The organism is Dokdonella soli, assembly GCF_039523175.1.
Classification (GTDB): domain Bacteria; phylum Pseudomonadota; class Gammaproteobacteria; order Xanthomonadales; family Rhodanobacteraceae; genus Dokdonella_A; species Dokdonella_A soli.
Map to the genome: position 1 here is coordinate 226,339 of NZ_BAAAEU010000010.1, position 86,913 is coordinate 313,251.

General features: G+C 66.4%; 79 protein-coding genes, 1 tRNA gene, 2 pseudogenes and 1 riboswitch (1 of these 83 only partly in view). Of the genes and pseudogenes, 41 read left to right on the forward strand and 41 right to left on the reverse strand.

The genetic code is table 11. The annotated features are described in order from the left end of the window. From ABD002_RS11695 to cysG, 5 genes are all read right to left on the reverse strand, one after another. Positions 1-732: the 5' portion of a hypothetical protein gene (locus ABD002_RS11695; RefSeq protein WP_343791255.1), read on the reverse strand. The gene continues 2,670 nt to the left of window position 1, outside the view; only the first 732 of its 3,402 coding nucleotides appear in the window; its start codon is at positions 730-732; the stop codon falls past the left edge of the window. A gap of 278 nt (positions 733-1,010) precedes the next feature. Further along, positions 1,011-3,470: a DUF4394 domain-containing protein gene (locus ABD002_RS11700; protein WP_343791257.1), complete on the reverse strand. Its 2,460-nt coding sequence runs from the start codon at positions 3,468-3,470 to the stop codon at positions 1,011-1,013. Positions 3,471-3,669: 199 nt separating this feature from the next. Next, entirely contained in the window at positions 3,670-6,048 is a 2,379-nt protein-coding gene (locus ABD002_RS11705) for a winged helix-turn-helix domain-containing protein (protein ID WP_343791258.1), read from the reverse strand. Positions 6,049-6,248: 200 nt separating this feature from the next. Then, positions 6,249-7,205 (reverse strand): cysteine synthase A, encoded by a 957-nt coding sequence (gene cysK, locus ABD002_RS11710; RefSeq protein WP_343791260.1) that lies wholly within the window; start codon positions 7,203-7,205, stop codon positions 6,249-6,251. 23 nt (positions 7,206-7,228) lie between these two features. Further along, positions 7,229-8,698, reverse strand: coding sequence for a siroheme synthase CysG (gene cysG, locus ABD002_RS11715; RefSeq protein WP_343791262.1), 1,470 nt, complete (start codon positions 8,696-8,698; stop codon positions 7,229-7,231). A gap of 619 nt (positions 8,699-9,317) precedes the next feature. On the opposite strand from cysG, the gene ABD002_RS11720 reads away from it, so the two are divergent. After that, positions 9,318-10,322: a LysR substrate-binding domain-containing protein gene (locus ABD002_RS11720; RefSeq protein WP_343791264.1), complete on the forward strand. Its 1,005-nt coding sequence runs from the start codon at positions 9,318-9,320 to the stop codon at positions 10,320-10,322. Positions 10,323-10,363: 41 nt separating this feature from the next. On the opposite strand, the gene ABD002_RS11725 is transcribed toward ABD002_RS11720, so the two are convergent. From ABD002_RS11725 to ABD002_RS11740, 4 genes are all read right to left on the reverse strand, one after another. Continuing rightward, the gene (locus ABD002_RS11725) at positions 10,364-10,882 is read right to left on the reverse strand and encodes a hypothetical protein (protein WP_343791266.1); all 519 of its coding nucleotides are present in this window, start codon (positions 10,880-10,882) and stop codon (positions 10,364-10,366) included. Between the two features lie 117 nt (positions 10,883-10,999). After that, positions 11,000-11,722, reverse strand: a complete 723-nt coding sequence (locus tag ABD002_RS11730; protein ID WP_343791268.1) for a phosphoadenylyl-sulfate reductase — start codon at positions 11,720-11,722, stop codon at positions 11,000-11,002. Beyond that, on the reverse strand, positions 11,719-13,494 hold the full coding sequence (locus tag ABD002_RS11735) for an NADPH-dependent assimilatory sulfite reductase hemoprotein subunit (protein ID WP_343791270.1): 1,776 nt from the start codon (positions 13,492-13,494) through the stop codon (positions 11,719-11,721). The genes ABD002_RS11730 and ABD002_RS11735 overlap by 4 nt, the downstream gene beginning before the upstream one ends. A 4-nt stretch (positions 13,495-13,498) precedes the next feature. Further along, entirely contained in the window at positions 13,499-15,358 is a 1,860-nt protein-coding gene (locus tag ABD002_RS11740) for an assimilatory sulfite reductase (NADPH) flavoprotein subunit (RefSeq protein WP_379989006.1), read from the reverse strand. A 208-nt stretch (positions 15,359-15,566) separates the two neighbouring features. Here ABD002_RS11740 and ABD002_RS11745 point away from each other — a divergent pair, with 208 nt between their 5' ends. Beyond that, positions 15,567-16,280, forward strand: coding sequence for a sulfite exporter TauE/SafE family protein (locus tag ABD002_RS11745; protein WP_343791274.1), 714 nt, complete (start codon positions 15,567-15,569; stop codon positions 16,278-16,280). Positions 16,281-16,313: 33 nt separating this feature from the next. On the opposite strand, the gene ABD002_RS11750 is transcribed toward ABD002_RS11745, so the two are convergent. Next, positions 16,314-16,835, reverse strand: a complete 522-nt coding sequence (locus ABD002_RS11750; protein WP_343791276.1) for an O-acetyl-ADP-ribose deacetylase — start codon at positions 16,833-16,835, stop codon at positions 16,314-16,316. Between the two features lie 116 nt (positions 16,836-16,951). Here ABD002_RS11750 and ABD002_RS11755 point away from each other — a divergent pair, with 116 nt between their 5' ends. The 8 genes and pseudogenes from ABD002_RS11755 (at position 16,952) to ABD002_RS11780 (ending at position 23,718) form a co-directional block, all read left to right on the forward strand. After that, a complete protein-coding gene (locus tag ABD002_RS11755; protein WP_343791278.1) occupies positions 16,952-17,419 on the forward strand; it encodes a MarR family winged helix-turn-helix transcriptional regulator in 468 nt (155 codons plus the stop codon). After that, positions 17,416-18,534 carry an HlyD family secretion protein gene (locus tag ABD002_RS11760; protein WP_343791280.1) on the forward strand — a complete coding sequence of 373 codons (1,119 nt, stop codon included), beginning with the start codon at positions 17,416-17,418 and terminating at the stop codon, positions 18,532-18,534. Before ABD002_RS11755 ends, ABD002_RS11760 begins: the two co-directional genes overlap by 4 nt. Positions 18,535-18,958: 424 nt before the next feature. Continuing rightward, complete coding sequence (locus ABD002_RS11765) at positions 18,959-20,488, forward strand: DHA2 family efflux MFS transporter permease subunit (protein WP_343791282.1); 1,530 nt, start codon at positions 18,959-18,961, stop codon at positions 20,486-20,488. Between the two features lie 55 nt (positions 20,489-20,543). After that, positions 20,544-21,098: a GNAT family N-acetyltransferase gene (locus tag ABD002_RS11770; RefSeq protein ID WP_343791284.1), complete on the forward strand. Its 555-nt coding sequence runs from the start codon at positions 20,544-20,546 to the stop codon at positions 21,096-21,098. 39 nt (positions 21,099-21,137) lie between these two features. Next, positions 21,138-21,314 (forward strand): DUF559 domain-containing protein, encoded by a 177-nt coding sequence (locus tag ABD002_RS19695; RefSeq protein ID WP_379989002.1) that lies wholly within the window; start codon positions 21,138-21,140, stop codon positions 21,312-21,314. Further along, positions 21,259-21,402 (forward strand): annotated as a pseudogene (locus ABD002_RS19700) (DUF559 domain-containing protein); the annotation flags it as partial. The gene ABD002_RS19695 and the pseudogene ABD002_RS19700, both read left to right, overlap by 56 nt. 156 nt (positions 21,403-21,558) lie before the next feature. After that, on the forward strand, positions 21,559-22,449 hold the full coding sequence (locus ABD002_RS11775; RefSeq protein ID WP_379989062.1) for a TrmH family RNA methyltransferase: 891 nt from the start codon (positions 21,559-21,561) through the stop codon (positions 22,447-22,449). Between the two features lie 66 nt (positions 22,450-22,515). Further along, the gene (locus ABD002_RS11780) at positions 22,516-23,718 is read left to right on the forward strand and encodes a mannosyltransferase family protein (RefSeq protein WP_343791288.1); all 1,203 of its coding nucleotides are present in this window, start codon (positions 22,516-22,518) and stop codon (positions 23,716-23,718) included. 14 nt (positions 23,719-23,732) lie between these two features. Here the strand turns inward: ABD002_RS11780 and ABD002_RS11785 are convergent, their stop codons facing one another. Further along, entirely contained in the window at positions 23,733-25,166 is a 1,434-nt protein-coding gene (locus ABD002_RS11785; RefSeq protein ID WP_343791290.1) for a M28 family peptidase, read from the reverse strand. Between the two features lie 235 nt (positions 25,167-25,401). Here ABD002_RS11785 and ABD002_RS11790 point away from each other — a divergent pair, with 235 nt between their 5' ends. Continuing rightward, positions 25,402-26,220 (forward strand): hypothetical protein, encoded by an 819-nt coding sequence (locus ABD002_RS11790; RefSeq protein WP_343791292.1) that lies wholly within the window; start codon positions 25,402-25,404, stop codon positions 26,218-26,220. A 61-nt stretch (positions 26,221-26,281) separates the two neighbouring features. On the opposite strand, the gene mscL is transcribed toward ABD002_RS11790, so the two are convergent. The 3 genes from mscL to ABD002_RS11805 all read right to left on the reverse strand — a co-directional run bounded on the left by mscL (position 26,282) and on the right by ABD002_RS11805 (position 27,977). Next, the gene (gene mscL / locus ABD002_RS11795) at positions 26,282-26,677 is read right to left on the reverse strand and encodes a large-conductance mechanosensitive channel protein MscL (RefSeq protein WP_343791294.1); all 396 of its coding nucleotides are present in this window, start codon (positions 26,675-26,677) and stop codon (positions 26,282-26,284) included. Positions 26,678-26,788: 111 nt separating this feature from the next. After that, complete coding sequence (locus tag ABD002_RS11800) at positions 26,789-27,490, reverse strand: fumarylacetoacetate hydrolase family protein (protein WP_343791296.1); 702 nt, start codon at positions 27,488-27,490, stop codon at positions 26,789-26,791. Positions 27,491-27,536: 46 nt separating this feature from the next. After that, positions 27,537-27,977 (reverse strand): DUF3052 domain-containing protein, encoded by a 441-nt coding sequence (locus ABD002_RS11805; protein WP_343791298.1) that lies wholly within the window; start codon positions 27,975-27,977, stop codon positions 27,537-27,539. A gap of 104 nt (positions 27,978-28,081) precedes the next feature. Here ABD002_RS11805 and ABD002_RS11810 point away from each other — a divergent pair, with 104 nt between their 5' ends. The 5 genes and pseudogenes from ABD002_RS11810 to ABD002_RS11830 form a co-directional block, all read left to right on the forward strand. Continuing rightward, complete coding sequence (locus ABD002_RS11810) at positions 28,082-29,320, forward strand: efflux RND transporter periplasmic adaptor subunit (RefSeq protein WP_343791299.1); 1,239 nt, start codon at positions 28,082-28,084, stop codon at positions 29,318-29,320. Between the two features lie 118 nt (positions 29,321-29,438). Continuing rightward, the gene (locus ABD002_RS11815) at positions 29,439-30,128 is read left to right on the forward strand and encodes an ABC transporter ATP-binding protein (protein ID WP_343791301.1); all 690 of its coding nucleotides are present in this window, start codon (positions 29,439-29,441) and stop codon (positions 30,126-30,128) included. Positions 30,129-30,275: 147 nt separating this feature from the next. Further along, a complete protein-coding gene (locus tag ABD002_RS11820) occupies positions 30,276-31,436 on the forward strand; it encodes an ABC transporter permease (RefSeq protein WP_343791303.1) in 1,161 nt (386 codons plus the stop codon). A 72-nt stretch (positions 31,437-31,508) separates the two neighbouring features. After that, entirely contained in the window at positions 31,509-32,828 is a 1,320-nt protein-coding gene (locus tag ABD002_RS11825) for an ABC transporter permease (RefSeq protein WP_343791305.1), read from the forward strand. A 90-nt stretch (positions 32,829-32,918) separates the two neighbouring features. Then, positions 32,919-33,596: pseudogene (locus tag ABD002_RS11830) on the forward strand (sterol desaturase family protein); the annotation flags it as partial. Between the two features lie 92 nt (positions 33,597-33,688). On the opposite strand, the gene yedA reads toward ABD002_RS11830, so the two are convergent. Together yedA and ABD002_RS11840 are read right to left on the reverse strand one after the other, a co-directional pair. After that, entirely contained in the window at positions 33,689-34,612 is a 924-nt protein-coding gene (gene yedA, locus ABD002_RS11835; RefSeq protein WP_343791307.1) for a drug/metabolite exporter YedA, read from the reverse strand. A 158-nt stretch (positions 34,613-34,770) separates the two neighbouring features. Further along, on the reverse strand, positions 34,771-35,067 hold the full coding sequence (locus tag ABD002_RS11840) for a hypothetical protein (protein ID WP_343791308.1): 297 nt from the start codon (positions 35,065-35,067) through the stop codon (positions 34,771-34,773). A 98-nt stretch (positions 35,068-35,165) separates the two neighbouring features. Between ABD002_RS11840 and ABD002_RS11845 the strand changes: the two genes are divergently transcribed. Next, on the forward strand, positions 35,166-35,495 hold the full coding sequence (locus ABD002_RS11845) for a Rieske (2Fe-2S) protein (protein ID WP_343791310.1): 330 nt from the start codon (positions 35,166-35,168) through the stop codon (positions 35,493-35,495). A gap of 139 nt (positions 35,496-35,634) precedes the next feature. Here ABD002_RS11845 and ABD002_RS11850 read toward each other — a convergent pair whose 3' ends face one another. From ABD002_RS11850 to ABD002_RS11875, 6 genes are all read right to left on the reverse strand, one after another. Beyond that, a complete protein-coding gene (locus tag ABD002_RS11850) occupies positions 35,635-36,003 on the reverse strand; it encodes a hypothetical protein (RefSeq protein WP_343791312.1) in 369 nt (122 codons plus the stop codon). 148 nt (positions 36,004-36,151) lie between these two features. Then, positions 36,152-38,002, reverse strand: a complete 1,851-nt coding sequence (locus tag ABD002_RS11855; protein WP_343791314.1) for an SLC13 family permease — start codon at positions 38,000-38,002, stop codon at positions 36,152-36,154. Positions 38,003-38,045: 43 nt separating this feature from the next. After that, positions 38,046-38,720, reverse strand: coding sequence for a tRNA (guanosine(46)-N7)-methyltransferase TrmB (gene trmB / locus ABD002_RS11860; RefSeq protein WP_343791316.1), 675 nt, complete (start codon positions 38,718-38,720; stop codon positions 38,046-38,048). Between the two features lie 174 nt (positions 38,721-38,894). Then, a complete protein-coding gene (locus ABD002_RS11865) occupies positions 38,895-39,710 on the reverse strand; it encodes a thiazole synthase (protein ID WP_343791318.1) in 816 nt (271 codons plus the stop codon). Positions 39,711-40,166: 456 nt separating this feature from the next. After that, positions 40,167-40,367, reverse strand: coding sequence for a sulfur carrier protein ThiS (gene thiS / locus ABD002_RS11870; protein ID WP_343791320.1), 201 nt, complete (start codon positions 40,365-40,367; stop codon positions 40,167-40,169). A gap of 97 nt (positions 40,368-40,464) precedes the next feature. Further along, a complete protein-coding gene (locus ABD002_RS11875) occupies positions 40,465-42,918 on the reverse strand; it encodes a DUF6600 domain-containing protein (RefSeq protein ID WP_343791322.1) in 2,454 nt (817 codons plus the stop codon). Between the two features lie 344 nt (positions 42,919-43,262). Between ABD002_RS11875 and ABD002_RS11880 the strand changes: the two genes are divergently transcribed. The 9 genes from ABD002_RS11880 (at position 43,263) to ABD002_RS11920 (ending at position 50,713) form a co-directional block, all read left to right on the forward strand. Further along, positions 43,263-43,336, forward strand: a tRNA-Gly gene (locus tag ABD002_RS11880). A 62-nt stretch (positions 43,337-43,398) separates the two neighbouring features. After that, positions 43,399-43,839 (forward strand): ATP-dependent zinc protease family protein, encoded by a 441-nt coding sequence (locus tag ABD002_RS11885; RefSeq protein ID WP_343791324.1) that lies wholly within the window; start codon positions 43,399-43,401, stop codon positions 43,837-43,839. 10 nt (positions 43,840-43,849) lie between these two features. Next, positions 43,850-44,764 carry a 30S ribosomal protein S6--L-glutamate ligase gene (gene rimK, locus ABD002_RS11890; RefSeq protein WP_343791326.1) on the forward strand — a complete coding sequence of 305 codons (915 nt, stop codon included), beginning with the start codon at positions 43,850-43,852 and terminating at the stop codon, positions 44,762-44,764. A 246-nt stretch (positions 44,765-45,010) separates the two neighbouring features. Further along, complete coding sequence (locus ABD002_RS11895) at positions 45,011-45,541, forward strand: hypothetical protein (protein WP_343791328.1); 531 nt, start codon at positions 45,011-45,013, stop codon at positions 45,539-45,541. A 177-nt stretch (positions 45,542-45,718) separates the two neighbouring features. Beyond that, positions 45,719-46,198, forward strand: a complete 480-nt coding sequence (locus ABD002_RS11900) for a hypothetical protein (RefSeq protein ID WP_343791330.1) — start codon at positions 45,719-45,721, stop codon at positions 46,196-46,198. Between the two features lie 87 nt (positions 46,199-46,285). Further along, entirely contained in the window at positions 46,286-46,684 is a 399-nt protein-coding gene (locus tag ABD002_RS11905) for a BlaI/MecI/CopY family transcriptional regulator (RefSeq protein WP_343791332.1), read from the forward strand. Between the two features lie 98 nt (positions 46,685-46,782). Next, entirely contained in the window at positions 46,783-48,477 is a 1,695-nt protein-coding gene (locus tag ABD002_RS11910; protein WP_343791334.1) for a TonB family protein, read from the forward strand. Between the two features lie 264 nt (positions 48,478-48,741). Next, positions 48,742-49,428, forward strand: a complete 687-nt coding sequence (locus tag ABD002_RS11915) for a response regulator transcription factor (RefSeq protein ID WP_343791336.1) — start codon at positions 48,742-48,744, stop codon at positions 49,426-49,428. Next, on the forward strand, positions 49,412-50,713 hold the full coding sequence (locus ABD002_RS11920) for a sensor histidine kinase (protein ID WP_343791338.1): 1,302 nt from the start codon (positions 49,412-49,414) through the stop codon (positions 50,711-50,713). Before ABD002_RS11915 ends, ABD002_RS11920 begins: the two co-directional genes overlap by 17 nt. A 60-nt stretch (positions 50,714-50,773) precedes the next feature. Here ABD002_RS11920 and ABD002_RS11925 read toward each other — a convergent pair whose 3' ends face one another. The 3 genes from ABD002_RS11925 to metF are packed head-to-tail and all read right to left on the reverse strand — an operon-like array spanning position 50,774 to position 53,176. Further along, positions 50,774-51,697 (reverse strand): branched-chain amino acid transaminase, encoded by a 924-nt coding sequence (locus ABD002_RS11925; protein WP_343791340.1) that lies wholly within the window; start codon positions 51,695-51,697, stop codon positions 50,774-50,776. A 58-nt stretch (positions 51,698-51,755) separates the two neighbouring features. Next, positions 51,756-52,298: a hypothetical protein gene (locus tag ABD002_RS11930; protein WP_343791342.1), complete on the reverse strand. Its 543-nt coding sequence runs from the start codon at positions 52,296-52,298 to the stop codon at positions 51,756-51,758. Positions 52,299-52,345: 47 nt separating this feature from the next. Beyond that, a complete protein-coding gene (metF, locus tag ABD002_RS11935) occupies positions 52,346-53,176 on the reverse strand; it encodes a methylenetetrahydrofolate reductase [NAD(P)H] (protein ID WP_343791344.1) in 831 nt (276 codons plus the stop codon). A gap of 146 nt (positions 53,177-53,322) precedes the next feature. Between metF and ABD002_RS11940 the strand changes: the two genes are divergently transcribed. Both ABD002_RS11940 and ABD002_RS11945 read left to right on the forward strand, forming a co-directional pair. After that, positions 53,323-54,291, forward strand: a complete 969-nt coding sequence (locus ABD002_RS11940; protein WP_343791346.1) for a glutathione S-transferase family protein — start codon at positions 53,323-53,325, stop codon at positions 54,289-54,291. A gap of 69 nt (positions 54,292-54,360) precedes the next feature. After that, positions 54,361-54,918 carry a DUF3228 family protein gene (locus ABD002_RS11945; RefSeq protein ID WP_343791348.1) on the forward strand — a complete coding sequence of 186 codons (558 nt, stop codon included), beginning with the start codon at positions 54,361-54,363 and terminating at the stop codon, positions 54,916-54,918. A gap of 77 nt (positions 54,919-54,995) precedes the next feature. Here ABD002_RS11945 and ABD002_RS11950 read toward each other — a convergent pair whose 3' ends face one another. The 10 genes from ABD002_RS11950 to ABD002_RS11995 form a co-directional block, all read right to left on the reverse strand. Beyond that, complete coding sequence (locus ABD002_RS11950) at positions 54,996-55,508, reverse strand: hypothetical protein (protein ID WP_343791350.1); 513 nt, start codon at positions 55,506-55,508, stop codon at positions 54,996-54,998. 76 nt (positions 55,509-55,584) lie between these two features. Further along, the gene (gene ahcY / locus ABD002_RS11955) at positions 55,585-57,009 is read right to left on the reverse strand and encodes an adenosylhomocysteinase (protein ID WP_343791352.1); all 1,425 of its coding nucleotides are present in this window, start codon (positions 57,007-57,009) and stop codon (positions 55,585-55,587) included. Positions 57,010-57,027: 18 nt separating this feature from the next. Beyond that, positions 57,028-57,113, reverse strand: a riboswitch (S-adenosyl-L-homocysteine riboswitch). A gap of 58 nt (positions 57,114-57,171) precedes the next feature. Beyond that, on the reverse strand, positions 57,172-60,582 hold the full coding sequence (locus ABD002_RS11960) for a CHAT domain-containing protein (RefSeq protein WP_343791354.1): 3,411 nt from the start codon (positions 60,580-60,582) through the stop codon (positions 57,172-57,174). 165 nt (positions 60,583-60,747) lie between these two features. Continuing rightward, complete coding sequence (gene metK / locus ABD002_RS11965; RefSeq protein ID WP_343791356.1) at positions 60,748-61,947, reverse strand: methionine adenosyltransferase; 1,200 nt, start codon at positions 61,945-61,947, stop codon at positions 60,748-60,750. Between the two features lie 107 nt (positions 61,948-62,054). Further along, positions 62,055-62,441, reverse strand: a complete 387-nt coding sequence (locus tag ABD002_RS11970) for a VOC family protein (protein WP_343791358.1) — start codon at positions 62,439-62,441, stop codon at positions 62,055-62,057. Positions 62,442-62,591: 150 nt separating this feature from the next. Next, on the reverse strand, positions 62,592-64,004 hold the full coding sequence (locus tag ABD002_RS11975; protein ID WP_343791360.1) for a dihydrolipoamide acetyltransferase family protein: 1,413 nt from the start codon (positions 64,002-64,004) through the stop codon (positions 62,592-62,594). A gap of 42 nt (positions 64,005-64,046) precedes the next feature. Beyond that, positions 64,047-64,403 (reverse strand): DUF1304 domain-containing protein, encoded by a 357-nt coding sequence (locus ABD002_RS11980; protein WP_343791362.1) that lies wholly within the window; start codon positions 64,401-64,403, stop codon positions 64,047-64,049. Between the two features lie 20 nt (positions 64,404-64,423). Continuing rightward, complete coding sequence (locus ABD002_RS11985) at positions 64,424-65,404, reverse strand: alpha-ketoacid dehydrogenase subunit beta (RefSeq protein ID WP_343791364.1); 981 nt, start codon at positions 65,402-65,404, stop codon at positions 64,424-64,426. A gap of 106 nt (positions 65,405-65,510) precedes the next feature. After that, positions 65,511-66,587, reverse strand: coding sequence for a pyruvate dehydrogenase (acetyl-transferring) E1 component subunit alpha (pdhA, locus tag ABD002_RS11990; RefSeq protein WP_343791365.1), 1,077 nt, complete (start codon positions 66,585-66,587; stop codon positions 65,511-65,513). A gap of 261 nt (positions 66,588-66,848) precedes the next feature. Next, positions 66,849-67,361, reverse strand: coding sequence for a DUF11 domain-containing protein (locus ABD002_RS11995; protein WP_343791367.1), 513 nt, complete (start codon positions 67,359-67,361; stop codon positions 66,849-66,851). A gap of 362 nt (positions 67,362-67,723) precedes the next feature. Between ABD002_RS11995 and ABD002_RS12000 the strand changes: the two genes are divergently transcribed. Both ABD002_RS12000 and ABD002_RS12005 read left to right on the forward strand, forming a co-directional pair. Beyond that, positions 67,724-68,584, forward strand: coding sequence for a tryptophan 2,3-dioxygenase (locus ABD002_RS12000; RefSeq protein WP_343791369.1), 861 nt, complete (start codon positions 67,724-67,726; stop codon positions 68,582-68,584). A gap of 150 nt (positions 68,585-68,734) precedes the next feature. Continuing rightward, a complete protein-coding gene (locus ABD002_RS12005) occupies positions 68,735-70,243 on the forward strand; it encodes a peptide MFS transporter (protein ID WP_343791371.1) in 1,509 nt (502 codons plus the stop codon). Between the two features lie 23 nt (positions 70,244-70,266). On the opposite strand, the gene ABD002_RS12010 is transcribed toward ABD002_RS12005, so the two are convergent. Next, on the reverse strand, positions 70,267-70,707 hold the full coding sequence (locus ABD002_RS12010) for a MarR family winged helix-turn-helix transcriptional regulator (RefSeq protein ID WP_343791373.1): 441 nt from the start codon (positions 70,705-70,707) through the stop codon (positions 70,267-70,269). A 241-nt stretch (positions 70,708-70,948) separates the two neighbouring features. On the opposite strand from ABD002_RS12010, the gene hppD reads away from it, so the two are divergent. The 5 genes from hppD to maiA all read left to right on the forward strand — a co-directional run bounded on the left by hppD (position 70,949) and on the right by maiA (position 76,064). Further along, positions 70,949-72,043 (forward strand): 4-hydroxyphenylpyruvate dioxygenase, encoded by a 1,095-nt coding sequence (hppD, locus tag ABD002_RS12015; RefSeq protein ID WP_343791375.1) that lies wholly within the window; start codon positions 70,949-70,951, stop codon positions 72,041-72,043. Between the two features lie 79 nt (positions 72,044-72,122). Continuing rightward, complete coding sequence (gene hmgA, locus ABD002_RS12020) at positions 72,123-73,424, forward strand: homogentisate 1,2-dioxygenase (protein WP_343791376.1); 1,302 nt, start codon at positions 72,123-72,125, stop codon at positions 73,422-73,424. 8 nt (positions 73,425-73,432) lie between these two features. Further along, entirely contained in the window at positions 73,433-74,095 is a 663-nt protein-coding gene (locus ABD002_RS12025) for a hypothetical protein (protein ID WP_343791378.1), read from the forward strand. Next, positions 74,092-75,084, forward strand: coding sequence for a fumarylacetoacetate hydrolase family protein (locus ABD002_RS12030; RefSeq protein ID WP_343791380.1), 993 nt, complete (start codon positions 74,092-74,094; stop codon positions 75,082-75,084). The genes ABD002_RS12025 and ABD002_RS12030 overlap by 4 nt, the downstream gene beginning before the upstream one ends. 317 nt (positions 75,085-75,401) lie before the next feature. Then, positions 75,402-76,064, forward strand: coding sequence for a maleylacetoacetate isomerase (gene maiA / locus ABD002_RS12035; RefSeq protein ID WP_343791382.1), 663 nt, complete (start codon positions 75,402-75,404; stop codon positions 76,062-76,064). A gap of 406 nt (positions 76,065-76,470) precedes the next feature. Here the strand turns inward: maiA and ABD002_RS12040 are convergent, their stop codons facing one another. The 3 genes from ABD002_RS12040 to ABD002_RS12050 form a co-directional block, all read right to left on the reverse strand. Then, positions 76,471-76,899, reverse strand: coding sequence for a CBS domain-containing protein (locus ABD002_RS12040; RefSeq protein ID WP_343791384.1), 429 nt, complete (start codon positions 76,897-76,899; stop codon positions 76,471-76,473). 227 nt (positions 76,900-77,126) lie between these two features. After that, the gene (locus ABD002_RS12045) at positions 77,127-80,153 is read right to left on the reverse strand and encodes a DUF11 domain-containing protein (RefSeq protein ID WP_343791386.1); all 3,027 of its coding nucleotides are present in this window, start codon (positions 80,151-80,153) and stop codon (positions 77,127-77,129) included. Between the two features lie 10 nt (positions 80,154-80,163). Beyond that, positions 80,164-81,120: a glycosyltransferase family 2 protein gene (locus tag ABD002_RS12050; protein WP_343791388.1), complete on the reverse strand. Its 957-nt coding sequence runs from the start codon at positions 81,118-81,120 to the stop codon at positions 80,164-80,166. Positions 81,121-81,239: 119 nt separating this feature from the next. Here ABD002_RS12050 and ABD002_RS12055 point away from each other — a divergent pair, with 119 nt between their 5' ends. Genes ABD002_RS12055 through ABD002_RS12070 form a run of 4 tightly spaced genes read left to right on the forward strand, consistent with a single transcriptional unit; the run spans position 81,240 to position 82,967 of the window. After that, a complete protein-coding gene (locus ABD002_RS12055; RefSeq protein WP_343791390.1) occupies positions 81,240-81,575 on the forward strand; it encodes an ArsR/SmtB family transcription factor in 336 nt (111 codons plus the stop codon). After that, positions 81,572-81,766 carry a VOC family protein gene (locus tag ABD002_RS12060; RefSeq protein WP_343791392.1) on the forward strand — a complete coding sequence of 65 codons (195 nt, stop codon included), beginning with the start codon at positions 81,572-81,574 and terminating at the stop codon, positions 81,764-81,766. The genes ABD002_RS12055 and ABD002_RS12060 overlap by 4 nt, the downstream gene beginning before the upstream one ends. A gap of 14 nt (positions 81,767-81,780) precedes the next feature. Continuing rightward, positions 81,781-82,272: an arsenate reductase ArsC gene (locus ABD002_RS12065; RefSeq protein WP_343791394.1), complete on the forward strand. Its 492-nt coding sequence runs from the start codon at positions 81,781-81,783 to the stop codon at positions 82,270-82,272. Next, positions 82,269-82,967 (forward strand): aquaporin, encoded by a 699-nt coding sequence (locus tag ABD002_RS12070; RefSeq protein WP_343791396.1) that lies wholly within the window; start codon positions 82,269-82,271, stop codon positions 82,965-82,967. Before ABD002_RS12065 ends, ABD002_RS12070 begins: the two co-directional genes overlap by 4 nt. Here the strand turns inward: ABD002_RS12070 and mtgA are convergent. Further along, entirely contained in the window at positions 82,952-83,671 is a 720-nt protein-coding gene (mtgA, locus tag ABD002_RS12075; protein WP_379988984.1) for a monofunctional biosynthetic peptidoglycan transglycosylase, read from the reverse strand. The two genes, ABD002_RS12070 and mtgA, sit on opposite strands and share 16 nt — an antisense overlap. A gap of 93 nt (positions 83,672-83,764) precedes the next feature. Beyond that, positions 83,765-84,595, reverse strand: coding sequence for a Cif family virulence factor (locus ABD002_RS12080; protein ID WP_343791398.1), 831 nt, complete (start codon positions 84,593-84,595; stop codon positions 83,765-83,767). A 359-nt stretch (positions 84,596-84,954) separates the two neighbouring features. Between ABD002_RS12080 and ABD002_RS12085 the strand changes: the two genes are divergently transcribed. Further along, positions 84,955-85,971 (forward strand): hypothetical protein, encoded by a 1,017-nt coding sequence (locus ABD002_RS12085; RefSeq protein ID WP_343791400.1) that lies wholly within the window; start codon positions 84,955-84,957, stop codon positions 85,969-85,971. A 544-nt stretch (positions 85,972-86,515) separates the two neighbouring features. Then, the coding region (locus ABD002_RS12090) for a TonB-dependent receptor plug domain-containing protein (RefSeq protein ID WP_425545128.1) at positions 86,516-86,913 on the forward strand (398 nt) is incomplete at its 3' end.

Genomic DNA, 86,913 nt, shown 5'->3' on the forward strand with positions numbered 1-86,913 from the left:
CGCGAACGGCTGCGGGCCGAGGTAGGTGTTTCCTGCGGCGTTGAACACATTCATCGCCATGTAGTAGCCGTCCGGCCATACGCCCAGGTGCGGATAGTCGAAGAAGTTCGAGCCGAGGTGAAAGCCATAGCGATGGTAGGTGCCGGTCGCATCACTGGTGGAGGAAACGGCGATGCACTCGTCCGTGATCGGTTGGCCGCTCGCGCCGGCGAACTGGCTGATGACCCAGCGCTTGGCGAGCTGGTCATAGAGCACGACCGGATCGCCGGCGCCGCCGGTCTCGCAGACGCCGCCAAAACCGGCCCATAGCGCCGAGATATGGGTCGGCCCCGCCAATGAAGCGCCGGTCGCCTTGTCGAAGATCTGATACGACGCATTGACCATCTGCACGTATTGCGTTTCACCGACTTGGCCATCCGTGTCGGGCGGAGCGCATCCGCAGCCCGAGCCGGTGGCGTCGATGCCGTCGAACGTCGTGATCGGAAGCGGCATCTGCCGGCTCGGCGCGTGCGTGTTCTGGACCACCGGATCCACGCTGTCGACGTGGTGGTTCGGAATTCTCGGGTTCTCGGCCGCTTCGCGCTCGTCGGCCTTCGGGCCGTTCCATGCCGGCAGGTAGTACAGCGGCAGCGACGTGTCGTTCTGATAGGAGGTGCCGGACTGGACCGGATTGCCGCTGTCGTGCGCTGGCGCCTGGGCCAGCGCCGGGCCCGCCAGAAGGGCGGCCAACAACGTGCAAACCATTCCGCGTAGGGATGGATGTTCGGGAAATTTCATCGATTTCTCACTGTAACGAAGCGACATTGCCTAGCGCGGAATTGCGCCGCGGCTCCGCGAGGGCGCCTATCCACGACACCTTCGCGGTTTACAGACTTTGTTCACCGGGAAAAACGGCACCGCTTTCCAGCGTTCGGCAAGGAATGCGGCGACGCCCGCCGCCGCACTCCTCACTGATATCGACTGACGTCCGTCGCCGGCTGCATGCCGACTTGCGGACCGGCCGTTAGTGCCTACTCGAACCCGTTGGCGAAGATCCGATCCGGGACACCCACGCTGAACGTCACCGGGAGCGCGACCGTGCTGTCGAAGCGCGTGTTGCTGTACACGCAGATGTTTGCGTGATACGTGCCGTCCGTCAGGTTGCCCGCGTTCAAGGTCGCGGTGACCGTGTCGCTCTGGCCGGGCAGGGTGGTGCCGGAACTGTGGTCGAAGGACAGCCACGGCACGCTGGTGGGGCTGACGCACGGGCCGCCTGGAACCGCAATCGCGAACGCGCTCACCGCGATGGAGCCATCGCCGAAAGGTCCGATCAGCTTCGCATGACCTGTGGTCAGATCCACGGTGTAGATGCTGCTCACGGTTGGCGTGAGCGGAAATGCGGCGTAGTAGAGGATGCCACTGGACTGGTCGAAGTCCATCGATTGCAGATCGTAGATGCCGGCGTCGAGACCGGTCGCGCCAATCAGCCTGAGGTGGCCATTCGTCTTGTCGATCGCGTACAGGCTGTCGGTCGCCTCATCGATGCCGTACATCGCGCCGTTCGGAGCGATCGCGATATCGAGCATGCGGGTTCCGTTCAAGCTGACCCGATCGAGCTTCGCGATCCAGGTCGGGCTGCCGAAGCGCGGGTCGATCGCGTAGAGATCGGTGCGGTTCGGCGCCGTGTCGGTCGAGGCCACGGCGTAGACCGTGTGGGTGGTCGCATCCCACTTCATGCCGTGCCAGAGTTCGCCGGCGATGGTCGGCGAGGGCGCAGAGGGCGCCGCACCGCTGGCAACGATGCGCGTGCCGTTACCCGATCCGTTGTTGCCAAGCCAATAGAACTGGAAGCCCCAGCACGAGTTGAAGTCACAGCCGCCGTTGGTCTGCAGATATTGCTTGGTGAAATCATTGTCGATGAAACCACCGACCTGATTGGTACTGACGTCGTAGTTGTTCTGGGTCAGGGTTTGCGGCGCCAGGGCGTCCAGTGACACATAGCGCGATCCGGAGGAGATGGAACCGATCGCATAGGCAGGCACCCTGGCAGTGCTGGTTTGAGAGACGGAGGCACTCGTCCGGAACGCGTTCGAAGCGCCAGCGTGCGCCCGCACCGCGTCGCGCGGATCCGGATTCGATGCCGAATAGTGTGCGAGCACCGGTGTGGCCAGCGACCCGACATACGGCGTCGCGAAGTGAAAGCCGCTGCTCGCCGGTGTCTGGCCCAACACCCAAGCCAAGGCGGTATTGCCGGCGTTGCCGATCGTCACCGGCGCGGTCGTCGATGCGCCCACCGCGGCGGATGCCTGGATTGCAGTGGGGTTGGCGGTGATCGCCGCACTTAGCACTTCGATATGCGCGGTGGAGGTGGCGGTGACCGAGTACGGCATCGGACCCGGCGTCCAGCGGATCGCCTTGCCATTCGTCAACACCGGCTGCCACCACGAATACTGCAGGTAGGTGGGCGCTACGCCATTGGCGCCGTAGTCCCTCTGGATCCCGGCGGTGGAACTGGCGCCGTAGTCGCCCGGAAATCCATTGCCATTGCCGCCGTCATTGAACGCCATCGACTGGTATTGGAACGTGATCTGGCTGGTCGCTTCGTCGATGACCGCTTCGAAGGTGATCCCGGGCCCCGGCGTGTGGTTGCGGGTCATCCCTTGCCATTCGACGATGAAGCGGCGATTCGGCGCCGTTCCCTGCGTGTCGGCGTATACCGTGCCGCCATCGAGCGTGGAGTTCCAGATCGTCCATGCCGGCATGATCAGATCAGAGGCAAAGATAATCGGCATCTGGCCGAAATTCGAATCGGCACCGAAATGGCAACCGGGCTGGCCGACCAGAATTGCACCGCTCAAGGTCACGCAGAGCTGGTTCGCGGCCGCGTGTTCATAGAAGCGGAACGAGAATGGCATCGTCACGTCGGCCGTCGTTGACGTGCCGCCGGTTCCGGGCGCTATCAGCATCGTGGCGGTCGGCGATTGGCTCAGGTCGACGAACGCGAACGGCACCGTATCGTCGAAGCTGTACACGGGGGGAGGAGCGTCCTGAGCGGTCCAGATCGAGTTGATATCCGTGCTCTGCCAGACCAGGTTCTGTACCGGATAAGTGAACTGCAGGCTGGCGCCGTCGGCAAGCCGTTGATTCAATTGGTTATTGAAATAGGAGGCCGACGCCATGAAGCCGTTGTTGGCCTGCAGATAGTGCCAATCGAGTTCGCGTCCGCTGTGGTTGGTGACCGTGTAGCAGACGCCGAAGGAATCACCGGGATTGATGCCCAAGGTCGTCGCCGTGCTGCAGGAGATCGGGCCTGATGTCCACGGCGTGAGCGTGGTGACCAGGTCGATGCCGGCGGTGACGGTGGGAGCGCCGATCGATTGTCCCGGCCCTGTCGAGGATTGCGGACGGGGACTCGTGGCATGGTCGTGAGTGGCCGCGGCTGAACCCGCAAACGCGAGCAAGGCGGCGGCGATGGCAAGCTGTGCTTTCATGATGCGGGAACTCTCCGGCAGATGTTGATGCGCGTTGCCTATCGGCACGTGGCGCTGTTGGCCGGTTTTATCGAGGCATCGAACCCAGCCCCTGGACGTACGCCGGCTTCCGCTCGACTATGTGACCCTGCCGAGGCGGTGTCATTCCAATCCGGTTCGAATCGCGTTTGGATTGATTGCAAACGCTGCAATCCGACTTTCAAGCCGGTATTGGCGCCTTCAGCAGTTCGGCAGGGATCTCGCGTTCGCCGGCCAGAGCCTGCACTTGCTTCAAAGCCCTGGCCCAGGCATCGCGCTGACCGGCCGCATGAAAAATCTTGACCTGCAGCAACGCGCAGTCGAAGTCATGATCGGCCCAGGGAGCGATTCGTCCGGCCAGTGCGCCCGCGTCTTCTGTGCGTCCCCGGGCGAGCAGCCAGCCGGCGTAGGCGTTCGCAACCAGTGCGATTTCGTCGGGTACGCCCTTGGCTTCCGCGCTCGCAGCAGCGGCACGGAACACGGGCTCGGCGTCCGCATCGCGTTTCTCGTGGGCGGCCCATTCGGCCTGTGCCACGAAATGTGCTGCCGGAATATCGCTCCCGGCGGCAGGTGTGGGCGGCAATCCGGTGGCGGTGGGATACGCGGCGATCGGTTTGCCGGCGGCAATCGAGGCGCGCTGACGCAGCAGCACGATGCGTGCGCGCTCCGCATCGTCGGCGCCAGGTGCGGACGTCCAGACGGCCAGAGCCTTGTCGGCGGCGTCGACGGCACGGTCCGCCTGCCCCTGTCGCCAGGCCAGTTCCGCGCGGGCTTCGTGGAAGTATCGGATCAACTCGCCGTGCGCGTCCGGCCAGGTCTTTTCCGCCTCGGTCAGCCCCGCTTCGGCTTCGCGATAGCGGCCGAGCGCCATCAGGGCGCGGGAGCGGAATCCGCTGGCTGCCAACAGCAGCGCGGGATCGCTCACGCGCGCGCGCAACTTCCAGAGCCGTTCACTGGTCGCCAGCGCATCCGGCCAGCGCAGCAAATGCGCCTGGGTGATGAACAGCGCGCTGAGATTGGCGCGCAGCGTTTCGATGACGCCGAACGACTCGCTGGTGTCGGCCGCCGCCACGAAGTAGGGCACGGCGTCCGCCATGCGATTGCGCTGGGTTTCGAGCACGCCGAAATAGTTGTTTATGCGTGCGATGCCCATGCGGTCGCCGGCCGCCTCCAGCTGTTCGCGCGCCTTGCCCAGATCGGCGATGGCGGCATCGAACTGACGCAGGCAGGCGTGCGAGAGTCCGCGTGCGGCGAGCGCGACATCCCGTTCGTGGGACGGCGGTGTGTCGTGCAATGCGGATACGGCGGTGTCGAAGTACGGCTCGGCCGAGGCGCAATCCTCGCGGCGAATATCGATGAACCCGCGCGTCGACAGGGCCTGCGCGTAGGTGCGCGGCTGGGCTTTCACGCTTGGGTTCGCGAGCAATTCGTCGAGCGCCGCGCGGGCCGTGTCGAGTTTGCCTGCACGGAAATCCACCTGCGCCAGCTTGGCGCGTACGCGTGCATCGGACCGCGCCGGCTCGGGCGCGTTAGCCAGTATCGAGCGCGCCGCGTCGAGCTCGTTTGCCAGCAGTGCTGCCTGGGCTTGCTGCAGGAGTTCCTGGAGATCGTCGTTCTCCGCGGTCCCCGCTGCTTGCGTATGCCCAAGCGCGGCGACCAGCAGATCGGCCGAGCGTCGCGCGGCCTCGGTCATGTCGGCCTGCTCGGACGTCTCGCGATGCTGCGTTCCATCGGTCGACGTCGTGCTGAGTTCGACCTTCCATCCGGCCGCCGACTTCACCGCGCTGCCCCGCACGATCAGGGCTGCGCCGAGCGTCTGCTGCAGTTTCGCCAGTCGCACCGCGTCGAGCGGTTCGCCGACCTCATGCAGCACCGCGACCACGCTGTCGCTCGGAGGCACCGGCAGGCCGGCGCTGCGCAGGCGATCGGCGATCAGGTCCATGGCGCCGAGACGCACCCAGCCCGCTTCTCGCGGCGCCGTTACATCCAGCGGTAGTACGACGATCGCGCTTCCGGCGGCGTTGGCGGACGGCGATGGCGACATGCGCCGTGTCAACAGCGCATAAGCCAACATGGTCAGAACCAGCATCGCGACGAATGCGAGCGACCACGCAGAGGGAGATCTTCTTCGCGATGCCTCCGCAGTCGCTGCAGCCATCGCATCGGCGGCGGGTGCCGCAGACGGGACCGCGACCGACGCGTCCGCAGCGCTCGAAGCGACGGTCGTTTCGGGCGCCGCGCTTTGTCCGTCGATCTCCGCGATCCAGCGATAACCGAACCCCGGCACTGTGCGGATCATCCGCTGGATCTGGCCATCGTCACCGACCGCGAGGCGCGCGCGCAGGACGACCTGGTTGACCTGCGAGTCGGTCGCATCGACGCGGCCCCACAACGCGGCTACCAGTTCATCACGTCCGACCGCGCGGTCCCGGTGCTCAACGAGATAGGCCAGGCAATCGAAGCCGCGGCGCGGAAGATGTACGAGGTCGCCGCCCTTCCACAATTCTCGCGCGTGGGGAACCAGACGAAAGTTCCCGAACCGGTACTCTGTTGCACCCATTCGACCCGACTCAACTATGGGACTGGCACGCCGCCATCATGCCCGAAGGCCGATGAGCGCGTCCTCTACGATGCCATTGCGTCGAGTGTTCGGTATTGCGCAGCGCCTCCACATCGCGGTGGGCCACGTCGGTGTGTGCCGCATCGCTCTGCCCAGCTCGCAATCGCTTGCGAACTGGATCTTCCCGAAGCCACGTTCACTCAACCCAGCGACGCCAGCCACTCGTCGTCGGAGCCCTCTGCGACGCCCTCGAACAGGAACGTCGACAGGTAACGCTCACCGGTGTCCGGCAGCATCGCGAGCAACACCGAACCCTGCGGCGCGGTCTCGGCGACCTTCAGCGCGGCCGCGAGCGTCGCGCCCGAGGAGATGCCGACGAAGATGCCTTCCTCGATGGCGAGCCGCCGCGCGGTATCGCGCGCGAGCACGTCGTCGACGAGGACAATCTCGTGCGCGACCGTGCGGCTCAGCACCTCGGGCAGGAAGTCCGGTGTCCAGCCCTGGATCTTGTGCGGCTTCCATTCCTGGCCCGAGAGCAGCGCAGCGCCGGCCGGTTCGCTGGCGATGATCTTCACTTCGGGGCGCGCAAGACGCAGCACCTCGCCGACGCCGGTCAAGGTGCCGCCGGTGCCCCAACCCGTGACGAAATAGTCGAACCGGCGCCCGGCGAACGCCTGCTGGATCTCGGCGGCGGTCGTGTTGCGGTGATAGGTCGGGTTCGCCGGGTTCTGGAATTGACGCGCGAGAAACCAGCCATGCTTCTTCGCGAGTTCCTCGGCCTTGCGCACCATGCCGCTGCCGCGTTCGGCGGCCGGGGTCAGGATCACCTTGGCGCCGTAGGCGCGCATCAGTTTGCGGCGCTCGATCGAGAACGTCTCGGTCATGATCGCGACGAACGGATAGCCGCGCGCCGCGCAGACCATCGCCAGCGCGACGCCGGTGTTGCCCGACGTCGCCTCGATCACGGTGTCGCCGGGCTTGAGCAGGCCTTTCTGCTCAGCGTCGAGGATGATCGCGATCGCGAGGCGGTCCTTGACCGAACCGCCCGGATTGAACGCTTCGACCTTCACGTAGAGGTCGACATGCTTCGGCGGCAGGCGATGCAGCTTGACGATCGGGGTGCGGCCGATGGTGTCGACGATGCTGTCGTGGATCATGGCGGTGTCCTTTGCAGTGGCAATCAGGCCGCGCGCGACAGCGGCGGCTTCGACGCGGCGTTGCCGCGCGCGGAATACGCACCGGCCGCGGGCGGCACGGCAGCGGTGAGCGGCGGCGCGCCGAACCAGTGCAGAGTTTCGGCCAGCGCCGTGACCTCACCGAGGATCAGCAGCGCCGGTGATCGTACACCGTGCGCGGCCGCGCGTTCAGGCAGTTCGGCCAGCGGGCCGGTGACGATGCGCTGCTCTTGTCGCGAACCGTTTTCGATCAGTGCGAAGGGCGTGGCCTGCCCGCGGCCGTGGGCGGTCAGGCGGTCGCGCAAGCCGGCGAGTTCGCCGACGCCCATATAGACCGCGAGCGTCTGCCGCTCCTGCGCGAGCGCGGCCCAGTCGAGGGTATCCAGCGAGGCGCGGCAGTGCGCGGTAACGAAGCGCACCGATTGCGCGTGATCGCGGTGGGTCAGCGGCACGCCGGCGTATGCGGCGCAGGCGATCGCGGCAGTGATCCCGGGCACTACCTCGTAGGGAATCGCGTGGGAGCGCAGGAATTCGAGTTCCTCGCCGCCGCGACCGAACACGAACGGATCGCCGCCCTTAAGGCGCACCACCCGGCGGCCGGCTCGTGCGTGCTCGAGCAGCAGCGCATGGATCCCGGCCTGGGTCGTGTGATGCTGGCCTGCTTCCTTGCCGACTTCGATGCGCTCGGCATCGCGGCGCGCGAGTGCGAGCACCTCGGCGCTGACCAAGCGGTCATGCAGGATCACATCGGCCTCGTTGAGTGCGCGTAATGCCTTCAGCGTCAGCAATCCGGGGTCGCCGGGGCCGGCACCGACCAGCACGACCGAGCCGGTCGGCTCCGCCGTGACCTCGTCCAGGGCCTTGCCCAAGGCGGCTTCGGCCAGTGCAGGCTGTTCGCGCCGCAACAGGCTCACGACTGGACCGGTGAACAAACGCGTGTAGAAGCGACGGCGCGCCGCCGGCGTCGGGTGGCGCGCGCGGATGCGTGCGCGAAACCGCGCCGCGAGTTCCGCCAGCCCGCCGAGGGCCTGATCGAGCTGACCTTCCAGACGTTCGCGCAGCAGCCGCGCCAGCATCGGTGCGGCGCCCGCGGATGAGATCGCGACGATCAACGGTGAGCGATCGACGACTGCGGGCACGTGGAAACTCGACAACGCCGCGTCGTCGACGACGTTGACGAAGATCCGGCGCGCGCCCGCAGCCGCAGCGACGGCCTGGTTCAGTGCGCGATCGTTGGTGGCGGCGACGACCAGCCAGGCGCCATCGAGCCAGTCGTCACGGAACTCACCGCGTCGATGCCGAATGCGGCCGGCGTCGGCCCAGCGCGCGAGTTCCGGCGCCAGGACCGGCGCACCGATCGTGACGGCCGCGCCGGCAGCGAGCAGGGCCGCTGTCTTGCGCGCGGCCACCGCACCGCCTCCGACGACGAATACGGGGCGGTGGGTGAGATCGGCAAACAGCGGATACAGCTTCATCGGCGGCGGCGGAACATACGTGGCATGGGGTCATTCACGGTATGCAGCGCCGCGCCGGGCGACAAATGACTTCCGGGCGTGCGCTTATGCCGGCCCGGCATGAGAGGGCGCTTCGGAAAATTTGGTATTGCCTCAATTTGAAATTCCACCAACCGTTCGCCCTGAGGTATCGACTGCGCGCGCATGGAGCGCGCGCGAACGGCGACAAAACGGCAGGGCTGCCGTTTTGCACAGCGAAGCTGCCCGGAGGGCGAAGCGCAGGGCCGCGCTGAGTGCACCCGGCCCGAAGGGCGAGCGCCAGGATGGCGCGAGTCTCGGTGAACGGCCTCGGGCGCCGCCGCTCATGGTTCGATACGCCGTAGGCGTACCCCGTGCTGAGCCTTGTCGAAGCATCACCACGAACGGCTACTTATTCAAACTGAGGCGTTACCGAAAATTTGGACGGATGGACGTCCAAACCCGACTGGGTTAGGCTGCCGGTCCCATTGCCATCACCGGCGATGGCCCAATGTCAGGAGCTAGCGATGAAACGCCCCGGTTCGAAACACCTCATGTGCTGTTGTCTGCAAACCATCCGTGTCCTCAAGACCCGATTGCGATCACCTGCGAGACGCCCGCCATGACCCTCACGCAACTGCGCTACCTCATCGCCATTGCCGATTCCGGCCTCAACATCACCCTCGCTGCCGAGCGCGTACACGCCACTCAGCCCGGCATCAGCAAGCAACTCAAGCAACTCGAAGACGAGCTCGGCTTCCAGCTGTTCGCGCGCAAGGGCAAGAGCCTCGATGCGATCACTCCCGCCGGCAGCCAGGTCATCGAACGCGCCCGCGTGATCCAGGCCGAAGCTGCCAACATCCGCGCGCTCGCCGCCAACCTGCGCAACGAGGCGCAGGGTGAACTACGTATCGCGACGACCCATACTCAGGCTCGATTCGCCTTGCCGGCGCCGATCGCCGCGCTGAAACGCCGCTATCCGCAAGTCAGCGTGCACCTGCAGCCGGGCGGCGACGCGGAGATCCTTGAATTGCTCGCGCGCGGCCAGGGCGATCTCGCCGTGATCAGCACCGCGGGCACGGTGCCCTCCGTCGGTCTCGCCCTGCCGGCGTATCGTTGGGACCGCGTCGCGCTGGTACCGCGCGGTCATGCGCTGGCGACACTCGGGCGCGCACCGACCTTGGCCGAGCTGGCCGCGTATCCACTGGTCAGTTACGAGTCGTCGCTGAAGCCGGAGTCGTCGCTGCGGCGCGCGTTCGGCGCCGCCGGCCTCGAGCCGCGCCTGGGCTTCACCGCGCGCGATGCCGACCTGATCAAGACCTACGTGCGCGCCGGCCTCGGCGTCGGCGTATTGGCCGAGATGGCCCTGCTCCCGGAGGATGCCGCCGACCTGCGCGTGCTGCCGGCCGATGGCCTGTTTCCGACCTGCACGACCTGGATCGTGCTGCGCCACGACCGCGTGCTGCGCGATTTCGCGCTGGAATTCATCGCGCAGTTCGCACCGCATCTGGATCGGCGCGACGTGCGCCGCGCGTTCGATCATGGCGTGCACGACGGCAGCTGGCCCGAGCCTCCGCACTGGCGCGAGATCAGTGGCGCCAAGGCCAGCATCGTGCGCGCGGCCTGAGTAACGCGTCGCGACGCGGAGACATCAAGCGGCGTAGCAAATCAGTCGCGCGGCGCGCCACGCCGTCCGGCGAGCGCGTCGTGCGTCGGCGTCCGGATGCCGCGCACGCGGCCGCCGAGATAGACCGGGCGCGCATGGTCGAGCAGCGCGGCGACTCCGGGATGCGTGCGGTCGGTCGTGCTGAACACCGCGCGCGCCTCGTGCAGATGATCGGTCCAGTAGATGTCCTCGACGTCGAGCATGGCCCGCGTTACGCCCTGGCTATCGCGCAGCGCGATCTCGCTGCCGATCGCGATCGTCGCCGCGAACGCCTCGCTGACATCGAGCGTGAGCGGCGACGATGGAGTGCCATCGGCGAGGCGCGCTTCGCTGACGACGCGTTCGTAGTCGCGGCGCACGAGGTAGCCCGCGAGCGGCGAGAACGCACCGTTCAGCAGGAGCTCGAGATCGCGAAGTTGGCGCGCGTCGAGATCCCAGCCGGGGAGGGCGACGCTGCGCTGCTTGAGCGCGGAGGCGTCGGCGTCATCGTTCCGGCGACTTTCAACAGCGAAGCTGGTCAAGCGTGATTCCACTTTTTGCTCCTGATGCTGTAGATCAAAATGGATCCCGGCTTGACCAGTCCTGCGGCTGTTGAAAGCCGCAGGGATGACGAGCAAAGCTGGCGGGAGGCTTTCTTTCTAGGCCTCGAGATGCAGGCCGCATTCGCGTTTCAGCCCGAAGAAACGCGTGTCTTCCTCCGCCATGCCGGGCTCCCAGCGGCGCGTCGTGTGCACGTCGCCGATCGAGACGTAACCGTCGTCCCATAGCGGGTGATAGGGCAGGTTGTGGCGCTGCAGATAGCGGCCGACGTCGCGGTCGGTCCAGTCGGCGATCGGATGCAGCTTCCAGCGGCCGTTGCGCAGCTCGATGAAGTCGATGGCTGCGCGGCTGGCCGATTGCGAACGACGCAGTCCGGCGAACCAGCTGCGCGCGTCGAGCTGGGCGAGCGCGCGCTGCATCGGCTCGACCTTGCGCAGGCGGTTGTAGCGCTCGATGCCGTCGAGGCCCTGTTCCCACAGGCGGCCATGGCGCGCTTCCATCCAGGCGATGCCGATCGCCGGGCGAACCACCTTGAGGTTCAGGTCGAGGCGTTCGCTCAAGGTGTCGACGAAACGATAGGTCTCGGCGAACAGGTAGCCGGTGTCGATCAGGATCACCGGGATGTCGGCGCGCTGCCGCGTGACCAGATGCAACGAGGCCGCCGCCTGCGCACCGAAGCTCGACGACAGCACGTGTTCGCCCGGCGTCGTGTCCAGCGCCCAGGCGACGCGTTCCTCGGCCGGCTGTCGCTCCAGCCAGCGATTCAGCTCGGCCAGTGCGCGGGCGTCCTCGGCCGCACTGAGCAGATCGGGCGGATTCATGCGATCACCTCCGCGGGAATGCGTCGCGGCGTTTCCACCGGCAACACGCCGGCGCGCAGCAGGAAGTCGCCGAAGCCCTCGTCGGTCGCGCGTTCGGCGGCATAGCGCGCGAACAGCGGATCGAGCGCTTCGAGGATCGCCGTCTCGGTCACGTTCTCGCGATAGGGCCGGTTCAGGCGCTGGCCGCGGAAGTCCGCGCCGAGGCGCAGGTCGTAGCGGCCGGGCGCACGGCCGACCAGCGCGATCTCGCCGAGGTACGGTCGAGAGCAACCGTTCGGGCAGCCGGACAGACGCAGCAGGATCGGTGCGTCGGCGAGCCCATGCTCGTCGAGCAGCGTCTCGATCTTCGGCAGCAGCTCGGGCAGATAGCGCTCGGCCTCGGCCATCGCGAGGCCGCAGGTCGGCAGCGCGACGCAGGCGATCGCGTGGCGACGGATCGCGCTGCCGCGGCGATAGCCGTCGAGCGCGTGGCGCTCGACCAGTGCATCGATCGCGGCGCGATCCGCCGCGGCGACGTTGGCGACGATCAGGTTCTGGTTGCAGGTCAGGCGGAAGTCGCCACTGTGGATTTTCGCGATCTCGCGCAGCCCGCTCAGCCAAGGCCGGCCCGACGTATCGGCGAGGCGGCCGGCTTCGATCTGCAGGGTCAGGTGCCAGCGGCCGTCCTCGCCTTCGATCCAGCCGTGGCGGTCGCCGTTGTGATCGAAATGGAAGGCGCGCGCCGGTTCGAGCGTGAAGCCGAGGCGGCGTTCGACCTCGGCCTTGAACCCGTCGAGGCCGAGCCGATCGATCGTGTACTTGAGGCGCGCGTGCTTGCGTTCGACGCGATTGCCGAAATCACGCTGCGTCGTGAGCACGCTTTCGGCGACGCTGAGCAATTGTTCCGGTGGCACGAAGCCGATCACGTCGCCGAGGCGCGGATAGGTGGTCGGATCGCCGTGCGTCGCGCCCATGCCGCCACCGATCGCGACATTGAAGCCGACCAGCTCGCCGGCTTCGAGCACCGCGATCAGGCCGAGATCCTGCGCGAACACGTCGACGTCGTTGGTCGGCGGCACGGCCAGGCCGATCTTGAATTTGCGCGGCAGGTAGGTCGGCCCGTACAGCGGCTCGCTTTCCTCGGTGCCCAAAGAGGCATGTGCGGCCGCAGGCCGCTCCGGTTTGCCTTCTCCCGCCTGCGGGAGAAGCTGGTCCGCAGGACCGGATGAGGGCAGCTTCTCGCCATCGAGCCAGATCTCGTGATAGGCGCGCGTCTTCGGCAGCAGATGTTCGGAGAGGCGCACCGCCCACGCATATGCGGCCGCGTGCGCGCGCGACTCGACCGGGTTCGCGGAACTCACCACGGTGCGGTTGACGTCGCCGCAGGCGGCGATCGTGTCGACCAGAGAGGCGTTGATCGCGGCGATGGTGGATTTGAGCCGGTGCTTGATCACGCCGTGCCACTGGAACGTCTGGCGCGTTGTGATGCGCAGCGTGCCGTTGGCGTGCTCGCGTGCGATCGCATCGAAGGCCAGCCATTGCGCCGGCGTGACCACGCCGCCCGGCAAGCGCGCGCGGATCATGAACGCATACGCCGGTTCGAGCTTTTGCTGGCGACGTTCCTCACGCAGGTCACGGTCGTCCTGCTGGTAGCTGCCGTGGAACTTGAGCAGCTTGTTGTCGTCCTCGCTGATCGCACCGGTAACCGGATCGGCGAGGCCATCGGCGATCGTGCCGCGCAGCAGGCGGCTCGCGGCCTTGATCTGTTCGAGGTGGGACAGGGGGGGGCTCATGGTTTCAGTACACGTCGCGGGCGTAGCGGCCCTGCTGGATGAGATCGGAGAGATAGCTTTCGGCGGCGTCGCGGTCGCGGCCGTCGTGCGTGGCGACGATGTCGACCAGTGCCGCGTGCACGTCCTTCGCCATGCGCGTCGCATCGCCGCAGACGTAGAGATGCGCGCCGTTGTCGAGCCACGCATACAGCTCGCGGGCGTGTTCGTGCAGGCGATCCTGCACATAGATTTTTTGTTGAGAAGTCCGCACAGGGATGTGCGGGCTCTTGCGAGGGATTCGCATGACGTCGTCGCGTGAGAACGCGAGGTCGAGGCGGTGCAGCGAGCCGTCGCGCAGTGCGTCCTGCCATTCGGTCTGGTAGAGGAAGTCGTTGTGGAAGTTGCGGTTGCCGAAGATCAGCCAGTTGCGGCCCGCGGCGCCGATCTCGCGGCGCTCCTGCACGAAGCCGCGGAACGGCGCGACGCCGGTGCCGGGGCCGATCATGATCACGTCACGCGTGGCGTCGGTCGGCAGGCGGAAGCGCTCGTTGGCTTCGATGAAAACCGGAATGCGCACGTCGTCGCCGGCGGCGGCGAGGAACTGCGAGGCGGCGCCATGATGGCGTGTTCCGAATGCCTCGTAGTCGACGACACCGACCGTCAAATGCACCTCGTCGCCGACCACCTTGCGGCTCGATGCGATCGAATACAGCCGCGGCGTCAGCGGACGCAACGCGGCGACCAGCTCGGTTGCGGTCCAGACGGCCGGATATTCACGCAGAAGATCGATCGGCTGGCGGTTGCGCAACAGCTCGCCCAGTGCGGCGGCACGATCGGGTGCCAGCAGACGGTTCAGCTCGACATCGCCGGCATGTGCCGCGTGTGCGGCGACGAATGGCCGCGCCAGCCTCGTGATCTCGCGCTCGCGCGTCAGCCATTGGCGCAGCGGCAGCGCGCGGCCGTCGTGATGCACCGCCGCCTCGCCATCGAGCGAGAGCGCGCCGAGCAGCGCGTCGACCAGTGCGGGTGGATTCTCCGGCCACACGCCAAGTGAGTCGCCCGGCTCGTAAGCGAGACCGGAGCCCTCCAGCGACAGTTCGACATGACGCACGTCCCGTTCGCTCGCGCGCGCGACGATGCGCTGGTTGGCCAGTACTGCAGCCGCGAATGGGCGTTCGCGCGAATGCGCGGCCACGCTCGCGTGCGGACGCAGCGGCGTCACCGTCGCCGACGCGTGCGGCGCTTTCAGCGCCTCGCGCGCGGCGGCCAGTGCCCGCGCGTGCCAGGGGCCGGCCACGCTGTCGATATCCACGTCGGCATCGGTATGGGCCAGTACGCGCTGCGCGCCGAGTTCCTCGAGACGCGCATCGAGCGCGCGGCCGACGGCGCAATAGCGCGGATAGCTGGAATCGCCCAGCGCAAGCACGCCATAGCGCAGTTCGCTCAGCCGAGGCGCGCGCTTGCCGGCGATGAATTCGATGAAGCCGCGCGCATCGTCGGGCGGATCGCCGTCGCCCTGGGTGCTGATGACGACGAGCAGCAGACGCTCGTGCGCGAGTTCGCGCAACGGGTAGGCGCCGGCGCGCACCAGGCGCACGGCGAGGCCGCCAGCCTCGGCTTCCGCGGCCAGCCTTTCGGCGATGCGCCGCGCGTTGCCGGTTTGCGAGCCGTAGATGATGCTGAGGCGCGATATCGCCGTGGCGAGCGGCGCGGCCGGGATCGCCACAGGCCGCAGGGCAGAGCCGGAGGGCGCGGCCAATGCGGCGGTGTAGCCCGACAGCCAATACAGCGCGGCCGGTTCCAGGCCTTCGACGAGGCGTGCCAGCAACGCGGCCTTGTCTTCGGGCAGCGTCGAGAATGGCAGGCGGATCGGTTCGGCGGACACGGCGTTTGATTCCCGGAGCGTGGACATCTGGACGTCTGGAGCGCCGATTCTGCGAAGTCGTGTTCGCGTACGGAAAGGAAGGCTGCGCATGTGCTTATGCCGCGCGCCTATTTCCGCGTCTGGGTAGGCCGGTCGAGACTGCCGGCCTCGTCCGTTCCTGTGCGCGCCGTGATCACCCCCCGATTTCGTCACCTGCATCGTCGTCGGCGTGCTGGCCCAACTGGTCGACGGCGCGCTTGGGATGGCCTACGGCGTCACCTCGGCGGCGCTGCTGCTCGGTCTCGGGGTGCCGCCCGCGCTGGCCAGCGCGAGTGTGCACAACGCCGAGGTGTTCACCTGTGGCGCCTCCGGCTTCAGCCACTGGCTGGCCGGCAACGTGCGGCGCCCGCTGTTCCTCGCGCTGGTGGTGCCGGGCGTGGTCGGTGCCGTGCTCGGCGCGCAGGTGGTCAGTCGCGTGCCGCCAACGTGGATGCGGATCGCGCTGACGCCTTACCTGCTCGCGATCGGTGCTTTCCTGCTGTTGCGCGCCTGGCGCGGCGGCAGCTCGGACGACGGGACCGAGGTGCCGCGCGTCAGTGGTCCGCTCGGCTTCATCGCCGGCTTCGTCGATGCGATCGGCGGTGGCGGCTGGAGCGCGCTGACCGTGACCGCACTGGTCGCGCGCGGCGCGCCGCCGCGACGGGTCATCGGCAGCGTGCATGCGGCCAAGTTCGTCGTCAGCATTGCGGCGAGCCTGATCTTTCTCGCCGGTGTCGGCGGCGCGCACGGCGATGCGGTGCTGGGTCTCATCGTCGGCGGCGTGGTCGCCGCGCCGATCGGCGCGTTGTTCGCGCGCCGCCTGCCGGCGCGTGTCGCGACCGTGCTCGCCGGCTGCACGGTTTTCGGGCTCGGCCTGCGCAACGTGCTGAGCGTCGTTGGCTGATCGGCCGGACGAAGCGCCGAGAAGGCCGTTACTTCACGATGACTTGAGCGCTGTCCGGTAGGCCATCGCGAACGTTGCGCCGAAGCAGCAGAACACCAGACGCTGTGGCGCGGCCTGATCCGTCAACCACACGTGTGCCTCGCGCACGGCGATCGCGACCGCGGCTTCGATCGGGTAGCCATACACGCCGCAGCTGATCGCCGGGAACGCGATGCTGGCTACGGACCGTTCGTTCGCGAGCCGCAGCGATGTCCGATAACAGGACGCGAGCAGCTCGGCTTCGCGATGGTCGCCGCCGCGCCATACCGGGCCGACCGTATGGATCACGAACCGCGCCGGCAGCCGAAATCCCGGTGTGATGCGCGCTTCGCCGGTCGGGCAGCGCACGCCGCGGCGCAGTTCCGGCAGCGCCCGGCAGGCGGCGAGCAGTTCCGGGCCGGCTGCGCGATGGATCGCACCGTCGACGCCGCCGCCCCCCAGAAGCGTCTCGTTGGCCGCGTTGACGATGGCGTCGACATCCAACGTCGTGATGTCGGCTTCGACGATTTCGATCACGGTGGACCTCCTCGCACGGCACGTCTGCCGCATTCTGACGCGGTTTCCGGGCCGTGACGTAAAAATGTACCAGCGGGTATTGAAAATATACTGACTAGGACATAATATTCGCGTCCATGATGATCAAGGCAATCGACAGCACGTTCGCGTACCTCATGCAGGACGTGACCCGGCAGCTGCGCAAGCACTTCGACCGGCGCGCGACCAAGTTCGCGTTGACGCGCGCGCAATGGCGCGCACTGAAGACGATCCGCCGCAACGAGGGCCTGTCGCAGACGGAGCTCGCCGACTACCTCGACATGGAGCCGATTCCGGTCGGCCGCGTGATCGACCGGCTCGAGAAGACCGGCTACGTCGAACGCCGTGCCGATCCGGGTGACCGCCGTCGCTGGCGCCTGCACCTGACGCCTAAGGCGCACGCGATCGTCGCCGAGATGGAAGTGATCGCGAGTGGCCTGCGCGACGACGCGCTGCGTGGCGTCAGGCGCGAGGATTTCGAGACATTGCTGCGCGTGCTGGCGCAGCTCAAGGACAACCTGGTCGCGCTCGATGGCGCGACGAATGAAGAAAAGGGCACGCCATGACCGACAAGCAGCCGCAATTGCAGGATACCGTCGCGGACCAGCCGCAACCGAAGCGGCGCTGGACGCGCACCTTGATGTGGATCGCGGGACCGGCGCTGGTGCTCGGCATCGGCGGATGGCTGTACGTCACCTCGGGACGCTATGCGTCGACCGATAACGCCTATGTGCAGGCCGATCACGTGACGATCGCGCCGCAGATCGGCGGCCGTGTCGTCGAAGTTGACGTGCGCGAGAACCAGGCGGTGAAGAAGGGCGACGTGCTGTTCCGGATCGATGCCGAACCGCTCGAGATCGCGGTCGCGCGCATGCAGGCGCAGGTCGAGTCGGTGAAGAGTCTGCTCGACGCGGCGCGCAGCGGCTACCGCTCCGCACAGGCGGATCAGCGTTCGGCGGCAGCCGATCTCGTCTACAAACAGCAGCAGTTCGAACGCATGAAGGAATTGCGCGGCCGCGGCCTGGTCGCGCAGCAGGCGCTGGACACCGCGGCGAACGATCTCGCCGCCGCGCGCGCGAAGCAGGACTCGAATAACGCGGCGGTCTCGAAGGCGCAGAACATGCTGGGTGGCCTGCCGGAAACGCCGGACGAACAGCTTGCCGGCTACAAGCTCGCGCTCGCGCAGCTCGCGCAGGCGAAGCTCGACCTCGGCCACGCAGTCGTGCGCGCGCCGATGGACGGCACGATCGGCAAGACCACGCTGCAGCCGGGTGATTTCCTCGGCACCGGTCAGGCCGCGATGCCGCTGGTCGCGGACACGCTGTGGGTCGACGCGAACTTCAAGGAGACCGATCTCACCCATGTGCGCGTCGGCCAGCCCGCCACGATCGAGGTCGACACGTTCCCGGGCAAGAAATGGCAGGCGCGCGTCGCCTCGATCAGTCCGGCCTCGGGCGCCGAGTTCTCGGTGCTGCCGGCGCAGAACGCGACCGGCAACTGGGTCAAGATCGTGCAGCGCATCCCGGTGCGCCTCGTGATCGAGGAGCCGAACCACGACGGCATGATCCTGCGCTCCGGCATGAGCACGAACGTGGACATCGACACCGGCCGGCAGAACTCGATCCTCGGGCGCTGGCAGGGTGGCGCGGAGCCGGTCGCGCGGGTGGCGCAGAATCCATGATGTGCGCGCAGAACAAGCCCTCTCCCCCGAGCTTGCTCGGGAGAGAGGGTTGGGTGAGGGAGCGAGGCGCCACGCAGCAGATGCGAGTGACCAGCGTCGTGTCCCCGATGTCGCCCCGCCCCCTCACCCCAGCCCTCTCCCCCAACGATGAAACCGTCGGGGGAGAGGGGGCCAATTCAGGTGCGCCTGGCGATCGAGGAAGCGAACCAGAGAACAAGCCCTCTCCCCTGAGCTTGCTCGGGGGAGAGGGTTGGGTGAGGGGGCGAGGCGCCACGCAGCGAAACGGTGCCGGGTTTCACGCGATGCTGCCTCCGCCGGCGCGTCCGGTGCGAGTGGCCAGCGTCGTGTCCGCGATGTTGCCCCGCCCCCTCACCCCAACCCTCTCCCCCAACGATGAAACTGTTGGAGGAGAGGGGGCCAGTTCATGAGCGCCGCCGCACCCACCCATCGCGAAGTCGCCAACCGCGGCCTGCTGGTCGTGTCGGTGATGCTCGCGACGCTGATGCAGGCGCTCGACACCACGATCGCGAACGTCGCGCTGCCGAATATGCAGGGCACCTTGTCGGCGACCCAGGACCAGATCTCCTGGGTGCTGACCTCATACATCGTCGCCGCCGCGATCGCGACGCCGGCGACCGGTTGGCTCGCCTCGATCATGGGCCGGCGCCGCCTGCTGCTGATCGCGATCGCCGGCTTCACGATCGCCTCGGTGTTGTGCGGCCTCGCCAGCAGCATCGGCGGGATGGTTGCGTTCCGTCTGCTGCAGGGCTTGTTCGGCGCCTCGCTGGTGCCGCTCTCGCAATCGACCCTGCTCGATGTCTACCCGCGCGAGAAGCACGGCGCGGCGATGGCCATGTGGGGCATGGGCGTGATGGTCGGCCCGATCCTCGGACCGCCGCTTGGTGGCTGGCTGACCGACGTCTACAGCTGGCACTGGGTATTCCTGATCAACGTGCCGATCGGCGCGCTCGCGCTGTTCGGCGTCGCCGCCAGCCTGCCGACCGACGAGACGCAGCAGACGCGCTTCGACTGGCGCGGCTTTGCGTTCCTTGCGATCGGCATCGGCGCGCTGCAGCTGTTCCTCGATCGCAGCGAGCAGCAGGACTGGTTCGGGTCGGTCGAGATCCAGGTCGAGGCCGCGCTCGCGTTCCTCGGTTTCTACCTGTATTTCGTGCATTGGCGCTTCAGCGCGAAGCCGTTCCTGAATCTGGGCCTGTTCGCGGATCGCAACTTCCTGGCCAGCAACCTCTTCATCTTCGTGCTCGGCGTCGTTCTGTTCGCGACGATGGCGCTGCTGCCTCCGTTTCTGCAGAACCTGATGAACTATCCGGTCGTCACCACCGGCCTGCTGCTGGCGCCGCGCGGCATCGGCACGCTGATCGCGATGATGCTGGTCGGCCGGCTGATGGCACGAGGCGTGGATGCCCGCTTGCTCGCCTGCATCGGCATGCTGCTGACCGCGTATTCGCTGTGGCAGATGATGCATTTCAGCCTCGACGTGCCACAGCACGTGATCGTCACCACCGGCGTCGTGCAGGGCCTCGGACTCGGTCTGGTGTTCGTGCCGATCTCGACCGTCGCGTACTCGACCCTGCCGATGACCGCGCGCACCGAAGCCGCAGGCATCTTCAGCCTGATGCGCAACATCGGCTCCAGCGTCGGCATCTCGATCGTGATGACGCTGCTCTCGCGCAACACGCAGATCAACCACGCCGAGATCGCCTCGCGGCTGACCCCGTTCGGCAACAACATGGCGCAGCTGCCGGTCGTGTTCGGCAACTCGGCGGGTGGGCTTGCCGCGCTCAACGGTGAAGTCACGCGCCAGGCGTCCGGCATCGCGTTCCTCAACGACTTCTGGCTGATGATGGTGCTGACCGCCGCGGCGATCCCGTTGCTGCTGCTGATCAAGCCGGTGAAACGTATCAGCGCACCGGCGATCGTCGCCGATCACTGAAGCGCGAATGGCGCAGCGCGCGTAGGGGCGCATGCGCCTCGTGTAGCATGCGTGCATGTCCCTCGAACCTTCAGCGCTGCCCTTGCCGCGGTTCGACTGCGGCGTTGCGTTGCTGCGCGCGTGGCGGCCCGATGACCTCGACAGCCTGGTCGCGAACGCGAGCCATGCGGACGTCTCGCGCGGCCTGCGTGATCGTTTTCCGTACCCCTACACCGGCGACGACGGACGCGCCTGGCTCGCGCGCGCGGTCGACGAATCGGATCGCGCCTGGGCGATCGAGATCGACGGCGCGGCGGTCGGCGGCGTCAGCCTGCATCCGGGCAGTGACGTGCATCGGTATTCGGCCGAACTCGGCTACTGGCTCGGCCGTCGCTATTGGGGTCGCGGCATCATGACCGCGATCCTCGGCATCTTTTCCGAAACAGCGATGACCGCGTTCCGCCTGCACCGGCTCTACGCGACCGTCTACGCGAACAACCCGGCATCCGCACGCGTGCTCGAGAAGGCCGGTTTCGAGCGCGAAGGCGTGCAGAAATCCGCGGTGGTCAAGCGCGGCGAGCTGCTCGATCTCGTCGTGTATGCGCGCACGCGGACAGACCTATCGTCGTGAGCGATTGTGAAGTCCGGCGTGCGCGCGAGTTGCGGCGCGATGACAGAAGCTGAACGTCGCGCGTGGAAACTCCTGCGCGAGCGTCAGGTCGACGGATTCAAGTTCCGCTGTCAGGTTCTGCTCGGTCCCTGCATCGCGGACTTCGAGAATATGGAGGCAGTTGATCGTCGAGATCGACGGTGGTCAGCACGGTGGCGAGCGCGATGCGCGTCGTGATCGCTGGTTGTCGGAGCAGGGCTTCCGGCTGCTGCGTTTCTGGAACAATGACGTCACGTCGAATATCGAAGGCGTGTATCAGCGAATCAGCGAGGCATTGCAGGACATGGGACACGACAAGGATCGGGAATCACCGTGGGCGCGTACGCGCGGGGCGCGTCACCCCCATCCCAACCCTTCCCCCGTCAAGGGGGAAGGGCTTGAACGCACCGCGCCTGCGCCTTCACGCACCGAGCGGGAAGGGCTGAAGCGCACGCGCGGCGATGAGCAAGGGGCGCGACGTGAGCGTCCGCGCAGCGAGGTGGAAGAATCGAGGCGCGATCGCCGGTCTCCTCCCCCCCTTGCGGGGGAAGGCCGGGAGGGAGGGAAGGCGCCGCAGGCGCCGCCTCGCGAAGTACGGTTGTACGGCCTCAACGCCTGCCTCGCCGCATTCGCGAAGCGACCCGAAGCGCTGCGCAAGGTGTATTTGACCGAGGCACGCATTCCGGCACTGAAACCCGTGCTTGCCTGGTGCGTGAAGCATCGTCTCGGCTATCGCATCGTCGAGGAAGCCGATCTCGACAAGCTGACCGCATCGCGGCATCACGAGGGCGTGTGTTTCGATCTGCTGCGCGCACCGCCTGTCGATCTCGCACGCTGGCTGGCCACGCTGCCGCCGAAGCCCGCGCCATCGCTGCTGCTCTGGCTCGATGGTGTCGGCAATCCGCACAACCTCGGCGCACTGCTGCGCAGTGCCGCGCATTTCGGCGTCGATGGCGTGATCGTGCCGGCTGATGCGGGTCTCGACGTGTCGGGCGCTGCCGCGCGGGTCGCCGAGGGCGCCGCGGAAGTGGTGCCGCTCGTGCAGGCGGCGTCTGCATCGGACGCACTTACTGCGCTGCACTCGCGCGGATACGCGCTTGCCGCGACGGTGCCGCGTGACGGGGTTTCGCTGTATGCGACGCCGCTGCCGCAGCGCCTCGTGCTGGTGTTCGGTGCCGAAGGCGAGGGCATGAGCGCGGCGTTGATCGAGGCGGCGGACCTGCGCCTGACCATTCCCGGCAGCGGCGCGATCGAGAGCCTCAATGTCGCCGCCAGCGTGGCCGTGCTTCTTGGCGAGTGCTGGCGCCAGTCGCAGGCATCACACATTCGCTGAGGTCGCCGTCATCGAGCGGTAAGAAGCCTGGGGCACGCTGCGCGGTTTCGATCGGAGCCGCGTGCGATGTCCAGCGTCATCACCGCGCCGCTGCCTGCCGTGCGAGACCTGCCGGTCATGGACTGGTTGCGTTCGCTGCGGGTCGCGCTGATCGCCTACGCGTTCTCGCGCGGCTTGATCCTCGCGGTCTGGGTGCTCAGCGCGCAGCTGCATCTGGATCATCCACCCGGGCGCGAGCAGCAGGCGATGCCGGCCGCCGAGATCGCGCCGGGCGCGCTGGCGCAGACGTTGCGCAACCTCGCGCTGTACAACGATGGCGGCTGGTACCTGACCATCGCCGAGCACGGCTACGAGACGCGCCCGTTCGATGCCACGCGACTCGCGAACTGGGCGTTCTTCCCGTTGCACCCGCTGCTCTGGCGCGCAACCGCGGCGCTGGTGGGCGACCTGCCCGCGGCCGGTCTGTGGCTGGCGAATCTCGCGTTTCTCGCCGCGCTGGTCGTGCTGCACCGGCTCGCGCTCGCGCTCGGGCGTGATGCCGCCGGCTCGCAGCGCGTGGTGTTCGCACTGGCGTTGTTCCCGGTCAGCTACTTCTGTGCGCTGCCGTGGAGCGAGTCGCTGTTCCTGCTGCTCAGCGCGGGCGCGTTCCTCGCCGCGGTGCGCGAGCGCTGGGGCTGGATGGCGCTGCTCGGCATGCTGGCGACCGCGACGCGCCTTGCCGGCCTGTTCCTGCTGCCGGCGCTGGCGCTGTGGGTGTGGCCGCGCCGGCATGGGCTGTCAGCGCGGCCGTGGCTCGCGCTCGCACTGATCCCGCTCGGGCTTATCGCATTCATGCTGGAGCTGCACGTGGCGACCGGCAACGCGCTCGCGTTCAGCGGCATCCAGGCCGCGTGGGGGCGTCACCCGACGTTTCCGCTGGAACCGATCCTCGCGATCGCGCAGCAGCCGCGGCTCGCGATCGAGGATTGGAACTTCCGCTGGCTCAATCTCGCGGTAACGCTCGGGGGAGCCGCAGCGGTCGTCGCGTTGTGGCGGCGGCGCGAGCCGGCTCTGGCGGTGTTCCTGCTGCTCGGCCTCGCGGCGCCGCTCGCGAGCGGCACGCTGATGTCGATGGCACGCTACGCGCTCGGCTTGTTCCCGCTGGCGCTGGTGATCGCCGATCTCACCGCGGACCGCGCGGTCGAGCGCGGTTGGTTCGCGCTCTCGACCGCGCTGCTGGCGCTGATGTCCGCGGCATTCGCGCTCGGCATGACCTTCGCCGGAGCCTGACGGAGTGAGCTGATCTAGTCGCCGCGACCGTCGTTCGCGAACGCGCCGGGCGCCGAGCCGAAATCGCCCTCCGCCTGCGCGGCGAGGTACGCGGCCACCGCGTAGACGGCGACATTCTGACGCAGCTGCTCGGGATCGATCTTGTCGAGCGTGTCGTTCGCGGTGTGGTGCCAGTCGAAATAACGCGTCGCGTCCTGGTGCAGCGACAGCCCGGCCATGCCGACCGCATGCAGCGCCGACAGGTCCGAGCCCCCGTTCCCCGGCGCGCTCGCGTCGTATTCGACACCGAGCGGCTTCAGCACTTCCGCGATCTGCGCGACCGCGCCGCGCGCTTCGGGTTTGACGCTGGCCGTGATCTTCCAGATGCGATCGGCGCCGGCATCCGATTCACTGCCGAGCACCGCGGACTTGATGTCCTTCGCGTGGCTCGCCGCGAACTCCTTGCCGCCATAGAGGCCCGCTTCCTCGTTCGCGAACGCGACGACGCGGATGCTGCGCGCCGGGCGCTGCGGCAACGCGGCGATCACATGCGCCGCGCCAACCGCGATGCCGACGCCGCTGGCGTCGTCGATCGCGCCGGTGCCCGGATCCCAGGAATCGAGGTGACCGCCCATCACGAAGTACTCGTTCGGCTTCTTGCTGCCGCGTAATTCCGCAATCACGTTCGCGCCCGTGTACTCGCCCTCGATGCCGCAATCGAGCGCAAGCTTGATCGTCACCGGCTGGCCGCGCTTGAGCACGCGTTCGAGCTGGTCCGCGTCGGTGCTGGCGAGAGCGGCCGCCGGGATCGGCGCGACGCCGTCTTCGTAGCGGGTCACGCCGGTATGCGGCAGGCGGCTGCTGTCGGTGCCGGCAGAGCGCAGCAGGAACGCGCTCGCGCCTTTGCTTGATGCGAGCGAGGGGCCCTGCGTGCGCACGGTCGAGCCAATGCCGTAGTCATGGCCGTCGCGATGCGCATGCATGCGCGCTCCGACGTACACGATCTTGCCGCGAACCATTGCGGAGTCCGCGGCCTTCAATGCATCGAACGAATCGAAGCCGACGACGTCGCTGCTGATCCCGCCGGCCGGCGTGCCCGGCGAGTGGCCGAGCGCGAGCACGGCCAGCGGCTGCGCGAATGGCGCCACGATCTCGGCATGCTCACTGCGGCGCACCCATTTCGGATAGGTGACCGGCTCGGTCCAGACCTTTTCGAAGCCGAGTGCCTTGAATTTCGCGATGACCCATTCGCGCGCCTTCGCGTCGTTCGCGCTGCCGGCGAGGCGGGCGCCGACTTCGGTGGTCAGGCCTTCAGTGAAGTTCCAGGCCGTGTTGTCGTGCAGCGCCTGTTCGCGCAATTGCGCCGCGGTCGTGAGTGCGGCGTCGGGAATCCGCGTCGGAGTGCCACCGATCGCGGATGTCACGGCAGTGGCGAGCAGGGCGGGCAAAAGGGTAAGAAACGGCTTCACGCGGAACCTCCAGGCAGTCGGATGCCTACGATGCCGCAAAAACGTGCGCCAAGTCCGGTGCCGATCGTCATGGACGTCACGTCAGGCCGCGATTTTGCGTTGTATAGATAGCCGCGTCCGACAGTCGTCGCGACATGGGAGCGGAGTCGGTATCCGCCAGCAGAGGATCCGGGTCCGTAGTCGTTTCGGCGCGATGCGTTTTCCGCACGCGCGTCTCAACTGATAGGGAAAGCTCATGAATCGCTTCGTACGTAACATGTGTCTCGCAACGTGCGTCGCGGCGGCCGCGCCGCTCTCGATCGCGGCATCGCGCATCGATGCCGACAACGGGTCGGCACCCTCGGCGGATCTGCCGTCGGTTGCCGCACAGCCCTGGAATGCGCAGCCGAGGGCTGTCCTGGACGGCGCATCGCCCACCGTTGCCGATGTGGGCGACGTGAACTCGTTCGGGCGCAACCTGCACTGGCTCGGACTCGCATTGGCCAACGTCGCCGTGGCCGGCGATTGCACCGGCACCGATCCGTCCATACCGTGCCAGACGCTTGCGCCGGCGCCGGCGACGACGAGCTTCAGCTTTACCGACGTCGCGCATATCGCGTTGCCGGAGAAGGCGTCCAATTCGCTGCTCTGCTACTGGTTCTCGCCGGTGCTGAGCTACGCCTTCAACAATCCGACCGCCGCGCCGGTCGTCGCGCGCCTGCGCTACAACCCCACGTTGACGGTGGAGAACCCGCTGCTCGCCACGCCAGGCCTGATCGATCCGACGACCGGAATGCCGTTCAGCGGCAAGCTGGAAACCAGCATGACTTCGTCGCAGCTCTTCGAACTGCCCCTGCCGGCAGGCATGAGCGTCATCGAGCGCAAGCGCGATTCCTCGGTCTGCATGGCGGGGCTGCTGAGCCGGCAGGCCTTGGTCGAGACCTACGGCCTCACAGCCGCACAGGCCAAGGAGTTCTTCAAGCGGCCGACCACGGTGCGACTCAACATCAATGGCAGCGCACAGTATGTGGATCAGGCCGCAATGACCTTCGGTCTGCGCATCATCGGCGACTGAGCTGCAACGAAAAACGCCGGCGCTGCGAAGCGCCGGCGTTGGTGGCCCTCGGCGGATGCGCCTACTTCGCCTTCAGCAGATCACGGATCTCGGTCAGCAGCACGACGTCCGCCGCCGGCGGTGCAGGCGCAGCCTCTTCCTTCTTGACCATGCGGTTCATCAGCTTGACCACCAGGAAGATCGCGAGCGCCACGATGGCGAACTGAATGATGGTGTTGAAGAACGAGCCGAACTGGATCGCGACTTCGCCCTTGCCGTCCGCGCCGGCCGCCTTGAGCACCCATTTGTAGGCCGTGAAATCGACGCCGCCGATCAGCAGGCCAATGGGCGGCATGATGATCTGGTCGACCAGCGAGGTCACGATCTTGCCGAATGCCGCACCGATGACCACGCCGACCGCGAGGTCCATCACGTTGCCGCGCATCGCGAATGCCTTGAACTCCGATAACATGCTCATGCTTGTCTCCCGCAAGACGCCGTTGAGATGCCGCAGTGTCAAGAGGCGGCGCACTACTGTACCGGAACGCCCTGCGCGCATAGAGCCGCGCGCTTTCCCTGACACAGAAACTTACCTGGTTTCGTACCCGGCGACTCGCACTTCGAGCGTTCCGATGCCCTCGAGTTCGGCGTGCACGCGGTCACCCCGTTGCAGCGCGGCGACGCCGGCCGGGGTGCCGGTGAAGATCAAGTCGCCGGGCGCGAGCGTCCACAGCTTCGAGAGTTCGTGAATGATCTCGGCTACGCCGAATACCATGTCGGCGATGTCGGTCTGCTGGCGGCGCTCGCCGTTCACGTCGAGCGCGAGCCTCGCATGTTGGGGGTGACCCGTTTCGGCGACGCGGCGCAGCGCCGAAACCGGTGCCGAACCGTCGAAGCCTTTCGCTACATCCCACGGATGGCCCTTGGCCTTGGCGATGGCCTGAAGGTCGCGGCGCGTGAGGTCGAGGCCGACGCCGTAGCCGTACACGCAATCGAGCGCGTCCGCGACCGGGATATCCCGTCCGCCCCGTGCGAGCGCGACGATCATCTCGACTTCGTGGTGAAGATCGCGAGTTGCCGGCGGATAGGGAATGTCGGCGCCGTCGGTGACCACCGCGTCGGCCGGTTTCATGAAGAACATCGGCTGTGCGCGATCGACCGTCGCGCCCATCTCCTTCGCATGCTCGGCATAGTTGCGACCGATGCAGTAGATGCGATGGACTGGAAAACGCGCGTCGGTGCCGATGACCGGAACGCTCGGCGTGGGCGGCGGGATGACGACGTCGGACATAGGCGGGACTCACGGACGCGAGAACCGCAGGATAGCAGCGCGCGTTTCAGGTCTGCGCACGCGGCTTGTCCGCGCGCCGGTCGCGCCGCCACATCAGCTTCAGCCCGGACCAGGTCGCGTCGATCGCGCAGACCTTGATGTCGACCAGGCCGATCGGCAGCGCGAACGTGCGCACGGTGTCCTCGGTGATGTCGGTCGCGACGTCGGAGCCCTTCTTCGGCCACGATGCCCAGATCACTCCGGTGGCCGGCAATCTCGCGGACAGGGACTTCAGTTCGTTCGCGAGCTGCGTCGCCTTCACCGCAAAGACATGCGCGAGCTCGAAGTTGTCGCGCGTGCCGACCAGCATCAGCGCATCGGCTTCGGCACCGACCAGCGCTGCGTAGTCGGACGGCGCATGGCGCACGAGTACGCGCTGCATCGGCGTGAGTCCGAGCTTCTGCCAGACCGGTTTGCCGGAATAGCCCGTTGCGCCCGATTGTGACATCTGTCATCTCCACGCCGTGATGGCGACGCCTTGCGGCACTACGGTGATGCGCAGAGTCTATGGCAGACTTGAGTATTGTGTTGGTTGCGCAGGGATATCGCAGAGTGGAAAAGTCCGATTTGTTGCATCAGCTGCGCATCGATCGCAGCGAGCCAGAAAAGCACTCGGGGGGCTCGCGCATATGGCTGGGCCTCGCCGTCGTCGTCGTGTTGGCCGCGCTTGCGGCGGCCGGCTGGTGGGTGCTGCGCGACGGCAAGACCTTCGAGGTGGAGGCCGCGACGGCCGCGGCGCCCGTAGGTGGCGCGGAGTCGATGGCGGTGCTGCAGGCGACCGGCTACGTGACCGCGCGCCGCCAGGCCACGGTGTCCGCGCAGATCACCGGCACCATCATCGACGAGCATGTCGAGGAGGGCGAGCACGTCGAGGAAGGCCAGGTGCTTGCGCATCTGGATTCGTCCGCACAGCGCGCCGGCCTGGCACAGGCGACTGCGCAGTTGCAGGCCGGGCAGGCACAGCTCGCGCAAATCCAGGCACAGATCGCGCAGAGCCGGCGCGATCTGACGCGCGCCGAGGATCTGGTCGGACGCAAGCTGGTGTCGGCGCAATCGGTCGAGGTGGCACGCACTCAGGTCGCCACACAGCAGGCGCAACTGGCAGCGCAGCGCAAGCAGGTTGAGCTCGCGCAGGCCGGCGTGCAGAGCGCGCAGGTGCAGCTCAACTACTGCACGGTGCGTGCGCCGTTCAGTGGCGTGATCATCGCGAAGTCCGCCCAGGTCGGCGAGATCGTGTCGCCGCTATCGGCGGGTGGCGGTTTCACCCGCACCGGCATCGGCACGATCGTCGACATGGATTCGCTGGAGATCGAGGTCGACGTCAACGAGTCCTACATCAACCGCGTGCTCGCGAAGCAGCCGACCGAAGCGGTGCTGGATGCCTATCCGGACTGGAAGATCCCCGGGCATGTGATCGCGATCATCCCGACGGCCGATCGCGGCAAGGCGACGGTCAAGGTACGCGTCCACCTGGACCAGAAGGATGCGCGCATCGTGCCGGACATGGGCGTGCGGGTGTCGTTCCTGGAGGACCCCGGCAAAGCCGCCGCGCAGTCAGCCCCGGTGCCGAAGGGCGTTCTCGTGCCGCAGTCGGCGGTCGTGCAACGCGACGGCAAGAATGGCGTGTTCGCGATCGACGGTGATCGCGCGCGCCTCAAGCCGGTGACGCCCGGACGGAACTACGGCGACTCGCGCCTCGTCGAGGGCATCGCCAGCGGCGTTCGCGTGGTCAGGCAGCCGGCGGCCGAAATGGCCGACGGGGTGAAAGTGGAAATCAAGACGTCGAAGTGAATCGATTGATCCAGCGCAATGTCGAAAACGGGATCTCTCGATCGTCGTAAACCAACAAGGGCGCCGCAAGGCTGACTCGTTCCGAACACGCCGCACTCAAAACATCCGAGGAAACGTCATGGCAAACCTGGTCGAAATCCGCAACCTCGCCAAGATCTACGAGCGCGGCAAGCAGAAGGTCGAGGTGCTGCATCACATCGAGCTCGACATCGCGCAGGGTGATTTCCTGGCATTGATGGGTCCGTCGGGCTCGGGCAAGACCACCTTGCTCAATCTGATCGGCGGCCTGGACACGCCCACGGACGGCAGCCTGAGCGTCGGCGGCGTGCGCATCGACAAGCTCGGTCAGGGCGCGCTGGCGAAGTGGCGCGCGTCGAATGTCGGTTTCATTTTCCAGTTCTACAATCTGCTGCCGATGCTGTCGGCGCAGAAGAATGTCGAACTGCCGCTGTTGCTGACCAAACTCGGCGCAGCGCAGCGCAAGAAGAATGCTTCGGTCGCGTTGCAGCTCGTCGGCCTGGCCGATCGCGCATCGCACAAGCCGACCGAACTTTCCGGGGGTCAGCAACAACGCGTCGCGATTGCGCGTGCGATCGTGTCCGATCCGACCCTGCTGGTCTGCGACGAGCCCACCGGCGATCTCGACCGCCAGTCCGCCGAAGACGTGCTCGGCTTGTTGCAGACGCTCAACCGCGATCACGGCAAGACCATCGTCATGGTCACCCATGATCCGAAGGCGGCCGAGTACGCGAGCCATACGCTGCATCTGGACAAGGGCACGCTCGTCGAGCAAGCGGCGCACGCGTGATTTCGAGCCCCTCTCCCGCCGGGAGAGGGGTTGGGGGATGAGGGTTCGGAGGAGGCCGTGCCTCTGCCGAACCCGAACCCTCATCCGGCGCTCCGCGCCACCTTCTCCCGAGGGGAGAAGGAAAGGCTGCAACCTGTGAGGTTTGCAATGAAATATCTCCATCTCATCTGGGCCGCGCTGTTCCGGCGCAAGGCACGCACGATTCTCACGTTGGTGTCGATCATCGCCGCATTCCTGCTGTTCGGATTGCTCGATGCCGTGCGTGTCTCGTTCGAGCAGGCCGGCCAGAGCGCGAACGGCGCGGAGCGTCTGCAGACCGGCGCGCGCCTGTCCTTCATCCAGCCGTTGCCGCAGGGGCTCGGCGCGCAGATCGCGGCGGTGCCCGGCATCAAGGAAGTCGCCTACGCGAACTGGTTCGGCGGCGCCTACCAGGACCCGCACAACCAGATCTTCACGTTCGCGGTGAGCCCGAACTACCTCGATGTGTATCCCGAGGTTGAAGTCTCGCCCGAGGAGCGCAAGGCCTTCGACGCCAACCTCAACGGCATCCTCGCCGGCGAGGTTCTGGTCAAGAAATACGGCTGGAAAGTGGGTGACAAGATTCCGCTGCAGTCGCAGATCTTCCCGAACAAGGAGGGCAGCAAGAACTGGAGTTTCGATCTGGCCGGCGTCATGAAGTCCAAGGACAGCAAGGCATTCCAGAGCGGGATGATCATCCTGCATTGGAAGAACTTCGACGAAACCACGCCCTACAACCGCGGCCAGGTCGGCTGGTACATCAGCCACGTGGCGAACGTGAACGATGCCGATCGGGTCGCCAAGGCGGTCGATGCGCTGTCGGCGAATTCCGATCACGAGACCAAGACCCAGACCGAGCAGGCCGCGACGGCGAACTGGATCAAGCAGATGGTCAACATCAGCCTGATCGTGACCTCGATCATGGGCGCGGTGTTCTTCACCCTGCTGCTGCTGACCGGCAACACGATGATGCAGGCGGTGCGCGACCGTACCTCGGAACTGGCCGTGCTGAAGACGATTGGCTTCTCCAGCACCAGCGTGCTCGGCATGGTGCTGGCCGAGTCGGTGCTGCTGCTCCTGCTCGGCGGCGTGATCGGACTCGGCCTGGTCAGCGTTCTTTCCCCCATCGTCTCCGCGGCCAGCGGCGGCGTGATGCGGCTTCCGAGCGTCGGAGCAGGCAGCTGGGCACTGGGCATCGCGCTCGCGGTCACGATCGGTCTGGTCATCGGCGCCTTGCCCGCACTGCGTGCGATGCGTCTGAACATTGTCGATGCACTGGCTGGACGTTGAAGAAAAGCATGCGTCATCCCGGCCATGGACTGGCCGGGATCCAGTACCAGGGAGGGAATTGAGGTTCGAACGATGAAATTCCTGATTGGCCTTCTCACGCTCATCGTCGTCATCGTCGGTGTGCTCGTGTTTCTCAACCTGCCCTGGCCGGGCTTGTTCGTGATCCTCGTCGCCCTGGGGTTGTGGATGGCGCTGACACGGCGCGGCCAGCAAACCGCATCCGTGGCTGCAGTCGGCATCAGCACGATCACCCAGCGCCTGGGATCTTCCGCGGTGATCGTGGTCGGCATTGCCGGCGTGGTCGCCGTGCTCGTCGCCATGCTCGCGATGGCGCAGGGCTACGCCGATACGCTGCGCAGGACCGGCAGCGCTGACACGGTCATCGTCATGCGCGGCGCCTCGGCCTCGGAAGTTTCCTCGGTGCTCACGCACGACAACGCGCTGGTCATCGAGCAGGCGCCGGGCGTCGCCAAGGACGATGCGGGCAAGCCGATCGTGTCGCCGGAGCTCGTTGTCGCCGCGAATCTCCCGGTCAGGAACAGCAAGAACCCGGACGATTTCGGCAGCGTGCAGCTGCGCGGCATCGGCGACGAGGCATGGAAGCTGCGCACGAACGCGAAGATCATCGCCGGGCGCAAGTTCGAACCCGGCAAATATGAACTGGTCGCGGGCAAAGGTGCGCAGGCGAATTTCGCCGGCCTCGAGCCGGGCCGGGAGATCAAGCTGGGCAGCCAGACATGGACGGTCGTCGGCATCTTCTCCTCGGGCGACGCGCTCGATTCCGAGGTGTGGGCGGATGCGCAGGTGGTCGGCAACACGTACCGGCGTGGTTCCAGCGTGACGACCGTGTTCGCCCGGCTCGCCGATGCCTCCGCGTTCGATCAGTTCAAGACGGCGCTCACGACGGATCCGCGTTTGCAGGTCGATGTCGACACGACCGTGAACTATTTCAGCAAGCAATCGGAAGGCACCTCGAAGATCATCACGATCATCGGCATCGTGGTCGGCGCGATCATGGCGATCGGTGCGGTGTTCGGCGCGCTCAACACGATGTTCGCCGCCGTGGCCACGCGCGCGCGCGAGATCGCCACGTTGCGCGCGATCGGCTTTCGGGGCCTGCCCGTGGTGGTGGCGATCATGCTCGAAACCATGCTGCTTGCGCTGGTCGGCGGCATCCTGGGCGGTCTCCTCGCGTGGCTGATCTTCAACGGCTACACCGCGTCGACGTTGGCGGCCGGGTCCACGGGCCAGCTCACGTTCGAGTTCCACGTCGCGCCGTCGGTATTGTGGACGGGCATCAAGTGGGCGCTCGCCATCGGCTTCATCGGTGGCCTGTACCCGGCGTTGCGCGCGGCTCGCTTGCCGGTGACAACCGCGCTGCGCGAGCTGTAGTCGCCATTGGCAGCCGGACGGAAGGCGAGGTCAACGCCTTCGGTCCGGCCGCGTTGTCCCGACTGACGCGACGGTTCGCAGAGGTTGGCGATGGCGAGGCAACTGCTGGGCGTCCTGATCGGCACGCTGCTGCTCGGCTCGCTATTCGGCCTGTTGCAGGGGCGCTGGCCCGCCGTGGCCGGACTGCGCCGCAGCCGCCGCGAGCTCGCCACAGATCTCGTCTACTGGTTGCTGACCCCATTGCTGACGAGACCGCTGACCCGCATCGTGGTCGCCGCCGCCGTGCTGCCGCTGCTGCTCCTGTTGCGACAACCGATCGATCGCGGACACGTGCTGCACGGCTTTGGTCCGGTCGCACAGTTGCCGGCCGCGCTGCAGGTGCTGGCGATCATCGTGCTCGGCGACCTGATCGGCTACTGGACGCATCGCGCGTTCCACCGCGGGCGCCTGTGGCGCTTCCACGCCGTGCATCATGCCGCGCGCGAGCTGACCTGGCTGTCGGCGACGCGCCTGCATCCGCTCAACGATGCCTTGTCACGGCTGGCGCAGGCGCTGCCGTTCGTACTGCTCGGGTTTGCGCCGGCAGTCGTCGCCGCCTACGTGCCGCTGCTGACTTTGCACGCGCTGCTGCTGCACGCGAACTTGCGCTGGGATTTCGGTCCGCTGCGGCAGGTGATTTCCAGCCCGACCTTCCACCGCTGGCATCACGCCGATGCGCCGGCCGCGCGTGACCACAATTTTGCCGGTCTGTTGCCGCTCTGGGATCGGCTGTTCGGCACGCTGTACTTGCCGGACGGGCAGCATCCGCAGTCGTTCGGTGTCAACGAGGCGGTGCCGGCTGGTGTGCTCGCGCAGTGGCTCTATCCGTTCCGCTCGCGGCCCAGCGCAATCAGCGCGACGCCGCCGAGGATCACTGCCATCGCGATGAGATCGAACGGATGCACGGCTTCGCCGCCGAACAAGGCACCGACCAGCACCGCGACCGGCGGATTGACATAGGCATAGCTGGTCGCCAACGCCGGTCGCACCGTATTGAGCAGGTACAGATACGCGCTGAAGCCGACCAGCGATCCGGCGATCGCGAGATAGACGACCGCCAGGCTCGCCGACAGCGGCGGCGCGACCGGCCAGCGTTCGCCGATCAGCAGCGCGAACACGAGCAGCACGGCACCGCCGGTCAGCATCTGTGCCGCCGTGTTCATAGCGGCCGGCGGCATGTTGCGGCGTTTGCTCCAGACCGAACCGAATGCCCACGAGCCCGCCGCGACGACCAGCGCGAGTGCGCCGATCGGTGAGCCGGCCATGCTGCCGCCGAGATTCAGCAGGATCACGCCGGCGAAGCCGACGCCCAGGCCGAGCCATTCCATGCGCCGTGGCCAGTGTCCGTACAGGCCGCCGAACACCGCCGCGAACAGCGGCATGCTCGCGACCGCGACCGCGGCGAGGCCGGAGGCGACGCTTTGCTCGGCGTAGCAAACCAGTCCATTGCCGAAGCCGAGCAGCATGACGCCGGTCAGCGCGGAGTTGATCCACTGCGCGCGTGTCGGTGCGGCCATGCCGCGCCAGCGCAGGAACGCGTAGAGCACGCCGCCGGCGCAGAGGAAGCGGATCGCCGCCATCAGGAATGGCGGATAGCTCGCGACGCCGACGCGGATCGCGAGATAGGTCGAACCCCAGACGAAGTACAGCGAAACCAGTGCGAGCGGCACCAGCACGCGCGGGCCGAGCAGCGGAGTCGACGGCGCTGCCGCCTCGAGTGGGGCGCAGCGAGAGGATGGGTTCATCGGGGAGCGGTCGGGGACCGTAGTGTTTGACTGGACGAGCGGTGCGCAGGATAGGTCGGATTTGGACCCAGCGCGAGCGCCGGTTGGTCCGATCGGACAGGGGCCACTCCAACTCGCGCCGGGTGCAGTGCGGTCTGACCGGTTGTGGTCACATGAGTTCAGTGCGCCGCTGTCGAAGGATCGCGCGTCGATGCCGCGCCCTGGATGACCGTGAATTCACCCTCTATCACGCCGGGTGGCGCGGGCGCCGTCTGGGCGTTCGACGACGCGGCCGGCGGCCGCGCCGAACGGAACGCATTGACGAGCAGCAGCAGGCCGCCGCCGATCGCCAGCGCAGCCAGCGCGAACATGCCGACCGCGATCAGCGCCAGCACGGCGATGATGCCGAGCACGCCGGACAGAAGGCGCGCCAGCGGGTGCCGCGGCCGGAATGCGCGAAATGGACCGTAGAACATCGCCGGTGCTCCCTGTGCCAGAATGCGCGCCCGTTTCGGCGGCGCTGAGGGACGTATCTTGGGGTTTCCGCGCGCGCCGACAAGTGCTGAAAGATGGCATGAACCATTCCCAGCCGCTGTGCCGGCTCGCTGACATCCCCGATGGCGACGCGATTGCCGTGCAGGTCGCCAGCGCGACGGGCGGTTTCGAGCTGATCGTGCTGCGTAGAGGCGAGCGTGCCTTCGCGTACCACAATGAATGCCCACACGCCGGGCGCAACCTCGACTACGCCCCGGGGCGTTTCCTGGTGCGCGATGGCCGCCTGACCTGCGCCGCGCACGGCGCAACGTTCGCGGTCGAGAGCGGCGCCTGCCTCGGCGGTCCGTGCCGCAGCGGCCTCGTCGCACTGCGGGTCGACGTCGTCGATGGCGCAGTGTGGCTGCCCTGACAGGGCGCTGAAAAACACCTTCACTGCCCAGTTGCTGCGATACAGGGGCGCAAAGCGATTGATCCGCGGAGCAAGTGGCGCGGCTTACTCGCGCCATCCTCGGCGCTCGTCCAAGAACCGCACCGCGTACCCGCACCGATCAATCGATCTGTACGCGCACATCCTGATGCGCGAGGTTCCCTGATTCACACGCGAAGGTCGGTGACATGCCGAGCACGGAACGCGTCGGTATGTGCGAGCCGGTAACCACGGTCGGTGGGCTCAGCACATCGAGTCGATAGCGGCTGACCCCTGCTGAAGCCACTCGGTCGAACGCGAACGCCGCGTGCGTGTCGGCATCCAGGAACGCGGCCTGTCTCGTCTGCAGATCGACCAGACGTACCACGGCGCCGCGCAGCGGTCGCCCAGCGGCGTCATAGGCGGTGCCGGTGACCTTGCAGTCATCGGTCGCGGCCAATGCGCTGAACGCGGGTATCGAAAGGGCCAGAGCCAAGGCAAAGCGGATCATGATGGGCCTCCGTGGGTTGCGTGCGCATCCCTGCGGGCGGTTTCCTGTCGGATATGCTACTCCGCTGCAAGCCGGCGGGTGTGGCATCCGTTGCGGGTTCGCGCGGCGCGACGAACCGGCGTTTCGATGCTGCCATGGTCGCGACGAATCAGCCGCGCCCGAACACCAGGTTCACTGAAACCAGCATGACGACCAGCATCAGTAGGGTCAGAGGAATACCGACGCGCAGGAAGTCCCGCCCGCGGTAGCCGCCCGGACCGGTGACGATCATGATCACCGGGTTCGCGCTCGGGATTACGAACACGTTCGAGGTCGAGATCGCGACGACCAGCGCATAGATGGCCGGGTTGCCGCCCGAGGCAAGTGCGACGTTGATCGCCATCGGCACCATCATCACGGTCGCGCCGACGTTGGAGACGACCTGCGCGACGAGCAAGGTGATCACCGCGATCACCGCCTGCAGACCCCACTGCGGCCATGCGCCGAGGTAGCGCAGCACTTCCTGCGCGATCCACGCGGCGGCACCGGTCGTATCCATCGCCCAGCCGAGCGGGATCAGGCAGGCCAGGGTGAAGATCGTCTTCCAGTTGATCGCACCATAGGCTTCGTCCATGTTGAGCACCCCGGTCAGCAGCATGCCGACCGCACCGACCAGCATCGCGATCGACAACTTGATGTCGGTGAACAGGCCCAGCCCCATCGCGAGCGTGAAGAACGTCACCGCGTGCCAGATCTTGCTGGGTCGCTGCTCGTCCTTCGGATAGTCGGTGACGACCACGAAATCGCGCGACTCGGCGGCGCGCGCGAGGTCACGCCAGAAGCTGTGCATGACCAGCGTGTCGCCGGCGCGCAGCGCAACTTGGCGCACGTCCTCGCGGAACACCTGGTCGCCGCGGTTGACCGCGAGCACCGAGATGCCGAAGGTCTTGCGCAGGCGCAGATCGCCGACGGACTGCTTGATCCAGCGCGAGTTCGGCGGAACCACGACCTCGGAGATGCCGGCGCGGGTCGGGTTGAACAGGTCGGCGAAGTTGCGCAGGCGCGTCTGCACCTGACACAACTGCGTGTTCGCGAAGTCGTTGACCGACTCGCGCTTGCCGAGCACGCCGAGCACGCTGCCGACCCAGATCATCTGGTCGGCCGGCGGCGCCAGGCGTGCCTCGTTGCCGGTCTTCAGCGCGAGGATCAGCGGCGCGCCGCGCAGCTGCTCGATCTCGCCGACGCTCATGCCGACCAGCGGACTGTCGGCGGTGACCATCAGTTCGAGCACGTCGCCATCGATACCGTAGGTCTCGGCGAAGTAGGTTTCGGTGCGGCCCGGCGTGACTTTCTGGCGTTCCTCGTCGCTCGGCAGCAGCTTGCGCGTGAACAGCGCGAAGTAGGCGAGGCCGCTCAGCAGCAGCGGGATGCCGATCGGCGCGATCGCGAACAGCGTGAAGGTCTGGATCGTCTGCGCGCCGGGCGGCAGGTTGCGGTTCGCGCTCGCAATCAGGTCGTTGAGCAGGATCAGCGGCGAGTTCGAGATCATCGTGACGTTGGTGCCGCACAGGATCATGCAGGCCATGGGCAGCAGCAGGCGTTTCAGCGGCAGGCCGGTGCGCGAACTGATGCGGCTGACCACCGGCAGGAACAGCGCGCTCAGCGCCTGGCTCTGGATCAGAGCCGAGAGGCTGCCGACCATCGCGTTGATGAACAGCGACACGCGCGACTCGACGCCGCCGGCCATACGCAGGATGAACGAGGCCGCTTTGCTCAGTACACCGGTGCGGTCGAGGCCGGCGCCCATGATCATCACCGCGATCAGCGAGATCACCGCGTTGCCGGCGAAGCCCTCGAACAGCTGTTCGACCGGCAGCAGGCGCGTGATGCCGATGACCACGATCACCAGCAGCGCGACGAGGTCGGCGCGAATCCATTCGAGCACCAGCATCAGCACGGTGAACGCGAGCAGCGCGAACACGAGCGCCATGTTGGTGGTGAGGGTCAGGCCGGCGTCCATTCGGGGCGGGTTCTTGTTATGGCCTGCGCGGCATCAGCTGCGCTCAGAGTCGTGCATGAACAAAGTCCCAGACGCGGTGGCCAAGGCGCAGGCCGCGGCGCTCGAAGTGCGTTTCGATACGCCACGGCGGTCGCTCGGCGGACGAGGCGTGGTCCGGGTCCGGGCGCCACAATGGTGCACGTGCGAGCACGTCCTGCATGTGTTCCGCATAGTCGGCCCAGTCCGTCGCCAAATGCAAGCGCCCACCGGAAACGACGCGCGAGGCGAGCAGGTCGAGGAAGCCGGGCTGGACCAGCCGGCGCTTGTTGTGGCGCTTCTTGTGCCAGGGGTCCGGGAAATAGATGCGCACCTCGGCGAGCGCACCCGGCGCAATCTCGTTCTCGAGCACCTCGACCGCGTCATGGGCGTACAGGCGCACGTTGCCAAGGTCGGCACCGGCGAGGCCGTTCATCAGCCGGCCGACGCCGGGCCGATGCACTTCGACGCCGATGAAGTCGCGCGCCGGTTCGGCCTGCGAGGAGTGCAGCAACTGTTCTCCGTTGCCGAAGCCGATCTCGAGCACGAGCGGCGCGGCGCGACCGAACGCGGCAGTGAAATCGCGCCGCCTGCCGTCGTAGTCGAGACCGTACCGCGACCAGTGCTCGTCGAATGCGCGCTGTTGCGCCGGAGTGAATCTTCCCTGGCGCAGGACGAAGCTTCGAATGGGTCGGTTATGCATTCGAGCCGTCCTTGGCGCGGGATTCCGGCCCGGCCATCCCTGGCCGGGCGCTCACCGGCGCGAGATGCCATTCAAGGCATCTCGCGAAAGCTCCGGCTCGCCCCTGACGCAACACGAAGCTGCGGATGCGGCGCGGGTGGAGATCTGCCGCGCCTTCCTGGTCGGCTGCCTTGCTCATCCGGCGATCGTGCCGTCGAGTGGACTCGATGCCGACGCGTAGCGCTTGCGCGGGATGCGGCCTGCGCGGAACGCGGCGCGACCCGCTTCGACCGCAAGTTTCATCGCATGCGCCATCAGCACTGGATCCTTCGCGCCGGCGATCGCGGTGTTCATCAGCACGCCGTCGCAGCCGAGCTCCATCGCGATCGCCGCGTCGGACGCGGTGCCAACCCCCGCATCGACCAGCACCGGCACCTTCGCGTTCTCGACGATCTCGAGCAGGTTGTAGCGGTTCTGGATGCCGAGCCCGGAACCGATCGGTGCAGCCAGCGGCATCACCGCCACGCAGCCGATCTCCTCCAGTCGTTTTGCAAGAATCGGATCGTCCGAGGTATAGACCATGACCTCGAAACCTTCCTTCACCAGCGTCTCGGCCGCGGCCAATGTCTGCACGACATCCGGGAACAGTGTCCTCTGGTCGCCGAGCACTTCGAGCTTGATCAAGGTATGGCCGTCGAGCAGCTCGCGCGCGAGTCGGCAGGTACGCACCGCGTCTTCCGCGGTATAGCAGCCGGCGGTGTTCGGCAGGATCGTGTAGCGCGACAGTGGCAGAGCGTCGAGCAGGTTCGGCGCATTCCGGTCTTGACCGATATTCGTGCGCCGGATCGCCACGGTGACGATCTCCGCTCCGGCCGCTTCGGTCGCGCGCCTCGTTTCGTCGAGATCCTTGAATTTGCCGGTGCCGGTGAGCAGGCGCGAGCGATAGGTCTTGCCGGCGATCACGAGCGGATCGGAGGTGACGTCAAGCGTGGAATCGGACAGGGCGTTCATGATGGCGTCGTGGTGCCGGCGGGACCGGATGGATGACTGGGCCCGTATTATCGCTTGTGCGCGGGGTGCGGGTGCGATGCGGTTCTCGCGATGCTCGCTCAGCTCGCAGCTGATATTGGGGACGCCAGTCCTACGTTGCTCGGCAACGACCTCAAACAGCCTTCCTTGGCGCGCCTTCCAGTCGGCATCCTGCCTCCTCCTCGTACCCGGCACGAGCTGCGCTTCAACGCAGCTCGCAGGCGCCGTGCGCTCGACCCTCAGCTCCTGCCTCGGGCGTTCGCCTGTGCACGCGATGCCCGATGGCATCGCGCCAGCGCTCGGGCAATGCTCGCTGCGCTCGCAGCTGTTGCTGGGCTCGCGCATCCTGCGCTCGCCAAGCAACCCGGCCCTCAGCTCCTGCTTCGGGGCGTTCGTTGCCGCACACGATGCCTGCGGGCATCGTGTAAGCGCGGCAACTCACCCACCGCCGATCGCGTGCACGATCTCGACGCGATCGCCGGCATCGAGCATGCGCGCGCCGTATTGGCTGCGCGGCACGATCTCGCGGTTGACCTCGACGGCGATGCGGCGCTGCGCGTAGCCGGCGGTATCCAGCAGCTGGGCCAGCGACGTCGCAGCGCCGACTTCCTTCTCGTCACCGTTCAAAACGATTTTCATTGCGTCATTCTAATCGCGGGTGACCGCTTCATCCGAATCCACGGCACAAAAAAAGACGCCGCGCAGTGCGCGGCGTCGTGAGCGGGTGCGTTGTACCTCAGCGGTTGCCGTTGTCCTTGTCCTTCTTTTCATCCTGCCGCTGGACCGGTTGACGCTCCTGCCGTTGCGGCTGCTGTTGCTGCGGCATGTCGCGTGGCTGCTGGTACTGCTGTGGTTGCGCCTGGGGTTGCGGCATGCTGCGCGGCTGCTGGTACTGCGGCTGTGGCACGTTGCGTGGCTGCTGGTATTCCTGCGGTTGCGGCGCACTGCGCGGCTCGTATTGCGGCTGCGGCGCGCTGCGTGGCTGTGGCTGATACTGCGGCTGCGGGGCGCTGCGTGGTTCCACGCGCTGTTCGACGCGGGGAGCCGGCTGGTACTGCGGCTGCGCCGTCTCGCGCGGCACTTCACGGACCGGAGGCGCCTGGCGAATCTCACGCGGCGGCGCCGAGAGGGTCTGGCGTTCGACGTTCTGGCTCGAACGCGGCGGCTGCGCCGGCTGCTGGCGCTCCATCACGCGCGGCTCGGCGGCGGGGGCCGGATTCGCATGCGGTGCGAAGCGCTCCGACGGCACGGCTCGCGACGGAGCTTGCGTCGCCGCGGGTGCACGCGTCTCCGCGTTGGCCGGACCGCGGCCCTGCGGCTGCGCGGTCGGATTGCCACGGCTCTCGGGCAGGGTGCGTGCCGCGGCCGGAGCGTCGGCATGCGGCGCGAAACGCGACGACGGCAGCGCTTCGCGCGTCGGGGCGCCGGATTGCCCACGCCCCTCATTACCCGGCGCCGTCACCGATGAGCGACCTCCAACCGGAGTCGCAGGATTCGCCGGCGTCGGACGCGCCACCACGGCAGGATTCATGCGCTCGTTCGATGCGCCCGGGCGCTCCGTTGCGGCATTGCCGCGCATCGGCAGCGGCTGCGGGCGTGGAGCGTTCTGGCCAACCACCTGCACGCGCGAGGGGGCTGCGTTGCCGGCCTGCACACCAGTGGCCGGACGGGCCGCGATCTCGCGCAACTGGTTCGTCGCCAGCGGCTGTGCGCCATTGCGTTCGATCGCCTGCAGGCGCGTCGCGATCGGCGCCGGCATCGGTGGCGGCGCGGTGCGTGCGATGACGTTGCGATCCAGGGCGGCGGCCGGCGGCGCGACGCGTGTGCGCTCGGCATTGGCGGCGACAAAGCTGGCCTGGGTCGGCGCGATGCCGACGCGGCTGACCACCTGCGCGGTGCGCAGGTTGCCCGCATCGATCGACACCCGCGAATTGGCGACCGGCTGCGCGCCGATGAACGCATCGCGCGACACCGCGGTCACCGCGGCGACGTCCCGCTGGTACGCATAGTTCACGTTGGTGATCGGGCGGCCCGCCGAATAGTTGTTGTAGATATTGGTGATGTTGGTGTTGTTGATCACCGTCGTGTTGCGCACGTTGACGTTCGTGAAGTAGTCGCGCGAGGCGCTGTACCATGGTACGTAGACGTCGCGCGGTCCAAGCGGGAACCAGCCGACAGGGCCGCCGCCGATGCCGATCGAGACACTCGTGCCCCAACCGCCGCCGCCTACGAACGCAACCAGCGCCGGCGCATAGACCGCACCATAGTTGCGCGGACCCGGGCACCAGCCCCAGCGGTTGCCGATGTAGGCCCAGCGGCCGTAGTGGAACGGCGCGAAGCCCCAGGAGGCGTTGTCGATCCAGGTCCAGCCCCAGGGGTCGACCCAAGACCAGTAACCGGAGCGGTACGGCGCCCAGCCGGCCTCGACCGTGGTCGGATACCAGACATTGCCGTAGCTCGGCACGCTGTTCCAGCTGCCGTAGTCGTCGAGGTCGGAATAGCCGATCACGTCCTCGGACACGTAGCGGCGCGACACCGAGCGCTCATAGCGCGTATCGCGCGACCGGCACCATTGATCGAAATCGTCCGGGCGCGGCACGTCGAGCACTTCGTAGTCGCGCAGCGCCGAATCGTTGAAGCGGTATGAATTACCGGAGCGTACGCTGTAGCTCGCGTTGTTCTCGCCGTAGACTTCGCCGCCGCCCTGGAACACGGTGACCATTGTCGAGTTGCCCCGCGGGTCGATGTCGACGCGGTAGTCACCCGGCTGGTTCACGACGAACGCCAGCGTCGGCGTATCGACCTCGTAGTTCTGCCCGCGGCCGACGCGGCGCACATGCAGGTTCAGCACGCCCTCGGTCAGCTGGAGCTGGGCGGTGTTGTCGTCGAGGTTGAGCAGGTTGAACGTGCTGTTCTGATCGAGGCGGATGTCCGCCGAGCCGATCTGGAATTCGACACGCGAATCGCGATCGGCGTACACCTTGTCACCGGTGCCGAGCGGACGGTTGAGCGACACCTGCGTCCATTGGTCGCCGCCGGCCGGCTGGAAACTCACGTTGCCGCGCAGGTAGCCGACGCGTGCGACGCGATCCGGCGGATCTGCCAGCGCGCTGCCCGCGAACGTGCCGAGCATGAGCACCAATGCAGCTACGCACCAGGCGCGCGGCTTGGAAATACGCTTCGTGTACATCGATGATCTCCTGAGGCCTACGCCAGTTGCGGTCACGGTGGGAAATCGCTCCCCTGAGCACGGCCGTCCGCGGCTGACAGGCTGCGCACAATATCAGCGTAATCTCGCTGAACGACGACTTTCCAGCGCCGGCACTTTGCCATTTGTTGCCGTGTCGCTTAGCGGGGATTCAGCGCGGTTCCGCAGTTGGTCCGCGCTTGTCGCCTCATGTATTCGCCGCTAATCTGTCGCGCCACTTCGACGCGCTGATGCGTGGGGTCTGGTGTGACCCCGGTGGATGCAGCACAGTAGACACTGCCGGTCGCCGGGGCTGGCGCACGCGAACCACCAACAAAGGATTCCGGGCGGGTGTAGCTCAATGGTAGAGCTGTGGCTTCCCAAGCCACTGACGAGGGTTCGATTCCCTTCACCCGCTCCACACCTCAGCCCGTGCTCTCCGAACCTTCTCCCCTGCAGCCTGCTCCTGCGACTGCCGATGACATGAGCCTCGGCTGGCGCGAATGGCTGGCGCTGCCTGCCCTCGGCATCGTCGCGATCAAGGCCAAGCTCGACACCGGAGCGCGCTCGTCGGCGCTGCATGTCGAGGCGCTGGAGACGTTCCGACGGGATGGCGTCCTGCATGTGCGCTTCGAGGTGCGCCCGCGCCGGCGCGGCAGCAGGACCATCGCGTGCAGCGCGCCGGTCCTCGACCGACGGCGCGTGACCGATTCCGGTGGCCATCGCAGCGAGCGCTGGTTCATCCGCACCGACGTCGCGCTCGCGGGCCAGGTGTTCAGCACCGAAATAAATCTGACAGACCGCCGCGCGATGCTGTTTCCGCTGCTGCTCGGGCGTAGTGCGCTCGTCGGGCGTTTCCGCGTCGACCCGGCGCTTTCCTATACGTGCCCGCGCCCCGCGCGGATCGTGCCATCCACTCCCTGAAGAATTCCGCATGAAGATCGCCATCCTGTCGCGCAACGCGCGTCTGTACTCGACGGTACGCCTGGTCGAAGCCGCGCGCGCGCGCGGCCACAGCGTACGCGTGCTCGATCCCCTGCGCTGCTACATGCGCATCGCCGCCGGCGTGTTCGAGATGCACTACAAGGGCCGCGAGCTGCGCGGCATCGACGCGGTGATCCCGCGCATCGGCGCCTCGATCACCTTCTATGGCACCGCGGTCGTGCGCCAGTTCGAGATGATGGGCGTCTACACGCCGAACGATTCCGACGCGATCCTGCGTGCACGCGACAAGTTGCGCACTCTGCAACTGCTCGCGCGCGAGGGCATCGACCTGCCGACCACGGTGTTCGGCGACAACCCGGATGACACCGCCGACCTGCTCGCGATGCTGGGCGACCCGCCGCACGTGATCAAGCTCAACGAAGGCGCGCAGGGGCAGGGCGTGCTGCTCGCGGAGAAGAAGTCCGCGGCGCGCGGCATGATCGAGGCGTTCCGCAGCCTGTACACGAATTTCCTCGTGCAGGAGTTCGTGCGCGAAGCGAACGGCGCCGACCTGCGCTGCTTCGTGATCGGCGGCAAGGTGGTCGCTGCGATGCAGCGGCAGGCGCCGGAAGGCGATTTCCGCGCGAACCTGCACCGCGGTGGCAGCGCGAGCGCCGTCGAGCTGACGACAGCGGAAGCGGAAACCGCGGTGCGTGCCGCGCGCGTGATGGGACTCGGCATCGCCGGCGTCGACCTGCTGCGCTCGCGCCGAGGCCCGCTCGTCCTCGAGGTCAATTCCTCGCCGGGGCTCGAGGGCATCGAGAGCGCCAGCGGCGTCGATGTCGCCGGTGCGGTCATCGACTACCTCGCGCGGATGTCGGCACGGTCCGCGAAGGCGCTTCGTCCGCGCAACAGGCGAAAGTAGTCCGGGCAGAACACCGCTCGACCGGCGGACAGGGGTGCCGATCGCATATTGCCATTCAGGCAAGGCGTTCCAATCGTCAGAGATCGCCGGCGCGGGCGCGCGCTAGCGGACGTGGTGTTGTGCATCAAACAACGAAACAAGTAGTACGAAAGTCGTCGTTGACAAACCCGCCCGATGTTCCTAGCATGGATCTGGCCGCATCACGTCGCGGCATCCACGCGGATTCAACTCCGACGGAGGGCAGTCATGAAACTGATAATCCCGTTCGCATTGGTGCTGTTCGCAATGATCTCCCCCGCCGCGGCGAAGGAGTCGAAATACCACGAAGTGGTCAACGCCAGCTCGCAGGACAGGTTGGAACAACTCGTCGTGATGGTGCAGGGCGAGATGAAACCGGGCGGGCGCTACGAATTCGTCAAGCCGGACGAGCGCAAGACGATCGATGCGAAGTTCGCCGAGATGCTCGATCTGCTGAAGCGCAAAGGCAGCATCGAAGCCATGCAGCAGGACGAAAAGGTCCGCCTTTTCAACGCGCAGGAGATGGTGAATTCGATCCTGACCAGGCGCGACAGCGACAGGGTGATCTGCGAAAACAGGACGCCGATCGGGTCGCATATCCCCCAGACGTCTTGCCATACCTACGGACAGGCTGAGGAGGCCCGCCACGACACCGTCAAGAAGATGATGGATTGGGACCACATTGCATGTGTCGACTCCAAGACGTCGGAACAATGCATGCACAAGCCGCACGTCCGCGGCCCTGGTGAACACCTGTAGGGCGTCACCCCGATTGCCCCGTGGAGGATCCGCGGGGCAATCACGAGAGCGCGCGTGCGACCACGCGCTGCGGTCGCGGCCATTGACCCTCTTGCCATCGACGAAAATATATGTACGATGAATATCGTCGACGGGGATTCTCCCTGCCGCTCTACCTGACCGATCGGAGATTGCGTAATGAAATTGCCTGTCATTGCATTCATCGTTGCGGCATCCCTGGCTGCACCGCTTTCAGCCGCGGAAAAGGCCAGTCCCGCCGTCAACGCCGATACGAAGGAGGCTTTTGCCACCGTATCGGAGTGGGTGCACAAGCAGATGAATGAAGGCGGCCGCTATTCGCACGTCACATCGCGCGAGAAGGAGACCGTCGACAAACGCTTCGACGAGATGGACAAGCTGTTCGCGAAAAGTGGTGCGGTCGCGCAGATGTCGGACGACGAAAAGACTCGCATGTTCAATGCGCAGGAGGAGATCAATGCGATCCTGGCCAAGCGCGACAGTGAACGCCTGATCTGCAAGAACGTGGCGCCGGTCGGTTCGCATATTCCGGTCAAGACCTGCGTAACCGCCGGGGAGCTCGAGAATCGGCGGCGCGAGGACACCCATTACCTCGATCGAACCCAGCAGACGAACCAGTTGCGCGGCGGCGGAGGTTGATCCAAAGTCGAGGCACGGCGCGGCTGGTTGAGCGTAGCGTGCCGCCTTGCTTCCCGGCCAAGGCAGGCCATCACAAGGTGAGAACCTGTGTCCAAGACCGAAAATCCCCCCAAGCCAACCGAAGCCGAGCTCGGCATCCTCAATTTCCTATGGGAACGCGGACCGAGCACGGTCCGCGATGTGCATGAGGCGCTCTACCGCGATGAAGGTGCGGGCTACACGACCGCGCTGAAGCTGTTGCAGATCATGCATGGCAAGGGATTGGTCGTGCGCGACGACTCCGAGCGCGCGCACGTGTTCCGTGCGGCGGTGAGCAAGGAGCGCACGCAGAAGCGCTTCCTCGTCGACATGGTGCAGCGCGTATTCGACGGCTCGCCCTCCCAGCTCGTCCTGCAGGCGCTTGGCGGACGGCCGCGCGCGACACGCGAAGAGCTCGATGAGATTCGTGCGCTGCTCGACAAGCTCGGGGATGGGACCAAGTCATGACTGCACTACTCGCCGCATGGCTGCCATGGATCGAGATGCTCGGCTGGACGCTGCTGCATTTCCTCTGGCAAGGACTGGTGATCGGTGCGGGGTTCGCGGTGATCCGCGCGCTGCTTCCGAAAGAGCATTGCGATGCGCGCTATGCGGCCGGCCTCTCGGCGCTGGCGCTGCTGGCGATCTGCCCGCCCGTGACGTTCATGGCGTTGCGCCATCAGGAAAGTGCCGCGCTGGCAGCCGGCACGCTGAACGCAGGATCGGCACAAGTACAGCAGATCGGCGGAACAGTGGCCGCCGTAGCTGGGGACGCCTCGTTCGGTATGGAAGGAATCCTGCCATGGCTGGTGCTGCTGTGGAGCGTCGGTGTGCTGATCGTGGCTTGCCGTGCGCTGTACCAGTGGCAGCAGCTCGCGCGCGTGGTCAGGCACCAGTCCGCGCCGGACGCCCGACTGGAGGCGATGCTCGCCGATCTGGCACGCCGCTTCGGGTTCGTGCGCAGGGTCCGCGTGCTGGTATCCGCATGCATCGATACGCCGACGCTGATCGGCTGGGTGAAGCCGGTTGTGCTGCTTCCGACTGCGGTCGCGCTCGGTTTCCCGCGCCAGCAGATCGAGTTGATCCTCGCGCACGAGTTGGGCCACCTGAGCCGTTACGACCACCTGGTCAACCTGGCCCAGTCGCTTTTGGAAATCCTGTTCTTCTATCACCCGGTGGTGCACTGGATCTCGCGTGAAGTGCGCAACGAGCGTGAGATCTGCTGCGACGCGCTGGTCCTGCGCCTCACCTCGGGAGTGCCGCGCGAATACGCGCTTGCGCTTGCCGGCCTCGAGGAATTGCGCCAGTCATCGGTACAGGTCGCACTCGCTGCGAGCGGCGGCGAGCTCCTGGACCGGGTGCGCCGCATCGTGGGAATGCAGACGCCGAGTCAGGTCGCGGCCAAATCGAATTCCGGCCTATGGCTGCTGGTCGCAGCGACGCTGTGCGTCACTCTTGCAGGGATGCTGCGGGTCGAGCGTGATGACCTCGCACAATTCACGGTGCCTCACCTTTCCATCGACTGGCTGCCACGATCCCAGCTTGAGGCGTTACCGATCGCAACACTGCCGATTTCATTGAGCCGCCCGCACCTGCAGTTGGCCAGCATCGCGGCGCCTCGGGTCAGGCCGGAGCCTGCCGCCACCGCGCCGCAGCTTGGCTCGATCGACTCCACGCAGTCCGCCGTGCCGTCAGCGGCGCCTGCAGCGCAAATCGCCGTCATCGACGGCCCGCCCTCGATGTCGACCGTGGATTTCCGCAAAGACCTGGTCGGAGCCAGCGCGCTGCGTGCGGTGGCCGATCTTCCGGTTTCGAAGCCGGTTGTCGCGGCGACAAAGCCCGAGACAGCACCGACAGCGCCTGTGGCGACACGTATCGTTTCGCCAACCTATCCATCGGCCACCTGGAGCGGCAGCACCGAAAGCGTCAAACTCGAGTTCGGTGTCAGCCCGAATGGTGCGGTTTATAACGTCAAGGTGCTGGACGGCGACCCGGACAGCCCCTTCGCGCGCGCCGCCGAGCGCGCATTGCGCCAATGGCGATTCAGCGCGGCGAGCGTTTCGTTGGACTCGTCGGTGCGCTACACCCAGACGTTTGCCTTTGCGCCGCGGGGCGGGCAGGGCAAGGCCGCCGTCGAAGATTCCGGGTGCGTCCAGGCGACGGGCACGCATATCTGCCGTCACCTGGGAGAGGCGGCCACCGCGGAGAGCGTGACGACGGTGAGCGGTCTGCTGACCAGCCCGGCCGCGATGAGCCGTTAACGCAAGCCTCAGGCGCATTTAACGACGCTTTAATTCCGCGATCCCTATAGTCCAAGGCGCTGTAGTTTGCTCGACACTCCTAAGTCAGGTCAGGTGACTGGCAGATTACGGTAATCGGGGCAGTAGCTTTTTGGCCCAAGCGAGGTGTGTTCCCCCAATGACACCTCCTTGGGCCATTTTCTTTGCGGCGCCCGCTGCTTGAAGCCACCCCGCGCAGCACCCACCTCTCTGCAGCCCAGGACTTCCGCGTTAAGCTAGCGGCCTATGCGTATTCTCGTCATCGAAGACAACAGCGACATCGCGGCCAATATCGGCGATTTCCTCGCCGACAAGGGCCACGTGGTCGATTTCGCCGGCGACGGCGTGACCGGCCTGCATCTCGCCGTGGTCAATGATTTCGACGCCATCGTGCTCGATCTCGGCTTGCCCGGCATGGACGGCCTCGAGGTCTGCCGCAAGCTGCGCCAGGAGGCGAAGCGGCAAACGCCGGTGATGATGCTGACCGCGCGCGACACCCTCGACAACAAGCTGACCGGTTTCGATTCCGGCGCCGACGACTACATGGTGAAGCCGTTCGCGCTGCAGGAACTCGCGGCGCGCCTCGAAGTGCTCGGCCGTCGCGGCAAGGGCAACAAGAGCCGCGTGCTGCAGCTCGCCGACCTCATCTACAACCTCGATACGCTGACGATCAGCCGCGCCGGCAAGCAGATCCAGCTCAATCCGATCGGACTCAAGCTGCTGCAGTCGCTGATGGAGGCGGCACCCTCGGTGGTCACGCGCCAGGAACTCGAGACGCGTGTCTGGGGCGAGGAGCTTCCGGACAGCGATTCTCTGCGCGTACATATCCACGGCCTGCGCGCCGCGATCGACAAACCGTTCGACAAGGCGTTGATCCAGACACGCCACGGCATCGGGTACCGCATGGTCGATCCGGATGCGCTACCGACGTAGGCTCCGCAGCCGCATCATCATCTCGTTTGCGCTGTTCGGGCTCGGCCTCACCGCGCTGTTCGCGGTCGCCACGGTCTACATGCGTACGCGGCTGGAAGACCAGCTGGTCAACAACACGCTCGAGCGCGAGGTCAGGCACTTCGTCGACTTCAAGCGTGACAATCCCGATCCGGATGCGCCATGGGCGATGTCGCTCTACCAGGCGCAGATCGTGCGCGCCGGCCGTATCGCGACGGTGCCGCTGGCCTGGCAGAAGTACGATTCGGGCGTCTACGACATCGACGATATCGGGCGCGAAGGCAAGATCCGCCCGTACAAGCTCGCGGTCTACAAGGACGCCGACTACTGGGCGTTCCTGCGCTTCGACATCAGCACGCAGAAGCTCGGCGAGCGCCAGCTGCTGGTCGTGCTCGGCGCCTCGGTGCTCGCGTTCGCGATCTTCTCGCTGCTGATCGGCTTCTGGTTGTCCGCGCGCGTGATGAGTCCGGTCACGGAGCTCGTCCAGCGCGTGCGCGCGATGAGCAAGAGCGGGCGGCCGGAACTGCTGAAGTCGCATTTCGCGGACGACGAGGTTGGCCAGCTCGCCGCCGCGCTCGACGACTACTCGACCCGTCTCACCGAAATGGTCGAACGCGATCGCGAGTTCAACGCCGACGTCAGCCACGAATTGCGCACGCCGCTCAGCGTGATCGCGAGCACGACCGAGCTGCTGCAGGGCTCCCCCGACCTTGCCGACAAACCGCGCGAGCGCCTCAAGCGCATCGAGCGCGCGGTGCGCCAGTCGACCGAACTGATCGACGCGCTGCTGCTGCTGTCGCGGCGCGAGCGTCAGGCGCCGACCGACGGCGAGACCACCGACGTCGCGAAGGTCGTCGAGCAGGTCGTCGATGCGCAGCGTCCGCACGTCGCGAACAAGCCGGTCGAGGTGCGCGTCGACATCGAGGAGCCGCTCGCCACCGCGGCACCATCGTCGGTGGTCGCGGTCGCGCTCAGCAACCTGATCGGCAATGCGTTCAAGTACACGCAGGCCGGCGAGGTCATCGTCAGCGTCGGCCATGGCCGGGTCAGCGTCGAGGACACCGGTCCCGGCATCAACGCCGAGGATGCCGAGAAGCTGTTCGAGCGCGGCGTGCGCGGCACCCAGGTCGGCAAGGGCGGTGGCCTCGGTCTCGCGATCGTGCGTCGGCTCTGCGAACTCTATGGCTGGAAGGTCTCGCTGGCGCCGCGCCCGCAGGGCGGCGCGACCGCGACGCTCGAGTTCGGAAAGCAGACCTGGCCGAGCTGAGCGGAATCACCGCTCGGCGTGCAGCTTGCGCCGCCGCAGCGCACCTGACGCAGCACGCGCTCAGGCACTGACCGGTTCGAGCCAGCCCCAGCGATCCTCGGTGCGGCCGTCGAACAGGCCGAAGAACAGCTCCTGCACGCGATGCGTGATCGGTCCCGGCTTGCCGGCGCCGACCGGCTTGGCGTCCACTGAACGGATCGGCGTGATCTCGGCCGCAGTGCCGCACATGAACAGCTCGTCGCACAGATAGAGATACTCGCGCGGGATGTCGCGCTCGACGACTTCGATGCCGGCGCTGCGCGCGAGCGTGATGATCGTGTTGCGGGTGATGCCGTTGAGCAGCGCCGCGCTGATCGGCGTCGTGTGCAGCGCGCCATCGAATACCAGGAACAGGTTCTCGCCAGCGCCTTCGCTGAGCAGGCCGGTCGAGGCGAGTGCAATGCCTTCGCCGAAGCCGAGCCGGCGCGCTTCGCGCGCGATGAGCTGGCCGGAAAGATAGTTGCCACCGGCCTTGGCGCCGGCCGGGATCGTGTTCGGCGCGAAGCGCTGCCAGCTCGACACGCAGGCGTCGATGCCCGCTTCGAGCACGCCGGCGCCGAGGTAGGGGCCCATTTCCCACGCGGCGACCGCGACATCGGTCGGCGTTTCGGCGGACAGCCCGAAACCGCCGAGGCCGCGGTACGCGACCGGACGCAGGTAGGCCTTGCTCAGTCCGTTCGCCTTGATGACCTCGCGGCACGCCGCATTGAGCTGCTCGGGCGAATACGGCATCGCGATGTCGTAGATCTTCGCCGAATGGAACAGGCGCCGGATGTGGTCGGTCAGCCGGAAGATCGCCGGACCTTTCGGAGTCTCGTAGCTGCGGATGCCCTCGAAGACGGAGGATCCGTAGTGCAGCGCATGCGCCATCACGTGCACGGTCGCTTCCGCCCAGGGCTTGATGCGGCCGTTTTGCCAGATGTGGTCGGGATAGGTCTGGGCCATTGCGCGGGTTCCGTAGGTGAGCGCGCCATGATACCAGCCGCGTCCTGCAACGCCTTTGCTACCAGACGAGCCAGTAGCAGCCGCCTTCCACGCCCACGCCGAACGCATGCTCGCGCACGCCGCCGGATTCGTTGCTGCCGGTGCGCACGCGCAGGCTGTCGGATGCATCGAGCGCCTGTGTGTCATCCGGCGAGCCGTCGACCGCGCCGGTGGAATCGATCGCAAGCAGCGGTCGTTGTGCGATATCGCGCAGCGCGCGCAGGCGACTGCCGGCTGCACTTGCGCCGACGCCTTGCCAACGCAGCAGGCCGGCGAGCGCGTTCGGGTCACGGCGCGCGATGGCGGCTGCGACACGGTCGCGCAATTCCTCGCGCGAGGCGGGGCAGGCCGCGTCCGCTTGTGGCGCGGATGCCGTCGTCGCCACAGCTGCGCTGATGGCCGCGGATTCACCTGCCGCGCATGGCAGCCCGGAAAACACGATCTCGCCATGCCGGCCGACACAGCGATGCACGGTCTGGCCCGTGCTGCCAGCCTGTGCGATCGCCAGCGACGAAAGCGCGGCGCCCAGCAGGCCGCATGCAACGAGAGAGTAGGCTCGCATGCACGAGAGGCTAGCACCATCGAGGATGTGCGACGCTGGCGGGCGCCTCAGGCGGCTGCGATCCGTTCGCAGACCGCGAGCGTCGCCTTCGCGCGGTTGAGCGTGTAGAAGTGCAGGCCCGGAGCGCCGCCGGCGACCAGGCGCCTGCAAAGATCCGCGACGACATCGGCGGCGAATTCACGGCTCGACTCGACGTCGTCGCCATGTGCAGCGAGACGCTTGGCGAGCCAACGCGGAATTTCCGCACCGCACAGATCGGAGAAGCGCTTGAGCTGGGTGTAGTTCGCGATCGGCATGACGCCCGGCACGATCGGCACCGTGATGCCCGCGGCGCGCGCGGCGTCGACGAAGCGGAAATACGCGTCCGTGTTGTAGAAGTATTGCGTGATCGCACCGTTCGCGCCGGCATCGACCTTGGCCTTGAAGTGGCGCAGGTCTGCATGCGCGTCCTCGGACTGCGGATGCACTTCCGGGTAGCAGGCGACCTCAATGTGGAACCAGCCGTCGCGTTCCTTGCGGATGAATTCGACCAGCTCACTGGCGTAGCGAAAGTCGCCATAACTCGCCATGCCGGAAGGCAGGTCGCCGCGCAGCGCGACGATGCGCTTGCAACCCATCGCCTTGTACTGGTCGAGCAGGGCGCGGATCTCATCGCGGGTGCCACCCATGCACGACAGGTGCGGCGCCGCGTCGAGGCCATGTGCCTCGCGCAGATGGTTCACCGTGTCCGGCGTGTAGGACAGCGTCGAACCCCCGGCACCGAACGTAACGCTGGCGTATTCGGGCTTCAGGGTCTTCAGTTTCGGCAACGCCGCCTCGAGCGTTGCGCGCTGTTCGTCGGTCTTGGGCGGAAAGAATTCGAGGCTGATCGATGGCATCGCTGGAATGGGCTTCTTGGCGTTGCCGGCATTCTATATCTCTTTTTCGCGATAGAGCGATATATGGCCGAGGCGGCGTCTCGGGCGCAGGCTTGTGCAAGCCGCGTGACGCCCTCATCGTCCGCGGCTGGCAGGGAGGAATCGAAGTGATCGATCTGTACAAGCTGCACTGGTCGCACTACGTGGAAAAGGTGCGCTGGGCGCTCGATTTCAAGCGGCTCGCCTGGCGCGGCATCGAGGTCGTCGCGTTCACCAAGCAGGAGATGCAGCGTTTCGATTGCAGCAAGACCGTGCCGTTGATCCACGACAACGCAACCGGTGTGGCGATGAGCGACTCGTCGCCGATCATCCGCTACCTCGAAGAGACCTATCCTGAGCCGACGCTGCTGTCGGCGGATCCAGACGAGCGCGCGGCGGTCTGGCAATGGATGCTGACGCTCGATTCGACGCTCGGACTGAACACGCGCCGGCTCGCCTATTCGCAGATCATCATGGAGTGCCCGCAGGCGTTGCCAACGCTGTTCCTGCCGAACGTCCTTGGCGGCGTGTTCGCGCGGCCTGGCCTGCGCGTGCTCGCAGCGCCAATCCTCGGCGCGATGCTGGTGCGGCGCTTCCGCTTCGATCGCAACCGTATTGATCGGGTATACGAGCAGCTCGAGACGCAGCTGCTGCCGATCGCGGCCCGACTGGAACGCGACGGTTTCCTGGTCGGCGGCCGCTTCACTGCGGCGGACCTGACCCTCGCGTCGCTGCTGCGCCCGCTGCGCGTGGTGCCGCATTTTCGCGACCACCCGCGCCTGCAATCGCTGTTTGCTTGGCAAGCGCAATTGTTCGACGCGCACGGCCGCGAGGCGACATTCGCCTACGAGGACATCATCCGCGTGCAGCGCGAGCGCTGCGGCACGATGCGCGGCCGGGTCGGCTGGCTGACGCCGGATGCGTTGGAAGCTGCTGCGCCGACGGCCTCAGAGACCTTGCAGGTTGCACGCAACGACCAGCACCACGTCGACAGCTGGTCGCTGCCGCTCGGATTGCCGGGCTACCTGAAGCTGCGCTGGTTCAGTGGTGTCGGGCGTGTGCGCTATGCGCCTGCGGCGCTGCACGGAGTGGGTTGACCGAGGCAGGCGCATCGACGATACCGCCGGAGGCGTTACCCTGCGGCCGACTTTCCGATCCATTGGCCCATGTCCATCGCCCTCACCCCGTTTGCTCGCACCCGCCTGTTCCCGGGGGAACCCCGCTGCAACACGATCCGGGACTGCACGCCGGAGGACTTCGAGCGGCGCCTCAACGACGAGGCACCGACCAGGGTGATCGACGGCTACGCGCCGTTCTGCAAGCTGCACGTGCACCGCAACTGGACCTCGACGCGCTGCCTGACCGTGCCGATCACCGACGCGAACCGGCATCTGCTGCGCTCGGCGTACGAGGCGCGCTCGAAGGAGGAGTTGCTGGTACTGGCGCGCTGGTTCGAAGGCGCCGAGCCGCCGGTTGCGAACTGGCTCGTCGTGATCCTCTACAGCCGCGAACAACTCGTGAAGGAGGGCGCCCCGATCCAGGCCGACTGGGGCGTGGTCGGCTGCCTCTATACGGCGGAACCCGAGGAAATCCCGATGGCGCCCATCACGATGATGCGCAATGCGCTGGGCGTGGAAGAGGGCGGTTCGGGCGTGGCGCTCGACCGCGAGGCGTACCGGCGCAGCGTGGAGTTCTGGGAGCAGAACGCGAACTGGCGACCGTAGGAGCTTGCGGTCGAGATATGCACCGAACTCGAACAGCGTGCCACGGCCGGTGACGCGAAAACCGCGCGGCGCTGGCGTCAGTCTCCCAACGTTTCATTTTCGCGCGCCTGGGTTTCCAAGGGGGCTCGCGTTGAACCGACAAGTATCATCTGGATCAGAAACTCTCGCTCGAATTCGAGCATGCCGAGCCGCTCGAACTGCGTAACGTGGGTCAATTCATGGGCCAATATGTGGCGCTGACGAGGGCATAGTGAATTGACCTGAATTCCGTGCCCCGATGTGATCGCGCATATGCTGGGGTTGGGGCCGCCGAACTTCGGCTCGGGCGTGCGGAAATTCTGCACCGTCGAGATGCGCACCCGCTCGGGTTCCTGGACGCCGATTCTCCGCGCCAACGCGATCTCGCTGTCGGTCAGCGCCCGACCTCGCTTCAGAATCCAACGTTCGCGCGTCTGGGCGACGCCTACCGCGTCGGGCAGTATGCGCTCCACTTCGGCGGTTACTGCGGGCGGCGGACTGGCCAATCGGCCTCTTTCGCCGGCGGTCAGGGGCCCGGTTGCCACGCATCCCTGCATGAAGGGAAGAGACATGCAGCAGAGTGCGGCGAATCCGGGCCCGTATCTCATATTTCCGCGAGACCTTGACGTTCTCCGAAACGGCAAATCGTCAGTAGCGGTAATGGTCGGGCTTGTATGGCCCTTCCACCGACACGCCGAGGTAGGCTGCCTGCTCCGTGGTCAGCTTGGTCAGCTTCACGCCGATCTTGTCCAGATGCAGACGCGCGACCTCCTCGTCGAGCTTCTTCGGCAGGATGTAGACCTTGGCCTCGTAGGTGTCCTTGTTCGCCCACAGGTCGATCTGCGCGAGCGTCTGGTTCGAGAACGAGTTCGACATCACGAAGCTCGGATGGCCGGTCGCGCAACCGAGGTTGACGAGGCGGCCTTCGGCGAGCAGGAAGATCGCGCGTCCGTCCTTGAACACGTACTTGTCGACCTGCGGCTTGATGTTGATCTTGGTCACGCCGGCGAGTGCATTCAGCGCATCGACCTGGATCTCGTTGTCGAAATGACCGATGTTGCAGACGATCGCCTGATCCTTCATCTGGGTCAGGTGGGCGAGGGTCAGCACGTCCTTGTTGCCAGTGGTGGTGACGTAGATGTCGCCGCGGCCGAGCGTGCTCTCGACGGTGTTGACCTCGAAGCCTTCCATCGCCGCCTGCAGCGCGTTGATCGGATCGATCTCGGTGACCACCACGCGCGCGCCGTAGGCACGCAGCGAATGCGCCGAACCCTTGCCGACGTCGCCGTAACCGCACACGACCGCGACCTTGCCGGCCAGCATCACGTCCATCGCGCGCTTCAGGCCGTCGGCCAGCGACTCGCGGCAGCCGTACAGGTTGTCGAACTTGCTCTTGGTGACCGAGTCGTTGACGTTGATCGCCGGCACCAGCAGCTTGCCGGCCTCCAGCATCTGATAGAGGCGGTGCACGCCGGTGGTGGTCTCCTCGGAGACACCCTTCCAGTCCTTGACCACGCCGTGCCAGAAGCCCGGGCGCTCCTTGGCGACGCGCTTCAGCAGGTTCTTGATCACCTGCTCCTCATGCGAGGACGCCGGCTCGTCGACCCACTTCGAACCGTTCTCGAGCTCATAGCCCTTGTGGATCAACAGGGTCACATCGCCGCCATCGTCGACGACCAGCTGCGGGCCTTTGTTTCCCGGGAAGGTCAGCGCATCGAGCGTGCAGTCCCAATACTCCTCGAGCGTCTCGCCCTTCCACGCGAACACCGGCGTGCCGGTCTTGGCGATCGCGGCGGCGGCATGGTCCTGGGTCGAGAAGATGTTGCACGACGCCCAGCGCACGTCGGCGCCGATGTCCTTCAGCGTCTCGATCAGCACCGCGGTCTGGATCGTCATGTGCAGCGAACCGGTTACGCGCACGCCTTTCAGCGGCTGCTCGGCGGCGTATTTCCTGCGGATCGACATCAGGCCCGGCATCTCGTGCTCGGCGATATCGATCTCCTTGCGGCCCCAGTCGGCGAGCGACAGGTCCGCAACCTTGTAGTCGTGCTTGAGGTTGACGACGGCATTCATGGTGTGGGCTCCAGGTGCAATGAGCGGGCGCTGTTTCGGTGAGAACACGAAAGCCCGCCGAGCCTGATTCCGCGCAACGCGGACTTGCAGCGCCCCTCGGCGGGAGCGAGGGCGCGCATTATATCGCTTCTTCGAGATGAAGCGATATATAGCCCTCGCGCCTCAGCGCGCGTCGCCGTACAACTGGAAGCCGGCCCAGTAGTAGGGGTGCGTGGTGGCCCGTGTGACTCCGGGTGACGCGGTATCCACGACCCGGACGCCGCGGGTGCCCCCACCGTCCGCTGTGGCGCCGGGTGCGAGCAGGGCCAGTTGCGCACTGCGCAGCGCGGCATCCTTGTCCGCACCGGAGGCGAGTGCGGCATAGAAATCCTGCATGAGGGTCGCAGTCGAATCGTCGGATACGTTCCACAGCGAGGCCATCACCGCATGCGCGCCAGCGAATTCGAACGCGCGGATCAGGCCCAGCAGCCCTTCGCCGGCAACCTCCTCGCCGAGTGCGGTGTCGCAGGCGGAAAGGGCGACGAGATCGGCGGACGTGCGCACGCCTTCGAAGATCTCCCACACCTGCAGGAAGCCGTTGTCCTCGCCCGGAGCAGCCACCGCGGGTGTGCTCAGCAAGAGACCCGAGTCGAGCGGAACGCGATCGTCGAAATAGCCGTGCGCGGCAATGTGCAGGATGTTCGCCTGCGGCGCGGCGCGGCGCACCGCGTTTTCGGTCGCCTCCGATCCGAGGAACAGGCGCGTGCGGGGGAACAGCGCCGGTAACGCCTCGACTTCGCGGCGCGTCGCAGGCAACGGCACGATGCGGCGCGGGTCGATCCGGCGTGTACGCGCATCCGCGAGCAGCATCGTGTCGGCGCCGGCGTAGCGCGGGTCGCCGAACGCGGCGACCGCGGTGTCGACGCGCGCACGTGTCGTGCGCGCGGCTCGCCCTTCGGCGAACACCGTCGCCGAAGCGACCTGGGTCAGCGGCTTCCAGGCGACGACGTACTGCGCATCGGCCCCACTGCCGCGACGCAGCGCGGCGAAGGGCAACAACGCCAGCGGTCCGTCGCTCGCGATCAGCGCGCGATCGGCGTGAACAAGCTCGCGTTCCGCCGGTTGCAGCAACAGGACATAGAGCGCGCGCGCTTGCCGCTCGAGATCCGCCAACTGCCCCGGATCGTGCGCGGCGATCGCGTTGCGCAATCGATTCACGCGCTCGCGCAGCGCAGCCTCGCCGAGTGGAATCGGGAACGCGCGCAAGCCGCTCCCGCTGCCGGCCGGAAGTACAAAGGCCCAGCCACGCTCAGGTCCGAGCAGGTAGCTGATCAGCACGCTGCCTGGATCGAGCGCACGCGCACTCGTCGTCGCGTCGAGCGGCTGCGGATCGGTCACTACAGCGAGTCGCGGAGACAGTTCGCGCAGCCGCCGGTTCAGGTCGGCGCGTCGCTCGCGCAACTGGGCGAGCTGCTCGGTCAGCGCAGCGCTGCGCTGCTTCGAACCCGATTCCGGCAAGCCGGCGAGTTCTGCGGCAGCTTCATCGTAGCTCGCATCGACGCGCCGGCGCTCGGCCAGGAGATCGGGATGCGCGTCGTCGGCGAAGTCGAGATGGCGTTCGGCCAGAAGGCGCAGCAAGCCCCTCGCGCGGCCACGCTCGGCGGTGAGGAAAGCATCGGCGACGTGACCCGCCGCGATTTGCGCTTCGGCGCAGTCGCGCGTAATTGCGCGCGTGCTGGCGACGAAGCGTGCGCGTTCGTCGCCGCCGCCGCCGATGCGGCCAATCTGTCGTTCGAGCGACGCGGCGCCCGCGCAGAATTCGGTCAGCGCGTCGTCGCGCCGTCCGTCGGCCCGCAGGACCAGACCGAGCTGGTGATGAGCCGCTGCCTCCGCGAGGCTGCCCGGCGAGCGCAGGGCAGTGATCTGCAGCGCGCGCCGCAGGCTGGCCTCGGCACCGGCGTTGTCATGGCGCGCCAGACGCAGGCGTCCGTCGAGCGCGGCCAGCTCGCCGTCATCCTCGTCGCCCTCGGTGTGCGTCCGCACGATGATTTCGCGCGCCTGCGCGAGCAGCGTCGCGGCCTTGTCGGGGTGGGCGCGGTCGAGCTCGGCCACCGCAAGTTCCTGCAGCGGCCCCGCCGAGTAGGGTTTGCCCTTGTTGATCTGGCGCTCCATTTCGAGCGCCGACTGCGCATGGACGGTCGCCGCGTCGAGACGGCCGAGTTCGCGCTCGATCTGCGCCTGGTTCAGCAACGCATCGATGCTCCAGGGATTGTCGCGGGCGACGGCCTGGTGCTCCTTGTCGCAGGCTTCCAGCATGTGCAGGGCCGGTTCGAGCTCACCGCGCGTCCGCAGTTCAACGCCGAGAGCGCAGAACGCGGCGTTGGGCAGGCCGTCCTGCCGTGGAAAGCGTGTGGCGACGTCGATCGCCTCGCGCAGATGGCGTTCCGCCGCCGCGTGATCGCCGTGATCGGCCTCGATCTGCGCGAAGTTGATCAGCACCAGCGGTTTCAGCTGCCCATCCGGCATGCTGGCGAGCAGCGGCGTCGCCTCTTCGATCAGGCGACGCGCACGCGTGAGGTTGCCGCGATGCGTCTCGACGATGGCCAGTGCCGTCATCGCGTCGAGCACCCAGTGACCGTTCGGATCGCCGGCCTTGAATACGGCGATGGCGCGCTCGTAATGGCCCACGGAGGCTTCGCGATCGCGCTGCTGATTCGTCAGCGCTCCCTGTTCGATGGCGGTTATCGCACGTTCCCAGAATGTCGGCGCAAGCTCCGCGTACAGCGCGTCCGCCTGCGCCAGCTCCGCCATCGCCGCCTCCGACTGGCCGCGTCGCGAACGCATCGCGCCGAGCAGGTAGTGCGTATAGGCGGCGGCCAGCGTGTGCGCCTGACCCTGCGCGTCGAGATCGACGAGCGCGGCCTTGAGCGTGTCGAAGGCGGCCTCCCATTCGCCGCGTGACGCAAAGCTCTTGGCATAGGCCACATGCAACACCATGCGTTCGCGCGCAGCCGCCGTCGGCGTGTACTTCAGGCTGGCGGCGCGCCATTCGGCGGCAAGGTCAGCCTGCTTGCCCGCCGCGGCCTGCCGAGCGGCCTCGAACGCGGCCCACGCGGCCCAGGGGCCAAGGTGTCGCTGCTCCAGCTCGGCAACGGTCGACGCGACGACCTTTCGCTCCGCCTCGCCGGCCTTGCCATGACCGATGTCGGACATCGCGCCGTCGAACGACGCGCGCGCGGAGCGATCCAGCGGTAGCGCCGCTTCGAACGTCCATCCGGTATCGGGGCGCGTGCCGAGAGTCCAATTCGCCGCGGCACCGTCGTGGCGTCCGCGCAGCAGGACCGCGCCGCGACCGACGTTCTCGACCATCAGCAACGCGAGATCGAACGGGTTGGAGATCTCGCCTGCGGAGTGATGGGGGCCTGCATCCTGCGTGAACGCATCGACGCGATCGCCGGGCCCGAGCCCCGCGTCATGCAGCGGGGTGTTCTTCGACACATCGCGCAGCATGACCGCAGCGCCCGCGTCGCGAAGCGTCACGGCCATGCACAGCGGCATGAGCATCGCTACGGCGAGAGGGAAGGCACGAACCATGGCGTTTCGTTCCTCTTGAATGCGACGCATCGAACGCGCCGCGCGGCGGCTGTATTGTCAGCGATCCGCGCGCGGCAGTGAACCTGGTCGACGCGGCGCTCGTCCGCGCAAAAAAAGGGGCCGCGTTTAGCGGCCCCTTTCCTGTCGATGTCCCGACCTTCCGCGTTACTTCAATCCGGCGGCCTTGCGCAGCTCGGCGGCTTTGTCGGTCTTCTCCCACGAGAACGCAGTGAACTTCTCGCCGTTGGCGAGCTTCACCTCGTGCGGCGCGCGGCCGAAGTGGCCATAGCTCGCGGTCGCCTGGTACATCGGATGCACCAGGTCGAGCATCTTGAGGATGCCGTACGGGCGCAGGTCGAAGTGATTGCGGATCAGCTTCTCGATCTTGTCGTCGGTGATCTTCCCGGTGCCGAATGTGGTCACCGAGATCGAGGTCGGGTGCGCGACGCCGATTGCGTATGACACCTGCACCTCGCAACGATCGGCGATGCCGGCCGCTACGATGTTCTTAGCGACATAGCGCGCTGCGTACGCCGCGGAACGATCGACCTTGGACGGATCCTTGCCCGAGAACGCGCCGCCGCCGTGGCGGGCCCAGCCGCCGTAGGTGTCGACGATGATCTTGCGGCCGGTCAGGCCGCAGTCGCCAACCGGTCCGCCGATCACGAACTTGCCGGTCGGATTGATATGGAACTTGGTGCCCTTGTGCAGCCACTTCGCGGGCAGCACGGGCTTGAGAATGTGCTCGCGCACGGCCTCGATCAGGTCCTTCTGCTTGACCGACGGATCATGCTGGGTCGACAGCACCACCGCATCGATCGCGGTCGCCTTGCCGTTTTCGTAGCGCAGCGTGACCTGCGACTTCGCGTCCGGACGCAGCCACGGCAGCGGCGAGTTCTTCTTCTTGCGCACCTTGGCCTGCTGCTCGACCAGGCGATGCGACAGGTGGATCGCGGCCGGCATGTAGCTGTCGGTCTCGTTGGTCGCGTAGCCGAACATCAGGCCCTGATCGCCGGCACCCTGGTCTTCCGGGTTCTTGCGGTCGACGCCCTGGTTGATGTCCGGCGACTGCTTGCCGATCAGGTTCAGCACGCCGCAGGTCGCGCCGTCGAAACCGACTTCGCTGGAGTTGTAGCCGATGTCGACGATGACTTTGCGCGTCAGCGCCTCGAGGTCGATCCACGCGCTGGTGGTCACTTCGCCGGCGACGATCGCCACGCCGGTCTTGACCATCGTCTCGCAGGCCACGCGCGCGCGCTTGTCCTGCGCGAGGATCGCGTCGAGGACGGCGTCGGAGATCTGGTCGGCGACCTTGTCCGGATGGCCTTCGGAGACCGATTCGGAGGTGAAGAGGTAGCTGCTCATCGCGGCAAATATCCTTCTATACGGATGTATGGATAAATCAAGGTCGCGCATCATACACGGCGCGGGTTTCGATTGCAGTACGGTGGCTGAATATCGATGTTACGGATTCATTCGGGCCAGGTGTTGAGGTGCGGCCCAAACGTCTCGCGCTGGCGGCGAACGATGCAGAAGCGGTGCCCGGTCGGCGCCTGCATGACCCACCAGCGCTCGCGCACGAAGGCGATGCGCTTCGCGCCGAGCGCCTCCAGCCGTTTTGCCTCGGCCTCGAGGTCGTCGGTCTCGATGTCCAGGTGCACGCGCGATTCGTGCTCGACCTTCTGCAGCAGGATCAGCGGCTCCTCCGCGGCGGTCTCGAGTTCGGCGTAGCGGCCGTCGCCGTCCTGGTCGACGCTCGCGATCTTCTTGCCGAAAGCGCGGCTCCAGAATTCGGCGGCGGGCGCGAGATCGTCGACCTGGCAGTCGATGACGAGGGTGCAGAAGCGGCTGTGGTGCATGACGATTTCCGGTGCTGGATGGTTCTTTAATAGCTCGTCATTCCGGCGTACGCCGGAATCCAGTGTCTTCGAATGAATTGCCCGGTGCTGGATCCGGCTTGCGCCGGGATAACGAGCCTTGATGTGTTTCCCAATTCTCGATTCTCGGCTCTATTGCGCCAGCGCAAGGTCGTCGAGCATCGCCTTCAGGAAGCGTGCCGCCTCGCCGCCGGTCGCAGCGCGGTGATCGAAGGTCAGCGACAGCGGAATCACGCGGTGCGATTCGAAACCGCCCATCACCGGCGTCATCTGGTGGCGGCCCTTGCCGGCCGCGATGATCGCGACGCAGGGCGGCACCACGACCGGGGTCGCGTAGCGGCCGGCGAACACGCCGAAGTTCGACAGCGAGATCGTGTAGCCGCTGAGCTCCGACGGCGGGATCGAGCGCGATTCGACCTCGGCACGCAGGCGGTTCACCGCCGCGCGCACGCCGGCCGCGTCGAGCTTGTCGGCGTTGCGCAGCGCTGGCACGAACAAACCGTCGTCGGTGTCGACCGCGATGCCGATGTCGACATGCGGATGCAGGGTGCGCGTCAGGTTCTCGCCATCGAACCACGCATTCAGTGCCGGCACGGTCTTGCAGGCGCGCACGATCGCGCGCACCAGGCGTCCGGTGATGTCGTTGCCGGGCAGCCAGGCATGGATGTCGGCATCGTCGCTCAACGTGGTCGGTACCACCGCGGCATGCGCGGCAGCCATCACGCGCGCCATGTTGCGGCGCACGCCCTTGAGTTGTTCCGGTTGACCGGTCGCAGTGACCGTCGGCGGCGTCGTGCGCATCGGCTTGCCGGCCGCGGAGACCGCCGTGCGCTGTGCGGCAGCAGGAACCGCGGTCGAGGGCTGAGGGCTGAGGGCTGAGGGCTGGGCGCGCATCGCACCCGGCGATGCATCCGCTGCGGCAACGGCGCCGATCTTTGCTGTGCCGGCTGTCGCCGCATTCTTGACGTCCTGCAGCGTCACCACACCGCCCGCGCCACTCGGCGTGACACGTGCGAGTTCGACGCCGAGCTTCTTCGCCAGCGCGCGCACCGCCGGCACCGCCTTGACGCCGCCGACGCTCATCGCCTGTTCCGCATGCACGCGGTCGCTGCTCTGCATCGCGCCGACCACGGTGCCCTCGTCGGCGCGGCCGGCGTTGTTGTTCGTGACGATCTCACCGCCCTCGTCGGAGGCAACCACGCCCTTGTGATCCGGCGCCTCGCTGCCGGCGCCTTTCGCGGCCTTCGGCGGCGCGTGGTGATGTCCGGTCGTCTCCGCCTCGGCACGCTGCGGCATCTTCGGATCGATCTCGAACTCGGCCAGCGCCGCGCCGGTCGCGATCACGTCGCCGGCGCCGCCATGCACCTTGAGCAGTTTCCCGGAATACGGCGAAGGCACCTCGACGACCGCCTTCGCGGTCTCCATCGAGACCATTGGCTCGTCGAGCTTCACGCTGCCGCCTTCCTTGACCAGCCACTCGACGATGGTCGCGTCGGGCAGGCCTTCGCCGAGGTCGGGGAGATGGAATGTCTTGATGTCGGCCATGAGTGAACTCGTCGTTGCGGGTGCGCGGATCAGCGACCCGGTTCAGTGGATATGCAGCGCGATAAGAGCCAGCAGCGCCGGCAGCGCCTGTACGAAGAAAATCTTGCGGCTGACCGTCCAGCCACCGTACAGGCCGGCCACGATCACGCAGGACAGGAAGAAAATCTTCACATGCCAACCCGAAGCTCCCAGGCACAGTCCCCAGATGAGACCGGCCGCGAGGAATCCGTTGTAGAGCCCCTGGTTCGCGGCCAGCGTCTTCGAGGCCGCCGAAAATTCCGGGGTCAGCCCGAACGTCTTGCGGCCGTAGGGCGTGTCCCACAGGAACATTTCGAGCACAAGAAAATAAATGTGCAACAACGCAACCAGGGCGACCAGGACATTCGCGATCACAGTCACGTCGGATCTCCCGATGATGGTCAGCTCGCCGCCAGTGTCCGCTTCACCGCAGCGACGATGCGCTCGACGCTCGGCAGGTATTTCATCTCGAGCCGGTACAGCGGGATATGGGTGTCGTAACCGGTCACGCGCTCGACCGGCGCGAGCAGGTCGTAGAGCGCCTCGTCGGCGAGCCGCGCAGCGATTTCGGCACCGAAGCCCGCCGTGCGCGGGGCCTCGTGCACGATCACGCAGCGGCCGGTCTTCCTGACGGATTCATGGATCGTGTCGAAGTCGAGCGGCGTCAGCGTCGCTACGTCGATGACCTCGGCGCTGATGCCCTGTTCGGCGAGCGCGTCGGCGGCTTCCAGCGTTTCCTTGACCTGTGCGCCCCAGGTCACCAAGGTCACGTCGCTGCCATCGCGCAGCACGAAGCAGACATCGAGCGGCAGCGCCTCGCCGTCGTCGGCGACCTCTTCCTTGTACTGGCGATAGATGCGCTTCGGTTCGAAGAACATCACCGGGTCCGGATCGCGGATCGCAGCCAGCAGCAGGCCGTAGGCGCGACCGGGCGAGGACGGCAACACGACTCTCAAGCCGGGAATGTTCGTGAACAGGTGTTCGTTCGCCTCGGAATGATGCTCCGGTGCGCGGATGCCGCCGCCCCAAGGCGCGCGGAACACGGCCGGGCAGCTCATGCGTCCGCGCGTGCGTGTGCGCAAGCGCGCGGCGTGGCACGCGATGTGCTCCATCATCGGGTAGATGAAGCCTTCGAACTGCGCCTCGGCGACCGGCCTCATGCCCTGGGCCGCGAGGCCGACCGTGAGGCCGGCGATCGTCGTCTCGTCGAGGGGCGTGTCGATCACGCGCTCGGCGCCGAACTTCTCCTGCAGGCCCTGCGTCGCGCGGAATACGCCGCCGTTGACGCCGACGTCCTCGCCGAGCACGACCACGCTCGGGTCGTGCTTCATTTCGTACGCGAGCGCCTGGGTGACAGCTTCGATAAGGGTGATTTGTGCCATGGAAGTTACCTTTGCGATCATCCTTGATCGCGAGGATCAAGAAGCGGCCATCCATGGCCGCACTGTTCATGAAAAGCCTCCCGCGTGCGGGGGACGACGAAAGAATTCAATGGTGTTGATCGGCGGCGATCGCGGCGGCGCGTTGCGATGCGAGATCCGCCGGCACTTCCGCGAACGTGTAGTCGAAGATCGCCTCGACTGGCTGCGATTTCGTCTCGAGGTACGCGTTGACCTCGGCATCGACCCTGGTCGCGCAGTCGGTTTTCCAGTCCTCTTCCTCTTTCTCGGTCCACGCGTTCAGCGACATCAGATAGGTCTTCATGCGCTTCATCGGTTCGCGCTGCCACGCGGCCTTGACCTCGTCGTCCGGACGGTAGCGACGCGCGTCGTCGGCGGTGGTGTGGTCGGAGAGGCGATAGGTGACCGCCTCGATGACCATGCCGCCATGGCCGTGGCGCGCGCGCTTGATCGCGTGGTCCATCGCGGCGCGCATCGCGATCAGGTCGTTGCCGTCGACCTGCAGGCATTCGAGGCCCGCCGCGATGCCTTTCTGCGCCAGCGTCTTCGCGCCGGTCTGCGCGCTGCGCGGTACCGAGATCGCCCACTGGTTGTTGACGATCACCGCGATCAGCGGCAGCTGCATGGCGCCGGCGACGTTGATCGCGCCATAGAAATCCGCCTTCGACGAGCCGCCATCGCCGACCACGGTGACCGCGACTCTTGGTTCCTTGCGCACCTTGAATGCGAGCGCGGAACCGGCTGCGTGCAGGCACTGCGTCGCGATCGGCACGCACCAGGCGAAATCGTGCGCGGGGCCGGAAAAATTGTTGCCGCGCTCGTCGCCGCCCCAATACAGCAATACTTCGCGCGGCTTCACGCCGCGGTAGAACTGCGCGCCGTACTCGCGATACATCGGCGCGAACACGTCGTCTTCCTGCATCGCGCTGCCGATCGCGACGTGTGCGGCCTCATGGCCGAGGCAGGAGGCGTAGGTGCCGAGCTTGCCGGTGCGCTGCAGCGCTACGGCCTTGGCATCGAACACGCGCACGTAAAGCATCAGCTTGTACAGCTCGACGAGCTGGCGGATGTCGCGCGCGATTGCGGGCAGGTCGTCGCGGACGAGCTTGCCATCCGCGTCGAGGTATTGCAGGTATTCGATTTCGAAAGTGGCAGCGATGGACACGTGAAACCTCTACTGCGGTAACGGGCTGCGGCTGCCGCACGCGCGGAAAGCCGCCGGAATGGGCTGGGCGTCGGTTATCGCGGGCTGACAGGCGCGCAGATCCGGCGCGGCAGCGGGAACACCCGCCGGGGAGACGATTTAGATAGCAAAGTCCGCACCAGCGAAGCAAGGCGTGCCGCACCATCCCTATCCGGACATCCTCGCACGGTTGGCGCACCGTTCGCGCAGCCGCGGTTGCCGTCGCGGCCGCGCGATGACGGTTCAATCTACATTGAACGACTGCAAGTCAACCGGCGCGGTCGTGCTGACGGTGGCCGAGTTGTTGCCGGGCGTCGAGTCGTTGAGCGCGCTGATGGTCACGGTGTTGCTCAGCATCGTGCCGGCGGGCGTTCCAGGGGCCACGGTGACGACCAGGGTGAAACTCGGTGTGGTCCCAAGCGTGAATGTAGGGATGCTGCAATGCACGGGGCCCGTGGATCCGACAGCGGGCGTCGTGCAAGTCCAGCCGGAGGCGATGCCAAGCGAGGTGAAGGTGACGCCCGCCGGCAGGGGATCATCGATGGCGAGATTGAATCCGTTATCGGGGCCGTTGTCGACGGGCTTGATGGTGTAGGTGAGCTGGGCGCCTGCGGCCACCGGGTTCGGTGAGCCGGTCATCGTCACCGTGATATCGGTCGGGACGAAGCCGGCATCGGCGCGGTTCGCGCCGACTGCGCCAAGCAGCGCCAACAAACCGGTGGCGGCGAACGTGCGGGTACGGCGGGTATTCTTCATGCGTTGCTCCTGGGAATGGAATAGCGGTGCTGTCATGGTGCCAGGGGCGGATTGTGCCCGATCGCAGCGGATTTCGAGCGCCCCGTACTGATTCGCAGACCGGGCATCCTGCCGCCGTTGACTCGCCGCATCCTGCGGCTCGGCCTTGCCGTTCGCATCCGCTCCTGCGAACGCGGTGCAAACAAACGGTCGCGGCGGAACCGCGCCACCCTTTGTCGCGCCAGGCACTTGAGTGCCGGTCGCGGCGGCGCACCCGGGTGCTGGAGCGGTCTTTTGAACCGGCTCAACCTGCCGTGCACGCCGCTGTCGGCTAAGCTTGACCCTTTCGACTCCATGGGATCGCCGCGTTTGCGGCCCACAGCATGACTTCCGAGACCAACAAGCGCGATCTCGAGCCCGGCATCGAACTGGACCTGCGCGAGCGCACGACGTATGGCGGCTACCTGCAGCTGCCGACCCTGCTGTCGGCGCAGAAGCCGCTCAGCGATCCGCCGCATCACGACGAGATGCTGTTCATCGTCCAGCACCAGGTCGCCGAGTTGTGGATGAAGCTGATGATCCACGAACTGCGCGCGGCGATCACCCGCCTGTGCGAGGACGACGTCGACACGACCTTGAAGATCCTCGCGCGCGTGAAGCAGGTGCAGCAGCAGCTGTTCGCGCAATGGGGCGTGCTGGCGACGCTGACGCCGTCGGAGTACCTCGAGTTCCGCGACGTGCTCGGTCCGGCTTCGGGCTTCCAGTCGCAGCAGTACCGCACGATCGAGTTCATGCTCGGCAACAAGAACGCGGACATGCTCAAGGTCTTCGCACATGACCCGGCTGGACAGGCGGAACTGAAGCGCGTACTCGATGCGCCGAGCCTGTACGACGAATTCCTGCGCTACCTCGCGCGCCGTGGCCATGCGGTGCCGGCCGCCTGTCTCGAACGCGACTTCACGCAGCCGCACGAACGCGTCGCTGAACTCGTGCCGGTGTTCAAGCGCATCTACGAGAACGCGCGCGGGTTCTGGCCGGAATATCACTTGTGCGAGCAGCTGGTCGACATCGAGGAGAGTTTCCAGCTCTGGCGTTTCCGCCACATGAAGACGGTCGAGCGCATCATCGGCTATCGCCGCGGCACCGGAGGCTCCTCCGGCGTCGCGTTCCTGAAGAAGGCGCTGGACCTGACGTTCTTTCCCGAGTTGCTGGAAGTGCGCACGGTGATCGGCGCGCCGGCGTAGCGCGGCGGAGGCGCACCGCCGAATGCGGCGGCGCATCACGTCCGGCGTTTGACTCGCCGCGATCCAGCGGTTACACGTGCGGATCACGTTCGTTGTGCGTTATCGCGCCGGACGCTTCTTGGTGACCGAAATCAAAAGGGGAGATACCGCATGAGCGGTCCGGCCAACTCGTCCGCCACCGGCGACGCGCCTCCACAGTTTCCGACCCGCCTCGGCCATCCGAAGCCGCTGTGGATGCTGTTCATGACCGAGTTCTGGGAACGCTTTGCGTTCTACGGGATCCGCTGGGCGCTGGTGCTGTACATGGTCGCGCAGTTCCACGCCGGTAGCGCCGCCGGCGAGGCGCCGTCGAACCGGATCTACGGCGCCTATCTCGCGCTGGTCTACGCAGCGTCGATCGCCGGCGGATACATCGCCGACCGCGTCCTCGGCTATCAGCGCTCGATCCTGCTCGGCGCCGTGATCATGGCGGCTGGCCTGTTCATGATCGCGTGGCCGGATGAATTGATCTTCAAGATCGGGCTCGCGACGATCATCTGCGGCAACGGACTGTTCAAACCGAACATCTCGACGATGGTCGGCAAGCTCTACGGCGTAGACGACACGCGTCGTGACGCCGGCTTCACGATCTTCTACATGGGCATCAACTCCGGCGCCTTCGTCGCGCCGATCCTGACCGGCGTCCTCGCCGACAGCGTATTCGGCAGCCAGGCGATGCCCGCCTACAATGTCGTCTTCATCGCCTCCGGCGTCGGCATGCTGCTGAGCCTGGTCTGGTTCTGGTTCGGTCGCCGCGAGCTGGGCAGCATCGGGCGCCCGCCCGCGGCCAGCCCGGACAAACGTAACGTGCTGTATGTGCTGTTCGGCGCTTTGCTCGCCATTCCAGGCGTCTACATGCTGCTCGCGATGGGTGCGACCGCGTTGGCGTGGATACTCGGCATCCTGTTCATCGGCCTGTGCGCGCTGCTGCTCGTCGAAGGTATCCGCGAAGGCGCCGTGCAACGCGACAAGGTGATCGCGATGCTGATCATCTTCGCGTTCAACGTGCTGTTCTGGATGTTCTTCGAACAGGCCGGCAGCTCCTTCACCTTCCTCGCCGACAAGATCGTGAATCGTCAGTTCGGCGACTGGACCTTCCCGAATGCCTGGTTCCAGTCGGTCAACTCGCTCGCGATCATTGGCCTGGCGCCGCTGATCGCGGTGATCTGGGTCTGGATGGGGCGGCGCAACGCCGAGCCGTCGATTCCGCGCAAGTTCGGTCTGGGCCTGTTCTTCAACGGACTCGCGTTCCTGCTGTTGATGTTCGCGCTGTCGAAGCTGGTCAGCGATACCGGCAAGATCCCGTTCTGGACCCTGTTCATGGTCTACGTGATCCAGTCGGTCGGCGAGCTGTGCCTGTCGCCGATCGGCCTGTCGATGGTGACCAAGCTCGCGCCGGTGCGGCTGGTCGGCTTCGGTATGGGCGGCTGGTTCCTGTCGACCGGCATCGGCAACAACCTGTCCGGCATCTTCGCCGGCATCGTCAGCGGCGAGAGCGGCATGACCACGGCTTCGGCACTGAGCGGCTACACCTTCGGTTTCTGGGCGCTGGTCGGCGCGGGAGTGTTCCTGTTCCTGATCGGGCCGCTGATCAACAAGCTGATGCACGGCGTGCGGTAAAGCGGAGGGAGACGGGAGTCTCCCTATACCGGAGCGAGCTTGTCGAGGATGCGCACGAGCGCGCGGCGATCGTCCGCGTCGAGCTGACCGAGCAGCGTGCGCTCGTGTTCGCGTGCGAGCGGTGCGACGGTGTCATGGATCTTCCAGCCCGCAGCCGTGAGGCGCAGCACCGAGCGACGTTTGTCGCCGTCGTGCGCGCGCCGTACGACACGCTTCGCCGCGACCAGGCCCGCGAGCGCGCGGCTGACCGCCACCTTGTCCATCTCGGTATAGCCGGCGACCTCGCTGGCGGAGATGCCATCGCCGTCGAAGCGCGCAAGCACGGCCATCACGCGCCATTCGGTCATCGAGAGGTCGAAACGGTCCTGGTATTCGCGCGCGATCGCCTGGCTGACCCGGTTCGACAGGATCGACAGCCGGTACGGCAGGAAGCGTTCGAGTTCGAGCGGGGTGCGATCGGCCATGCGGCGGTCTACCTTGCAACTGGTTTCAACTGTAACAATAATCTATGCGATCGTCCCTGATCGCGAAAGTCAGGAGAGGTCGCAGCAGCTTTTGCGATCATCCACGATCGCGACCAAAAGAAGCGGCCATCCTTGAGGTTTGTTTTTGCGATCATCCGTGATCGCGTGAATCAAAAAGCGGCCATCCATGGCCGCACTTCTCACCAGAAGCACACATCACGTAACCCAGTCGGAGTCTGCCATGAACGCCCAGCCCAACCTCGGTATGCAGGTCACCACGTTCGAGAACCCGATGGGTATTGATGGCTTCGAGTTCGTCGAGTTCGCCGCGCCGGCGGGCCGCGCCGCCGAGCTGCACGCGCTGTTCCGGCGCATGGGCTTTTCCGCGGTGCTCAAGCACAGGACGCGGCCGATCACGGTGTATCGCCAGAACGGCGTGAACTTCCTCGTCAACGAGGATCCGGACTCGTTCGCGGCCGATTTCGCGAACGCGCACGGCCCTTGCGCCTGCGGTTTCGCGATCCGCTTCAGGAAGCCCGCGGCCGAGGTGCTGAAGGCTGTGCTCGGAAACGGCGGCGAAGCGATCACGCACAAGATCGACAGCAAGGCCGTGAACGCGCCGGTCGTGAAGGGTATCGGCGACTGCATGCTGTACCTCGTCGATCGCTATGGCAATGCCGGCAGCATCTATGACGGCGACTATGCGCCGATCGAGGGCGTCGAGCAGAATCCGCCGGGATTCGGCCTGACCTTCATCGACCACCTCACGCACAACCTCTACTTCGGCAACATGCAGAAGTGGTCGGACTACTACGAGCGGCTGTTCAACTTCCGCGAGATCCGCTACTTCGACATCAAGGGCGCCAAGACCGGCCTGGTCTCCAAGGCGATGACCGCGCCGGACGGCATCGTGCGCATCCCGCTCAACGAATCCTCCGATCCTAGGTCGCAGATCAACGAATACCTTGATGCGTACCATGGCGAAGGCATCCAGCACATCGCCTGCTTCACCGACGACATCTACACGACGGTGGAGAAGATGCGCGCCGCCGGCGTCGAATTCCTCGACACGCCCGACACCTATTTCGAGGTGATCGACATCCGCGTGCCGAACCATGGCGAGGACGTGCCGCGCCTGGCTAGAAACAAGATCCTGATCGACGCCGACAAGGAGACCAAGCAGCGCAAGCTGCTGCAGATCTTCACGCAGAACGCGGTCGGCCCGATCTTCTTCGAGATCATCCAGCGCAAGGGCAACGAGGGCTTCGGCGAGGGTAACTTCCAAGCGCTGTTCGAGTCGATCGAGCGTGATCAAATGAAGCGCGGCGTGCTCTGATTTCGTAGCGCGGGCCTCGGCCCACCGCTTCCGGGAAAATCGCTATCGTGGGCGAAGCCCACCTCATGCGGAGCATGCGATGCAATCGAACGGCTACCAATCCGGTTTCGCCAACGAGTTCGCGACCGAGGCGCTCGCAGGCACGCTGCCCGAAGGCCGCAATTCGCCGCAGCGGGTTGCACATGGCCTGTATGCCGAGCAGTTGTCCGGCACCGCATTCACCGCTCCGCGCCATGCGAATCGGCGCAGCTGGCTGTATCGCATCCGGCCTGCGGCGATGCACGGTACGTTCGCGCCGTTCGTGCAGCCGAAGTTCCACAACGATTTCGGCAGCGCGCCGGTGTCGCCGGACCAGTTGCGCTGGAGCCCATTGCCGCTGCCGGACGCGCCGACCGATTTCGTCGACGGTCTGTTCACGATGGCCGGTAACGGTTCTGCCGCCGCGCAGAGCGGCATCGGCATCCACCTGTATGCGGCCAATCGCGACATGCAGGGGCGCTATTTCTACGACGCCGACGGCGAGCTGCTGATCGTGCCGCAGCAGGGTCGCCTTCACATCGAGACCGAACTTGGCGTGCTCAACATCGAGCCGCAGGAGATCGCGTTGATCCCGCGCGGCATCCGTTTCCGCGTCGCGCTGCCGGACGGAGCGTCGCGCGGCTACGTCTGCGAGAACTTCGGCGCGATGCTCAAGCTGCCTGACCTCGGTCCGATCGGCAGCAATGGCCTTGCCAACCCGCGCGATTTCCTGACGCCGAACGCCGCGTTCGAGGATGTCGACGGCGTGTTCGAGCTGGTCGCGAAGTTCCAGGGACATCTCTGGCGCGCCGATATCGGTCATTCGCCGCTTGACGTGGTCGGCTGGCACGGCAACTACGCACCGTGCAGGTACGACCTGCGCCGCTTCAACACGATCGGCTCGATCAGCTACGACCATCCGGACCCGTCGATCTTCCTCGTGCTGCACTCGCCGAGCGACAGCGAAGGCGTCAGCAACATGGACTTCGTGATCTTCCCGCCGCGCTGGCTGGTCGCACAGGATACGTTCCGCCCGCCGTGGTTCCACCGCAATATCGCGAGCGAGTTCATGGGCCTCGTGCACGGCGCCTACGACGCCAAGGCCGAAGGCTTCGTGCCGGGCGGCGCTTCGCTGCACAATTCGATGAGCGGCCATGGACCGGATGCGGCGACGTTCGAGAAGGCGTCCGCCGCCGATCTGAGCCGGGCCGACGTCATCAAGGACACGATGGCCTTCATGTTCGAGTCGCGCGCGGTGCTGCGCCCGACGAAGCAGGCGCTCGACGCCGCGCATCGCCAGCGCGACTACCAGGCATGCTGGCAGGGCCTTCACAAGAGATTTTCCGTTCCATCCGCAGGATGAGCGATCGCATGGCGCCGTCACTGCATCGGGTAGTCGCTGTGTCGGGCCGGTCTTCGGATCGGGCACTGCCGACGCCGTGGTACCTGCGCCGGGTCGATCTGCTGCGATCCTGCAAGACGGGCGAGGTCATCGAGGCGACGCCGCAACCCCTGTCGCATCGGCTGCGCATCGCAGCTGCCGGCGTGCTGATCGGCGTGCCGGTCGTTCTGGCCTCGCAGTGGTTCTTCAAGACCTGGGTTCCGCGCTATTACGCCGAACTGGATGCGCTCTCCAAGACCGATCCCGTCTTCGCCGCGCGCAAGCTAGCCGAGTTCATCTCGCTGTTGTTGCTCGCGCCGGTGCTGACCTGCATCGTCGCTGCCATCGCGATGACGGTGCAGGCCAGCCGCATCGTGCGCGCAGGACGCCGCCCGTTGCCGGGTGCGAAGGTGCGCGGGCGTACGGAAGTCGTCGCCGGCTGGTGGTGCGTACGCCTGCCGACCTTGCTCTGGGGTTCGCTGCTCCTGGCCTGCGCGCTCTGGGCGTGGTGGTCCTATGTCCAGTTGGCCTCGATGTTCTGGAACGGCTATCTCGACAAGCGGACCGAAGTCCTATCGAAAACCTCACCGCGGGCAGCTGCGCAATCGATGCACGATGCGCCCGGTATCCCCGAAAACGGAGTCAGACCATGAAGCTTGCCAGTCTCAAGGAAGGCGGCCGCGACGGCACGCTCGTCGTCGTTAGCCGCAACCTGCAGCGCGCGGTGCGCGCAGACGCGATTGCACCGACCCTGCAGCGCGCGCTGGAGGACTGGTCGAATGCCGCGCCGCGTCTGAATGCGCTGTACCAGGCGCTGAACGAGGACCACGCCGACGGCGCATTCGATCTCGACGATGCCGTGCTCGCTGCGCCGCTGCCTCGCGCCTACGAGTTCGTCGACGGTAGCGCGTACCTGCCGCACGTCGAGCGCGTGCGGCGCGCGCGCGGTGCCGAGGTGCCGGAGAGTTTCTACACCGATCCGCTGATGTATCAGGCGACCAGCGCGGGGTTCTACGGTCCGCGCGATCCGATCCTCGCCGCCAGTGAGGACTGGGGTATTGATCTCGAGGCCGAAGTCATCGTTGTCACCGACGATGTGCCGATGGGCGCCGCGCCGGCGACCGCCGCGCAGCACATCCAGCTGATCGGCATCGTCAACGATGTTTCGCTGCGTGGCTTGATCCCGGGCGAACTCGCGAAAGGCTTCGGTTTCCTGCAGTCGAAGCCGCGTTCGGCGCTGTCGCCGGTGTTCGTGACGCCGGATGAACTGGGCGACGCGTGGCAGGGTAGCAAGCTGCTTCTGCCGATGCGCACCTGGATCAACGGCAAGTGGTTCGGCGAGGCCGAGTGCGGCGTCGACATGCAGTTCAGCTTCGCTGAGCTCGTTGCGCATGCGGCGAAGACGCGGCCGCTGTCGGCGGGCACGATCGTCGGCTCCGGCACGATCGCGAACGAGGACACCGCGAAGGGCGCCTCGTGCCTGGCCGAGCAGCGCACGGTCGAGACGCTGCGCGACGGCAAGCCGTCGACGCCCTTCCTGAAGTTCGGCGACACGGTGCGCATCGAGATCACCGACGAGGCCGGCAGGAGTATCTTCGGCGCGATCGAGCAGGTCGTGACGAAGCAGGCGCAGCGCGGATAAGCCCCCTCTCCCCCAACGGCTTCTTCGTTGGGGGAGAGGGCTGGGGTGAGAGGGCGCGGGCTGCCGACAGAGTGAAACGCGGATGCCTTCCAGGCCCGTCATCCAAAGCGCACTTGCGGTCGGTCCGCGAGAGCTGCGGTGTCGCATCGGCGTGTGGCTCCGCCCCCTCACCCAACCCTCTCCCCCAAACGAGCTTGGGGAGAGGGCTTGAAGCAGCGGCGTGCCAGCGATTCGGCCGTCGTAACACACCGGGTATGCAGCACGTTGCGTTAATCTCTGGCGGCGAGAGCGGTTGAAACCGCCACAACGAGAAGCGTATGTCGACCGAATCGCCGCTGACGCTCTACGACTACTGGCGTTCCAGCGCCTGCTACCGCGTGCGCATCGCGCTGAACCTCAAGGGCCTGCCTTATGCGCAGAAGCCGGTGCACCTCTTGAAGAACGGCGGCGAGCAGCACAGCACCGCACATCGCGAACTCAATCCGCAGGAAACGATTCCGGTGCTTGCGGACGGCGTGCGCGTGATCCGGCAGTCGCTCGCAATCATCGAGTACCTCGACGAAACCTATGGCGGCCATATGCTGCTGCCCGCGACCGCGCGCGATCGCGCGCACGTGCGCGGGCTGGCGCTGCTGATCGCCTGTGACATTCATCCGCTCAACAACCTGCGCGTGATGCAATTCCTCGAACGCGACTACGGCGTGCAGCAGGCCGAGCGCGAACGCTGGACGCGGCACTGGATGGAGGAGGGTTTCCGCGCGTTCGAGGCGATTCTCGCCGCGGACAGCGCGACAGGCCTGTACTGCCACGGCGATGCGCCGACGCTAGCGGACGCCTGCCTGATCCCGCAGGTCTACAACGCGAACCGCTTCGGGGTGGACCTCGCGCCGTATCCGACGATCCGGCGCATCAACGCACAGTGTCTGTCATTGCCGGCGTTCGATGCGGCGCGGCCGGAGCGGCAGCCGGACGCGGCCTAGGAAACTCTGATAGCGGTCGTGACGTCATGCCCGCGAAAGCGGGCATCCACTGAAAGCGGCAACTGGCACACCCAGCCATTCGGCTGCTTAAAGCCACTTAGCGGGAACGACGATCCTTTTTCGGAGGTTCCCCGGATGGCATCGCGAGCATCAAGTCGAGCATGCGGCGTATACGATTAGGTACATGCCGAATGCCACAAATGACGCGCCGAGAAACATCGTGTAGCCGCGGCAGCCTTCGCTACCGATGAGCACCTTGATCAGCGACTGTGAGTAGCAGAACCACCATTCCTTTGCTGGATCCACGAGCCATTCCCAGCGCCTGATCGCTCCGCGCAGAAGAACCGCTCCGCAACCAACAGCAAACAACCCCAGCCGAGGTCGGCAAGAGGCTGTCCCCGCATGCCTACCCCGCGATATACCGCTGCAACTGCTCGATCTGCGTGCCCTGTTCGCTGATCACCGCCTTTACGAGGTCGCCGATCGAGACGACGCCGACGACCTTGCCCTTGTCAACGACCGGCAGGTGGCGCACGCGGCGGTCGGTGCACAGACGCATGCAGGTTTCGACCGTGTCCGCTGGCGCGACAGTAAGCACCGGTGCGGTCATGATGTCGCGTACTGGCGTGTTGCTGGACGAGTGGCCGCGCAGGATGACCTTGCGCGCGTAGTCGCGTTCGGAAACGATGCCGAGGAGTTCATCGCCGCGCATCACCAGCAGCGCGCCGATGTAGCGATCGGCCATGATCTGGATCGCGGTGAGCACCGGTTCGTCGGGGCCGATCGTGTAGATCTGGCTGCCCTTTTCCGCGAGGAGATGCTTGACCTGGAGCATATGCGCCTCCGAGCGATCGCGGCGGGGCTGCCGCGATGCCAAGTCTAGCGCTGCCCGCACGCGGCTGCTCGTCGTTGCGCCGCACGACCCGGTGGGTGTTCAGGGCGTGCAAGGTCCGCTTCGGAATAAGACGGCGCCGCACCGGCAGGCGCCGCACAAGCTCCGGACCCTCACCCCCAAACCCTCTCCCGACGGGAGAGGGGCTTTGTGGCGCCGTGTGTAGCCCGCTACGGGCAGGACTCGAAGCCGTCGACGAAGATCGAATCGACGATCACGCCGACGTTCGCGCTCGCGTTGTTGTTCGCGGGCACCGGATCGGTCGTGGCCGAAGTGGCCGAAGCCGCCAACGCGATCGGATTGGCACCGCTGTAGCCACGCGGCACGCATAGGCTGGTCGTCACGGTTTGCGAAGCGCCGGACGCGAGACTTGAAAACGCGCACGGAAAGGCGGTCGTGCATCCGCCGCTGTTACCAGCGAACGTCAAGCCGGCCGGTGTCGCGCTGCTGAGCTGCACGTTGGCCGCGGCGGAAGGACCGTTGTTGGTAACCGTGATCGAGTAGTTCATGCGCGTGCCGGGCTCCGCCATCGCCGGCGGCGCTATCGTGACGGCGAGGTCGGCGCTGGCGCCGCCCGTGCTGGGCGGCAGCGGCCACGCCCATGCGCCGCGCGAGCGCGTGAAGGCCGCCAGCGTGGTGAAGCCGCGGTCGATGCTGAGGCTCCAGACCATCACGTGCGGCAAACCCTCGAAGCGTTGCCAGACTGGCGTCGCGGCGGTGATGTCGTCGGTGTAGTAGAGGCCCCAGTCCATGCCCACGAACACCTGCTGCGGGATGTGCGGATTGACGATCACCGCGTTGGCCGGGATGTCCGGCAGGTTGCCGCTCTTGTCGACCCAGACATAACTCGCGCATTGCGCTGTGCAGGTCACTTGCAGCAAATGGCCGGGCGTTGCCGATGTGTTTGCGGTGAAACCGCCGACCGCGGCGTAGCCGACCAGCGGATTCAACGGATCGGTAGCCACATCCATGATCGGCCGATTCGGCAGTACCGCATTGGTGCCGGTCACGTTGACGGCAGTTGCCGCGCCTGCGCCACCGAGGCCGAACACGTATTGCACGTTGCCGTCATTGGTGGCCGCCATTGCGATGGTCGGGTCGCTGACCGAGTAGTGGATCTGGTTGATGTAGGAGCGGTTGTCAGAACCCACGATCAGGTTGTTCTTGGTCAGATCACCGGTCTTGGAGGTCCACGAGGACGACGGCAGGCCGCCCACGATCGACTCCCAGACGCGCTGCGTGCCGAGGACGATATGGGTGCAGCCGACGGCAGTCGTGCAGCCGCTGCCGACTGCATCGAGCGCGCCGTAGCGATACAGGTCGAACGGCGTGAAGAAGCTCGCGCGCTCGCCGCTCGGGAACGACGGTTTGATGCCCACCGGGTTGCCAAACGCGCCGGTCGTGCTGACATAGATGTCGGCGTAGTAGATCGAGCTGTACCACCACTGACCCTTTACCGGCTCGATGCGCGAAACGATGCCATCGCCGCCATTGGTCGATGTCCACGCGCTCGCCGTGGGCGTGCCGCTGAACATGACCGCTGCACTACCGTTGTCCTGGAAGCCTGCGGCTGCGCCCGCACTGGTCGAGGTCGCGAAGTTCGCGGTGATGTCACCGTGGTACATCTCGATGGTGGACAGGCTGTCGTTCAGCGCGATCCAGTTGGCGTTCGCCGAGCCGGTCGCGGTCAGTGCGTTGCTGACGTAGTAGATGCCGCCGTCGTTGCCGTTCAGCAGCTTGTTCGCATCGCCGCCGATGAACGTGCGCGCGTGGTTGTCCGGATGCACGGGACCACCGCTGTATGCATCGGTCAGATTGACGTAGCTCGAGCCGCCGTCGGTCGATCGGAACAGGTCGACGGTGCTCACGAACAGCACAGCCGGATCGGTCGGGGAAACCGTGAGGCCCGCGTCGTACCACATTTGCGTGCCCGGATTGCTCGGCGCGCCGATCTGGGTCCAGGCGTCGCCGCCGTTGGTGGTCTTCCAGATACCGAGAATGCCCTTGGTGGCGACGTTCGAGAACATCGCGTACAGCGTCAGCGGATCGCTCGGCGCAACCGCGAGTTCGAGACGGCCGCGCGAGGTGTTTGCAACGCCATTGCCGGTACCGGCCGGGAAACCGTTCGCAAGCAAGGTCCAGGCGGTGTTCGCCGGGCAGCCGCTGCTCGGCATCGTCGTGCGATAGACGCCGTTCGCGCCGTTCTTGCCGAGGTCGGGTTGTACCGGCGTCGGTAGGCCGCGCGTGCCGATGCCCGCATACAGATACGTGGTGCCGCTGCGATTGACCGCGAGCAGGCCGGTCGTGTCCTGGCGCTGCGCGCTGGGGCCGCTCGCGAACGCGCTGGTGTAGCAGGGACCGGTCCAGTTCGAGCCGGCGTCGTAGGAGAAATACACACCGGTCTTGGTGCCGACAACCACGTTGTTCGAATTGTTCGGATCGACGACGACCTTGCCGATCGCCTGGTACTGCGGAAAGCCGCCAGCCGAGGGGCCGTAGAGCGGATTGAATACGCTGGCGCCGAGCAATTGCCAGGTCTCACCACGGTCGGTGCTCTTGAGCACACCGGCCGCGCCGAACGACATCGAGCCGTAGCGCAGGTCGCCGGTGCCGGCATACAGCACGTTGTGGTTGCCGGGGTCCATGGTGAGATCGCCGATCGCCATGCTCGCGATTTCGGGGAAGTCGGTCTTGACCGTCCAGGTGGTGTTCGAGGCGCAGCAGTTGGTGGTCTTCCACACACCGCCGCCATCGGAACCGAGCCAGGCGACGGCCGGGTTGTCGGGATCGGTGAGGATCACGTTGGTGCGGCCGGCGTTGTTGCCGGAGCCATAGCCTTCACCCACGAGCGGCTTGGGGCCAAGCAGCGTGAACGCGTTCGGGTCGAGTGCGAGCGCCGTGTCCGCGGAGAGTTGGTAGGTCTTCCGGCCCGACGGTACGGCCGATGCGATCCTGCGATCCTGCTTGGCGGCATCCAGCAGCCAGGCGGGCTCGAAGCGCAGGTTGTGCGGATCGCCGCCGTAGCCGAGGCGGATCGCCCAGTAGTCGCCGTCCACCGGAGGACGCCCCTGTCCGGCCTCTTCCGCCTCGCCGTGTCGGAAGGTCGGCTCGTGCGAGTCGTGGTAGTTCCAGATTCCCGCCGCTGCAGACGCCACCGTCATGCCGGCCGTGGCCAGCCACGCAACACGCTTGCTCATGGATTCTCCCTCAGGGGCTCGCCGGAGCGCGGGCTCCGTCGTGAGGCCGATGATACTCATCGATCAGATAGAGCGGGCGCTGCTTCGACTCGACATAGAGCCGGCCGAGGTATTCGCCGATCACGCCGAGCGCGATCAATTGCACGCCACCGAGAAACAGCACGACCACCATCAGCGACGGATAGCCGCGCACCGGGTCACCGTACAGCATGGCCTTGCCGAGCACCCAGAGTCCGAACAGGAACGAGCACAGCGCGGTGAGCATGCCGAAATACGTCGCGACCTTGAGCGGTGCGCCGGAGAACGAGGTGATGCCGTCGATCGCGAAGTTCCACAGCTTCCAGTAGTTCCACTTGGTCTGGCCGGCATGGCGCGGATCGCGGTGGTAGACGACCGACAACTGGCGGAAGCCGACCCAGGTGAACAGGCCCTTCATGAAGCGCTGGCGTTCGCGCACCTGTTTCAGCGCGTCCAGCGCGCGCCGCGAGAGGAGGCGGAAGTCGCCGGTGTCGCGCGGAATCGGCGTCGCCGACAGGCGTCCCATCACGCGGTAGAAGCCCGATGCGGTCATCTTCTTGAAGCCGGTCTCGCCGGCGCGCGAGGCGCGCGTGCCGTAGACCACGTCGTAGCCCTCGTGCCAGTGCTGCACGAAGGTCGGGATCAGTTCCGGCGGGTCCTGCAGGTCCGAGTCGATCACGACCGCGGCGTCCGCATCGACGTGGTCGAGGCCAGCGGTCAGCGCGAGTTCCTTGCCGAAATTGCGCGAGAGTCTCAGCGTCGACACGCGCGGATCGGCCGCGCGCAGCTGGCACATGATCTCGTAGGTATCGTCGCGGCTGCCGTCGTCGACGTAGAGCACTTCCGCTTCGAGATCGAGCCCATCGAGCACGGCGGCGAGTCGCGCATGGAAATCGCGCAGGCCCTCGCTTTCGTTGTAGGCGGGCACGACGACGGTGAGCTTGGACATGGGCGATACCGGAGAGGGAATCATGGAATGCTAGCCGACTCCACGATATGGCGTCATCGCGGTGCGTCCGGTTTGCATATGGCCATCTATTCGACTATTCTAGAATTATGGAATCAAAGATGGCTGTCGCCGCGCTTTCCGCGCTGGCCCATGAAAGCCGGCTCGCCGTATATCGACTGCTGGTGCAGGCCGGACCGGACGGGCTGGCCGTGGGGGACCTGCAGGCGCACACCGACATTCCGCCGGCGACGCTGACCCATCACCTGCATGCACTGCGCCGCGCCGGCCTGATCGTCGATATGCGCGACGGCCGTTCGATCGTCTGCCATGCCGACTACAAGCAGATGAACGCGCTGCTCGCGTTCCTCACCGAGAACTGCTGTGGCGACGCATCAGCCTGCGTGGCGGGCGCCGTCTGCAAACCGGCCAAACCCACCCGGAGGACCCGCTCATGAGACGCTTCCATGTGCACGTCAACGTGAAAGACCTCGATGCCAGCATCCGCTTCTATACGCAGCTGTTCTCGACGGAACCGACAGTGACAAAACCCGATTACGCGAAATGGATGCTCGACGATCCACGGATGTCCTCCGCGCGCGGTTGCTGTGGTCCGGCGGCCACGTCGGCCACGTCCTGCTGCGCCTGAACGGAGCATCGGCCATGAGTTACAACGTGCTGTTCCTGTGCACCGGCAACTCCGCGCGCAGCATCATGGCGGAAGCCCTGCTCGGCGTGCTCGGCAAAGGTCGTTTCATCGCTTACAGCGCGGGCAGTTACCCGAGCGGCAAGGTGCAGCCGCTCGCGGCGGACCTTGCGACGAAGCTCGGCTATCCGCCTGACCGGTTGCGCAGCAAGAGTTGGGATGAATACGCGGCTCCCGGTGCGCCGAAGATGGATTTCATCATCACGGTCTGCGACAACGCGGCCGGCGAGGTCTGCCCGATCTGGCCAGGTCAGCCGGTCAGCGCGCACTGGGGCGTCGCCGATCCCGCGGCCGTCGTCGGCAGCGAGGACGACCGCCGCGCGGCTTTCCGCGATGCGTTCACGATCCTGCGCCGGCGCGTCGAGCGGCTGCTGGCATTGCCAATCGACAAGCTCGACCGACTCGCGCGCGAGCGCGAACTGCATGCAATCGGGGCGACCAGCGAATGATCGATCTGAAGCGTCGCCTCGCTGCCGAGGCCCTGGGCTCCGCCGCGCTGGCCGCGATCGTGATCGGCTCGGGCGTGATGGCCGAGCGCCTTGCGGGCGGCAACGTCGCCGTCGCACTGCTCGCGAACACGCTGGCAACCGCGGCGGGACTATTCGCGCTGATCGTCGTGTTCGCGCCGATCTCGGGCGCGCATTTCAATCCGGCGCTGACGCTGGCGCTCGCATTGCGCCGCGAACTGCGCGCGCGGGAAGCGCTGGCCTACGGCACGGTGCAGATCATCGCGATGCTCGGCGGCATGCTGCTTGCGCACGCGATGTTCGGTCTGCCGGCATGGCTGCCTTCTGCGAAGCCGCGACCCGGTTTCGCGCAGGCGCTGGGCGAGGCAGTCGCGACGTTCATGCTGCTCACCGCGGTGCTCGGCACGCGCCGGCGCAGTCTCGAAAGCGCAGCCGCGACGGTCGCGCTGACGATCGCGGCCGGCTACTGGTTCACTTCCTCGACCTCATTCGCGAACCCGGCGATCACGCTGGCGCGCGCGTTGTCGGACACGTTCGCCGGCATTCGCGTGGCAGATGTGCCGTCGTTCCTCGCCGGCCAGTTTGCCGGTTGCCTGATCGCCAGCGCATGCGCGGCGTTGCTGTTCGATCCTGCGGGCGAGGCAGGTGTCGCGACGAATCCTCAACGCGGCAGATAGGCCGCACCGCCGAGCTGGTTTGCCTGGTGTTGGATCCAGGCGGCGCGGCGTTGCACGTAGGCGCTCGGACGTTCGACGCGGAAGCGCGTCGGATTCGGCAGCACCGCCGCGAGCAGCGCGGCCTGGTGCGCGTCGAGCTGTGCCGGCGTCGTGTGGAAGAACAGCTCGCTGGCCGCACCCACACCGTAGATGCCGTCACCGAGCTCGGCGACGTTGAGGTAGACCTCGAGGATGCGCCGCTTCGGCCACAAGGTTTCGAGCAGCACGGTGAAATACGCTTCGAGGCCCTTGCGCACGAAGCTGCGTCCGCTCCACAGGAACAGGTTCTTCGCGACCTGCTGGCTGATCGTGCTGGCACCGCGCAGTCGTTCGCCATCGTCGGCCTCGGCGAGCGCGCTCTGGATCGCGTCGAAATCGAAGCCGTGGTGGAACGGGAATTTCTGATCCTCGGCCGCGACCAGCGCGATCGGCAGCGTCTTCGCGACGCGATCCCATGGCGTCCAGCGGTAGTGCAGCGCGAACGTGCGGTCGCCGTCGAGCCTGGCGCCGATCCAGTCTTCGAGCATGACGGCCGACGCGATCGGCGGCACGAAGCGCAGTATCAGCACCGCGAGCACGCTGAGCGCCAGCCACGTTGCGAGCGCGAACAACAACCCGCGCGCGATGCGTCGCGACAGCGGTCGATGGGTGGTGGACTTCGGCAAACGCGGCCTCCCGAAACGACGCCGGCGCGGGAGTCCGCGCCGGCGTCCATCAGCTTAGCCCGCCCGATGGGTCCGTCGCAGCAGCGCCGTGTATCAGGGCTGCATGGTGCTGAGGTCGACCAGTACCTTCCAGCGGTTGTCGCGCCATTGCCAGATGCGCAGGTCGCTGCCGCAGCCGGCGCACGCCTCCGCGCCGCCCAGCGTGTAGCCGAGATCACCGCTCGCCGCCACGCCGAGTGCGCGACGAGGGCCGCGCCCGAGGCCGGCGGGATCCTTCGCAACGAGGTTCAGCGCATCGGCCGCGTCCGCGGGCAGCTGTGACTGGCGCAGCACGTGGAGGGTCGGTCCGGCGAAAGCGGGCAGCGCGGATTTCGCGTGGTCGCCGGCGAGTGCGCGCCGCAGTTCGTCGTCGACGCGTTCGAGCTGTCGGCGGCGGTCCTCGATGGCAGCGATATCCGCGCGCGCGGATGACGCTGTCGGGGCGGCGAGCGTCACCACCGCAGCCGCCTTCGCCAGGCCGGCATGCGCCACGCCGTTGTCCGCCTGCACACGCCAGATGCCGTCCTCGGCGCGTCTCCAGACCGTCAGGAAATGCCCATGCGATATCTTCTCGGAGCCGGCGCCGTGCGCGCTCCATGGGCCGCTGGTGAAACCGACGTCGCCCGCTTCGGAAATGCCGACAAGGTCTGGTTCCCACTGCAGGAAGCTGCTGTCGTCGGCATCGCGAGCCAGCGTATCGAGCGCAGGGAGCGGGAGCGGCCGGAACAGCCAGGAGCCGGCATCGAAATGCGCGAGGAAGGCCCGACGCACGCCGTCGCGCTGCGCGTCGGCGGCGAATCCGCGTTCGGCGGCGAGCAGGGATGCGCGGTCGAGGTCGGGGGTGGCCGTCGCGACCGCGACGGCGAACAGGCTGGTGAGCAGCATGGCGGGCTCCGGGATCGGGGGTCGCATTGCAGCAGGCGGGCAGGCGGAACGAGCGGTCCGCGGCCGCGCTCCGGCGCGTCACCATCACCGGATAGCGCAAACCGGCTCTCCGGATTTGCATGAAGGGGGCGCCGGATGTTCGACGCGCCGTCGCCCTCCGGCCGCCTCGTGGGGTTCGCTGGATTGCGAAATCCGTGATGAACGCCGCGCTCGGCGCGCCCCGAACTGCCATGAATCGCTGTTAGTTTTTCGTGAACCGCGCTATGATTGGCGTGTCCGTCGACGGCCTGCGGAACTCCCGGCGAGTCGGGAACTCTCACACGGTCGTCTGCTGCACGAGTCATTTCTGGTCCATTGCCATGCGCCTGCGTTTCGCCAAGTTGCTGCTGCTCTTGCTGTTCCCGCTTGCGGGCACGGCACAGACGCTGCCGTCCTTGGTGCCGGCCAAGGCGCCGCTGGTCGAGGAGTTGCTTGCCCTCGATCCGACCGGCCAGCCGCTGCTCGAGCAAGGTGCGCCGGTGCTGCCGATCTGGTCGGGTGCGAACGGTGAGCTGCTCGCGGTCGTTGCGTTGCCGCGCGGCTGGTCGAATACGTTGATCGACCCGATGCCTGCGTATGGCGGGCCGTCCGCGTGGCATCTCGCGGGCAGCCCGGTCGCGAATGCGGGCGGGTTGCGCTGGCAGCTGGGTGGCGGGCTGCACGCCGATGCAATGTTCGGCCAGTATCTTTCGCTCGCTCCGGCGACTTGTACGTCGGCGGGATGCGACGTGGCGACGGCTTCGCGCTGGTCGCGCGGCACGCTGACCGGTTCGCTCGGCATGGGCTGGACCGCGTCCAACGGCGGCCTCGATCTTTCCTATGGGCTGTCCTGGCTGCAGTCGCAGGGTCATCCCGCGACGTTCGGCAACCTCGCATTCGGCAATACGGTACCCGTGCCGGTACTTACATTGCCGAACGCACGGTCCTTCTCGCTCGACAGCGAGGCTTCGCTATATGCGCGCGGCCGCTGGCAGTTCGAGCGGGGTCCCGCGCTCGATGTCGCGGCGAGCTATGGCCGCGGCCATCTGTCCGCGCTCGGCACGATCGGCAATGCGTTTGCGCCGGGCATCGATCTCGACCAGCTTTCGCTGAGCCTTGGCCTTGACGCCGGCTCGCTGCGCGGCGCGATCGTCGGTCATGTGCTCAGCAGCGACGATCCGGCATTGGCCGGCAAGCGCTGGACCACGCTGGATCTCGGCGTTTCCTGGCGCACGCCGTGGAGCGGTGAGCTCAGCGTCGGCGCGCAGAATCTCTGGGCCGCACCGAGCAATTCTCCGCGCGACGCGGAGAACACCCAGACCCGCACGCCGTACATCCAGTACCGCCAGGATCTCTGAGAAGATCCGGGTCGGCCGCGCCTGTCGCGGCATCGGTGGGCGAGCGGCCGCGACACACAAGGCAGTTCCTGCCTGCCTTGCGCCCCTCCACTCAGAGCCGGGCGTCGCAAGCGCATCCGCACAATCCGTGGCGTTCTGACTGGCGCACTGCGCCTGTCGGTGTCGGTGGCGTGCGCGTTCCACTTCGTGCAGGGCTTTCGCGAGCCGGGCGTGCGGTAAAGCCTGTGCTTGGCGATCGCGTCCGCGGGCGTCGCCGGCATGATTTGATGATTCCTGCGCCTCCCGACAGGGATCTCCAAACACCCCTTCGGCGCCTCCGCAAGTGCCGCGGCGCTGCACTGCGACAATTCAACCATTGCCGCAACTTATTGAATTTAAATGAATAAATCCCAGTGTTAAGCGCGCGCTCAGGGATTCCCAAGGCGTAAGAATCTTGTTAGTATCGTCCACTGCCGAGGGTTTTGGTGGACCGTTTTGGTCGTTCCCAGGGAATGGGAGAGCACATGTCCCGAGCTGTGACACAACTCTGACGTTGGAGAGTGAAATGAATCTAATGAGCAACGAGCTTTTCAAAGCCGTGCGCTATGCCTTGTATGCGGGCGCCACTGCCGCCGTCGGCCTGTCCGCCGGTGCGGTGTTCGCGCAGGATGCGGCACAAGACCAAAGCGGTCAGAAACTTGAAACCATCACGGTGACGGGTTCGAACATCCGTCGCGTCGATATCGAAACGTCCAACCCGGTCGTCACCATCGATCGCGCCGCGATCGAGAAGACCGGCAAGCTGACCCTGGGCGACCTGGTCCAGCAGCTGCCGGCGGTCACCGGTCCGAACACCAACCCGCAGGTCAACAACGGCGGCGGTACCGGTTCGTCGAGCATCGGCCTGCGCGGCCTCGGCTCGCAGCGCACGCTGGTCCTGATCAATGGCCACCGCTTCCTCAG

Coding starts and splice junctions, on each gene's coding strand:
- ABD002_RS12080 (WP_343791398.1), bottom strand. CDS start 84,595: ATGCTGCTCACCAGCCTGTTCGCCGTCGCGGTCGCGACGGCCACCCCC.
- ABD002_RS11920 (WP_343791338.1), top strand. CDS start 49,412: ATGCGCTACCGACGTAGGCTCCGCAGCCGCATCATCATCTCGTTTGCG.
- ABD002_RS12065 (WP_343791394.1), top strand. CDS start 81,781: ATGAGTTACAACGTGCTGTTCCTGTGCACCGGCAACTCCGCGCGCAGC.
- ABD002_RS11915 (WP_343791336.1), top strand. CDS start 48,742: ATGCGTATTCTCGTCATCGAAGACAACAGCGACATCGCGGCCAATATC.
- ABD002_RS11755 (WP_343791278.1), top strand. CDS start 16,952: ATGATGATCAAGGCAATCGACAGCACGTTCGCGTACCTCATGCAGGAC.
- ABD002_RS11825 (WP_343791305.1), top strand. CDS start 31,509: ATGAAATTCCTGATTGGCCTTCTCACGCTCATCGTCGTCATCGTCGGT.
- ABD002_RS12070 (WP_343791396.1), top strand. CDS start 82,269: ATGATCGATCTGAAGCGTCGCCTCGCTGCCGAGGCCCTGGGCTCCGCC.
- ABD002_RS11985 (WP_343791364.1), bottom strand. CDS start 65,404: ATGGCACAAATCACCCTTATCGAAGCTGTCACCCAGGCGCTCGCGTAC.
- ABD002_RS11735 (WP_343791270.1), bottom strand. CDS start 13,494: ATGAGCCCCCCCCTGTCCCACCTCGAACAGATCAAGGCCGCGAGCCGC.
- metK (WP_343791356.1), bottom strand. CDS start 61,947: ATGAGCAGCTACCTCTTCACCTCCGAATCGGTCTCCGAAGGCCATCCG.
- cysG (WP_343791262.1), bottom strand. CDS start 8,698: ATGAAGCTGTATCCGCTGTTTGCCGATCTCACCCACCGCCCCGTATTC.
- ABD002_RS11995 (WP_343791367.1), bottom strand. CDS start 67,361: ATGAAGAATACCCGCCGTACCCGCACGTTCGCCGCCACCGGTTTGTTG.
- ABD002_RS11760 (WP_343791280.1), top strand. CDS start 17,416: ATGACCGACAAGCAGCCGCAATTGCAGGATACCGTCGCGGACCAGCCG.
- ABD002_RS11875 (WP_343791322.1), bottom strand. CDS start 42,918: ATGTACACGAAGCGTATTTCCAAGCCGCGCGCCTGGTGCGTAGCTGCA.
- ABD002_RS11930 (WP_343791342.1), bottom strand. CDS start 52,298: ATGCGAGCCTACTCTCTCGTTGCATGCGGCCTGCTGGGCGCCGCGCTT.
- ABD002_RS12085 (WP_343791400.1), top strand. CDS start 84,955: ATGCGCCTGCGTTTCGCCAAGTTGCTGCTGCTCTTGCTGTTCCCGCTT.
- ABD002_RS11970 (WP_343791358.1), bottom strand. CDS start 62,441: ATGCACCACAGCCGCTTCTGCACCCTCGTCATCGACTGCCAGGTCGAC.
- ABD002_RS11855 (WP_343791314.1), bottom strand. CDS start 38,002: ATGGACGCCGGCCTGACCCTCACCACCAACATGGCGCTCGTGTTCGCG.
- ABD002_RS19695 (WP_379989002.1), top strand. CDS start 21,138: ATGACAGAAGCTGAACGTCGCGCGTGGAAACTCCTGCGCGAGCGTCAG.
- ABD002_RS11885 (WP_343791324.1), top strand. CDS start 43,399: ATGAGCCTCGGCTGGCGCGAATGGCTGGCGCTGCCTGCCCTCGGCATC.
- ABD002_RS12055 (WP_343791390.1), top strand. CDS start 81,240: ATGGCTGTCGCCGCGCTTTCCGCGCTGGCCCATGAAAGCCGGCTCGCC.
- ABD002_RS11800 (WP_343791296.1), bottom strand. CDS start 27,490: ATGTCCGACGTCGTCATCCCGCCGCCCACGCCGAGCGTTCCGGTCATC.
- metF (WP_343791344.1), bottom strand. CDS start 53,176: ATGCCATCGATCAGCCTCGAATTCTTTCCGCCCAAGACCGACGAACAG.
- hmgA (WP_343791376.1), top strand. CDS start 72,123: ATGCAATCGAACGGCTACCAATCCGGTTTCGCCAACGAGTTCGCGACC.
- ABD002_RS12030 (WP_343791380.1), top strand. CDS start 74,092: ATGAAGCTTGCCAGTCTCAAGGAAGGCGGCCGCGACGGCACGCTCGTC.
- ABD002_RS12060 (WP_343791392.1), top strand. CDS start 81,572: ATGAGACGCTTCCATGTGCACGTCAACGTGAAAGACCTCGATGCCAGC.
- ABD002_RS11790 (WP_343791292.1), top strand. CDS start 25,402: ATGAATCGCTTCGTACGTAACATGTGTCTCGCAACGTGCGTCGCGGCG.
- mscL (WP_343791294.1), bottom strand. CDS start 26,677: ATGAGCATGTTATCGGAGTTCAAGGCATTCGCGATGCGCGGCAACGTG.
- ABD002_RS11815 (WP_343791301.1), top strand. CDS start 29,439: ATGGCAAACCTGGTCGAAATCCGCAACCTCGCCAAGATCTACGAGCGC.
- ABD002_RS11960 (WP_343791354.1), bottom strand. CDS start 60,582: ATGGTTCGTGCCTTCCCTCTCGCCGTAGCGATGCTCATGCCGCTGTGC.
- ABD002_RS11845 (WP_343791310.1), top strand. CDS start 35,166: ATGAACCATTCCCAGCCGCTGTGCCGGCTCGCTGACATCCCCGATGGC.
- ABD002_RS12025 (WP_343791378.1), top strand. CDS start 73,433: ATGGCGCCGTCACTGCATCGGGTAGTCGCTGTGTCGGGCCGGTCTTCG.
- ABD002_RS11850 (WP_343791312.1), bottom strand. CDS start 36,003: ATGATCCGCTTTGCCTTGGCTCTGGCCCTTTCGATACCCGCGTTCAGC.
- cysK (WP_343791260.1), bottom strand. CDS start 7,205: ATGATCCACGACAGCATCGTCGACACCATCGGCCGCACCCCGATCGTC.
- ABD002_RS11950 (WP_343791350.1), bottom strand. CDS start 55,508: ATGTCTCTTCCCTTCATGCAGGGATGCGTGGCAACCGGGCCCCTGACC.
- ABD002_RS12045 (WP_343791386.1), bottom strand. CDS start 80,153: ATGAGCAAGCGTGTTGCGTGGCTGGCCACGGCCGGCATGACGGTGGCG.
- ABD002_RS12040 (WP_343791384.1), bottom strand. CDS start 76,899: ATGCTCCAGGTCAAGCATCTCCTCGCGGAAAAGGGCAGCCAGATCTAC.
- ABD002_RS11700 (WP_343791257.1), bottom strand. CDS start 3,470: ATGAAAGCACAGCTTGCCATCGCCGCCGCCTTGCTCGCGTTTGCGGGT.
- rimK (WP_343791326.1), top strand. CDS start 43,850: ATGAAGATCGCCATCCTGTCGCGCAACGCGCGTCTGTACTCGACGGTA.
- ABD002_RS11770 (WP_343791284.1), top strand. CDS start 20,544: ATGTCCCTCGAACCTTCAGCGCTGCCCTTGCCGCGGTTCGACTGCGGC.
- ABD002_RS11925 (WP_343791340.1), bottom strand. CDS start 51,697: ATGGCCCAGACCTATCCCGACCACATCTGGCAAAACGGCCGCATCAAG.
- ABD002_RS11765 (WP_343791282.1), top strand. CDS start 18,959: ATGAGCGCCGCCGCACCCACCCATCGCGAAGTCGCCAACCGCGGCCTG.
- ABD002_RS11805 (WP_343791298.1), bottom strand. CDS start 27,977: ATGTCACAATCGGGCGCAACGGGCTATTCCGGCAAACCGGTCTGGCAG.
- trmB (WP_343791316.1), bottom strand. CDS start 38,720: ATGCATAACCGACCCATTCGAAGCTTCGTCCTGCGCCAGGGAAGATTC.
- maiA (WP_343791382.1), top strand. CDS start 75,402: ATGTCGACCGAATCGCCGCTGACGCTCTACGACTACTGGCGTTCCAGC.
- ABD002_RS11705 (WP_343791258.1), bottom strand. CDS start 6,048: ATGGGTGCAACAGAGTACCGGTTCGGGAACTTTCGTCTGGTTCCCCAC.
- ABD002_RS11780 (WP_343791288.1), top strand. CDS start 22,516: ATGTCCAGCGTCATCACCGCGCCGCTGCCTGCCGTGCGAGACCTGCCG.
- ABD002_RS12050 (WP_343791388.1), bottom strand. CDS start 81,120: ATGTCCAAGCTCACCGTCGTCGTGCCCGCCTACAACGAAAGCGAGGGC.
- yedA (WP_343791307.1), bottom strand. CDS start 34,612: ATGAACCCATCCTCTCGCTGCGCCCCACTCGAGGCGGCAGCGCCGTCG.
- ABD002_RS11865 (WP_343791318.1), bottom strand. CDS start 39,710: ATGAACGCCCTGTCCGATTCCACGCTTGACGTCACCTCCGATCCGCTC.
- ABD002_RS11945 (WP_343791348.1), top strand. CDS start 54,361: ATGTCCATCGCCCTCACCCCGTTTGCTCGCACCCGCCTGTTCCCGGGG.
- hppD (WP_343791375.1), top strand. CDS start 70,949: ATGAACGCCCAGCCCAACCTCGGTATGCAGGTCACCACGTTCGAGAAC.
- ABD002_RS12010 (WP_343791373.1), bottom strand. CDS start 70,707: ATGGCCGATCGCACCCCGCTCGAACTCGAACGCTTCCTGCCGTACCGG.
- ABD002_RS11730 (WP_343791268.1), bottom strand. CDS start 11,722: ATGAATCCGCCCGATCTGCTCAGTGCGGCCGAGGACGCCCGCGCACTG.
- ABD002_RS11820 (WP_343791303.1), top strand. CDS start 30,276: ATGAAATATCTCCATCTCATCTGGGCCGCGCTGTTCCGGCGCAAGGCA.
- ABD002_RS11900 (WP_343791330.1), top strand. CDS start 45,719: ATGAAATTGCCTGTCATTGCATTCATCGTTGCGGCATCCCTGGCTGCA.
- ABD002_RS11895 (WP_343791328.1), top strand. CDS start 45,011: ATGAAACTGATAATCCCGTTCGCATTGGTGCTGTTCGCAATGATCTCC.
- ABD002_RS11840 (WP_343791308.1), bottom strand. CDS start 35,067: ATGTTCTACGGTCCATTTCGCGCATTCCGGCCGCGGCACCCGCTGGCG.
- ABD002_RS11720 (WP_343791264.1), top strand. CDS start 9,318: ATGACCCTCACGCAACTGCGCTACCTCATCGCCATTGCCGATTCCGGC.
- ABD002_RS12000 (WP_343791369.1), top strand. CDS start 67,724: ATGACTTCCGAGACCAACAAGCGCGATCTCGAGCCCGGCATCGAACTG.
- ABD002_RS12005 (WP_343791371.1), top strand. CDS start 68,735: ATGAGCGGTCCGGCCAACTCGTCCGCCACCGGCGACGCGCCTCCACAG.
- ahcY (WP_343791352.1), bottom strand. CDS start 57,009: ATGAATGCCGTCGTCAACCTCAAGCACGACTACAAGGTTGCGGACCTG.
- thiS (WP_343791320.1), bottom strand. CDS start 40,367: ATGAAAATCGTTTTGAACGGTGACGAGAAGGAAGTCGGCGCTGCGACG.
- ABD002_RS11975 (WP_343791360.1), bottom strand. CDS start 64,004: ATGGCCGACATCAAGACATTCCATCTCCCCGACCTCGGCGAAGGCCTG.